The organism is Bradyrhizobium sp. 139, from assembly GCF_023074175.1.
Lineage (GTDB): Bacteria > Pseudomonadota > Alphaproteobacteria > Rhizobiales > Xanthobacteraceae > Bradyrhizobium.
Genome location: NZ_JADPKS010000046.1, coordinates 1 through 115,343, shown reverse-complemented (window position 1 = coordinate 115,343; position 115,343 = coordinate 1). Strand labels below are relative to the sequence as shown.

Here is a 115,343-nt window from a genome sequence, read left to right as displayed (position 1 = left end):
ACCTCGTCAGTTGCATGCAGCGCGCCGGCGCCGATGAGCATTGCGACCTTCTCGCCGGCGTTGAGCACCTCGGCCGCACGGTCGAGTTCGGTCTCGCGCGGCGTAATGCTGGGAGAACTGTATCCGACGCCGGAATGCAGCGTGCCGTGCGCCTGAGGCGAGCTTTCGTAGGCCTCCTCCTGGAGATCGTTGGGCAGGATGATTGCAGTCGGCGTCCGCCGGGCCAGCGCCGTTCGCACCGATCGATCGATCAGGTGGCGCACTTGCGCCGGGGTGGACGCCTGCACGACATAGGCGCCGGCGACGTCCTTGAACATCGAGACCAAGTCGAGTTCCTGTTGATAGCTCCCGCCGAGCGCGTTGCGGGCTTGCTGGCCGACAATCGCCAGAACCGGCTGGTGATCGAGCAGCGCGTCGTACAGGCCGGTGATGAGATGCGAGGCGCCGGGGCCCGAGGTCGCGATGCAGACGCCGAGCTGGCCCGAAAATTTTGCATAGGCGCTCGCCATGAACGCCGCCATCTCCTCATGCCGCGCCTGCACGAAACCGATCTTGCCCTCGGCGCGGTTCATCGCGCCGAACACCCCGTTGATGCCGTCGCCGGGGTAACCGAAAATGTGGCGTACGCCCCAGTCATAGAGACGCTGGACGATGAAGTCGGAGACGGTCTGGGACATTGTAGGCGGCTCCCCGGTTTCCTGATCTGGAAACTCAAGAACAGCGCGTTTCGGGCGATGTTCCTGTCTGGTCGCAAGTGCCGTCTGGAACGATCGCCTCCGCATTCGGTTGGTCCATAGACTGACGGAGCGGAGAACTGAGATGTTGAATCAGGGCGAAATGGATCGAACCGAGATGGGTCGCCTGATCGGCAGCGACAAGGTCGAGGGAACACCGGTCTATGGCGCTGATCGCAACAAGATCGGCTCGATTGAACGCGTGATGATCGACAAGGTCAGCGGCAAGGTATCCTACGCCGTGCTCGGCTTCGGCGGATTTCTGGGCCTCGGCAACGATCACTATCCGCTACCTTGGCAATCGCTGAAATACGATACGGAGCTCGGCGGCTATGTCACCGGGATTACCGCCAAAGCGCTCGAAGGTGCGCCGAAATACGGTGGACGCAGCGACTGGAACTGGGGCGATGACGCCGCGGTTCGCGACATCAACTCCTACTATGGTGTTCCCTTCGCTTGAGGGCCGCACAAAAGGGAGATCCGATGAGCAAGGAACGGCCCACCGACGATCCCCGGCGTCAGAATGACTGGGGATCGCATGCCCAGACGGACAAGCCCTGGAAGGGCAATCCGGAGAAAGAGCAAAAGTCGGGCGAGGTAAAGCACGACCTCGAGAAGTGGCAAGAGACGAAGACGCACTGAGCAAAGTGCAGGGCAGCGGCGGCAGGCACGGTGCCGCGCTTCCTTTTTGAGCACTGCAATCATGAATGACAGTGGGGCTCTCGAAGGCCGGAACCATGCTCGGGGGCTGTCGTTAGGCCCCGGGCTTGGCCGCTCTGCCGCCGGTTTAGTCCCTTGGAAAGGTGTTCACCGTGGATGCTCAGACACGGGAGCGTGGGCCGTCCGCGGAGCAGCCGCAGAAGGTGAAGGAAGCTCCGAAGACGTCTCCTGATCGGACCCGCGATGCCAAGGACCAGAAGCCGGCGACGACGCCGTCGCTGCGCGATCGGCTCCGCGAGCATTGGTTACTGGCGACCCTTGGCGTCGTCGTTCTGCTCGCGGCCCTGACCGGCGGCTTGCTCTACTGGCTCGAAGTTCGCCACTACGAATCCGCCGATGATGCCTTCGTCGCCGCGCGCAGCTTTTCCGTGGCCTCAAAAGTGGGCGGCTACGTGACTGACGTTCCGGTCACGGACAATCAGCATGTCAAACTCGGCGATCTCCTTGCCAAGATCGACGAGCGCGACTACCGCATTGCCTTAGATCAGGCCACAGCTCAAGTTGCGGTCTCCAAGGCCAACATCGACAATGTCGAGGCGCAGATCGTTTCGCAGCAGGAGCAGATCAAGCAGGCTCAGGCGCAGCTCGAGCAGGCGCAAGCCCAGCTTCAGTTCTCTCAGGAAGAGTTCGCGCGCGCCCAGAATCTGGTCGAAAAGGGCGCCGGCACCGTGCAGCGCCAGCAACAGACACACTCCGATCTTCAGGCCCAGCAGGCCAACACCGAGCGCGCCAAGACTGCGGTGACGGCCGCGCAACTCGGCATCAAGACGCTGCAAGCGCAGCTCGAAGGCGCCAAGGCACAGCTTCAACAGTCGCAGGCGCAGCTCGATCAGGCCAGGCTGAATTTGCAATATACCAGCGTTGTCGCAGCGCAGTCCGGCCGCGTCGTCAAGCTCAGCGGCGCCAAAGGCACGTTTGTGACAGCGGGGCAGAGCCTGATGATGTTCGTGCCTGACGAAGTCTGGATCGTCGCCAACTATAAGGAGACGCAACTCAACGACATGCGTCCGGGACAGCCGGTCGAAATCCGCATCGATGCCTATCCTGGGCGCAAGCTGACGGGACGTGTCGATTCCGTGCAGCCGGGGTCGGGCACCGCGTTCAGCCTGCTGCCGGCGGAGAACGCTACCGGCAACTTTGTCAAGGTGGTGCAGCGCGTGCCGGTGAAGATCGTGGTCGACAACTGGCCGGCCGATCTGCCGGTCGGTCCCGGCATGTCGGTCGTGCCTTGGACCAGGGTGCGATGACGGACGCAGCGCAAGGCGGCGTATCCGCAGCTGGTTGGTCGCCGGAGCGCTCGGCTGCCGGCGGACACAATCCCTATCTCGTCGCCTTCGTGGTCTCGATCGCGACCTTCATGGAGGTGCTCGACACCACCATCGCCAATGTCGCGTTGCGTCACATCGCCGGCGGGCTCGCCGTCGGCATCGACGAGAGCACCTACGTCATCACCAGCTATCTCGTCGCCAACGCCGTCGTGCTGTCGATATCCGGCTGGCTCTCCACAGTGATCGGCCGCAAGCGTTTTTACATGATATGCGTGGCGACGTTTTCGGTCGCGTCACTGCTGTGCGGCTTCGCCTGGTATCTGGAGGCGCTGGTGCTGTTCCGCATCCTGCAAGGCCTCGGAGGCGGTGGCATGGCGACCAGCGAGCAGGCGATCCTCGCGGACTCCTTCCCGCCGCACAAGCGCGGCCAGGCTTTCGCGATCTACGGCGTCGCAGTAGTGGTCGCGCCCGTGATCGGTCCGACACTCGGCGGCTGGATCACCGATACCTACAGCTGGCACTGGGTGTTCCTGATCAATGTGCCGATGGGAATGCTCTCCCTGTTCCTGGTCGGCACGCTGGTCAAGGAGCCATCGGGCGCGGAGGAGGAGAGGAAGAAGCTGCTGAGCAAGGGTCTGCGCGTCGATTATGTCGGCTTCGTACTCGTCGCGATCGGGCTTGGCTCGCTCGAATACGTGCTGGACGAAGGGCAGCGCAACGACTGGTTCGGCTCGAACGTGATCGTCTTATTCGCGGTGCTCGCAGCCGTCTCGTTGCTCGCGCTGATCCCGTGGGAGCTGACGCGCGACGATCCCATCGTCGACCTCCGCCTGCTTGGCCGCCGGCAATTCGCGGCCTGCTTTCTGGTCATGCTCGGCACCGGCGGGGTGCTGATCTCCACTACGCAGCTTTTGCCGCAACTGCTCCAGACCGAGCTGAATTACACGGCGCTGCTGGCCGGTCTCGCATTGTCGCCCGGCGGCATCGCGACCCTGGTGCTGATGCCGGTGGTTGGTCGCCTCGTCAGCACGGTGCAGCCGAAATACCTCATCATGCTCGGCGCCGCCATCGTCGCGTTCTCGATGTGGCATCTGACGGGGCTCACCGGCGACATTACCTATGGCTATGCCGCGCTGTCGCGCATCTTCCTCGCGCTGGGCTTACCCTTTCTGTTCCTGCCGGTGACGACTGCGTCGTATGACGGCGTGCCGCCTGACAAGACCAACCAGGCTTCCGCGCTGATCAACGTCGCCCGCAACATCGGCGGCTCCATGGGTGTTGCGCTGGCGCAGACGATTCTGGCTCAGCGTCAGCAATTCCATCAGAGCCGGCTGATCGAGCACGCCGCGCCGTCCGACCTCGGCTACCAGCAGACCATCGACGCGATGACACGCTATTTTCAGGCGCAGGGCTCGAATGCGAGCGACGCTGCGTCGCAGGCGGTCGCATGGGTCGGCCGGACCCTGCAGCAGCAGGTCGACTTTCTCGCCTATATCGATGTGTTCTGGACGCTCGCGATCGTCGCAGTGCTGATGATTCCCACGGCGGCCGTGCTGCGGCCGATCGACCTGAGCGCACCGGCGCGATCGCATTGAGGGCAGATGAATGCCCCAGTGATTCCGTTGCCGATGCTGATTGGCGGACCATCAGCAGCTCAAGCAGCCCCTGGGACATTCGAGATGGAGATCCGCTCCTTCGGAGAGAAATGGTGACCCCGGCGCAAAAGTCCGGCTAGACTGATCGCAACATCAAGCAAGACCCGGGAGGCCCATACGTGAAGACCGCGATCACCGAACTGTTCGGAATCGAGCACCCGATCATCCAGGGCGGCATGCATTTCGTCGGCTTTGCCGAACTTGCCGCTGCCGTCTCCAATGCCGGCGGGCTCGGCATCATCACCGGCCTGACGCAGAAGACGCCGGAGTTGCTCGCAAAGGAAATCGCGCGCTGCCGCGACATGACTGACAAGCCGTTCGGCGTCAATCTCACCTTCCTGCCGAGCTTCGCCGCGCCGCCCTATCCGGAATACATCGCAGCCATCGTCGAAGGTGGCGTCAAGTCCGTGGAGACCGCGGGCCGCAGCCCCGAACAATACATGCCGGCGCTAAAGGCGGCCGGCGTCAAGGTCATCCACAAATGCACGTCAGTCCGCCACTCCCTGAAGGCCGAGCGCATCGGTTGCGACGCTGTCAGCGTCGACGGCTTTGAGTGCGGCGGCCATCCCGGTGAGGACGACATTCCCAACATGATCCTGCTGCCGCGTGCGGCGGAGGAGCTGAAGATTCCGTTCGTCGCCTCTGGCGGCATGGTCGACGGACGCAGCCTGGTCGCGGCGCTGTCGCTGGGCGCGGCCGGCATGAACATGGGCACCCGTTTCATCGCCACCAAGGAAGCGCCGGTGCATCAGAACGTGAAGAACGCGCTGGTCGCGGCCACCGAGCTCGACACCCGCCTGATCATGCGGAGCTTGCGCAACACGGAGCGCGTGCTGAAGAACGCCAATGTCGATCGCCTGCTCGAGATCGAGCGCGAAAAGGGCGACAAGCTGAACATCGACGATATCCACGATCAGGTCGCGGGCGTCTATCCCAAGATCATGCTGGACGGCCAGATGGACGCGGGCGCCTGGAGCTGTGGCATGGTCGCGGGCCTGATCCGCGACATCCCCTCCTGCAAGGAACTCGTCGACCGCATCATGGATGAGGCGGAACAGATCATCCGGAGCCGCCTGATGGCGTTCCTGGACGGGACGGGTGCAGCGCGAAGGGGCGCCTAACACTGCCAAACTTCTTAACCACGGCGGTACTTGGCCGCTGGAATTGCACGCGACGCCTCCTAAATAGAGATAAATTACCCTCAAATAATCAATTCAGGAGGCGTCCGTGGTCCTGAAGAGCGTTCCTTTTGCGGTTGCCATTGCCCTCGTGCTCGCATGGGGCGGCGTCGCGCGCGCTGACGACTACAAGCCCGACGAATATCTCGGCCTCGATCTCTCCAGGGCGGTGCTGTCGCCGAAGAGGCTCGGGCCCCAGACGCAATTCGCGCCAGTCGCGTTGGAGGCGAAGGGTGGCAACGAGGCGCAGGCGCGCACCGAACCTGTCGACGTGCCGAAGAAGGTTGCCACCAAACGCGTGCACGTGGCCGAGCCGAAGGTTGTGCATGCCAAGAGCGTCCGGCCGCGCGGCGCAGCGCGCACCAAGCTTGCACATCGCCATGGCAATCCGCTGGACGCGCAGGCGATGGACACCCGTATCCAGACCTGGCCATGCCGCACCGGCGGCATCTGCAACTGGAAGCACTAGCCCGGTTCGAAACCGTCGTCCGCGCGTCGTAAAACCGTAGGCGCGAAGTCAAGAAGGAAAAAGCCGAGGTCGCGCACGCTGCGCAGTTCCGCCGCAACTACAAATACAACCATCTCGATGAGCACTTCCGCGCCTTCCACGCGCAAGTGCCGATGTTCGCGCAGCGGGACGACCATGAGGTCACCAACGACTGGTCGCCGACCGGCAGCTATGACGACGCCGGCTATGAGGACGACGGCAACCCCGCGTCTGGTCGCGCGCGCCCGCCGCGCCTTCTTGGACTACATGCTGATCCGCGATATCGGCGCGCGCAAGGGCCGGGTCTATCGCAAAATCGCCTATGGTCCGCTGCTCGACGTCTTCATGATCGACATGCGCAGCTATCGCGACGATAGCTGGAACAACAGCGACGATCGCCATGGCTAGATCCTGGGTGCCGAGCAACTCGCTTGGCTGAAGCGTGAGCTCGCCGCCTCGCGCGCGGCCTGGAAGGTGATCGCGGCCGACCTGCCGATCGGCGTGATCAGCCTCGATGCGGTTGCGCTCGGCGATGGGCCGCCCGACCGGTGCGAGCACGAGATCGCCGACCTCCTTGCCTCCATCAAGCACGCTGGAATCCGCAATGTTATGTTATCTGGCTCACCGCCGACATGCACTACATCGCCGCGCATTATTACGATCCGAACAAGGCGCATTCCGGGACTTCGAGCCGTTCTGGGAATTCGTCTCTGGCCCTTGCATGCCGGCACCTGGGGACCGGGCGGGCTCGACAACTCTTTTGGTCCGGTCGCGATGTACCAGAACGGTTGCAGCGAGGCGCAGGGCGAGAACCTCGCGCCCTGTTTCGGCCTGCAATTCTTCGGCCGCGTCGAGATCGATGGCGCCAGCGGCGTGATGACCGTGACCCTGAAAGACGTCGACAATTGCGACCTCTGGTCCGTCGACATCGTGCCCCAGCCGCAGGCGCGCCCGGCGGTGGTGGCGCAGCATTCGTAGGCCGCTAACCCGATCTTGATTGGCGACCCTGCGGCTCGCGCGCTATTGTGGCGGCTCCCGCCACCTCTTTCCATCACCGAAACGTCTGCTCACGCGGCAGCGCCGCCGGCATCCAGCGGGATACGTCAGGAGCCTTTTTCATGGACAATCTGAAGACACAGGGCATCAGCATGCCCAAGCTCGGCCTCGGCACCTTCCGCATGCAGGGCGATGCCTGCCGCGCTGCGGTCGAGAGCGCACTGTCGATCGGCTATCGTCATATCGACACCGCCGAGATGTACGCCAACGAGGAGCCGATCGGTGCCGCACTCGCTGCGTCGAGCCTGCCGCGCGGCGAGCTGCATGTCACGACAAAGGTCTGGCACGAGAACCTCAGTCCCGACGCGATCCGCCGCGCCTTCGATACCAGCCTGAACAAGCTCGAGCTCGACCACGTCGACCTCTATCTCGTGCACTGGCCGTCGAAGGCCGCGAACTGGGGCGTGGTGTTCGAGACTCTGATGAAGCTGAAGGACGAGAGGCGCATGCGGGCCATCGGCGTTGCCAACTTCACCACCGCGCTGCTCAAGATCGCCGTCGAGGACATCAGAGCGCCGATCGCCTGCAATCAGATCGAATATCACGCGATGCTCGATCAATCGAAGGTACTGGCCTATCTCAACGCCAAGTCGATCGCGCTGGTCGCCTATTGTCCGCTGGCGCAGGGGCGTGTCGCATCCGATCCGGTGCTGGCCGAGATCGGCGCCAAGCACGACGCGACCGCCGCGCAGGTCGCGCTGAAATGGCTGCTCGACCAGGATGGCGTCGCCGCGATTCCGAAGGCCTCACGCCTTGAGAGCCAACAGGCCAATCTCGACGCGCTGAAGATCACGCTCGACGATGCCGACCGCAACAAGATCGCCGCGCTGCCGAAAGACAGCCGCTGCGTCAATCCCGGCTTCGCGCCGGCGTGGGACTAACCTCGCCGAACGTTTCGAACACGCAAAGAAATGGCCCCGTGAGGGGCCATTTCCGTATTGCGTGCGCATTAGTCCCAGTGGCGATGACCGCCACGCTTGATCACGACGGCCTTGTCGCGATGGTGCCAGCCGCGATGCCAGCCGTGATCGCGATGCATGCCGTATTCGGCGCGGGCGCCGTACGGGCCGTGATGATGACCGCGCTTGATCACCACCGTCTCCGCGCTGGCGAGCGTCGGCAATGCCACCGCGAGCGCGCCGATAGCAGCAATCACATAACCAAGTTTCTTCAAGATGTCCTCCTCCAATAGAATGCAAATCTAAACGGCGCATTCGCGTGAACGTTCCGGAGGAATCACCAGAGAATTCTGAACAGCTGTTCAGACAAAAAAGTGTGGAGCAGTTTTTCGAGAGATCAAGCTCGAGGGTAATAGTCAATCGCAGCGTTGCTGTGCCGGTGTTGGCGCGCCTGTCGCGGCGTATTTGCCGTCCCTGATCGTGTACTCGCCGCGCTCACTGCGATTGTAGATCGCGCGCAAGCTACCTTGCTTTGAGAGTAGCAGACCGAACTCGCGCGTCTGATGCAGCGAGGGGAAGTACACCATCACATTGAGCAGGCCCTCGGCGCCGACCGTGGCCGACACCACTTCGTTCTCGTCCTTGGCTTCGCCGAAATTGCGCCGGTACATCACCCTTCCGTCCTTCCGGATCTCGTAAGTCAGCGCCGCGCCCTTGTCGCGGTCAGGGCGAGCCGCGCAATCGACCGCCCAGGAGCCGAGCAGGCCCCATTGCTCGACCGTCGCCGCAAGCGTCTCGGCGCCGGCCGCTGGCGTGAATGCAAGCCACAGCAGCGCCGCCGTGATCCAGCGGCTCGGACAACGCGTCATGTCCTGAAAAGCCCCACTTCCAATAATGCCAAAGCGTAGCATCCTGCTCGCATCGGTCCACGGCAGCCGCCATTCGCGCGCGAATTTGATCCGCGTCGATGAGGCCGGCTGCTTCCGGGGTAGGATGGCGCGGCCTCCGCGATCCACGGCAGCCAGCCCCAGGTGGCTTAGGGCCGCTTCTCCACGTTGGCGCTGCGGGCCGGCACGCCGAACTCCTTGCGGCACACCTCGGCCAGCACGGCGACGCCGTCGCGGATTTGCTGATGCGAAGGGCTCGCGAAGCACAGCCGCAGCCGCGAGCTGGAATGGCTTTTGTCGGTCGACCATTCCGGCCCTGGATTGATCGATACGCCGGCCGCGAGTGCGGCCTGATACAGTTTTAGCGTATCGACCTGATCGGGCAGTTTCACCCACAGGAAGATGCCGCCCTTCGGCTCCTCGAATTCGGCTGTCGTCCCGAATTGCTCGTTGAGGGCTTCCATCAGCGTATCAAGCTTGGTGCGCAGCGCCTTTGTCAGCGCCGGGACGTGGGTCGAAAAATGCGGCTTGCAGTAGGCGGCGAGCACCATCTGCTCCAGGGCGCCGGAGCCGGCGTCCGTCTTCAGCGCCAGCATCCGCGACATCACATCCCATGGCGCGACGATGAAGCCGACGCGCAGCGCCGGCGCGATCGACTTCGAGAACGAGCCGATATGGATCACGCCGCCGTTCGGGCTCATCGCATAGATCGCCGGCGGCCGCTGTCCTGACCAGACCAGATCGGCGTAGCAATCGTCCTCGAATACAGGCACGCCGTATTCTGCCGATAGCCGCAACAACTCCGCGCGGCGGCCTTCCGGCATGATGCTGCCGGTCGGGTTCTGTACCGTCGGAATGGTGTAGATGTATTTTGGCCGGATGCCGCGGCTCTTGAGGTCTGCCAGCGTCGTGGCCAGCACGTCCATGCGCATGCCGTCCTTGTCGAGGGGGATGCCAACCACGTTGACCCCGAGCCGTGCCAAGCGGGTCAACGAGCCCTGATAGCTTTCCTGCTCGAAGATCACGGTATCGCCGCGCGTCAGTAGCGTGTTGTTGACGAGGTCGAGCGCCTGGAGCGAGCCTGAGACGATCAGGAGGTCGTCGATGGTGCAGTTGATGCCGGCATCGCGCTTCAGCTTGGTGACGAGAAATTCGCGCAAGGGCAGGTAGCCTTGCGGGCCATGCGCCAGCCCATAGGTCGCCAGCGACCGGCCCTCGCGTTGCAGGGCCTGGTTGGCCGCCTCGATCAGGCCGTCGAGCGGCAGTTGCTCGGAATCGTTGTTGCCTCCGACGAAGCTGTATTTGGCAAGGCCCGTCCAGCGCGCAGAAGGGGCCAGCAACCCTGCCGGAAACAGGGGCGCGAAATCGAAGCTGGACGTCATGGGGCGTTCCTCGTTTCTGTTCTTGTTGAGCGGTCGGCGTTGCGCCGGCCAGCCTTATTTCTTCTTGCCCGCCGAGCGGGCCGGGCCTTATTTCTTGCCGACCGTCCGGGTCGGACGGCCCTGGCTGATGAAAGCGTAATGCGCATTGGCGATGCCGCCAACCATCAAGGCCTCGACCACCGGCTCGGCGATCTCGCCCGTTGCGGCCCAGTCGACGATGAAATTGGCCCCTGTCCCGCCGCGCACGTCGTCAGTCGGAATGAAGATCGAGACGGTGGCGAGCGGCTTCACGGCCACCGGCGCCTTGAGATAAGTCTCGACCTGCTTGCCTGCGGTGTCGAAATAGGCGATGCGTTTGACCACCAGCGGCTGGGTCTCGGAGGCGTTGTGTACGCTCAGCGTCACCGAGAAATCGACACGCAGCTTGCCCTGGCTCATCGCAACGCTGGAATAGGCGGGCACGTAGAACCCGCCAGAGACGGCGAGGTCCTCCTTCGGCAGCGCGGTGAGCGAATCAGCAAAGTTTTGTTCGATATTGACCTTGGATTGAGCGGCTGCGGGCACGGCGCAGGCGAGGGGGCATAGCAGCATTGCTGCGAAAAGCTCTTTCCGCATGTGACGAATTGCTCGCTTGCCGCGCCGCAACCCGTCTCTAGGGTGCGGCAAAACGGACCGATTTGGTATGCACGAGCTCATTCGCGACATCACTCTCTGTATTCTGTTTGCCTGGATGCTGGGCCTGCTCGCCCATTTCTCCCGGCAGCCGCTGATCCTGGCCTATCTTATCGCCGGCTTTTGCATAGGTCCATTCGGCGCCGGTTGGGTCAAGTCGCAGGAATCGATCAGCGTCATCTCCGAACTCGGTCTGATCTTTATGCTGTTCATGATCGGGCTGGAGATCGACCTGAAGAAGATCGTGCGGGCGGGAAAGGTGATCCTGTTCGCGGCGGGAGGCCAGCTCCTCGGCGGCTGCCTGCTCGGGGTGCTGTTCTTCGTCGGCATCGGCTTGTCGCTCGGCGGCGGGCATTTCGATGCGGTCTATCTCTGCATCGCCTGTGCGCTGTCGAGCACCGTCATCATCGTCAAGGTGCTCTATGAAAAACGCGAGCTCGACACGCTGCCGGGCCGCATCACGCTCGGCGTGCTGGTGCTCCAGGACATCTTCGCCATCCTGTTCCTGGCGGTGCAGCCGAGCCTCGCCAATCTCGAGGTCAGCGTCATCCTGATCTCGATCGGCCGCGTCGGGGTGCTGGTTGCCGCCGCGCTGCTGGTCAGCCGTTATGTGCTGCCGCGCTTATTCCATCAGATCGCCCGCCGCCCCGAGCTTATCCTGCTTGGCGCGCTCGCCTGGTGCTTCCTCGTCGCCGAGACCGCGGAGCGGCTCTCGCTGTCGCGCGAGATGGGCGCGCTGATCGCCGGCGTCTCGCTCTCGACCTTTCCTTACGCGCTCGACGTCACCGCCAAGGTCACCACGCTCCGCGACTTCTTCATCACACTGTTCTTTGTCGCGCTCGGCATGACAATTCCCGTGCCAGGTCTCTCCGTAATCGGGCTTGCCTTGATGATCGCGGCGTTCACGGTGGTGAGCCGTCTCGTCACCACCTTCGCCCCGCTCTACCTGATGAAGCAGGGCCTGCGCGCCAGCCTGTTGCCGGCCCTGAACCTCGCGCAGATCTCCGAATTCTCGCTGGTGGTGATCCAGACCGGCGTTGCCGACCATCACATCGCGGCCGAGACGGCGAATGCGGCCTCCTTCGCCTTCGTGGTGCTGGCCGTGGTCTCGACCTTCGTGATGACTCGCAGTGACGAGATCACCCGCTGGGCGATCGGCCCCCTGAAGCGGATCGGCCTGCGCGATCTCGACCACGGCAACGGCCATGGCGAGGAGGGGCACGAAGCCGGCCATGGCGAGGCCCGCCGCATCGTCATCCTCGGCTTTTTCCGTGCGGCGAGCGCGCTTCTGGCCGAGATCGAGCGGCAGACACCAGTGCTGCTCGAGCAGATCACCGTGGTCGACTTCAACCCCAATGTGTACCAGACGCTGCTTTCGCGCGGCCTGCACGTGATCTATGGCGACATCAGCAATGTCGACACGCTGCTCCATGCCGGCATCGGCAAGTCCGAGATGATTATCCTCAGCGTGCCGGATTCGCTGCTTAAGGGCGCCACCAACGAGAAGCTGGTCCGCCACGTCCGCGCACTCAACCCGACCGCCCTGATCGTGGCCACCGCCGACCTCCTGGCCGACGTCGGCGAGCTCTACGACGCCGGGGCCAGCTACGTTACCGTGACCCGGCTCAGCGACGCTCATGAGCTGTTCACCGTGATCGAAGCCGCCCAGGCCGGCCTTCTGGCCGACAAGCGTGCCGAGCTCGATCAGCGGCTCGGCGAGCGGCGCGAGGTGCTGCCCTGACGGCGCCCGGCCGCCTTCCTTGCGGGCCGTCCCCGCCCATATCCCTGGTATGTTCGGTGCAAGCCTGAAAGCCCGCTCTGGCCGGCCTCCAGGCATATGGAGTTGCGTCCATGACACTAGCGCCCCGGCCCAAGTCCGGCTAAGCCTCCCGGCGATAACCGATAGAGATTGGGAAATGCCCGATAACGTTCAGGAAGTCTTGCAGGCCTTTGCCCGGGGTGAACTTGTGGTCGTCACCGACGACGAGGACCGCGAGGGCGAGGGCGATCTGATCGTCGCCGCCTCGCTCTGCACCGCCGAGAAGATGGCGTTCATCATCCGCCATACCTCCGGCATCGTCTGCGCGCCCGTGACCACCGAGGACGCGCGACGCCTCCGGCTCGATCCGATGGTGGCCCACAACGATTCCGCGCACACCACCGCGTTCACGGTCTCGATCGACTACAAGCCCGACGGCGGCACCGGCATCTCGGCCGAAGAGCGCGCCTCGTGCTGCCGCGCGCTGTCCAATCCCAATGCCGGCGCCAACGACTTTGCTCGTCCCGGCCATATCTTCCCGCTGATTGCCAAGGACGGCGGCGTGCTCTTGCGCTCCGGCCATACCGAGGCCGCGGTCGATCTGTGCAAGCTCTCCGGCCTGCCGCCGGTCGGCGTCATCAGCGAGTTGATGAACGACGACGGCAGCGTGATGAAGGGCGAGCAGGTCGCCCGCTTCGCTGCCCACCACAAGCTCAAGCATGTCACCATCGCCGACATGATCGCCTATCGCCAAGTGCGCGAGAAGCTGATCGAGCGGGTCTCGACCTTCGTCACCGAAAGCCCGATCGGGCCGCTTCAGGGCTATGCCTACCGCTCGCCGTTCGATTCCATCGCCCACGTCGCGTTCGTCTACAACGGCGTCGGGGACGGCAAGAACGTGCTGACGCGCTTCCACAAGCCCAACATCGTCAAGGACATCTTCACCGGCCACACGCGCATGGCGACGGTGCTCGAGCACTTCAAGAAGTCCGGCCGTGGCGTCTTGGTTTACCTGCGCGACGGCGCCGCCGGCGTCCCCGTAGCGCCGCTGCCCGATGAGAGCGCGACCGAGGCGGACCGCAACCGGCAGTGGCGCGAGGTCGGTGTCGGCGCGCAGATCCTGCGCGATCTCGGCGTCACCTCGATCCGCCATCTCACCTCATCGGTGCACGACTACAAGGGCCTGTCAGGCTTCGGCATCGAGATCGTCGCCAACGAGCAGCTCGAAAGCTAGCGCCGTCATTCCGGGGCGCGCGCTGCGCGTTCCCGGGGATTCACGCAGACCCACAGATGTGCAACGCAATTGCACTTGTTGCCGCGGCGCTTTACTTTGTCGGGCAAATATTGACGGAACCAGACGAAAGGACGTTTCATGAGCGTGCGCCCTCAGGCCAAGGACAAGCCGGCTTCGGCTGCTTTCCAGTGGGACGATCCGTTCCTGCTCGACGAGCAGCTCACTGAAGATGAGCGCATGGTGCGCGACACCGCCCGCGCCTATGCCCAGGACAAGCTGCTGCCGCGCGTCACCAAGGCCTATCTCGAAGAGAAGACCGACCGCGAAATCTTCAACGAGATGGGCGAGCTCGGCCTGATCGGCATTACGCTGCCCGAGGAATATGGCTGTGCCAATGCGAGCTACGTTGCCTACGGCCTCGTCGCGCGCGAGATCGAGCGGGTCGATTCCGGCTATCGCTCGATGAACTCGGTGCAGTCCTCGCTGGTGATGTACCCGATCTACGCCTATGGCGACGAGAACCAGCGCAAGAAATACCTGCCGAAGCTCGCCAGCGGCGAATGGGTCGGCTGTTTCGGCCTCACCGAGCCCGACGCCGGCTCTGATCCGGGCGGCATGAAGACCCGCGCCGAGAAGGTCTCGGATGGCTATCGCCTGACCGGCAGCAAGATGTGGATCTCGAACGCGCCGATCGCCGACGTATTCGTGGTCTGGGCCAAGTCGGCCGAGCATGACAACCAGATCCGCGGATTCGTGCTGGAAAAGGGCATGAAAGGTCTCTCCGCGCCGAAGATCGGCGGCAAGCTGTCCTTGCGCGCCTCCATCACCGGTGAGGTCGTGATGGACGGCGTCGTCGTTCCGGAAGACGCCCTGCTGCCCAACGTTTCCGGCCTCAAGGGCCCGTTCGGCTGCCTCAACCGCGCCCGCTACGGTATCTCCTGGGGTGCGCTCGGCGCCGCCGAGGACTGCATGCACCGCGCCCGCCAGTACACGCTGGACCGCAAGCAGTTCGGCAAGCCGCTGGCCGCGACCCAGCTGGTGCAGAAGAAGCTCGCCGACATGGAGACCGAGATCGCGCTGGGCCTTCAGGGTTCGCTTCGCGTCGGCCGTCTGATGGACGAGGGCAAGTTTGCCCCCGAGATGATCTCGATCATGAAGCGCAACAATTGCGGCAAGGCGCTCGACATCGCGCGTGTCGCGCGCGACATGCACGGCGGCAACGGCATCTCGATCGAGTATCACGTGATGCGCCACGTCCATAACCTCGAGACCGTCAACACCTACGAGGGCACTCACGACGTCCACGCCCTGATCCTGGGACGTGCGATCACGGGCATTCAGGCGTTTTTCTGATCGATCCACAACGCGTGGGATGCGACTGAATTCTTCAAGTGCGCCATGGCCGGGCAGAAGCGCGAGGCGCGTCTTCGCGCTAGATGTGCCGGCCATCCACATTCTAGTCGCGCGAAGAACGTGGATGCCCGGCACAGGGCCGGGCATGACGAAGTCAGGAAGATGTGAGCAAGCCATGTCCGATAACGACGACATCCCGTTCAACCGCAACTTCCCACTCAAGCCTGGAATCGTCGAGGAAGTCCGGCCCGGCGTGCGGCGCGTGCTCTGTAATAATTCGAGCCCCTTCACCTTCACCGGCACGGTCAGCTACATCGTAGGCCAAGGCAACGTCGCGATCATCGATCCCGGCCCGGACGATGAGGCGCATGCAGCGGCACTGCTCGATGCAGTCAGCGGCGAGACCGTGAGCCATATCTTCGTTACCCACACCCACCGCGACCATTCGCCCAACGCTGCGAGGATCAAACAGGCGACCGGCGCGACAGTCTATGCCGAAGGCCCGCACCGGGCCTCGCGACCGCGTTTCGAGAGCGAGAAGCACAACCCTGAATCCGGTGCCGATCGCGACTTCGCGCCCGATATCAGGATCGCGCATGGCGACGTCGTTGAGGGTGCCGGCTGGCGTCTGGAGGCCGTGGCGACGCCCGGCCACACCGCCAATCATCTCGCCTTCGCCTGGCCCGAGCGAAAGTTCAACTTCGTCGGCGATCACGTGATGGGCTGGTCGACCTCGATCGTGGCGCCGCCCGACGGCTCGATGATCGACTACATGGAGTCGCTCGACCGGCTCGCCGCGCGCGATGAAGATCTGTATTTCTCCGGCCACGGCCCTGAGATTCCGGACGGCCAGCGCTTCGTGCGCTTCCTGATTCGCCACCGCAAGGCGCGCGAAGCCTCGATCCTGCACCGCCTCGCCAAGGGCGAGACCGACATCCCGACCATGGTCCGCGCGATCTATATCGGCATTGATCCCAGGCTGACGACGGCCGCCGGCTATTCCGTATTGGCGCATCTGGAAGATCTGGTCGCGCGCGGCGTGGTGGTGACGGATGGTGATCCCGTGATTGGCGGGACGTATCGGATGGCGGCAGCCTAGCTTTGTTATTCCGGGGCGCTGCGAAGCGGCGAACTATGATGCGCATTGCGCATCAGAGAATCCATTCATCCACGAACGCTGCGGCCCGATGGATTCCGGGCTCGCGCTGACGCGCGCCCCGGAATGACGGCGGGGCTTATTTCTTCACCGTCTTCGCCGGTACCTTCTGGGGCGCCACCGGCGTCTTCTTCACCGGTTTCAGCGCGTCGGCATCGGCGGCGGTGTTGAGGTCGTCGATGAATTTTTTCACGCGCGCGGCGTTGCTGCCGAGGTCGCTCTCGAAATAGCGCGAGGCCGAGCGGATATCGACGCGGGAATCGTCACCGTCGGGCACGATCCGGATCGCGATGTCCTCGCGGAACCCCATGATCGGCGTCCGTGCCACCGCCTCGATGCGGCCGATGCGGCGCGGCGGCTGCGGCTCGCGCTCGTCGATGACGAGCCATTTGCGCTTGATGACGAGCTGGCGCGCGATCGCATAGGCCCGATCGACCGGAATATCCAGCTCGATCGGCTCGATGTCGGGATAGAACTGGCGCTGCTGCTCCGCCGAATAGAGGCCGGTGTAGACGGCGGTGTTGGTGCCATCGCCGGTGCGCACGTGCGCCAGCGCGTCGAAGCGCGGCGGATCGATCGGGTTGGTGGTGATGTCGTGGATCGGCGGCAGCTTGCGGTATTGCAGGCTGAGATAAGCGGGATAAGCGAGAATCGCGCCGGCGATGAGGAAGGCGAGCAGGATGCGCGCCATGCCGCGCGAGCCGTTCTGCCAGATCGCGGCAAAGCCTGCGAGCCCGAACAGAATCGAGAGGCCGGCGATCGCGAGCCCGCCGAAAAAAGTCATCAGCGCCGGCTTCATCTCCAGGAAGTCGAAGCGGACGATGACGATCGAGACCACCACCGCCACGACCGCGAACACGGCCAGATTACGCGCCCACGTGGCGAGGCTTGACACGGACTCCGACTGATAGGGAGCGGAAAACCTGCGGGCCATCGGGGTTGAGTTCTGCCGGGGTTTGGGGCGGTGCCGGCCGGTTTGGCGCGACGATGGGGCGTTGAGACCACGGCCCGGTGGCAAATTCAAGGGTTCCGCCACCCTCTTGTCGTCATGGCCAGGCTTGACCCGGCCAGCCACGGCTCTCTTTCTTGAGGTCAGGACCTGGGTGCCCGGGACATCTAGCGCGAAGACGCGCTTCGCGCTTCTGCCCCGGGGCATGACGTCTGGGGTGGCCCTATGCCGCCGCGTTCGGGAAGCGGTAATCCTTGAACTGGTCGCGCAGCGCCGTCTTCAGGATCTTGCCGGTCGCCGTATGCGGGATGCCATCGACGAAAGCCACGTCGTCGGGCATCCACCATTTGGCGATCTTGCCGTCCATAAATTTGAGGATGTCCTCGCGCGTGGCCTGCTGGCCCTGCTTGAGCTGCACGATCAGGAGCGGGCGCTCGTCCCATTTGGGGTGGTAAATGCCGATCACCGCGGCCTCTGCCACGGCGGGGTGGCCAATCGCGAGGTTTTCCAGGTCGATCGAGGAGATCCATTCGCCGCCGGACTTGATCACGTCCTTGGAGCGGTCGGTGATCCGCATATAGCCGGCCTCGTCGATGGTCGCGACGTCGCCGGTGTCGAAGAAGCCTTCTTCGTCGACGATGTTGGCGTCGACGCGGTAATAGGCGTTGGCGACGGCGGGGCCGGAGACCTTGAGGCGGCCAAAGGTCTTGCCGTCCCAAGGCAGCTCCTTGCCGGCATCGTCGGTGATCTTCATCTCCACCGCGAAGGGCGCATAGCCCTGCATCTGGAGTACGTCGAGCCGCGCATCGCCCGTCGCATTCTGGAACGGCGGCTTCAGCGCCGCGACGCTGCCGATCGGGCTCATCTCGGTCATGCCCCAGGCGTGACGCACGTTTGAGCCCATGTCGAGGAAGGCCTTGATCATCGAGCGCGGCATCGCCGAGCCGCCGCAGATCACCATCTTCAGGTCCGGCAGCTTCAGATTGTTGGCGGCCATGTGCTGGAGCAGCATCAGCCACACGGTGGGCACCCCCGCAGTGTGCGTCACCTTCTCGGTCGAGAGCAGCTCATAGACGGAGGCGCCGTCGAGCTTGGCGCCGGGCATCACCAGCTTGGTGCCTTGCGAGGGGGCCGAGAAGGCGATGCCCCAGCTATTGGCATGGAACAGCGGCACCACCGGCAGCATTGTCTCGGACGCGCTGGTGCCGAGCGCATCGACATTGTTGGCCATCAGCGCGTGCAGCACGTTGGAGCGATGCGAATACAGCACACCCTTCGGATCGCCCGTGGTGCCCGACGTGTAGCACATCGCGGCTGCCGTGTTCTCGTCAAAGTCCTTCCATTTGAATTTGCCGTCGGCCTCCGCGATCCAGTCCTCGTAGGCAACCACATTCTTCAGCGTGGTTTGCGGCATGTGCGCCTTGTCGGTGAGCACGACGTAGCGTTCCACGCTTGGCAGCTTGTCGGCGATCTTCTCCAGGACCGGAACGAAGGTGATGTCGGTCATCACGATGCGGTCCTGCGCGTGGTTGATGATCCAGGCGATCTGCTCGGGGAAAAGGCGAGGATTGACGGTATGGCAGATGGCGCCGATCCCCATGATGCCGTACCAGACCTCGAGATGGCGCCAGGTGTTCCAGGCGATCGTTGCGACACGGTCGCCGAGCTTGATGGCGTCGCGCTCCAGCACTTGCGAGACCTTGAGCGCGCGCTTGTGGATTTCGCCATAGGTGGTGCGATGGATCGGGCCCTCGACCGATCGCGTCACGACCTCCTGCTTGCCATGAATCCTGGCGGCGTGTTCGATGATTCGGTGGCAGAGCAGGGGCCAATCTTGCATCAAACCAAGCATTCGATCGTTCCTCCGAGAATTCGCTGGGCGGGTTGTCGCTCTCAGCGCTGGGCCAAAGAATTGTCATGAGTTTTAGCCTGCCGGAGTTTCGCCGCAAATGGTCTTGTCGCGGCTATATGTCCGCCGGCGCGGCAATGGTTACCGCCGCGCTCGGGCTGTCGCTCACGCTGGCGGAGAGGGCAGAGGCGCGAAAACATGCTGCCCCGCTGGATATCTTTGGCATTGTCGCACCACTGCCGCGCGCGACGGCTCATTCTGCCAAGATCCCGCTACCGAAACCCCGCCCGGAGGAGGCGCCCAAAGCGTCAGACGAGGCCGCACCGGAGACTGGAGGCAAGCCTTCTGCCGACAAGCCTTCTCCGGATAAGCCCGGCGCCAACAAGCCGGCCGAGGCCGCGCCGCCGCCTGAGAAGCAGCCCTCGGCCTGCCGCCTTGCGCTGACCGAGGAGATCGCGATCGCGCCCTCGATCCCGGATATCCGCGGCCCCGGTGCCTGCGGCGGCGAGGATCTGGTGCGGCTCGAGGCCATCGTGCTGCGGGACAAGCGCAAGGTAGCGGTCAAGCCGGCGGCAATCCTCCGCTGCACCATGGCGTCCGCGATCGCCGATTGGGTGCGCAACGACATGGTGCCCCTGGCTGCGAGCCTCGGCTCGACCATCAGCGATCTCGACAATTTCGACAGCTTCGAATGCCGAGGCCGTAACCGCGTCCTGGGGGCGATGCTGTCCGAGCACGGCAAGGCCAACGCGCTCGACGTCCGCGCCATCAAGCTTGGCAACGGACAGTCGATCGGCCTGACCGACCGCAGCATGTCGCGCGACGTGCGCGAGCGCGTGCTGCATTCGGTCTGCGCACGCTTTTCCACCGTGCTCGGCCCGGGCTCGGACTGGTACCACGAGGACCACATCCATCTCGACCTGGCGCAGCGGCGCAACGACTACCGGATCTGCCAGTGGAATGTCTGGGATCCGCTGCCGCAGGTCGCTCCGCTGCTGCCGGCGGAGCGGCCCGAGGAAGCGCCGCCGCGCGAGGTCGCAGCCAAGCCCGAGGCAAGGGATGGAGCTGATGGCGAGGCGGCGCAGAAATCCCCTGCGCCTGCGGACAAGTCGGCCGCCGGCAACAAAGCCCAGTCGCACAAGCCGGCAACAAAAAAGCGCCGGTGAAACCAGCGCTTTTGGATGTCTAAGAGCAGGAGGCGATCAGAAGCTGCCCGCTTGGCCAGTTCCGCTGCCGCCGAGCGCGAGGCGCGAATTGTAAGGCGAGTCGCCGTGCTTCGGCTCGAGCACCACGACGATGGTGCCGACCTTGACGCGGCTGTAGAGGTCGATCGCGTCCTCGTTGGTCAGGCGGATGCAGCCCGACGAGATTGAGGCGCCGATATATTCCGGCTGGTTGGTGCCGTGAATGCGGAACAGCGTGTCCTTGCCGCCCGAGTAGAGATACATCGCGCGGGAGCCCATCGGATTGTCCGGACCCGGCGCGACGAAGGTCGGCACGCCCAGTCGCGAAATCTCGCCCGGTGTCGGATGCCAGGCCGGCCACTCGGTCATGCTGCCGACCTTGGCAATGCCCGACCACGCCATGGCTTCTTCGCCGACGGTGATGCCGTAGCGGATCGCCTTGCCGCCATCCATCACCCAATAGAGATAGTGGTTATCGGAATCGACCACGATCGAGCCCGGCGATTCCTTGCGGTGGTAATCGACGATGGCGCGGCGGAACGGCTCAGCCACCGGGGTGTTCTCGTACCGGACCTTGGCGAGGAGTTCCTTGTCCTTCGGCTTGAAGGTCTTGGTGTCGGTCGCCTCAAAATGCGTGGCCTGCATGCAGCCCGACAGCATCAGGCCAGCGGCCAAAATACCCAGCGTAACTTTCAGCAACGACATGATTTGGTTCCAATCGACAACAACAAGCTTGCGTAGGGCTTGAGTCAGCCCAAATTCCACGATTCCCGTTGGTCCCATTATCGTTGAAATCTGCCACAATTCCAGCGTTTCGAAGCTTTTCCCGCGCTGCCACACCCTATCTGTGGCTTTTCTGCCGCAATTTTTGCGACCCAGAGCCGATTTTTGGGCAAAGCGCGCGAATCTGTCGATTACGTGCCACAGTTGAGCTGCGGCGTCGCCACAAATGCCAACGCTCCGTTAATGTGGTTGTCATCATGAGCTTGTCAGAATCGCGCTAAACGCTGTCATTCTGTCGCAGGTTCTCTGGAGTTGTTCATGTTTTCGGTATTTGTTCCCTCCGAGACCTCCCTCAAGAAGGCTGTCATCGAGGATCTCACGGCGCTGCCGGAGAGCGCGGTCTGGATCGACCTGGTCAATCCGACCGCGGCCGAGGACAAGGCGGTGGAACGGCTGGCCGGCATCGCCATTCCGACCCGGGAAGACATGCAGGAGATCGAGATCTCCAGCCGCCTCTATATCGAGAACGGCGCGCGTTACATGACCGCGACGCTGATGTGCCACTCCGATACCGACATGCCCCGGACCACGGCGGTGACCTTCATCCTCGGCGACCATCGCCTGGTGACGGTGCGCTACGACCTGCCGAAGCCGTTCGCCCTGGTCGAGGCCAAGCTCGCCCGCTCCTGCACGCCGGCCGTCACCGGCGAAATGGTGCTGATGGAGCTCCTGGACGCCGTGATCGACCGCTGCGCTGACATTCTGGAGCGCTGCGGCGCCGAGATCGACCAGGTCTCACACGACATCTTCGAGCCCGAGAGCGAGCGCCACGGCCACGCCAAGCAATACTCCCAGATCCTGATTTCGATCGGCCGCAAGGGCGACTTGACCTCCAAGGTCCGCGAGAGCCTGGTCTCGATCGGCCGCGTCGTCGCCTTCCTTTCGGCCGTGGTGGAAGGCGTGAAATGGTCGAAGGATATGCGCGAGCAGCTCAAGACGATGCAGCGGGACGTCGTCTCGCTGACCGATCACGCCTCCTATCTCTCCAGCAAGATCACCTTCGTGCTGGACGCCATGCTCGGCGTCGTCAATCTCGAGCAGAACAATATCATCAAGCTGTTTTCGGTCATGGCCGTTGTCCTGATGCCGCCGACGCTGATCGCCTCGATCTACGGCATGAACTTCAAGGCGATGCCGGAACTCGAATGGGCGCACGGTTATCCGTTCGCGCTGGTGTTGATGCTAATCGCGGCCATCGTCCCGTATTGGATCTTCAAGTGGAAGAAGTGGCTGTAATAGCTACCGAGACCTTACGCCAGTCGCGGAGACATGGTGCTTGGTGTCGCAGAATAGAGCGGGATTGAGGCCGCGCGGTGATGGGTGCGCGCCGCCCCAATTCCTCCGGTAAAATTTGAGCGGTGGGCTGAACGTTTGCGCGAAACTTGTCTGCGATAAGCAGCGTGTTAGCCGCGAGGAACAGCCATGGTTGAAAAACACATAACGTCGCCCCGCAATGTCATCGATCTGGCGAACTATCGTCATGTCCTGGCGAGCGGCAAGGCGTCGTCGATGTCGGCACGCATGTGCCGGCACTGTGGTGCTCCGCTGCTCGACGGTGAGAACGACGACGACTGCTCGACTGCATTGAACGTGGCCGCTCCGCGGCTGCGCGAACGGTCGCGTCGGATTCGAATCGATTGAGGAACGGAAGAAAGGGCGGGCGATCCAGGTCTTGCGGCGGCTTTGTCTGGATCGCCTTGCTTCCGTAGCGTTGTTTCCAGTTCCGTCATTGCGAGGAGCGAAGCGACGAAGCAAATCCAGACTGTCTCGGTGGAGGCAGTCTTGATTGCTTTGCTTCGCTTGCAATGACGACGAGAAACTACACGTGCTGCCCGCCGTTGATGTGGATCTCGGCGCCATTCACGTAGGACGATGTTTCCGTGCACAGCACGTAGATGATCTTGGCGACCTCGTCCGGCGTGCCGAGGCGATGCATCGGAATCTGCTGCTCCACGATCTTCTCGGTGCCCGGTGACAGGATCGAGGTGTCGATCTCGCCCGGCGCGATCGCGTTGACGCGCACGCCGATGCGGCCGAAGTCGGAGGCCATCTCGCGCGTCAAGGATGCGAGTGCGGCCTTCGAGGTGGCGTAGGCCGCGCCTGCGAAGGGATGCACGCGCGAGCCTGCGATCGAGGTGACGTTCACCACCGAGCCCTTGGCCGCCTTCAATTCCTCGATTAGCCCGCGCGCCATCATGATCGGCGCAAAGAAGTTGACGTGGAACACATGCGTCCAAGTGTCGAGGTCGGTGTCGACCGAACCGAGCCTCGAGCCGCCGGCGCCCTTCGGCGAGATCGCGGCGTTGTTGACCAGCGCATGGAGCATGCCGCCTTCGAGCCGGTTGCGGATGTCCGAGATCGCGCGTGCGGTGTCCTGGGGATTGCCGAGGTCGACCTGGATGTGATCCTCGGGGCCCGCGTCCCAGGGGCAGTCCTCGGGGAAGGGATGCCGCGAGCAGGTGATGACACGCCAGCCCGCCGACGAGAAGCGGATCACGGTGGCGTGGCCGATGCCGCGGCTGGCTCCGGTCAAGAGCAGCGTGCGGCGCGGCGCATTGGAATGCGGCATGGACATCTTTCAGGTCGGCCCAAGATTCAAGGCAAGGCTCAGGATAAGGCTTAAGGATACATCCGCGTCTTGGACCACTTCCGGCCGGCCGCGTCATGGCGAAATTCGATGCGGTCGTGCAGGCGGAATGGGCGGTCGTGCCAGAATTCGATGCGCGACGGCGTGATACGCCAGCCGCTCCAGCCCGGCGGCCGCGGCACCTCGCCGATGACGTGCTTGGCGGCGACCTTGGCGATGGCCTGCTCGAAGGCGAAGCGGCTTTCAAGCGGCTGCGACTGCTTGCTGGCCCAGGCGCCGATCTGCGCCTGCTTGGGACGGGTGGCGAAATAGGCGTCGGCCTCGGCGTCGCTCACCGGCGTCACGTTGCCGCGGATGCGGACCTGACGGCGCAGCGACTTCCAGTGAAAAAGTAACGCCGCCTTAGGATTTGCGGCGAGTTCGCGGCCCTTCTGGCTCGCGATGTGGCTGTAGAAGACGAAACCCTCGGTATCGAAGCCCTTCATCAGCACCATGCGCACGTCGGGCAGCCCATCCGCGTCGACTGTTGCGAGTGCCATGGCGTTCGGATCGTTCGGCTCGCTCTTGATCGCCTCGTTCAGCCAGGCCTCGAACAGCGCAAAAGGTTCGTCGGCGGCGGTGAAATCACCGGATGTTAAGGGTGCCTGGTGTTTCATTGTGGTCGTGTCGGTCATGTCCGGAGTCCGAGTTGCGTCCTGCGGCCCAAAACGCGTTGTTGTCCGCTACCGCCCTATATAGGGCATGGGGACGCGTTGGCCTATTGGCGATGCGGCCGTCCGGCTTTGTGATGACAATGGTTCTGATCGGGCTCGGCGCCGGCGGTTGCAGCTTTTCCCGCAGTGAGAGCAGTGCGTATGCCAAGGCCGACGACAACGACCTCACCGGCTCGATTGCGCGGCCGGCAAAGGAAGCAGCACCGACCGAGACCGATCTCGCTTTCGCCCGCAACGCCGCCTCCGACATCCTGAGCCAGGGCGACAACGATTCCAGCCAGCACTGGGAAAATCCAGAGACCGGCGCGCGCGGTTCGGTGACCCCGATCGCGCAGTCCTACGCCGCCGAGGACGGTCGCAAGTGCCGCGACTTCCTGGCGAGCTATGTCAACGGCAACACCGAAAGCTGGCTTCAGGGCGCCGGCTGCCAAGGTAGCCGTGGCCGTTGGGAGATTCATACGTTAAAGCCGTGGCGGAGCTAGGAATCGGCTCCGCGGGGTAGTTGCAAAAATGCCACTCGCCTCCCACATGACGTGCAGATGGGGCGGGGAGCCCTTTGAACAGTTCGATTTCTTAAAGGAGACGTGACGAATGCGCGACCCCTATGAGGTCTTGGGGGTGCCGCGGAGCGCCAGCGCTGCCGCGATCAAGAGCGCCTATCGCAAGCTTGCCAAGAAGCACCATCCCGACAGCAACAAGGACGACCCGAAGGCCGCCGACCGCTTCGCTGAGCTCAATACGGCTAACGAGATCCTTGGCGACGAGGACAAGCGCAAGCAGTTCGACCGCGGCGAGATCGATGCGCACGGCAAGCCGCGCTTCCAGGGTTTTCCGGGCGGCGGCGGCCCGCGCGGGCGCGCGGGTCCCGGCGGGTTCGAGAGCTATACGTTCCGCGGCGGCGGCGGCCCTGGCCAGGGCGCCGGCGCGTTCGAGGACATTCTCAACAGCATGTTCGGCGGCGGGACGCGCGGTGCGCGACCCGGGGCCGGCGGCGGTGCCCAGTTCGAATTCGACACCGGCGGGATCGGGCTCGATCTCGACGTGAACGTCGCCATGACCGTCTCGCTGGAGGAGTCGGTCAAGGGCGGCGAGAAGCGCGTCCGGCTACCGAACGGCAAGGAGCTCAACGTCAAGATTCCGGCCGGCGTCACCGAGGGCCAGCAGATCCGGCTGCGAGGGCAGGGCGAAAGCGCTCAGGGCCATCCGCCGGGCGATCTCCTGATCACGATCAGCATCGCGCCGCATCCGTTCTTCAAGATCGAGGGCGCCGACCTCAGGATCGACCTGCCGGTCACGCTCTATGAGGCGGTGCTCGGCGGCAAAGTCCGCGTGCCTACCCTCGGCAATGCCGTGGAACTGTCGGTCCCGAAAAACACTTCCAGCGGCCGGACCTTCCGCCTCAAGGGCAAGGGATTACCAAAAGCAGGCGGAACCGGGGATCTCTTCATCACCATCAGGATTATGCTACCGGACGGGAACGACGCCGAGCTTGAGGCATTGATGGAGAAGTGGCGGGACCAGCACCCCTACAATCCACGTAGCGGGCTTGGTTAGGGCGAGATCGCAACTGAGGGGGTTTCTCCTAAAGGTCTAGAGCATCGCTCAGCAGATGATGCTCATCATATGCCTGAGGCGTGATAGCGCTTCTCGGCTCACGTGCTTGGACGTGTCGGCGGTCCGGCGGGGCAGCCGATAAAAAAGGTGCGGCCTCGAGAGGGGGACCAGCGCGGTACCAAAAACCCCAATCGAGGCCGCCTGCGTCGATCGGCGGATCGAGCGCTGCTCATTTTCGCGTGATCATCCGGTGCGATAATGAGACGCGCCCATGTCTTGATTCCAAATTTTCAATGACGGAATCGAGGCACCGCCTTTATGCGGTTGTTCAGGTGCCGTTTTTCTCGGCTTGGTCGTACACCGCCTGCGCTACCTTGGTCAGGCGAGCGCGGTCGCTGCCGCCGCTGACGACGTAGCCGACGCCGCGCTCGGCCCAGAACAGCGCCCCGTCCTTGTCCGTTTTGGCGTAGCGCATCTGCGTCGCGCCGTTCTCGGTCTTGGCGGTGTAGATCGTGTACCGCTCGCCCGAGGTGCCCTCATACATCAGGAACGACGCCGGACCGTTCGGCCCAGGCAAGAGCCGGCCGCCGACGAGCTTCAGCCCGCTCGCCTCCAGGTTCGGCGCGAACACGGTCCAGCCGCAGCGCCGGGTCAGCCAGGCCTGGAGATGATCGCGCTCGTTGCCGCCGACCTCGACGGGATGCCGGACCTCGACAACATAGAGGCGGTGGGCGTCGAGCGCGTCCGCCGTAAAGCTCCGGAAAGTCGAAGGGGCGTTCGCGGCGCCATGCGCCATCCAGCCGGCGGTACTGCCGGCCACGAAGGCGACCAGCACAGCCGCCGCGGCGCCATACAGCCATTGCCGGGGGCGGCGCTCCAGCCGCTCGAGCTCCAGCCGGGCCGGCACCGGCTCCTGGGCAACGGCGTCGTAACGGGCATGCAGCATCTCGGCCATGGCGCGCCAGGACTGCACGCGCCCGGCATCGTCAGGGTGTGCGGCAAGCCAGGCCTCGACGTCGGCGCGGCGCTCGGCCGGCAACTCGCCATCGACATAGGCGTGCAACTCGTCTTCGGTAACGGGAATATTGCGGTCGTTCATATCGATCGTCTCTGGCTCTGCGGCCCAAAATGTTCTTCGTGCTTCAACTGTGCTGCTTCCCGCTCCACGCACGGGAAGTGACCTGCGTAATGCATCAACCCTGCCATCATTTCACCCGCTTGAGCGCCGGGCGCTCACCTTCCAGCGAGGCCTTAACATGGGCGCGCGCGCGCGCCAGGCGCGACATCACGGTGCCGATCGGCACGCCCTGAATGTCGGCGACCTCGCGGTAGCTCATGCCCTCCAGCATCACCAGCAGCAGCACCGAGCGCTGCTCTTCGACCAGCGTCGTCAGCGCCTTCTCGATATCGCGCCCTTCGGCTTCGGTCCCGCTGGCATCCGGGTTGTTCTCGGTCAGTGGCGTGAATTGCGGGCGCCTTGCCAGCGAGCGCCGCCGGTTTTTGTTGAGATTGGTCAGGATCGTATAGAGCCAGCTCCTGACGTCGCCTCCGAGGAACAGGCGCTCCGAACGCAGCGCCCGCACCAACGTATCCTGCACCAGATCATCGGCCGCATCCGCATCGCGCGTGAGCGCGCGGGCGTAGCGGCGCAACGCCGGGATCATGGCTTCCACACTCTGGCGAAACGCGCTCATTGCCGTCTTGATGTCCTAGTGTTCGGCGCGAGCGCCTCAATCATCATAACACCCGAACGGAACGGCTATTCCGGCGCTCGGAACAGCGTTAACGCCGCGTATTAGGACTGTACCGCGAAGGAGGGCTGGTGTACCTCCAGACCTCACGAGAGCTCGATGGGACGTTAGCAAAATGGCGCAGAATTCGGGTTTGATGCAGGGCAAGCGCGGGGTGATCCTCGGCCTTGCCAACAACCGCTCGATCGCCTGGGGCATTGCTAAGGCATGCCATGCGGCCGGTGCCGAGCTCGCCTTCACCTATCAGGGCGATGCGCTGAAGAAGCGCGTCGAGCCGCTCGCCGCCGAGATCGGCGGGCTCGTGCTCGGCCATTGCGACGTCACCGATGCCGCGACCATCGACGCCGCTTTCGCGGTGTTGCAGGAGAAGTGGGGCAAGATCGACTTCCTGGTGCACGCGATCGCCTATGGCGAGCAGCTCGACGGTCGCTACGTCGATACCACGCAGGAGAATTTCACCAAGTCGATGCTGATCTCCTGCTACTCGCTGACCGCGGTCACACAGCGCGCCGAGAAGCTGATGACCGACGGCGGTTCGATCGTCACGCTCAGCTATTACGGCGCTGAGAAGTGGATGCCGCACTACAACGTGATGGGCGTGGCAAAAGCTGCGCTGGAGGCCAGCGTGCGCTATCTCGCGGCCGATCTCGGCGAGAAGAACATCCGCGTCAATGCGATCTCGGCTGGGCCGATCAAGACGCTCGCCGCCTCCGGCATCGGCGACTTCCGCTATATCCTGAAGTGGAACGAGCATAACGCGCCGATGCGGCGCAACGTGTCGACCGAAGACGTTGGCGGCAGCGCGCTGTATTTCCTCTGCGACCTGTCGCGCGGCGTCACCGGCGAGGTGCATCACGTCGATTCCGGCTATCACGTGCTGGGCATGAAACGACCCGACGCGCCTGACATCTCGTTCGGCGGCAAGGACTAACCTTCACCCGCAATGCCCGTGCCCACGATCTATTATCTTCGCCACGGCGAGACCGAGTGGAATGCGCTCGGGAGGCTTCAGGGCACCAAGGACGTTCCGCTGAACGCGCGCGGACGCGGTCAGGCCGAGCAGGCCGGCGGCGTGTTGGCGGATCTCTTCAAGCGCGACGGCAAGGACAAGGCAGCGTTACCCTACGTATCGAGTCCGCTCGGGCGTGCACGCCAGACCATGGAACTCGCGCGCGGCAAGCTCGAATTGCCGCCTGCGGACTACGCGCTCGACGATCGCCTGCGCGAGATCGGCTACGGCATCTGGGAAGGGCTGACGCTGGCCGAGAGCGAGGCCTCCGATCCCGATGTCTACGCCCGGCGCCTCGCCGATAAATGGACGGTAGGTCCCGCGGGCGGGGAGACCTATGCCGATGTGCAGGTCCGCGTGCGCGCCTGGTGCGACCAGCTCCGGATCGACACCGTCGCGGTCGCCCATGGTGGGACCTGCCGGGCCCTGATGGTCTCGCTCGGGCTGGAGACGCCGGCCAGCGCCGCCGAACTCTACATCGAGCAGGGCGCGGTTTACGTGTTCCGTGGCGGGCGGCTGGAGAAGTATAGTTAAGGCTGGCGCCACGTCCTCCGTCGTCCTGCCCGGGCTTGTCCCGGGCATTCACGCTCTTCGCTGCCGGGGCAAAGGGCGTGGATGGCCGGGACGGGCCCGGCCATGACGATTGTGGCGGCATTTGACCCTCATTTCAGGGCGCGTTACGACAAGTCAGAACTGACTACGAGCGAGCGATGTCCTTCAACACCTTCGGCCACATGTTTCGCGTCACCACCTTCGGCGAGAGCCATGGGGTGGCGATCGGCTGCGTGGTCGATGGTTGTCCGCCCATGATCCCGCTCACCGAGGCCGACATCCAGCGTGACCTCGATCGCCGCCGGCCCGGCCAGTCGCGCTTCACGACCCAGCGCCAGGAGCCGGACCAGGTCAAAATTGTGTCTGGCGTGATGGCGCATCCGGAGACCGGCGTGCAGGTGACGACGGGCACGCCGATCGGGCTCCTGATCGAGAACACCGACCAGCGTTCGAAGGACTATTCTGAGATCAAGGACAAGTTTCGGCCGGGCCATGCCGACTTCACCTATGAGGCCAAATACGGCCTGCGCGATTATCGCGGCGGCGGCCGTTCCTCGGCACGCGAGACGGCGACGCGCGTCGCCGCCGGTGCCATCGCGCGAAAAGTGCTGCCCGACGTGAGGGTGCGCGGCGCGCTGGTGCAGATGGGCCCGCACAAGATCGACCGTGACAAATGGGACTGGGACGAGATCGCCAACAATCCGTTCTTCTGTCCCGACAAGGACAAGGCCGCGTTCTTCGAAACCTACCTTGATGGCATCCGCAAGAGCGGCTCGTCGATCGGCGCGGTGATCGAGATCGTCGCCGAGGGCCTGCCGGCAGGATTGGGCGCACCGATCTACGCCAAGCTCGATGCCGAGCTCGCCTCAGCGATGATGAGCATCAACGCGGTGAAGGGCGTCGAGATCGGCGCCGGCTTTGGCGCCGCCGAACTCACCGGCGAAGAGAACGCCGACGAGATGCGCACCGGCAATGACGGCACGCGCTTTTTGTCCAACCATGCCGGTGGCGTTCTGGGCGGAATTTCCACGGGCCAGCCGGTGGTGGTGCGTTTCGCGGTGAAGCCGACCTCGTCGATCCTCCAGCCGCGTTTGACGGTCGATCGCAACGGCGCCGACACCGAGATCATGACCAAGGGCCGCCACGACCCCTGCGTCGGCATCCGCGCTGTCCCCGTCGGCGAAGCCATGATGGCCTGTGTGCTGGCCGATCATTTCCTGCGCGACCGCGGGCAGGTCGGGCGCTAGCGCTCCGGATACTAGTCCTCCGCGCAGCTTGACGATGCCACAACTTCGTCCGCAAATGCGGGCATGGAAAGCTCGGGGCTCCAGCGTATCATCAACTGGCTGATCGACGGCGCAAGGTCGTCGGGGACGCCGGCCGAGATGATTGCGGATGTCTGCGAACATCTGGTCGAAGCCGGCCTGCCGCTGTGGCGGTTCGGCATCTTCATCCGCACGCTGCATCCGGAAATCTTCGGCCGCAACTTCATCTGGCGACAGGGCCAGAAGGTCGAGATCGGCACCGTCGACTTCGAGATACTGGAGACGCCGGAATTCGCCAGAAGTCCGCTGCGGATCGTGTTCGAGGAGGGGATCGAGGTCAGGGGCCGCATGGATGACCCCGAGAGCAAGCGCTTTCCGTTCCTCGACGACATTCGCGCCGAAGGCGTGACTGACTATATCGCGGTGCCGATGCCGTATCTCGACGGCTCAATCCACGCGACGAGCTGGGTCACCCGGCGTCCCGGCGGTTTCAGCGACGGCGACATCGCGGCGATCCGGGCTATCATGGCGCCGCTCGCGCGCGTCAGCGAGATCGTCAGCCTGCGCCGCACCGCCGCGATGCTGCTCGACACCTACGTTGGCAACCGCGCCGGCGAGCGCATTCTCGGCGGCCAGATCCGCCGCGGCCACAACGACACCATGCAGGCCGCGATCTGGCTCTCGGATCTGCGCGGCTTCACCGCGCTGTCGGACCGGCTGCCAGCCGAGACCGTGGTCGAGATCCTCAACCAGTATTTCGATTGCCAGGTCACCGCGATCCGGGGCCATGGCGGCGAGGTTCTCAAATTCATGGGCGACGGCCTGCTTGCGGTATTCCCGATCGACGAATATGTCGGCGATGCCGCCCATGTCTGTTCGCGCGTGCTGGAGGCGGCGCGCGAATCCCGCGCCAGCGTCGAGGCGCTCGCGTTTCCCGTCGGCGACGTGATCGAGCGCTTCCGCTTCGGCGTCGCGCTCCACGTCGGCAACATCCTCTACGGCAATATCGGCGGCGGCAATCGCCTCGACTTCACCTGCATCGGACCCGCCGTCAATCTCGCGGCAAGACTGGAGAAGATCACGGGCCGCCTGGGGCGGACCGTCGTCGCCTCGGAAGGCTTCGCCAATGTCTGTCACCACGACTGGCGTGAGCTCGGCGAATTTCCGATCGCTGGATTTTCCAAGGCTCAGCGCGTGTATGGGCTGGCGGAGGAAGCGTCGGCGCTGGTCGACTGACCGCTACTCTTCCGGCTCTGTCGTGAACAGCAGCGGGTAGCCCTTGCTGCGGGCGACATCCGTTGCGCGCGTGGCCTTGGTCCCGGCGACGTCCTTGGTGAACACGGCGACCACGCAGGCGCCCAGCTTGTGCGCGGTGATCATGACCTTGTAGGCCAGATCCTCCGTCATGCGGAATTCCGCCTTGAGTATCATTGTGACGAATTCACGCGGTGTGTAGTCATCGTTGATCAGGATGACCTTGTGCAGCTTCGGCCGCTCGACCTTGGTCCTGGTTTTCGGCTTAGTAACGGTGTCGTTCATTCCGCCTCCTGAAACGGCGGGCGTCTCTCGGTTCCAGCCGCGGCGTCAGCCAGCGGCCTTCGCACCATATTGCAGGACCTGCACCTTCTCCAAGGTGATCAGGCCGCTCGACATCATGCCATCCAGGATGGGCAGGAATGCGTTGATGTTGTCCTCGCTGTCGACGATCTCGATCAAGAGCGGCAAATCTTCCGAGAGCCGCAGGATCTTCGAGGTGTGCAGCCGGCTCGACTTGCCGAACCCCATCGGACCGCGCAGCACGGTGGCGCCCGCGAGATGCCGCTCGCGCGCCGTCGTCACGATCGCTTCGTAAAGCGGCTTGCCGTCGAAATGGTCGCTCTCGCCGATGAAGATCCGAAGCGAAACGGCCTGATTGGGGATTTGCATGGTCAGCTCCTTGTCAAGCGGTTGTAGCGGCTTGCCATCATATGGCCGACCCACACGGACACCAGCCAGCAGATGACGGACGCCGCGATGTAGGCGAGCGCCGTGTATTTCATGTCCCCATGGAACAGGCGGAAGGTCTCCAGGCTGAAGCTCGAGAAGGTGGTGTAGCCGCCGCAAAACCCGGTCATGACGAACTGCCGGTGCTCGGGCCGCGCCAGCACGCGGCCGTCGGGGCCGGTCAGCGTCGCGTAGAATCCGATGATCAACGAGCCCGTCGCGTTGACGAACAGCGTTGCGACGGGAAATCTGGGGCCGGTGTCGAGCGCAAGTCCGACCAGATAGCGCGTCAGCCCGCCGGCGATGCTGCCGGCGGCAACCCAGGCATAGAGTATCGCGGTGCGCCAGCGCTCGGCAGAAGGAGAGTTCATCTGCCTCTAGCCCCCAAAACTGTCTGCAAGGAGAAAGCCGCAACTGACGGCCGCAAGGCACAGCACGACCGAGAATACGACATTGCCGAGGGCATGCATCGGCTCGCCGCTCCGCGCCAAGGTCAGGGTTTGCAAGCTGAACGAGGATACCGTGGTGTAGCAGCCGAGAAACCCGGTCACCGCGAACAGCCATGGATTGGGCGCCGCGAACACCGAGCCGGGATGGGTCGCCAGCGCGCCAAAAATGCCGATCATGAAGGCGCCGGTGACGTTGATGGTCATGGTACCCCAGGGAAAGGTCTCGCCCAGCCGCCGCGCGATCGCGCCCGAGACGAAATAGCGCGTGCAGCCGCCGAGCACGCAGCCGCCCACGATTGCTACCGCTCCGCTCAACACGACGAACGATCCCCCACCATCATCTGTTCTCCGCTGCCAGGCCGTTGCCGACGGCGAGCAGCCCTGCGAGCGCGACCAGCGCGAAGCCGAGCCCGGCCAAAAACGTGGCCGCCGGTCCATAGGCATCCCACATCGCGCCGGCGATCACGCTCGCGGCCAGCAAGGCAAGTCCGGTGAACAGGTTGAAATAGCCGAATGCGGTGCCGCGCAGGCTCGGCGGCGCGGCGTCGGCGACGAGGGCCGACAGCAGGCCTTGAGTCAATCCCATATGCAGCCCCCACAGCACGACGCCGAGCGCGAGGCCCGCTAGGTTCGGCAACAGCGCGAGCGCGAGATCGGCGCCGGCGAGGAAGACGAGGCCGAGCGCGAGCACGCCGGTCCGGTTGATCCGGTCCGACAGTACGCCGGCCGGATAGGCCGACAGGGCATAGACCACGTTCATCAGCACCAACACCGCCGGCACCCACATCGCATTGAGCCCGATGTTCTGCGCGCGCAGGATCAGAAAGGCCTCGCTGAAGCGCGCCAGCGTGAAGGCGATTCCGATCGCGACGACACGCCAGTACACGGATCCAAGCTGCCGCATCGCGGCGGCGTTCAGCGGATTTTTCGGTGGCTCACGACCAGGGTCTGGCTCCGGCTCGTTCACCGCGAACGCGATCAGGCCGAACGACAGGAACGCCGGCAGCACTGCCACCCAGAACACGGCGGCAAAATTGTCCGCCGTCCACCACATCAGTCCGATCGCAACGAGCGGTCCGACGAACGCGCCGATGGTGTCGAGCGACTGCCGCAGGCCGAAGCTCGCGCCGCGCAGTCGGGCAGGCGCGATATCGGCGATCAGCGCGTCGCGCGGCGCGCCGCGAATACCCTTGCCGACGCGGTCAATGAAGCGCGCGGCAACCAGCCATCCGACGCTGGGGGCAAGCGGGAACAGCGGCTTTGTCAGCGCGGCTAGCCCGTAGCCGAGCGCTGCGAGGAGCTTGCGCCGGCCGAGCCAGTCGGACATCGCGCCAGAGAAGATTTTCGTGATCGAGGCGGTCGCTTCGGCAATGCCCTCGATGAAGCCAACCGTGAGTGTGGAGGCCCCCAGCACGGTGACGAGATAGACCGGCAGCAGAGCGTGGATCATCTCGGAGGAGACGTCCATCAGCATCGAGACGAAGCCGAGCACCCAAATCCCCCTGGGCAGCTTGGCGCGCGCAGCATTCGGTGTCGTCGTCGTCACGCCTTCTCCTGGCCTTCGTTTCCGGGCAACAAAAAACCCGCCAGCGGCGGGTTTATCCAGGCTCCCGCCGAAGGCAGAGGCTCAAAAACTGCCCCACCTCAAGCAGGAGTCATCAGCCCACTACGGTCATCGGCCGACGGGCGGTTGTCGGGGGACTCCATCCCCATCCGTACGTCCAGCCTAGCATGGAAATCGCACCGGACAAGTGGGAGGGGAAGATCTGTCCCTCGAGTCGTCATTCCAGCCTCGATGCTGCCGGACGCGCCGGAATGACGGCGCGGGATTGCGCGTGTTCCAGCGGCGCGAGCGCGGCAACACGGCGGCAGCTTTGCGCAAAGTGCGCAAATTCCTAACTCACAGATTCTATTCTTAACTCGAATGTGAAGCGCAAGCGATCTTCGGACTTTCCGGCAAGGCGATTGCATGTCACCATCGCGTCATACGACGGGAGACTGCGATGCGCATGCTGTTCTCGATCGGGGCTGTGCTGGTGGCCGGCGTGCTCGCCGGAGGCGACGTCGCGGGCATCGCGGCACCAGGGCCTAAATTTGAACCGGGCAGGAATCCGCCACAACGGCTAGCGGCCGACAGGGACGCGCAGACGGTCGATGTCGAGCTGGTCCTCGCGGTCGACGTCTCGTACTCCATGGACATGGACGAACTCGCGATCCAGCGCGAAGGCTATGCGCAGGCGATCCAGTCGAAGGAATTCCTCCAGGCGCTGAAGCTCGGGCCGAACGGCCGGATCGCGGTGACTTATTTCGAATGGGCCGCTTCCAGCGACCAGAAGATCATCATCCCGTGGCGGCTGGTCGACGGACCGGAGACGGCGGACGCGGTCGCCGCCGAAATCCTGAAGACGCCGATCCGGCGCGCCTCGCGCACCTCGATCTCCGGCGCGATCACGTTCGCGATGCCGTTGTTCGACGAGGATCCCTATCGCGGCTTGCGCCGCGTGATCGACATTTCCGGCGACGGCCCCAACAACAATGGCGGCCCGGTCACGACGGCGCGCGACGCCGCGCTCGAGAAGGGCATCGTCATCAACGGCCTGCCGATCATGGTCAAGGAGCCGTCCTATTCGACCATGGATATCGACAATCTCGACTATTACTACGAGGACTGCGTCGTCGGCGGTCCCGGCTCCTTCGTCATCACGATCAAAGAGCGCGACAAGTTCAAGGAAGCGATTCGCACGAAGCTCCTGATGGAAGTCGCGGGCCGCACGCCGGAGCGCTCCGTGACGCGCGTTGCCGACAAGGAGCCGCGGGTCAACTGCATGATCGGCGAGAAGATCTGGTCGGACCGCTGGGGGCGCTGATCCGCGCTACCCCGTGTGAGACCTTTCGCCTCATCGCGCCCGGTGGTTGAATTTAACCCCTCGTTAACCGGCGCGTGACCCTAATCCCGCTGTTTCTGTTTGTTTCCAATCCGTGTCCTGGCGTTGTTGACAGGTGCACGAACGAAGCGGGGTCGTCGAACCCGTCCACCGAGCAGACCATGGCCATCGTCGCGCAGAGCACCAGCCAGATTTCTCCGGCCAACGAGCGAATCTATCACCAGAGCAACCTGCTCGGTGAATGGAAGGGCAATTGGGCGGGAAACAACCAAGCCGTCGGCTTCAAGGTCGTGAACATCCGCGGGGCCCGGGCCCAGGTCGAGTACACCCACAACGGGCACACTGAGCGCGGCTTTGGCACGGTCGACGGTGCGACCATCAGTTTCGGTTCGGTCACGATCGGGACCAAGAACGGCAAGGACGCGGCGCTCGTGTTTTCCGCCGGCGGTGGTCAGGCGAGTGCGTCTCTCGAAAAACAGGCGCCGCCGGCCTCCGACAGCCGCCTCATCGGAAGCTGGGGCGGCTATTCGACCGACAATGACAAGAGCGCAAGCTTCCGGGTCGTCTCCGTCACCGGCAACGAGGCGCTGGTGACGACCACCATCGACGGCATCACCCGACAGGGCACCGGTATCGTCTACAAGAACGTCGTGATGTTCGGACAGTCGCAGATATCGACGGACGACGGGAAGAACGGAAAAGTTATCTTCCAGGTCGGCAGCAAATCGTTCCTGGTGCCCGTGACGAAATTGCCGCCGGCCGATAATTCGTCCTCGGTGGACAGGACGGCCTGAGCTTCAGCCTCCCGGGGGCCTACGGCCATCTCGGCGCCCGCTTCTCCACGAACGCTCTCAAACCCTCCTGCGCTTCGTTCGATGTCGCGACGTTGCAGAAATCGTCCACTGCACATGCGATGCTGCGCCGATAGTCGAGATCAATCTGACGCATGAAGGCGGCGCGCCCCATCCGCAGCACCGCGGCCGATTTGCGGGATCGTCAGGTGTCACCGGGATCTCCATGCCTTCAAAATGTCAATAGCTTCAATTGCTGGTCGATCTTGCGCAGGACCTCGCAGGCTGGCGCCAGGGCGCCGGCACCGATCAGGCGCCAGACCTCGTTGGCCTGCTCCGCCAGGTCCGGGATCGTCAGCGGCAGGCGGGCTGCCTCTTGGAGCGCGCCCTTCTCGTTGATCAGATAGCGGTCGTTCAGCGCGAACAGAACCTGCGCGACACAGGCGAGCGACCGATAGGCGCATCCGGCGATATGGGTCCTTTCGTCGTGCATGATGGCAATCTCGGCATTTTCGATACCGAACAGGACTTCCCACTGGAAGCGCTGGATCAGCGCCGCACGCAGCGGCCGCGGATAGGGCAGTGCGATCGATTTCAGCCGGGCGATCAGGGCCTGCGGATCGTGCATTGGCTGGCAATAGGCGATCTCGCCCATCCAGATCGCCGAGCAGAAGCCGTGCGGATGGCCGGGCTGGTAATCCATGGTGACGACGCCGCTGCGGCAGGACTCCATCACGGCTACGACCGCGTCTGCGTTGCGGTAGAGCAGGTCGACCTTGCGGCCTTCCACCGAAAGCCAGGCGCCGCCGACGATCCACGGACCCCATTCCCCGACCGGGGTCACGGCCGTGGCGGCGGGATCGTCGGCGATCTCCTTCGTGGCCGCCAGCAGCCGATCCGTATCGAGCGGGCCTGCCGCGGAAAAGTACAGTCCGATGTCATGGTCGGAGGAGGGCTGCGCGCTGCCCCGCGCGCGCGAGCCGCCGAGCACGATGGCCGCGACGCCCGGCACCTCGGCAAAGGCGGATGTCAAGCGCGTGAGCAGGGAATCGTGCGGCATGAACGGCGTGGGCGTGGCTATTTCGCGGCGAGCGGCGGAACGCTGTCGTTCGGTGCTTCCGCCTGCATCGTGATCAGTGTCATCGAGAGCTTTGGCGCGAGCTCCGGGTTGCGGATATAAGCGCGATAGGGCGGGTTGGTGAATTTGGCGTTGCGCGGGGCACCGCGATCGCATCCGCCCATTCCTTCTGCGGCGGAGTGAGTTCGTCCGGCTTCCGCGGTACGAAGCGGGTCGGCTCGACGGCGTGACCGGCTCCCGCGATCGTCACAATGAACAGCACAGCCGGCGCCAGGCCAAGATATCTCATCGACATCCTCCCATTCCGGCGGACTCGCGCCGCCATGTTCGATCGCCAGCTTACGTTGCGGCGCGAACCAGGCAAGGATGTCGGCGCCGGGCGCGGCTGCGGCATCGGCATGGCCGCATGCCTGCGCCCGGCGTGATGGAGATCAGACCCGTGCTTCCAGAATGAGGTTGAAGGGTGTTTCCGCGGCGCGCCGGAAGCGCGACAGGCCACCCTCGCTGGCGACTTTGCGCAGTCTTGCCTCACCGGCTTGCGCGCCCAGCGCGAGGCCCACTTCTTGATCGAGTGAGGCCGGCGTGCAGATCATGGTCGATGCTGCATAATAGACGCGCCCGACCGGGTTGAGGTTGTCTTCGAGGCGGTCGCCTGCGAACGGTTCGACCAGCATGCAGGTGCCGTCCTTCGCCATGGTTTCGCGCACGTGACTAATGGCGCCGACAGGATCGCCCATGTCGTGCAGGCAATCGAAGAAGCAGACGAGATCGTACCCTTCGGCCGGATAGGTCTTGGCCGAGTGAACGGCGAAGCTGACCCGGTCCCCCAGCTTCGCCTCAGTAGCCGCCTTTCGCGCGGCCTCGATCGAGCCCTCGTGATAATCAAACCCGTAGAAGCGGGAGTTCGGAAAAGCCTCCGCCATCAGTCGTGTCGAGACGCCGTGCCCGCAGCCGACATCGGCGACCTTGGCGCCGCGCTTCAGCTTGTCCACGACGCCATCGAGCGAGGGCAGCCACTCCTGCACCAGATGATGCATGTAGCCGGTGCGGAAGAAGCGGGCCGTGCCGCAGAACAGGCACTCGCTGCGCCGGTTCCAGCCCACCCCCTTGCCGCTCTTGAACGCGTCCGAAATCTTCGGCTCGTCGAGAAACGCCGACGCGATGACGTTGCCGAACGCGCCGAGGAAGACTGGGCTGTCCTCATCGGCGAGCGCCATCGCCTGCTCCGGCAGCATCGAGAATTTTCCCGAAGCGGAATCGTATTCGATGTAACCGGACGCCGCCTGACTCGACAGCCATTCGCGGACATAGCGCTCCGCCGTTCCGGTGGCGCTCGCAAGCTCGGATGAATTCATCGGTCCCTTGGCGGCGAGGGTACGGTAGAGACCGAGCTTGTCCCCGAGCAGGACCAGCGATGCATTCATCGCCGCGCCGAACTCGGTGACCATCTTGCCCATAAAGGCATTCAACCTGTCGGAATTGACCTCCATGACAGCCTCCATTGCTATATCGGGCATTTTCAAGCGTTTGCGCAGTTTTGCGCGTTGCCGGACTGCGCCAGGCCTTCCCGGTCAAGGTGACAGCTGAGCTTGCACGTCCTGTACGTGGGTCGATCCGGCGCCGGGGAGGTTCAACGTGTCAAGAAGACGTATTCCTGGAACTCGATGACGCGGTGCCCGGCGCCGCTCCGCTGGCATTCGTGATATCCGGAGGGTATAACTCATGAGGTTTTTGACGGTCACCTGAATGTCCAGCCTCATAGGTTCATACAGTCTCGCAACTCTCTTCGCGGTGCTTTGCCTGGGCGGGGCACCGGTTCATGCGCAAGTTGCGCCGATGAGGTATTGGGTGCCAGGTGGGTCTTTCGGCTTTGGCGGTAGTGTCGGCCAGAGCTCCGATACCTACGGCAACTTTCCAAGCTTCAATGCCGGCAGTGCCGACGGTCACTACGGTTTTCGTCCTGGTTTCTTTATGGGAAGCGAACGCGGCAACCTCGGTTTGAGCGGCTTCAGCCAGACCGCGCCGGCCAGCAATTCGAGTGCGCTCTCTTATGAGGGCACGCAGTTCGGATACAACACCAAGACCGCGGCCGGCATGCCCGTCACGTTCTTTGCCGGTTTCGACACGCTGAAATACGGCAACGGCATTGGCAGTTCGCTTGCCCCCCTCACCTCCGGCGCCACACCGGGCTATGGTGCGTTTGCCGGTATCGAGTTCAAGCCGATGTCCAACCTCAGCCTGTCGTTCGGCGCTGGTTTCACTCAGCAGCAATCAGGGCGCATGGACAGCGACATCAACTCGTCGCTGCTGCCCGGCGAGTCGCCCGCGTTAGGCGGGCTTCGGCGCTAGCGCGTGAACTTCGCCACCAGTTCCATATGCGGGGTGTGGCGGAACTGGTCGACCGGCACGACGCTCTCGATCTTGTAGCCACCGTCGATCAGTAGCCGCGCGTCGCGGGCGAAGGTGGCGGCGTTGCAGGACACCGCGATCACGACCGGCACCTTGCTCGCGGCGAGTTTCAACGCCTGCGCCTGCGCGCCCTGGCGCGGGGGATCGAACACCACGGCGTCGAAGTCGCGCAGCTCCGGCGGCACCAGCGGGCGGCGGAACAGGTCTCGCGGTTCGGCCTTGATCGGCTTCAGCCCTGGCGTGCGCGCAGCCTTCACAAGGGCGGCGATCGCGCCGGCGTCGCTGTCATAGGCGGTGACGCGCGCCTTCTCGGCGAGCCTCAACGCAAACGGCCCCACGCCGCAGAAGAGGTCGAGCACCTCCTTGGCCTTGCCGATGCGCTCGGCCACGAGAGACGCCAGCGTCTCTTCGCCCGCGACCGTTGCTTGCAGAAACGAGCCCGGCGGCAGCGTCACCTCGGCGCGGCCCATTCGTACCGTCGGCACCAGGCGTTGCAGCACCAGCTCGCCGTGCCGCGTCAGCCGCGCCAGGCGATGCTGCTCGGCGACGCGCGAGAGTGCCGTGACGAGCGGCGTCGGCAGCGGGCCGGAGCCGCGCACGTCGACATCGAGCCCGTTGGCGGTCGCGGTGACCTGGATGTCCAGCGGCTTCGTCACTGGCATCTTCGACGTCAAGGGTTCGGCGAGCGCCCAGGCGGCATCGAGCGCGCCGTCGAGTGCGGGATCGAGGATCGGGCAGCGATGGATCGGAATCACGTCGTGCGAACTTGCCGCCGAGAAGCCAACCTTGAGCACGTCATGCGTACCGAACCGGCCATGCAGCGTGACGCGGCGGCGGCCGGCGCCATGGGCATCCACCAGCGGCGCCATCTCGCAGTCGATGCCGGCCTGCGTCAGCGTCTCGACCACGATGCCGCGCTTCCAGGCATGGTACGGCGCGGGCGCCCAGTGCTGGATGGCGCAGCCGCCGCAGATGCCGAAATGCGGACAGAACGGCGCGATGCGTTCGGGGCTGGCGATATCGACCGCGAGCAGCTTGCGGCGGTCGGGGTGGTTGCCGGCGACATGGTCGACTTCGACGGTCTCGCCGCCAAGCGTGTAGGGCACATAGACGGCATCGCCCGCGGCGAGCGAGACGCCGTCGCCGCGATGACCGACGTGATCGATCCTCACGCGCTCAACCACGGCGCGCGCCCAGAAAGAATTCGATGTTGCCGTCGCCGCCCGTGATCGCCGAGGGGAACACCTCGATATCGGTACAGCCGAGCGAAGCGGCGAAAGCCGTGATGTCGTTGCAGATCTCCTGATGCACGGCGGCGTCGCGGATGATGCCCTTCTTGTTGTGCTTTCGCTCGGCCTCGAACTGCGGCTTGATCAGCGCCAGCAGGCTCATCGGCGCTGCTGCCAGCGACAGCGCCACGGGCAGCACCGTCTTGAGCGAGATGAAGCTGACGTCGATGACGACGACATCGGGCCGCGCCGGCAGCCGCTTCCCCTCATAACTGCGGATGTCGGTCTCCTCCATCGACACGATCTTGGGATGGTTGCGCAGCGAGGAATGCAACTGGCTGGTGCCGACATCGATCGCGAACACGAGGCTGGCACCGTTCGCCAGCAGCACCTCGGTGAAGCCGCCAGTGGAGGCGCCAACGTCGAGGCAGATATGATCCTCGATCTCGATTCTGTAGCGCTCCAGCGCGCCGGCAAGCTTGACGCCGCCACGGGAGACGTAAGGGTGCGCAGGCTCAGCCTGGATCACCGCGTCCTCGGCGATCGTCTCCGACGGTTTCGCGACCTGCTTGTCGTCGGCGGTGACGAGCCCGGCCTCGATCGCCGCGCGCGCCCGCGCCCGGCTCTCGAACAGGCCGCGCTCGACCAGCAACACATCCGCACGTTTGCGGGCAGGGGACATCGGCTCTCCGGAAGACGAGTGAAACGTCTATGTAGCGATCAATCGCGCGGCCGCCATCCTGACGCAAGCCTCGAACGCGGCCAGATCGTGCCAGACGTCAATCGGCATCTGCGCCGGCGTCACCAGCGGGCAGCCGTGCAGCTCCAGCGCATGGATCATCATGAGGTTGTCGACGAGGCCGAAATCCTCGACCGTCAGCCCCTGTGCATCGACCAGCCGTCCGTCCTCGGAGGTCACGTCCAGGAAGCGGCCGACGCGATCGGCATAGGCGGCGCCATCGTTGGAATAGGCCAGGCAAAACTTGCGGCGGCCGGCCATGTAGCCGAGCTCGTAGACGGTGCCGGGGTCGGCGCCGGCACCGCGGAACGGCGTAAGATTGGCGATGATGGCGTCGGCCTTCTCCATCATCGCCTCGTTGCCGCAAAAGATCTGCCGCGAGGCGTCGGGCGCGGTGAGGTCGATCTCGTTGTCGAGCGGATAGAGGCCGTTGAGCCCGTGCGCAGCGCAGATTGCGACCTTTTGCCGGCCGATCTCAACCGCATCCGGCAGGAACACGTCGGGGCCTGCCAGATAGATTTTCATGAAAGGCGCGCTGCTTCGCCGTAGGTCGAAGCTCGCCGTTAGGCGAGCTTGACCGTCTCGGCCTTGACGTCTTTGCCGAGCGCCTCGAACACCTTGGCGACGATGCCCTTGGCGTCGAGACCGGCGCGGCCGTACATCGCGGCCGGCGTGTCGTGGTCCTGGAACACGTCGGGCAGCACCATCGAGCGGAACCTGACCATGCCGGTGTCCAGCACGCCCTGGTCGGTCAGGAACTGCGCGACATGCGAGCCGAAGCCGCCGACCGCGCCTTCCTCGATCGTGATCAGGATCTCGTGGTCACGGGCGAGCTTGAGCACCAGCTCGGTGTCGAGCGGCTTCATGAAGCGCGCATCCGCGATCGTGGTCGAGAGACCGAGGGCTGCGAGCTCGTCCGCCGCCTTCTCGCATTCGGCCAAGCGTGTGCCGAACGAGAGCAGGGCGATCTTGCTGCCCTGGCGCATGACGCGGCCCTTGCCGATCTCGAGGGGAATGCCGATTTCGGGCATCTCGATGCCGCGGCCTTCGCCGCGCGGATAGCGCAGCGCGCTGGGGCGGTCGTTGATCGCGACCTGGGTTGCGACCATATGGACCATATCGGCTTCATCGGCCGCAGCCATGATTACCATGTTCGGCAGACAGCCGAGATAGGCGTTGTCGAACGAGCCGGCATGCGTCGCGCCATCGGCGCCGACGAGGCCGGCGCGGTCGATGGCGAAGCGCACGGGCAGGTTCTGGATCGCGACGTCATGCACGATCTGGTCGTAGCCGCGCTGGAGGAAGGTCGAGTAGATCGCGCAGAACGGCTTGTAGCCTTCGCTCGCAAGACCGGCGGCGAACGTCACCGCGTGCTGCTCGGCGATGCCGACATCGAAGGTGCGGTCCGGGAACGCCTTGTTGAAGATGTCGACGCCGGTGCCGGACGGCATCGCCGCGGTGATAGCGACGATCTTGTCATCCTTCTCGGCTTCCTTGACGAGGCTCTGGCCGAACACGTTCTGGTAGGCCGGCGCGTTCGGCTTGGCCTTGGCCTGGGTGCCGGTCGCGACGTCGAACTTGACGACGGCGTGGTACTTGTCGGCGGAGGCTTCCGCCGGGCCGTAGCCCTTGCCCTTCTGCGTCACGACGTGGACCAGGATCGGGCCGGTCTCCATGTCGCGGACGTTCTTCAGCACGGGCAGCAGATGGTCGAGATTATGGCCGTCGATGGGGCCGACGTAATAGAAGCCGAGTTCCTCGAACAGCGTGCCACCGTCCATCATGAAGCCGCGGGAATATTCTTCGACGCGGTTGGCGCGGTTGGCGATGATCTTGGGCAACCGCTGGTTGATCTGCTTGGCGGCCTCGCGCAGCGTGCGATAGGTCTTGCCGGAATAAAGCCGCGACAGATAGGCGCTCATGGCGCCGACCGGCGGGGCGATCGACATGTCGTTGTCGTTGAGGATGACGATCAGGCGCGAGTTCATCGCGCCGGCATTGTTCATGGCCTCGTAAGCCATGCCCGCCGACATCGCGCCGTCACCGATCACTGCAATAACGTTGTTCTTGCCGCCGGAGAGGTCGCGCGCCACCGCCATGCCGAGGCCGGCGGAGATCGAGGTCGAGGAATGCGCGGCGCCGAATGGATCGTAGTCGCTCTCGCTACGCTTGGTGAAGCCGGACAGGCCGCCGCCGGTGCGCAGCGTGCGGATGCGATCGCGCCGGCCGGTGAGGATCTTGTGCGGATAGGCTTGGTGGCCGACGTCCCAGATCAGCCGGTCGCGCGGCGTGTCGAAGACGTAGTGGATCGCGGTGGTGAGCTCGACAACGCCTAGGCCCGCGCCGAAGTGACCGCCGGTCACCGAGACAGCATCGATGGTCTCCTGCCGCAGCTCGTCGGCGACCTGGCGAACCTGCTCGATCTTGAGCTTGCGCAGGTCATCCGGCGTCCGGATGGTGTCGAGAAGCGGCGTTTTACTGTATGCGTTCACGGCGATTTCCAATTTGTCAGCGCCGGAAGATCGTTCCGGTGCGCGATGGGTTTGCACAATATCGGCGCAGCGCGAGTCCTTAAACCGTCGGAGCCACCTGCATGGGGCCGAGCCCCGTGTTCAAGCTTAGGTGAGCTTACGTGCGCCCCGGTTCAGTCTCTGTGATCCCTGTCACTTAGATCGGCTTCGTCCGTCCCAACCAATTTCACTAGCAGTTTGAAGCGCTTGCCGTCGGTAATTGATGCCCACGCAAGGCTTACAAAAAGCCACACTGCGCGCAGCTTTACACCAAAGCTTGGGCCAAAGCCAACCCGCAGGGCCAATTGCGGGCATGCGCGTGCAACTCGCGGGCCAGCTTGGTTAATCGTGGCGTCAGCGGAGGGGTTCCAGGCGTGCCCGGTTCCTCGGCAGCATTTTGGGCGGGAGGAAGGCCGTTTTTGGCGAGATTCGCGACGCCGAGAAGCCTCGGCCGGGGAACTCGTCGATCTTCGTACTTGGCCACCGAGCGCGTGAGCGCAAACAGCGGCGTGCGATCATGAAAAAACGCAGATGGTCGATGCTCGGGGCGTGCGGCTTTGAAGGGGACCCTACTGCACGTCGAGCGGTGCGGTGCCGGTGGCCTGTCCGCTGGCATCAGTGGTGATCTTGTCGACGCGCGCCTCGGCCTGACGCAACAATTCCTCGCAGCGGCGCTTCAGCGCCTCGCCGCGCTCGTAGATCGTCACGGATTCCTCGAGCGGCACCTTGCCGTCCTCGAGCCGCTTCACGATCGTTTCGAGCTCCTCGATGGCGCGTTCGAAGGTGAGCCTGGAGACGTCGATTTGGGTATTTTCGGCCATATAAGTTTCTAAGTTTCCGATTGCCCGACTCGCTTCTCGTGAGAAAAAGCATAGTTTTGCGGGCGTAATGTGGCGGGTGCGTCAAGCGCCCATGAGGGCGCCGACATGCGCCGTAACAGATTCTTTCAATCCTTGCAGATCATAGCCGCCCTCGAGCACCGAAACAATGCGGCCCTCCGCGGTCTTGTCGGCAAGGTCCATCAGCTTACGCGTGACCCAGGTGTAGTCCTCCGCGCGCAAATTCAGCGAGGCCAGCGGATCGCGGTAATGCGCATCGAATCCCGCGGAGACGATGAGAAGCTCGGGGCTGAATTTTTCCAGTTGCGGCAGGATCAGATTCTCGAACGCAGAGCGGAATTCGGGGCCGCCATCTTCCGAAGCGAGTGGCGCATTGACGATGGTGTCGTGGTCGCCGCGCTCGCCCTTCGCCCCGGTGCCCGGAAACAACGGCATCTGATGTGTCGAGCAGTACATCACGGTCGGATCGGACCAGAAGATGTCCTGTGTGCCGTTGCCGTGATGCACGTCGAAATCGACGATGGCCGCACGCTTGATGCCGTATTTGCGCTGCGCATGACGCGCGGCGATCGCGACATTGTCGAAGAAGCAGAAGCCCATTGGCTTGCCGATCTCGGCGTGGTGTCCGGGCGGGCGCACCGCGACGAAGGCGTTGCGATGCAGGCCATTCATCACCGCTTCGGTCGCAGCCACCGCGCCGCCGACGCCGCGCATCACCGCTTCCCACGTGCCGGGCGACATCGACGTGTCGCTGTCGACATAGACCTGACCGCTGGTCGGCGCGATGTGGCGCAGCTCGGTGACGTAATGCTCGTTGTGGCAGAGCGTGACGAGGTCGAGATCGCCTTCCGGTGCCTGGTCGCGCACCAGGAACTGGAAGCGCTCGTGCGACAGCGCTTCCTCCACCGCCCGCAGGCGGTCGGGCCTTTCAGGGTGTCCCGGGGGCGTGACGTGGTCGAGGCAGGCCTTGTGGGAGAGGAGAAGCGTGCTCATCAGGTCGGCCTCACAGGGAATGGGCTCTCGGCGTCGCTTGGCGCATCCAGAGCCAAAACGCAATGCAAAACGCAATCTATGCGCTCGGGCGGGAATGGCAAAGGGCGGTCCCGGACAAGTCCGTTTGATCCGGATCAATTCACGCGCAGGATACGGGTGGGCGGCAGCGGACCGATCGGTCCGTGCGCCCTGAAGAAGGCGAACAGCGCGTCCGCGTCGTAGCCGCCATATTGCGGCGCCGTACCTTCTTTGGCGGCCGTAAAACCGTCGCCGCCGACGGCGAGGTAATCGTTGACGGTGACGCGGTAGCCGCTTCCAGGTTCGATCGGCCTGCCGTTGAGCGCCATCTTCTCACCCATCACGCGCTCGCCGAACGGCTTCGCCGCGTTCCAGGTGTAGCTGAACCCGTTGGAGACCTGGAGAATCCGCGGCCGCTTCGGATCGAGCCATTGCTGCTCCAGCATGTCCTTGAGCTGGCTGCCTGTGAGCGTCATGGTGACGAGGCGGTTGCGGAACGGCTGACTCGCGAAAACATCGCCGAAAGATATGGCGCCGTTCTCCTTCGGGACGATGTCGGTGCGGATGCCGCCGGGATTGGTAAGCGCGATGACAGCGCTGCCATCCCTGGTATCCTTGGTCGCGGCGAGCTGCGCATCCGCAATGACGTCGCCGAGCGGGCTTTCGCCAGCCTCGTTCGGCACGCGCGACAGCGTCTGCGTCACCGATCCGGCCGGGCGATTGGCGATCGGCGCCGACAGCTTCTCATAGGCGTCGATCAGCGCAGTCTGTACGGGATCCTTCGTCAGCGAGGCATTGGCGACGATGACGTTCTCGCCGCTGGCGCTGACGATGTCGCGGGTTGCCGGATCGAGCTTGAGGTCGATCGCGGTGACCAGCGTGCCGTATTTGTCGCCGCTGGTAACGAGCCGGCCGTCGATATCGCAGACATAGGCGCGGTGGGTGTGGCCGCTGACGACGACGTCGACGGAGCGGTCGAATTTTTTGACGATGTCGACGATCGGCCCCGTAATGGCAGGGCAGGCATTGTAGTCGCCGGTCGGCTCGCCACCCTGGTGGATCAGCACCACGATCGCCTCGACGCCACGCGCCTTCAGCTGCGGCACCAGCGCATTCACCGTCTCGGCTTCGTCGCGGAATTCGAGCCCGGCGATGCCTGAGGGCGAGACGATGCCCGCGGTCTCTTTCAAGGTCAGCCCGATGAAGGCGACGGGGATGCCGTCGAACTCCCTGATCTCGTAGGGCGGCAGCACGCTTTTGCCCGTCGCGGTCTCGATGGTCGAAGCCGCGAGATAGTTGAATTTGGCGCCCGTGAAGGGATGCGGCCCCTGGCAGCCGTCGACCGGATGGCAGCCGCCGTTCTGCATCCGCAGGAGCTCGGTCTTGCCTTCGTCGAACTCGTGATTGCCGACCGAGGTGATCGCTAGTCCCATCATCGAGAGCGCCTCGACCGACGGCTCGTCGTGAAACATTGCCGACAGGAACGGGCTCGCGCCGATCAGGTCGCCGGCGGCGACGAAGATCGTATTCTTGTGCCCCTCGCGCAGCTGCTTCACCAGCGTCGCCATGTACTCCGCGCCGCCGGCCGCGACCGTCACCCTCTTGCTCTTGTCCTCGGGATCACCGATCCGGATGCCGCTCGGCGGCGGGCGCAGATTGCCGTGGAAATCGTTGATCGCGAGAATGCGCAGCTCGACCGGCGCGGCGGTCTGGGCCGAGGCGGGGAGGGCGGCGAGGGCAAGCGTGAGGGCGGTGAGGCGGAGAAGATGTCGCATGGAACAAGATTAATCGTTCCGCGCGAAGATTTCACGAAAGTTCTCGCTGTCCTCGTCATTCCGGGGTGCGCGAAGCGCGAGCCCGGAATCCATTCATCCACGAACTCTGCGGCTGATGGATTCCGGGCTCGCGACTTTGTCGCGTCCCGGAATGACAGCCTCACCGCTTCTTTCGGTTCGCAAACGCATTGAACGCGGCAATCGCTTCGTCCGACTGCAACCGCTCGCCGAACAGGTGGCCTTCCAGGTCGATGCGGCGGGTGAGTTCTTCCGGTGCGGCGCGCAGCAGCCTGCGCGAGGTTGCGACCGCCTCGGCGGGCAGCCGGCAGATCTCGCGCGCCACCTTGCGCGCCTCGACCTCGGTATGTCCCGGCGAGACCACCGTGTTGACGAAGCCGGCGGCATGCGCCTCTGCGGCTGTGAAAGTTCGGCCCATCACCAGCATCGCGAAGGCGCGCTGATAGCCCATCGTGTTCGGCATCAAGAGGCTGGCTGAGCCAACCGGAACGAGCCCGAGATGGATGTAGGGCGCGGAGAAGGTCGCAGCGTTCGAGGCGAGCACATAGTCGCAGTGGAATAGCATCACGGTGCCCATGCCGATCGAGGCGCCATCCACGGCCGCGATGACCGGCTTGACGTTGAGGGCGAGCGAATAGAGAAACTTCACGCCGTCCGACAGCGTCTCGGAATTCGACTCGGCCTGCATGAAGTCATCGATGTCGTCGCCGGCGGTAAATACGCCGGAGCCGCCGGTGATGATCATGCAGCGGATGTCGGGATTGTTCTGCGCGGTATCGATCGCGCGACCCATCTCGCGATACATGTCTTGCGTGATCGCGTTCTTCTTGCTCGGGCGGCGCAGGGTGATCACGCGCGTTCCGCGCTCTTCGGCGACGACGATATTGCCATTCGACATGTGAGCCCCCGCGGTCGCCGCGACGCTTGTCGTTGGCGAGTCTCGCAAGCGTCAGCCTACATCATCTTGCAGGCGTGCCAATCCTGCCGCTCGACCTTTTCGGGACCGGCCTTTCGAGGGCCCGGCACCGCCGCCACGGCTCTCTCCCATTCGGGAACCGCGCCCGTTGTGGATCATGCCGGTCGTATCGCTCCTCATGTGTAGTTGCGCATTGCAAGAAATAGCTACAAAGTTTCATTTGAAAAACCGTTGGTTGTAGTGCACGATCGCGCCTGATGCCGTTCCCTTTGGCCGATTGCTCGATCGATGATCGACGTAGCGGGCGTTGACGAATCCTCGCTGCATTATCGCGGCTGGCGCGTGGTGCTGGCCTGTTTCCTGATGGCCTTCTTCATGTTCGGCTTCGGCCTCTACGGCCAGGGCGTCTATCTCGCCGAGCTCCAGCGCGCCCATGGCTGGCCGGGCACGCTGGTCTCCGCGGCCAGCACCTTCTCGTTTCTCCTGACCTCCGTGCTTGTCATCTTCACCGACGATCTGCTCGCCCGCATCGGGCTGCGGTCGCTGATCCTGTGTGGCCTGTCGGCGCTCGGCGCTTCGACCGTGCTGCTGGCGTTGATGCAGACGCCCTGGCAGCTTTATCTCGCCTATGCGCTGATGTCGCTCGGCTGGACCGGCATGGGCACCGTGGTGATCGCCACCGTGCTGAACTCCTGGTTCGAACGCCGCCGCGGACTCGCGCTCAGCCTCGCTTTCAACGGCGCGACCTGCGGCGGCATCGTTCTCGTTCCACTGCTGCTGACGTTGAGCGCAAGCATCGGCTTCCGGTCCGCCATGCTGGCTGCCACGATGGCGATGGTGGTGCTGGTGTTACCGGTGGTCGTGATCTTCATCGGCTGGCCGACGCGGATCTCGCCTGCATCGGGCGACCGTTCGTCCGCCGGCATGGCCGCACCAGCCCATTCCCGCAAGACGCTGCTCGCCAACGCGGCGTTCTGGACCATGGTGCTGCCGATCGCGATCGCGCTTCTGGCGCAGATGGGATTCATCATTCACCAGGTGACGTTTCTCGAGCCGCTGATCGGCCGCGCCAGCGCCGGCCTTGCGGTCACCGTCATGGCGGCAATGGCGGTGGTCGGCCGCCTGTCGCTTGGCCTGTTCGTCGACCGGCTCGATCCGCGGCTTGCCTGCGCGGCGTCGATGACGAGTCAGGCTGCGGCTCTGTTCGTGCTTCTCCAAAGCACGAGCCCGACCGTGCTGTTCCTATGCTGCGCCGTCTACGGCTTCTCCATCGGCAACATGATCACGTTCCCGCCGTTGATCATCCAGCGCGAGATCGGTGCTGCCGCTTTCGCCGCCGCGATGGGATTGGGCACGTCGATCAGCGGCATCGTCAGCGCCTTCGGCCCCGGCATCGTCGGCCTCGTGCGCAGTTTCACCGGCAACTACACGACGGCCTTCGCGCTTTGCGTCGTGCTGGATCTCGTCGCGGCGGGCGTCGTCCTATGGCGGCCGGGAAGACGTGCGACGCTCGCAGCTCCGTAGCGATGTCGCAATGACGGCAGCGCTCCACTTACCCCAGCAGCACCGCATCCGCCGCCGCGACCGACTCCGCGCTTTCCGTCACGGTGCGCTCGAGCGCGCCGGCCTGCACCGTGATGTTCTCGGCGAAGAAGCGCGCGAGCGAGACGTAGCGCGCAGCGTCGGTGTTGCCGTCGGCTTTCGCGGCGAGCGCCTCGGAGGCCAGCATGCAGCCGCCGAGCGTCGCTCCGAACTGCTGCAAATACGGCGTCGCGCCTGCGAGGGCCTCGTTCGGTGCGGACGCAATGCGTTCAAGCAGCCATTTGCTGGTGCGCGTCAGCGCCTCCAGCGCTTCGCGCAGCTTTGTAGCTGTGGTGCCGAAAGCGGGATCGTTGGAGGCTTCGATCTGCTTCACGGTTGCCGAGAGCTCGTCGAGCAGCGTCCATACCGCAGCGCCGCCATTCGCCGCGAGCTTGCGCGTGACGAGATCGATCGCCTGGATGCCGTTGGTGCCTTCGTAGATCGCGGTGATGCGCGCATCGCGATAATGCTGCGCAGCACCGGTCTCTTCGATGAAGCCCATGCCGCCATGCACCTGCACGCCGAGATAGGCGACCTCGTTGCCGATTTCGGTGGAATAGCCCTTGGCCATCGGCGTCAGCAGCGCCGCGCGCGCGGCGGCGTCCGCGCGAACCTTCGGATCCCTCGCGCGCGTGGAGACGTCGATCGCGACCGCGGTCGCGTAGCAGATGGTGCGTGCGGCCGCGGTCTGCGCCCGCATCCGCATCAGCATGCGCTTGACGTCGGGATGCACGAAGATCGCGTCCGTGCCGTCGCTCTTGTTGCCGACGGCGCGGCCCTGCTTGCGCTCCTGCGCATAGGCCAGCGCCTGCTGATAGGCGCGGTCGGCAATGCCGACGCCTTCGAGGCCGACGCCGAGGCGGGCCTGATTCATCATCGTGAACATGCAGCGCATGCCCTGGTTCTCTTCACCGATCAAAAATCCGATCGCGCCGCCATGATCACCCATGGTCATGGTGCAGGTGGGCGACGCATGCATGCCGAGCTTGTGCTCGACGCCGCTCGCGAAGATGTCGTTGCGCGCGCCGAGCGAGCCGTCGCCACTGACCATGAACTTCGGCACGAGGAAGAGCGAGATCCCCTTGGTGCCGGCGGGCGCGTCCGGCAGGCGCGCCAGCACGAAATGCACGATGTTATCGGTCATGTCGTGCTCGCCATAAGTGATAAAGATCTTCGTCCCCTTGATGCGATAGGTGCCGTCGGCCTGCCGCTCGGCGCGGGTGCGTAGCGCGCCGACATCGGAGCCGGCCTGCGGCTCGGTGAGCTGCATCGTGCCGGTCCACTCGCCGGAGACGAGCTTTTCGAGATAGATTTTTTTCAGCTCGTCACTGCCATGGGCGTCCAGCGCCTCGATCGCCGAGGCCGTCAGCAGCGGGCAGAGCCCGAAGGCGACGTTGGAGGCGCTCCAGATCTCGGTGCAGGCCGCGTTGATCGCGAGCGGCAGGCCCTGGCCGCCAAAATCCTCGGGGCCGGAGACGGCGTTCCAGCCACCCTCGGTCCAGCGCTTGTAGGCGTCCGGCCAGCCTGGCGCCGTCGTGACCTTGCCGTCGCTAAGCTTGATGCCGTGCTCGTCGCCGACACGATTGAGCGGCGCCAGCACGTCGGTTGCGAACTTGCCGGCTTCCTCCAGCACGGCGCTCACGATGTCGCCGTCGAAATCGCCGTAATGGCCGGCCTCCACGGCAGCCTTCAGGCCGGCACCATGGTTGAGCGACAGCAGCATGTCAGAGATCGGCGCGCGGTAGGTCATGGCTCACTCCCGTGGACAAATATTGGCGCCGTATTCCCATGAAATGCCGGAGGTCTCAATGGGCGGGAGGCCAAGCCGGTGCCGGCCCGGAATGTGGCCGTCGCCGAGCGTAATAGCGAGCCCGCAATAGAGAGTGGCGCGCTCGACCCTGGCGCTGTGGTATTTTGCCTCTCCAGGCGGTTGAAATGCCGCCCTGGTCCCTATAGACCGGCTGCGACTGAGGGAATCCGCGGTAGCCGGTGCCTCCGCCCGTCCGTCAGTCGCCTGTTGGGGCGTAGCCAAGTGGTAAGGCAGCGGATTTTGATTCCGCCATTCGGAGGTTCGATCCCTCCCGCCCCAGCCAGTTGATATTGCTCAGCTAAACCGCTTTGTTCTGTTGTTCATTCCGAACCGTTTTCTGCTGCTCATTCTGAACGTCTGTCGCCATTTCGTTCGCCAGCCTGTGCGCGTGCCGCTTGCGGGTTGCTGCCATCCCGCGCGTTCCTGCCCGTCCGTCAACTCTGCCTCTTCCGGTTCGTGTTGCATCGTGCTGAAACCGAACGCTTCGCCTTACCTTCCTCGGGTTCGTACAGCATCATCGGGGTGCCGAGACGCTTCAACTGCGAAGAGGCGACTGACCACACGCGCAATTTGCGGCAGAGCACAACCAGCTTTTTTCCGTCCTGAGGCGCTCTCCGTCTTCGCTCGATGAACTTGTCATAGAGCTTGTCCGCGGCGCGTGGCGTGATCGCTTTGACGAGGCGGTGGCCGACACGATCCCCCTTTTTGGTGATCGTGTTGGCGCTATCGCCGCATCCAATCGTCGATCAACCATAGCTGTCTACGCCCTTCTGCCACACGAGGCAGAGGATAATCCTTCGTGCAGTAGCTTTGCCACTGCTCATCCCAGCGCTCTGACGACGACATCCGCCCGCGTGACGACCGCGACGTTCTGCATGGCGAAATCGATCGAGGCGTTGTGCCAGTCGGCGTTCATGGTCGAGCAACAATCTTCGGGAACGATCATGAAATAGCCCTTGTCGGCGCCGGTCCGTGCCGTGTGCTCGACCGACATGTTGGTCCATGCGCCGGTGTTGATGATCATGTCGCGCCCCGTCGCCTTCAGTATTGTCTCGAGCCGGGTGCCTTCCCAGGCGCTCATCCGCATCTTCTCGACGACGAAATCGCCAGGCCGCGGCTCGAGTCCGGGAACCGGTGCTGCGCCCCAGCCTCCGCGAACCATCGCCTTGCTGTCGACCAACCCCTCGAACAGCGGCGCGTTCAGAGTGACCCCGGGTGCGCCCGGCTCGACGACGAACCAGACATGGATGATGACAACGCCCCGGGCCCGCGCGGCCTCCGCGAGTCGGCGGACATTCTCGACCACATGCTGTTGCTTTGCGTGAACCGGCGCACCCGATTCGGCGAAGGCACCGCCGTCCATGATCACGTCGTTCTGGAGATCCTGTATGATCATGGCGCAGCGCTGCGGATCGAGCTGCATCTCGTCATCGGCGAGGAGGGGCGCTGCGGGCGAGGAGCTCGCAGTCGCGCCGCCACCACTGCGCCGGCCGCTCATATAGGGCTCATGTCGCGGGCCGACCTTGGTCGGAATCGCATATACCGAACGCGTCGAGGTCAGGTACAGCGTACGGAAATCGGGGCCGCCCCATGCGAGATTAGCGACGAGCTCCGGTACGCGCACCTTACCGAGCAGCTCGCCGCGGGGCGAATAGACCCAGACGCCGCTAGGCGCGGTGACCCATACATTCCCATACTGGTCGCACTTCATGCCGTCGGGCAGGCCGGGCTCGAGCTCGGAGCGGATGCCACTGGCGAACGCACGCGCATCGGATAGCGAGCCGTCGCCATTGACGTCGAACACGCGGATCAGCGCCTGCACGGTGTCGTTAACATAAAGCAGTTTCTCGTCCGGCGAGAAGCACAGCCCGTTCGGTTGATCGAACATGTTGCGGTCGACCACGAGCCTTGGCTCGCCGCCGGGAACGACGCGGTAGACGCCCTGGAAGCCGAGCTGCCGCGGTCGTTCGACGCCATAAACCGGCATGCGGCCATACCAGGGATCCGAGAAATAGATCGCGCCGGAGGAGTGCACGCAGACGTCGTTGGGGCTGTTGAGCTCCTGGCCCTGGAAGTGAGAAGCTAGCACCTCGCGCCGGCCGTCCGGCCGCTCGCGGACCAGCGATGATGTGGCGTGCTCGCAGACGATCAGGTTGAGCTCGGCGTCATAGGTCATGCCGTTGCATTTGTTCGACGGGCGTTTGATCTCGACGATGCCGCGCCGCGCATCCCAGCGCCGGCGCACGTCGCCCGGCATGTCCGAGAACAGGAGATAGTGATCGACCGGATGCCAGATCGGGCCTTCCGTGAAGTCGAAGCCGGTGCCGACCTGCGCGACCGGCGCGTAGGGGTCGATCAGGGCCTCGAATTCGGAGCGCAAGGTCACGTGCGTCATCGGTCGATCCTCGGGAAAGCGTCAGACGGGAAACCAGTTGCGCTGTGGCAGGGACTGCACGATCGGGCCGGGGACCTGATCGTGCAGCCGTCCCACGACATTGCCGCCTTCGATCTTGGCGGGGCGGTCATGCACGGGCAGCAGGTAACGCGAATTGCTCAAGAGCTTCTTGATGGCCGCTTTTTCCGCGCGCTTGGTGGTGCCGTGATTGCCGGTCGTCCGCGGCTCCCAGTCATGAATTTCATTGAAAGGCGTCACGATCTGGTCGTTGAAATCGTAAATCACGTCGCCGCAGATGGTCGCGATGCCATCGGCGGTCTCGACGACGATGTTCATCGAGCCTTCGGTGTGGGCATTCGCGGCGCCGCAATAGACACCGGGCATCAGCTCGATCGGGCCGGTGATCTCGAGGTCGAGGAAACGCAGCGCGCTCTTCGTGTGCAGGCGATCGATCAGATGCTTGATGTCGGGTGCCGGATATTGCGGGTGCATCAGGCCGGAAACGGAATATTCGAGCTCCTTGCGATTGAGGACGACGGTCGTGTTCATCGGGAACAGATCGTCCTTGCCGGCATGGTCGATGTGCAGATGGGTATGACAGACGAAGCGCACGTCGCCCATGCGCACGCCGTGGCGCGCGAGCTGGTTCTCGATCATGTGCTCATGGTATTGCAGCCCGCGCATGCCCAGCGTCTCCATGATCTGGTTCGAACGGTAGCCGGTGTCGACCACGACCGGGTAGGGGCCGCCGAGGATCAGGAAGCCGAGGGTCAGGACGCGGCGGGTGCGGCCGCAGTCGCGGCCGAGAACCAGAAAGCTCGACTCCAGTTCGATATCGCCATAGTCCAGGATCTTGATCTCCAGCGCCATCCGTTCCTCCCTGTCCGGTTCCTGTCTGTCAAAGCCGATAGACGCGCGTCGCGGTTGCCCTGAAGATCGCGTCCTGCTGCTCGGTCGTCAGCGGCGCGGCGGCTGCGCGAAACGCGTCGACGAGCTCGCGATAGCTGGTCCACAACTTCTCGATCGGAAAATTGGAGCCGAACAGGCAGCGCTCGGCGCCGAAGATCGTGACGGTATCAGCGAGCACGGCCGCGATATGCTCGGGATCGTTGCGATGGATGAAGGTGCCGAGCCCCGAAAGCTTCGAGACCACGTTCGGACATGCCGCGAGCCGGGCCATGCCGGCGCGCCAGGCGGCGCGCCCTGCAGGCGAGAGATCCTCCAGCATGCCGGCGTGCTGGAGGATGAAGGTCACCTTGGGACAGGATTCCGCCAGCTGTGCGGCGTGTGGCATCTGCGGCGTGAACACTTGCAAGTCGAAGGTCCAGCCGTAGTCGGCGAGACGGGCGACGTTGCTGCGGATGGCGCGATCGGCGCAAAGATCCGCCCGCGCGGCGAAGCGGTAGAGCGGGTTCTCGTGCCAATGCAGCTGCATGCGTACGCCGCGGACGAGAGAACACCGTTTCAGTCGATCGAGCTGCGGGCGCACGTCGTCTACGGCGATGTCGGCGTAGGCGACGATGGCGTGCGGCCAGCCGTGCGCATCGGCGGTCTGCTGCACCCAGGCTGCCTCGTCCTCGAAGCGGTCGTTGGCCCAGTTGGTCTGGACGTAGACCGAGCGGGTGACGCCGTTGCCCTTGAGGTCGTCGAGATACTCTTCAATCGGATAATCGCGCCGGATCGGCTCGTACGGTCCGAAGATGCGCGGCTGCATGGGGCCGGTCAGCCAGGGCAGGTCGGCCTGCCGCCAGATGTGATGATGCCCGTCGACAATCTCGATCAAGCGGCTCTCCTCCGTGCCAATGTCAGCACATGTGCGGCGATCGACGCGCTAGATCCGCCGTCCATGAGTTCGTTGACGAACGGCTCGATGGCAACGAGCGCCTCGGTCTGCGGGCGGAAGCCCGGACCCGTGGCGAGCGGTGTCAGCCAGCTGACGCGCCAGGCGCGACGCGATAATTTTGCCACGGCATCGCGCAATGCATCGCAATTGCCCCGCTCCAGACCGTCCGAGACGATGACGATGGCCGCTCCGCGCGCATAGCCGCCGAACCGCGGCACCGCGAGAAACGCCTGCAGTGCGTCGCCGATGCGGGTGCCGCCGTCCCAGTCGCTGACGAGATGTGCGGCCGCGTCCAGGGCCTGCTCGCGCCGCTTCAGCCGCAGCGCGCGGGTGACGCGGGTGAGCCGCGTGCCGAAAGTAAAAACCTCGACATGGGGCGCGGCCTGCACCAGCACATGCGCGAGTTTCATATTCTCCTCGGTGCGGCTTTTCATCGAGCCGGAGACGTCGATTAACAGCAGGATCTTTCGCGAGCGCTGCCTGCGCTTCATATGCCCGAGCCGCAAAATCTCGCCGTCGCTGCGGATGCTGTCGCGCAAGGTACGGCGCAGATCGGCAAACGGTCCGCGGCGGGCGCGCATGCGCCGGTGGCCGCGCCGGCGCGGCAGGCGCCTAGGGGCCTCGCGCGCCAAGCGGCGAAGCGCGTCGGTCGTGGAGAGTGGGGCGAAGCGGCGTTCGACCAGTGCCTCCATGCGCGTCGCGGTGAGGCCGGAGTCGTTGGCGTCATCGGACAGCAGCGGCTCCTCGTCGCCGCGGCCTTCTTCCTGGAGCCGGACGGTCTCATCGTCTTCGCCGCCGTCGGTATGCTCGATGGCATCGCTGCCACGAAAGTGCAGATCGAACAGCCGGTCGAAGGTTGCACGACGTTCGGGGGGCGGAGCAAGAGTTGCCAGCGCCGCTTGCCTGATGTCGCCGAGGTTGCGCGGGCCGAGCAGCTTGATTGCTGCGAGATACGCGGTGGTCTGCTCCGGCGCGACCGCAAAGCCGTTGGCGCGCAGCAGCGCGACGAAGGAGACGAAGATACGGACGGCGCGCGGGAGCTCTGATTCGCTGCTCATGCGGTGGCCTCCGCGAGCAGGGCGTCTAGCCGGGGCGAGATGAAGTGAAGATCCTCCTCGTCCTTCAGCGCCACGCCGATCGAGCGCTTGAACGCGTCCGGCCAGCGCGCGCCGCCCTGGTGCAGCAGCGTTGCCGCCTCGGCCCAATCGACCGCCTCCGCGATGCCCGGCACCTTGGTCAGCGGCTCTCGCCGCAGCTTGCCCACGGCCGCGACGACGGCCCGCGCGGTCGCCTCCGCAACGCTGGAGGACCGCAGCATTACGATGCGTGCCTCGCGCTCTTCTGTGGGATAGTCGATCCAGTGGTACACGCAGCGCCGGCGCAAAGCCTCATGCAGGTCGCGCGTGCGGTTCGAGGTGAGCACAGCCACGGGGCGTTCCAGCGCGCGCACCGTGCCACGCTCGGGGATGGAGATTTGGAAGTCGGAAAGGAATTCGAGCAGGAAGGCCTCGAATTCCTGGTCGGAACGGTCGATCTCATCGATCAGCAGCACGGTGGAGTCGGGCGCGCGCAGTGCGGCCAGCATCGGGCGCTCGATCAGAAAGGTCTCACCATAGATGTCGATGCTCTCGTCGCCGGCTTGGCGAATCGCAAGCATCTGACGCGGATAGTTCCATTCGTAGAGCGCGGCGGAGGCGTCGATGCCTTCGTAGCATTGCAGGCGGATCAGCCGTCGGCCGAGCACGGCGGCAATTGCCTTCGCGGCCTCGGTCTTGCCGACGCCGGGCGCGCCTTCGAGGAGCAGCGGCTTGCCGAGGGCTAGCCCAAGATAGGCTGCGGTCGCCAGTCCCTCATCGGCGAGGTAGTAGGCCGCGCGCAGCGCCTTCTCCAGTGCTTCCGGGCTATCGATGCCGACGATGTTGCTCCGTATCGCCATCCGAATTCCTCAGCGCCGCGCCTGCGGCCGCGCGCCGCCCTGGGCCTTGATCGCGCGCAGCACCTTTTCGGGTGTGATTGGCAAATCATCGATCCGCACCCCGACGGCGTTGAAGATCGCGTTCGCAACGGCCGGCAGCACCGGATTGGCACACATCTCGCCTGGGCCCTTGGCGCCGAAGGGACCATCGGGCGCGGGGCGTTCCAGTACGGCGATGTCGTGCGGGCAGATGTCGCCGGGGCCCGGCATCAGATATTCGACGAAGTCGCGGGGCCCGTGAACGGGAGCGGGATAGTACGGCTCAGGCGTTTCATACAGCGCGTGGCTGACGCCCATCCAGGCGCCGCCGACCAGCTGCTGCTCGACCAGGCGCGGATTAAGCGCGCGGCCGAGTTCGTAGGCTGAGTCCATCCGCACCATCGCGACCTCGCCGGTCTCGTCATCCACCTCCACCTCGGCCACGAGGCAGGCATGAGCATAGCAGGTCGCGGGCGACATCTCGCCGGTTTCAGGATCGACATTCGACAGCGGCACCAGGAAGATGCCGCGGCCCGAGATCGTCTTGCCCTGCTTGAACTGCGCGGCAATCGCGACATCCTTGGTCGAGATCGAGCGGTGCGGCGCGCCCTTGACGTGGATGTTGCCTTGCCCGTCGGTATCGAGATCGGCGGCGTTGACCTCGAGTTCCTCGGCGGCTGCCTCCATCATCACGCCGCGCGCCTCGTGCGCTGCGGCCATCACGGCATTGCCGACGCGATGGGTGCCGCGCGAGGCGAACGAGCCCATGCAATGCGGCCCGGTGTCGGAATCGGCGGTGTCGACATAGACGTCCTCGACCGGTACGCCCAGCGTCTCCGCGCAGATCTGCCGCGTCACCGATTTCATGCCCTGGCCGAGGTCGATCGACGACAGCGCCACCGTGAACTTTCCGCTCGGGTTGGAATGGACCAGCGCTTGGCTCGGATCTCCGCCGAGGTTCATGCCGATGGGATAGTTGATCGATGCGATGCCGCGTCCGCGATGCCGAGTCATCTAGCGCCTCCTGGTGCCGAAGACGGAGGAGAAACGGGTTGCGCCGTGCGAGGGCGCCGTGGGCCGCGGTGAGGGCGGCGGCGAAGCCGGCGGTGGCGGCTCACGCGGCGGTTCACGGGCCACGGTGGGCGGGAGCCGGTCATAGCTCGACCGCTGTTGGACCGGAGCGGTCGGCCGGCTGCGCGAATCCGTCGGCGTTGGCGGGATGACGGCGCGGCTGCCGCCGCCGTCCTTGCGCGAGGACGCGCGCTTGAACTCCTCGCGGAGCGGCCATTTGGCCTTTTCGGCCGCGACCTGGACGCATTCGATCAGCGCCGTGTTCTTGGCCTCGCGCCGATGCGCCTTCATGTCGCCGTCGCGATAGGCGTTGAGAATCCGGAACTCCATCGGGTCCATGCCAACGAGGTTTGCCAGCTTGTCCATCTGGCACTCGATCGCAAAGTCCATCGCCGTGACGCCGAAGCCGCGCATCGCGGTCGCCGGTGTGCGGTTGGTGAAGACGCAATAGACGTCGCCATAGACGTTGGGGATGGTATAGGGCCCCGGCAGATGCGCGGCGCATTTCACGGCGGCGTAGCTCGAGAGCCGCGTATAGGCGCCGCTGTCGAAATAGGCCCGGATCTTTCGCGCGACGACGCGGCCATCGCGCATCACGCCGTCCTTGATGTAGATGCGCTCGGCGCCGCGCGGTGGGCCATATTGCATCTCTTCCTCGCGTCCGAACACGTAACGGACTGCGCGGCCGGTCAGCATCGCGCCGAGGATGCAGAGCGGCTCGGTCAGGGTGTCGACCTTGCCGCCAAAGCCTCCGCCAACGGTGCCGCCGATGAAATGGAACGTGTTGGAGGGGACATCCAGGATCTTGGCGCAGGTGTCGACCGAGAAGAACAGCGCCTGCGTCGAGGTGTAGACGACGTAGCGGCCGTTGGTGTCGGGGGCCGCGACCGCGCCGTTGGTCTCGGTCGGCGCGTGCTCGATCGGCGACATCTGGTAGCGCTGCTCGAGCACGTGGTCGGCCGTCGCGAGCGCCGCGTCGGCATCGCCGAAGCGCAGCTTCTGGTGATCGTAGACATCGTGATAGGTGAAGGTGTTCTTCGGATAGGTCTCGTTGACCACGGGCGCGCCGGGCTTCAGCGCCTCCTCGACGTCGAACACGGTCGGCAGCGGCTCATAGTCGACCCTGACCTTTGCGATCGCCTCGAACGCCTCGCGCTCGCTGTCGGCGACGATGGCGACGATCGGCTCGCCCTTGTAGCGGACCTTGTCGACCGCCAGCGACGGCTCGTCGTCCTTGCCGAAATTGATCAGGCTCAGCAGCGTGTTGAGGTTGCGCGGCACGTCGGCGCCGCGAATGATCCGGCGCACGCCAGCCGAGCGTTCTGCCTCGGTGGTGTCGATCCGGCGAATCTTGGCATGCGCGTGCGTCGAGCGAACGACCTTCAAATGCAGCATGCCTTGTAGTTTGTGATCGTTGAAGTAGCTCGACGCGCCCGTGACATGGCCGAGCATGTCCTGGCGCTGTGTGCCCTTGCCGATCTCCTTTAGGTTATCGTCGCGTTCGTCGGCAAAAATGTCCTTGCGCAGTTCCAGCATGATCAGGTCCCTCAGCCGCTGGCCCGGCCGCCGGAGGCGGCCAGGATGGCATTGATGATCGGCTCGTAGCCGGTGCAGCGGCAGATGTTGCCCGAGATCGCCTCGACGACCTCCGCCCGACTTGGCCATGGATTGCGGTCGAGCAGCGCTTTTGCGGCCATCAGCATCCCCGGGGTGCAATAGCCGCATTGGGCGGCAAAATTGTCGGCGAAAGCGCGCTGAAGCGGATGCAGGTTCGGGCCCTGCTTCATGCCGTCGAGCGTCTCGACGGAACGTCCCGAGACGATTTCGGCCAGCGTCAGGCAGGACAGATGAAGCTCGCCGTCGATCAGCACGCTGCACGTCCCGCAGCCCCCCTGGCCGCAGCCGAACTTGGGCGTCATGTCGCCGATCAGTTCGCGCAGTGCGACCAGAAGATTGGTGCCGCCGTCGACGAAGATCGCGACGTCGCGGCCGTTGTGACGAAATTGCAGGGGGATCTTGGCCATGACCCTCTATTCCTGACCCGAGAGGAGGCGGCGCAGGTGCACGCCGACGATCTGGCAGCGATACCAGGCGCTGCCAAGCGCGTTGTCGGAGGGCGATGTGCCCTCGGTTGCGGCGGCCGCTGCGGCCGCGATGGTCGTTCCATCGAGCGAGCAACCCTCCAGCGCGCGTTCGGCGGCACGTGCGCGAATCTGCGTCGGCGCCATCGACCCCAGCGCGATCCGCGCGCCGGCGATCCGGCCGCCGCCGATCGGTAGATGGGCGGCGAGCGTGATCACGGAGCCGCCCTTCGGCTTGATGCGGGAAACCTTGCGGTAACGGAAGGCGTCTGCGCTAGCCGGCCGAGTGCAGGATACCGAGAGCACCAGCGCTCCGGCTTGCCGCTCGCGCGATTGCAACAACTCTTCGATTCCGATGTCGCGCGCGCCAAAAGTGCCTTGCACTGCCACGGTGGCATCGAGCGCGAGCAGCGCCACCGTGAAGTCGCCATAAGGGTTTTGCGCGAACAGATTGCCGCCGACCGTACCCATGTTGCGCACGGCGGGGCCTCCGATCGAGCGGGCGGGGGCGTGCAGGAAACCGAGATCGCGCTCGGCCAGGATCTTCGCAAAAGTGACGCCGGCGCCGAGCGTAATGCGCGGCCCGGAGGCGTCGATCCGGGTCAGCGCCTGATCGTTTGCGCGGACGACGGTCGAGATCGAGACGTCGCCTTCGTTGAGCGCGCGCATGACCAGAGTGCCGCCGCCGAGATAGCGCGCCCGGCGATCGGACGACAGCGCGGCCGCCGCCTCGTCCAAGCTGCTGAATGTCTTCACCGTCAGGGTCATGGTTTCCTCTCCGCTTACGCGACCTCCTTCAGCTGTTGGCGGATCGCGGCAAAGCCGGCCTGATAGATGTCTTCCGCGACCATATGGCTGATGCGGTCGCGGTCCTCCGGCTTCGTGGTGAAACGCGATTCCCAGTGCCAAAAGGTGCGGTCGCCGTCCGTCACCGGCAGCAGGCGGACGTGCGCCACGTAGTTGAACATCGGGACCGGCGTATCGAGCAGACAATAGCTGAAGGCCTGTTCGAGATCGGAGAGCGCCAGCAATTGCTCGCGCAGCTCGGAACCGTCCTTCAACTTGAATCGGCGCACGCAGCCGATCTTGTCGGAGGCCTGGGCTCGCTCGATCATGGAAGTCGCCACTGCCGGATGCCAGCGGTCATGGCCGTTGAAGTCGCGCAGCACGCCCCACGCCACATCGGTCGATGCGTCCAAAATCGTGCTCTTGACGATATGCGGCATTGTTCAGCCCCCGAACACGCGCTTGAGCGCATCGAACCCGCCCTGGAACACGCCACCGCCGATATTGCTCACCAGCTCCGTCTCGCGCTCGGGCGCGCAGTCGAATTCGGCGGTCCATTCCATGAAGGTCTGGTCGCCATCGGTGACCGGCGTCAACCGCAACGTTGCGACGTAGTTTTCGACGCCCATCGGGGATTCCAGAATCGAATAGGTGCAGAACATGTCATAGTCGGAGAGTCCCAGTAGCTTTTCGCGGATGCGGTCGCCGTTGCGCAGGCGGAAATCTCGCACGCAACCGATCTTGTCGGAGGGCTCGCCGCCCTCGATGCGGCTTTCGGCGATCGCGGGATGCCAGTTCGGCAGGCCGTTGAAGTCGCGCACCCGCGCCCAGACGCGGTCATTGCGGGCATTGACGACGGTGGAAACGTAGACGCGGGGCATGGCTTGGATCTCAGCTCTTCTTCCGCGGACCGCGGTCGGCCGGCGGCTCGCCGCCTTCAGCTGATGGCGTCGGCGAGGCGGTCGGCTTGTCGCCGCCGCCGCCCTTGCGCGCCGACTCCTTGATGCCCTGCATGTCGCGAGCCTCGCGCATCAGCCCCGGCATTTTTGCGAGGCTGCCGCCTTCGACGCCGATATCCGCCAGGAGGGAGTCGATCAGCGGCGCCTGCACGCGGTAGCGCAGCGCGGAGTCGATCACCTCGTCGGTGGCGCTGCGGCCGCCATTTCCGCCATGGCCGTTGCCGTTGAGGCCGTCGACCTGGAGGATGCGGATGCCGTCGATCTTCTCCATCGGTTTGACGCTCTCGCGCACGATTCCCTCGATGCGGTCCAGCAGCTTCCTGCGGAACAGCGAGTAGCGCGCCTGATCGGTCAGCACATTCTCCGCTTCGTTGAGCAGCCGCTGCGCCTCTGCCTCCACGGCCGCGCGCACACGCTCGGCCTCCGCGGCAATCCGCGTTTCCTCGGCCTGCTTCTCGGCAAGGAGGATTTCCACGCTCTTGCGGCGCTTGGCGATCTCGTTCTCGCGTGCGGTGATGACGCGCTCGGTGGCTTCCGTGGCGCGCATCCGCGCTTCCTCGGCCGAGGCTTTGGCCGCGGATTCCTCCAGCGATTTCGTGTGGATCGCGATCGCCTTCTCCATCAGAACGGTCTCGATCTCCTTCTCGCGATTGACCTCAAGCTTGCGCAGCTCGCGCTCGCGGCCGATGCGGGCCTCGTCGAGGCCGCGGTCGGAGGCGATGCGGGCGCGTTCGACCTCCTCGCGCGCGGCAATCTCGGCTTCCTGCAAGGACTGGACGCGGGCAACCTCGAGCTGCTCGATCGCGCGGCGGCGCTCGAGACGCGCGGCCTCGAGTGCCTGCTCGCGCGAAACGTCCGTCGTCTCGACCTCTTTGCGAGCGACGATCTCGGCCTGCCGGACCTGGCGGTCGGCGTCGATCCGCTCGGATTTCTTTGCGGAGAGCGCGATGACGCGGTCCTCATCCGCGATCTCGATCGCCTTCTTCTGCTCGATATTGAGGACCTCGCGCTTCTTGGACGAATTGATCCGCTCGGCTTCGAGCGCGAGGTCGACGACAATACGCTGGCGCTCGATGGCGTCGCGGCGCTTCAGCTCGGCCGCCTCCAAGGCGCCGGTCCGCTCGATTTCGAGCGAACGCGTGTCGCGCTCGGCCTGGATGCGCTCGGCCGCGACCGCCTTCTCTTGGGCGATGCGGGCGGCCTCGACGGCTTCGCGAGAAGCGATGTCGGCTTCCTCGACGGTGCGGTTGCGCGCGATTTCGAGCGAGCGGACGCGCTCTTCCTGGGCGATGCGCGAAGCCTCAGTGGTCTCCCGCGCAGCGATGCCGGCTACCTCCAGCGTTTGGTCACGTTCGATTTCCAGCTGCCGCGTGTTTTGCTCGGCGGCGATGCGCTCGGCGGCAAGCGTCCGCTCGCGGGCAATACGAGCAGTCTCGACTGCGCGCTGGGCCTCGATCTCGGCCTCCTGGATCGTGCGCACCTGCTGGATCTCCAGCGCACGCGTGCGCTCGTCGGAGGAGATGCGCTCGACATTAACGATCATGGTTTGGGTGATGCGAGCTTTTTCGGTGGCCTCGCGGGCGGCGATCTCCGCCTCGTCCACGGCGCGGGTACGCTCGATCTCGCGGCGCCGGGTTTCCTCCTCATTAGCGATGCGGGCGTCGGTGACGACGCGGTCTTGCTGGATCCGGGCCTTCTCGATGGCCTCGCGGGCGGCGATCTCGGCTTCCTCGACGGTGCGCATCCGCTCGATCTCGCGCTGACGGACCTCGCGCTCCGATGCGATCCGTGTTGTGTCGATCGAACGCTGATTGGCGATGCGAGTCTTCTCGATCTCCTCGCGGGCCAATAGCTCCTTCTCCTCGATCGTGCGGGTGCGCTCGATCTCCTTCTGGCGGGTCTCGCGCTCGGAGGCGATGCGGGCCTCCGCGATCGCTTGTTCATTGGCAATCCGCGAGCGCTCGATAGCTTCGCGTGCGGAAATCTGCGCCTGCTCGGCTTCGGTCTCGCGTAGCGCCCGCTCGCGGGCGACTTCGGTGCGTTGCAGGGCGCGGCGCATCTCGATGTCGCGTTCCTGCTCGAGGCGCGCCGTCTCGCTCTCGCGCTCGATCTCAAGCGCCTGACGCTCGGCTTCCAGATTGCGGGTGCGGATCTTGATCATCGAGTCCTGCTCGATGTCGTTGCGCAGCTTGCGCTTGGCCTCGATGTCCTCCATCAGGCGGGTCAGACCTTCGGCGTCGAAACGGTTCGACGGATTGAAGAATTCGAGATCGGTCTGATCGAGATCGGTGATCGCGACCGATTCCAACTCAAGTCCGTTCTGTGCGAGGGCCTCCGCCGCGTTCGCCTTGAGGCGGGCGACATACTCGCCGCGCTGCTCATGCATCTGCTCCAGGGTCATTTCGGAGGCGACCGAACGGATCGCGGAGATGAATTTGCCGGCGAGGAGCGCGTGAAGCTGCTCCGGCTCCATGGTGCGGCGGCCGAGTGTGGCGGCCGCGATGGAAACCGCTTCGCGGGTCGCCTGGACGCGGACATAGAAATCGGCCTCGATATCGACGCGCATCCGATCGCGGGTGATCACCGCGTCCTGTCTGGAGCGCACGACGCCCATCGGCAGCACATTCATGTTGACGGGCGTGTAATCGTGGACGAACGGCAGGACGAAGGCGCCGCCGTTGATTACGACGCGTTCGCCGAGGAAGCCGGTCCGGACGAACGAAGTCTCCTTTGACGAGCGGTGATAGAGCCAGTTCACGATGTAGACTCCGACCACGATCACGACGATCGCGACGATCAGCCAGAGGATCAATTCACCGACCAGAATCCCGGACATGTTTTCCCTCCTTCAACTTTCCGGCATTATCGCGCGCCGATCGCCTTGAATTTGCGCACCTGATCCGTCAGCGCCCGTTCGACCGGCAGGCGCTCCATCGAGGAGGCGCCATAAAAGCCGTGGCAGTGACGGGTGCTTCTGATGATGAAATCGGCATCGTCCGGATCGGCGATCGGGCCGCCATGCGCGAGCACCAGAATGTCCGGATTGACGCTGAGCGCGGCTGAGGCCCAGGTGTCGATACGTTCGGGACAATCCTTCAGCTTGGGCGCGGTCTGCGCGCCGATGGTCCCGCCGGTGGTGAGCCCGAGATGGCAGACGATGATGTCAGCGCCGGCGATCGCCATCGCGGCGGCTTCGTTCTCGCTGAACACGTAGGGTGTCGTTAGCAGGTCTTTCTCGCGCGCCTTGGCGATCATGTCGATCTCCAGCGCATAGGACATGCCGGTCTCTTCGAGATTGGCGCGGAAGACGCCGTCGATCAGGCCGACAGTCGGAAAGTTCTGCACGCCGGCAAAGCCGAGCGCCTTCAGCTGGTCGAGAAAGACGTCCATGTCGCGGAACGGATCGGTGCCGTTGACGCCCGCGAGCACCGGCGTCTTGCTGACGACGGGCAGCACTTCGCCGGCCATCTCCAGGACGATGGCGTTGGCATCGCCATAGGGCATCAGGCCTGCGAGCGAGCCGCGGCCGGCCATCCGGTAGCGGCCGGAATTGTAGATGACGATGAGATCGACGCCGCCGGCTTCCTCGCACTTGGCTGAGAGACCGGTGCCGGCGCCTCCGCCGACGATCGGCTCGCCGCGCTTTGCCATGTCGCGAAATCGCCTCAAGAGTGCTGCGCGTTCAAACCGGGCCATCGGTCACCTCGCTAGTCTCCGGCGCGCCCCGACGCGGCCGAACAAGATTCGGAACGCGCCGACAATGGTGGAGGCGAACTCGGGATCGTTGATGTTCTGGTTGACGCGGATGAGCTGGCGACTCGCGGTCTGCCGTACCGTGCGCTCCAGCGCGCGGAACAGGGCGGCGTCGGCCTCGGGATCCCAAAACGGCTGGCGTTGTGCATCAAGCGCGGAGACGCCGCCCTCAGGCAGGAAGAAGCGGACCGGCCCGTCCATTTGGTTGAGTCGTTCGCCGATCCAATGGCCCATGCGCTCGTTCTCTTCCGCCGTGGTCCGCATCAGCGTGACCTGCGGATTGTGGACGTGGAATTTGCGGCCGCGGTAGCGCTCGGGGATGGTGTCGGGCGCGCCGAAATTGACCATGTCGACCGCGCCGACCGATCCGACATAGGGCACGCGGGTACGGATGATTGCCCCGAACCGGTCTTCAGTTGCCGGAAACACGCCGCCCATCAGCAGGTCGCAGACTTCGGTCGTGGTGAGATCGACGACGGCTGCGAGCTGGCCGGAGTCGACGAGCTTTTCCATCGAACGCCCGCCGACGCCGGTGGCGTGGAAGACGAGGCATTCGAAATCCTCGCGCAGGTCGGCCGCGATCTTCTGCACGGCGGGCGTCGTCACGCCGAACATGGTGATGCCGATCGACGGCAGGCCGGTGGCCGCAGCCCGGTCCCTGGCCTCGCGCTGATCGAGACGCGCCTTCACCATGCCCGCAATCGCGTTGGCACCGTTCGACAGTACTGCGCGCGAGATCGAGTTGAGCCCCTGCACGTCGGTGACCGAATACATCATGGCGATATCGGCAGGGCCGACATAGGGTCCGACGTCGCCGGAGGCGACAGAGGAGACGATCAGCTTGGGCACGCCGACGGGGAGGCTGCGCATGCCCGGCGCGACCAACGACGCCGCGCCCGAGCCGCCCGCGGAGATGACGGCGGCGACATTGCCCTGGCGCCGCAGCCAGTTGGCAAACGCATCCGCCATCGCGGTCACGGCGGCGCCCCGGTCGGGACCGAACACGGCTGAGCCGCCGCGCCCGTGATTGAGGGCGATTTCCTGCGCGGAGACGTCGCAGGTGGCTTGCTTGCCGCTGGTGGAGACGTCGACGAGGCGCGTGCGCAGGCCGCTGCCGGCAATGATGTCGCGGATGAAGCGGAGCTCGGTGCCCTTGGTGTCGAGTGTGCCGACGACCAGCACGACCGGCGGCCCGGACGACTGTAACGTCGCCGGCTCGCGCTTGCGCCGCGTATTGTCGTCGAGGCGCGCGATCTGCGTCGAGAGCGTGCGTGCCGCCGCTTCGATCCGGGCGATGGGCGCGGGTTGGGACCAGCGTGTCGGCGGTGTCGGGTTGGAGATGTAGATCCGAATCGGGCCGCCGGGCCGCGCAGGCTGCGGGGTGGCCTTCACGTCGGTGCCGGCCACGGGCACGTCGAGATCAGGCGTAAGCTCGGCATGCAACCCGACGCCAAGCAGGCGCTGCTGCAGCTCGCGGTCGGCGGCAAGCCGCGCCGAATCGATGATGCGGTTGATGCGGCCGTTGACCATGATCGCGATGTTGCTTGAGATCGCCGTCGCCACGCCGATATTCTGCTCGATCACGAGCACGGCCATGTCGCCGTCCTCACTGAGCCGCAGCAGCATCTCCTCGACCTGGGCGACGATGACGGGCGCGAGCCCCTCGGTCGGCTCATCCATGATCAGCAGGTGCGGGTTGGTCAAAAGCGCGCGCGAGATGGCGAGCATCTGCTGCTCGCCACCGGAGAGCTGGCCGCCGCCATGGTTCTTCCGCTCGGCAAGTCGCGGAAACATCTCGTAGATGCGCTCGACAGTCCAGGCGCCGGGCCGCATTCCGCCGGCAAGCCGCAAATGTTCGTCGACGTTGAGCGAGCGCCAGAGCCGGCGTCCCTGCGGCACGTAACCGACGCCGAGACGCGCGATATGGGCCGGCGGCCGCCGGGTGATGTCCTCGCCGCGAACACGGATCGAGCCGCCGCTCGCCGGCACCAGGCCCATGATCGCCTTGCACAGCGTGGTCTTGCCCATGCCGTTGCGGCCGACGACGGAGAACACGCCGGCATCTAGCGAAAGCTCGACGCCTTGCAGCGCATGCGAATGGCCGTAATAGATGTCGAGGCCCCGGATCTCGAGCGCGGCTGCGGTGCGGCGGATCTCACTCATGGCCGCCTCCGAGATAAAGCTCCTGCACCTCGGGATCGGACTGGATCTCCTGCGGTAGGCCTTCCTTGAAGATGCGACCGTTGTGCATCATCGTGACGCTCTCGACGACGCGCAGCGCCACATCCATGTCGTGCTCGATGATGATGTATCCGATATGCGCCGGAAGCGAGGTCAGGATCTCGATCAGCTCCTGCCGCTCGGTCGGAGAGAGGCCCGCGGCCGGCTCGTCGAACAGCACGAAGCGCGGCGCGCCGGCGAGCGCCAGCGCGATCTCGAGTTGGCGCTGTTGGCCATGGGCGAGCTCGGCGACGCGCTGGTCCTTGACTGCGGCCAAATGTACGGCCTGCACGAGACCATCGGCCGCGTGCATCAGCGCGTCGCTCTGTCCGGGACGCAGGAACGAGAAACGGCCGCGCGAGACGCCGCGGCAGGCGAGATAGACATTGTCCTGCACGGAGAGGCCGGGAAACAGGGCGGAGATCTGATAGGTCCGCCTGAGGCCTCGGCGGATGCGCTCATAAGGCGGAAAGTGTGTGACGTCTTCGCCGAAGAATCGGATCGTGCCGGAGGAGGGCGGAAAGTCCCCGGTGATGCAGTTGAACAGCGTGGTCTTGCCGGCACCGTTGGAGCCGAGCACCGCACGCCGCTCGCCCGGCCGAACGGTCATGGTAACGTCGGTCAGTGCCGCCAGCGCTCCGAAAAGCCGTGTTACACCGCGCAGTTCCAGCGCGGCGCCGGCGCCGACAGCCGAGAGGCGCTGCGCGACGCTATCCATGGCCGCGTCCTCCGCCTGGGCGGCTCGCAGCGGGGCGTTGGCTCTGACGCCAGCGCTGCCACAGGCCGATCACGCCGTCTGATGACCAGAACACGATGGCGAGGAAGCCGAGCCCGATCAGCAGCCGGAATCGATTGCCGTCGAGCCCGATCTTGATCAAGAAATCGAGCGCGAAGGTCCGCAAAAGAACGAAGACCAGCGCACCGATATAAGGACCGATCGGACGCGTGATTCCGCCGACGACCGCAATGATGAGAACATCGATACAGGCGCCGACGCTGACCGATCCCGGCGAGATCTGGCGGTAGTTCCAGACCTGGAGCACACCAGCCAGGCCGGCGATGAAGGAGGCGACGGCATAAGCCGCGACGCGGTGCGCGTTGACGTTGAAACCGAGTGCCGCCATGCGGCGCGGATTGTCACGAACGCCCTGAAGCGCCATGCCGAATGGCGCGCGGGAGACGTATTCGACGGCGAAGTAGCAGAGCGCGGCGACGGCGAGCACGATATAATAGAAGGGTATATCGGCTCGCCAGTTGACGCCCCAGAAATGCGGCGTACTGACGGTGTTGATCCCGGTGTGGCCGTTGAAGATCGCCCAGTTCTGGTTGGTGAAGTAATAAAATGCCGCGCCGATCGCGAGCGTGATCATGATGGTGTAGATGCCCTCAGTGCGCACGGCGAGCGCGCCGCCGAGCGTGCCGAACATCGTCGCAAGCGCGAGCGCCATCGGGACGGCCAGCCACCATGGCCAGCCCAGGCTGATATTGGCGTTGCCGCTGACACCGAACACCGCGACCATGTAGGCCGCGAAGCCCGCGATAGTCAGCTGCATCAGGCTGACCATGCCGCCGTAGCCTGCCAGCAGCATCAGGCTCAGCGCTATCGTACCGAGGATCAGCGTTGTCGCAAAGATCTCGATCAGGAAGAAGCCGTTGGCGATCAGCGGCATGATGAGCAGGATCACGGCCACGATCCAGGCCGCGGGGTTGTTGATGTCGGGCCATGCGCGCGCTGTCGGGCGCTGCGCAGTGGCGGGGCGGACCTGGACGCGGGCATCGTGTGTGACGGACATGTCAGCGCCTCGCCAGCAGGCCCTGCGGGCGCACCGCCAGCACCAGCACCATGATCAGGAACGTCACGACAATCGCATAGGTCGGGATGTAGACCGAGCCGAGCTGCTCGGCGAGGCCAATGATGAGCGCACCCAGCGCCGCACCCGGGATCGAGCCCATGCCGCCGACGATCACCACGACGAGCGATGCGAGCAGGAAGCGAATGTCCTCGCCGGGCGAGAGCGACTGGAAGGTTCCGCCGACCACGCCCGCGATGCCGGCCAGCCCAGCGCCGAGTGCAAAGACGAGGACGAACACGACCTGGATGCGTACACCGGTCGCAGCAAGGATGTCGCGGTCATCGACGCCGGCGCGGATGATCATGCCCATTCGCGTTCGGTTGAGCGCGAGCCACATCGCGACGCCGATCACGACGGAGGCAGCGAAGATCACGAGCCGCACCAGCGGATAGCGCAGATACACTGGCTCGCCGGAGGATTTGATAGCGGTGATCAGCGGCAGCTCGATCGGGCCGATCAGCCAGTTCGGGGTCTGAATCTGGTAGAAGTCGGCGCCGCAGGCCCACAGCATGAGATCGGCAAACACGATCGAGAGCCCGATCGTGACCATCGTCTGGCGCAGGTCCTGACCCTCCATGCGACGGAACACGACGACCTGAAGCAGGACGCCGACCAGGGCGGTCAGGATGAACGCGATGATGAAGCTGAGGATCCACGATCCGGTGGAAGCGCTGATGGCATAGCCGACATAGCCGCCGAACAGATAGAGCGAACCGTGCGCGAGGTTGACGTTGCGCATCAATCCGAAGATCAGCGTGAACCCGCTTGCAACCAGGAAGTAGAGCCCGCCGAGCGTGATGCCGTTGAACACGGCATTGAGGAAGACGCGCTTGCGGCCGATCGCGTCTTCAAGGCCGGGCGGCCACACCGCGAAGATTAACCAAAGCGCAAGCGCGATAGCGATGATCACGATGAGCGCCCGGGCCGGATGGCGTTCGACGAAGCGCGTCACGATAGTCGCTCCGTCCTCGCCTCGCCTCGCAGGGGGCAAGGATGAGCAATCAGCCGGCAGCGGCCCTGCTCTACGTCATTCTTCGAATGCGGATCGGACAGCCCCGTGCAGGCTGCGTACCTCGGCATGAACGTGCGTCCTCCCAGGACTTGACGATGCTCTTCCGGCATCGCCGCTCCACATCCTAGCGAGAGCGTGGTTGGTGCATTTGACCGTCAGTATCTTTTCGCGCGATCAGGCCCGCAAAACCTTGGCGGCGCGGCGGTAATCGGTTGGCGCCATCCCGACATTGGCGGCGAAGAAGCGTGTGAAGCCGCTTTGCGAGGAGAAGCCGAGGTCGAAACCGATGTCGGCGATCGGTGCTTCGCTGGCGACAAGGGCTTCCAGCGCCTGTTCCATCATCAGCGTATTGAGATAGAGATGCGGCGTGACGCCGGTCTGGGTGCGGAATAACCGGTAGAAATGCGGTCGCGACAGGCCGGATTCGCGCGCGATGGTGTCGAGCTCCATTTCGGCACCCGGACTTTCCGACATCAGCTTGATGCATTTGCGCACGCGGAAATCGGTGACGGCGCCCGTCGCGCGCGCGTCGCGTGCGATCCCGGCCTGCTGCCAGCTTTCGTCGTAGCAGATATCGATCAGCCGCCGCAGCTCGGCATCGAGGCTGGAGAGTGACGGTGCGCCGCACACAAGCGCTGCGGTTCGTCTGATGTGCTTGTCAAGGGCGATCGTGCGCTTGAACTGGGTGCGGCCGAAACGCAGGCGGTCAGCGCCAGGCGCATCCGGCGCGAACCACTCGGGATTGACGTAGAGCACGAAGAAGATCGCGCCTCCGTCGAGATCGGACGGCAGGAAGTTGTGAGGCTCCCAGGGATTGACGGCAACGATGGAGCTTTCTGTCAGATCGTAGTGCCCCTCAGAGACGTCGATGCATGCGGAGAGGCCGCCGACATGGAAGATCAGATGACCTTCGCGATGTGCGTGCACGTTGAAAGGGCGGTTCAACTGATAGACCGTCGCCCGACCGAACCGGCCGTGAAAGACGGCGAGCGCCCGGCTCATGCCTTCCCTCCCGAATGTTCTTGTCTTTTCGGTCAGCGTTCAACAACCGGGAAGAGATTGCAAGAGTGGAGAGCGTCCGCAAGTCGCTCCCCGGTTGCGAAACGCGCGACCGTGAATGCGTCAGTATTTCTTACATTCCGGAACCGTGCGGCTCGGCAGTCCGATCTTGGCGAACACCGCTGGATCATAGCCGAGTGTCTGGTTTACGTTCGGCATCACCTTCACGACCTTGCTGAACAGCGCGCCCTTGCCGTCATCAACGACTTCAGTGACGAAGTTAGTGCCAATTGCCTGGCGGTTGGCGTCGAGCTTGATCTTGCCATTCGGAGCGTCGATCTCAATTTTAGCCAGCGCCTCCTTGAACTTGGCCTGGTTGTTGGAGAGATCGCCATTGACCTCGCGCATAGCGAGGATCAGCGCCATGGTGGAGCCGTAATAGTTGGTCGCAAGAAGCGACGGGCTCGGGAAGCGCTTGTTGGGCGGAAACGCGTCTTGATACGCCTTCACGAATTTCTGCCAGTTCGGATCGTCCCAGGTGTCGGCTTGGCCGCTCGCCGCGATGGTGCCGACCAGCGCGTTCTTGGCGTTGCCCTTTGAGGACAGAATGGTCTGGTCGATCATGATGGAACCACCCATCAAATGCGCCTTGCCGCCGGCCTGCTGGTATTGGTTCAGGAAGTTCACGGCGTCGGCGCCGCCGAGGCCGAGATAGATGGCATCGACATCATCGGGCAGCGCGGCGATGACGGAAGCAAAATCCTTCGTGCCGAGCGGCACCCATTGGCGATTGGTGATCTGGCCCCCGGCGCCGCAGAATTCGAGTACGAGCCCAAACACTTGCGTGTAGATGAAGGAATAGTCCTCGCCGACGGTTGCGATCTTGCGATACCCCTTGGTGTCATAGGCGTATCTGCCGAGGCCCACCTGCCACTGCGCTCCATCCATGTTATAGCGGAAGAAGTTTGGGGCAGGATCGACATAAGTGGTTTCCTGCGCGCCGGATGCCGCATTGATGAACGTCAGTTCGGGATGGGTCTTGGCGAAGTTCTTGACCGCGATGCCCTCGTCACCCGACAGCGGCGACAACAGGATCTGCACCTTATCCTGCTCGATCAGCTTGCGTACGGCACGCACCGCGGAATCCGGCGTCGCGTCGGTCGAAGCAACTATGAATTCGAGCTCCTTGTCGCCGACCTTTTTGCCAAGCACATTCAGCGCCGTCAGGTGGCCGCGCATGCCGTCCTCGCCGAGCACCGTATAGGTGCCTTCCAGCGTTGCGGTGACGCCCACCTTGATCTTTTCCTGGGCGATTGCGGCGCCCGAAAGGAAAAGGCTGCTCAGCGCGATCAGTCCCACACTGCATTTCGACATTGTTCTCCTCCCTGTGTAGCCGAGTTCTGTCCGGCTGAAGTTTCGCGGCGCCCCGTGGCCCTCGAAAGGCTCTCGGCTCTTGAATGAAGGCTAGCCGAAGTCGGATGCCGTGCACGTGTGCGTGCATCTTGTGGCTTGACGAGCAGTCTCATTTTGAATGTTGCGGCGCGATTGGCGTCGGGGTGCAACGCCCGCGAGATTTAAGCTCCATCCGCAACTTGCAATATTTAGTATGTCGTGTTTCACTAAACTGCGGGCGCTTTGCCGTGCGGCCGTCCACGGGCCGCTGAAAGTAATGTTGCCCATGATCGCAGTCCCTTCGGAACTGGATGCCGGCCCGGTTGATGTCGCCATAGGCGCTGGCTTCCGGCGACCGATAGAGTTCGGCAACGTCGATCTTGCCCTTCCGCTTGATGAAGAGATCCGCGAGCACCACGCCGGCACTCGGCGGCTTGATCCGACGGCACGTCCAATTTGAACCGGCCGTTCACTGTCTATTGGGGTGTTTGGACCATCCGTGTCAAATCGGGACCCAGATAGTTCGCGTTACCCGGGCGCATCCTAAGGACGAGCAGCGCTTCGAGGAGTTCTTGAACCACAAACTTCACCTGCCGGTCCTCGCGCTGCCCGGTGAAAAAGGTAATGGGCAGAAGGAAACCGATAGGACCAGGGAAGTCGCCGACGGCGTGCGTGGCGCCGTCGCGCTTGAGACAGGGCATTGGCTGCCCCGACGAAGTCCCAGGCTTTGTCGCGCAACGGTGGCTTACGTTCTTCGCCGAAACGACAGGCAAGTCTCGCTAAAGAAGGCTCCGGCCGTCCTGAGCGCGGGTAACCTGTTGGGGCGCGACCGAGTTGAGTTGAGGCTTTGTCAAAGTGTGATCGGAGGATCAAACGTCGATCTTTGAAACCGATCGTTCGAGTCCGCTGAAAATTGCACCCGCGCCCTCGCTACGTTTGGATCCGCATGCGGCAACTCGTCCTAGATCGCGGCCTTTGCATCCGCGACGCCAACTCTGATCTCCGTCTTTCTCCGGAGCTTCGCGCTTCCGCCCTCCGCACTTTCTCGCGAAGCCTCTGCAATTGAGCAAACAGGCTGACGAGCTCAATCGCCGTGTGACGCAGAACGGCCAAGCGGCTGCAAACCACACTACTCACTACATTACCCCCCAAACAGGTCCTTGCTGGATAACGACCGAAAGCTCGAGTTTGTGACGACCTGCCGATGTGACGTCTAGACGACTGATCATCAGGTCGTCAGTTCGCTTTACGACGATACGCCGAAATATTTTCGAACATCCCTTCAGTCAGTCATGACAGAAATGCCGCCCTCAAAAGAAGAACTTGGATGAGTGCCGCGACACGACGCAGGCGAGGATTGAGCGCATCTATAGTCAAGACCTCTCTGAAGCCCGGCTCGCAATTGAGCCGGTGCATGTCGGCGGCAACGCCGCTCCAGGTCAACTCGGCAAGCGTGGCGCCACATGAGGCCGTCCGCCCGAAGTCGTGTGATGCCACTCAGTTCAGCTTCGCGTCTATGCCGAACCACGTACGCATCAGCACGGCGCGGCATCGAATATCTCCACGGGCCGAACGACCGGCTCCTCGATCCAGGCCTCGCGAGCAAACCAGTTGTGATTGGCCCGACAGACCGGGCAATGAGTATTGCCATAAAATACAATGCTCCGCAGGAAAGCCTCTCGGTCGGACTTAATACCGGTGGGAATCACGCGACCAGTTTGCGGGCATTTGATCATGATCATACCCATGTGAGCCTCCCTCAAGAATTATTCGTTATTAAAGCGAAGAGGACCGGCCGGTTGGAGTGCGTCATCTTCAGTGCGGGTTACTGGGGGGCATCGCGCACTGGGGTCGTTTGTTCGAGCAAAGGGCGGCTTGCTCGTGACGGCGCTTCTCCAACCGGTCGGATCGCTGCTCGAGCGATTCCTTGGATGCTGCCGGTGTTTGGCTCGGCAGCTCGTGGGTATTGATTATGCGGCCGCCCTCGAAGGTGTTTGGGGCGCCACTAAAAGCCGGCCTATCTGAACGGATGCGGCTTTTGTGCGCTCTGTGCCGCTCGCGACGAAAACGAACATGCCGCCCATGGCGGGCAAATCGGCCAACTCAATCACTGGCTTCACTCCACTCTCGTCAACTACTGAATTATTTCCCTGCCACAATTCAATGTGCAAATTAAATTCTGCGCTGTCGGTCTGATTTGCGACTCTTGTCGAATTTTATTTTCGTGCTGTCATGCGTGCGGGTGGGCAATACCGTTGAAAGATGCCAAGCCCGTCGCGGCGGTTCAACGACGCCGTCCCCTTCATTGGTTATCGTTTCGACACAGGGCGCGTCCTTGGTATTGAATGATCGCGTTCGGGTTCAAATGTGAAATAAATTTTGATTATATGGTAAAGACATAAATACCGTTGTTAATTACTGCCAATGACGTAAGCTATTTTTTCAAATTTTTGGCTGGAGGAGACGATGTGGGAATTAAGTCACAAGAAGCATGGCTCTACCTCGGTTGCGCAACAGCTGGCCCAAATGCGCGCGGAATTAGTAAGCATCGGCGAGAAGGAGCGCGTTCTAAGAGAGCGGAGTGCTGATCGCGAAGTTTACCGGTATTTGCTGGACGCTCACCGGTTGATCGCGCGGGCGAGCTTTCTTGAAGAAAAAGTGTTGAATATTTCTCCACCTAGAGCGGGCGAGGGTAGTCAGCTGGCGGCGTGACTGGGTTGTGATTTCGAGATGAAGCACAGTCGGGTGATGTGCACCCGCGCCGAATGTGGACTTGCTGGACGGCGGTCAGGCTGAATTTCCTCGTCGACTGCAGTTCGTTTGATGGCGCCGCGAACAATGCACCGCGGGATGTTGTCGCCGCCGCGTCGGCACAGTGGCGAGACAGAAATCGTTCGTTTTGGTTGGAGCCGTGCTGGAAAAATCATCGGTAGAGATGGTGTTGAAACCGGCCGTCAGTGCAGCCTTTGCGCTGCTGGACGGTCGATCAGTGCTTTTCAGCGAGGCAACGCAGAAGATCTATGAACTGGACCAGGTGGGGGCATTCATTTGGTGCAAGTTGGCACAAGGCGCTTCTTTGGAATGCGTGCATCAGGAGCTCGGCCAGCAAGGCATTGACGAGCACGCAGCGCGCCAGTTCACGCGTCAGGCCATGAATATCTGGATTGATCGAGGGTTGCTCGACCTCGACTGGCGAATGCCGGCCAACTGTACCTTCTCGGCGGTTCTAGGTCGGCGCAAGATCAGTGTCCGGGCTGCAAATTCGAACCTTTTGCAACAGTTGATCTCGCTATTTTGTGTTCCAGACTACAGCGGCGGCGAAGACGATATGGCGATCGAGGCAATGGTGCTGGATGATCAGGTATTCTTCCGCGGGAATGACGCGAGCATCCATAGATGTGAAGCCGGAGCCTTGGCACCCACAATCAAAGCTCACATCACCGAGCGACTTATCCGAAGCGATCGCTGGGTCTTCGCGTTCCATGCCGCTTCTCTTGCGACGTGCGGTATGGGCTTGCTGCTGTGCGGCCAACCGGGAGCCGGAAAGTCGACCCTTACACTGCAGCTGGTGGACGCTGGATTTCAGTACGCCGGCGATGATGTCGCGCTGATTGGGCCTGACGGAACCATTTGCGGAATTCCATTTGCTCTCACTCTCAAGGAGGGGTCATGGGAATTGCTGTCGCGGCTATATGGCGATTGGAAAGACGTGACGCATTGCCGGTCCGACGGCGCTCAGGTGCGGTATTTGCCAATTCCGGACGCGCACAACGGCTGCCTTTCCGCCAGTTGGATCATCTTTTTGAACCGGGTTGCAAGCGGCTCCGTCGAGCTGACCGCGCTGGATCAGCTTGATTCAATGAAGCGGCTCATTGAGAGCGCATTTGCCGCCGACGGGAGAATGTCGCAGGCCGGATTTTTCGCTTTGAAGCGGATTGTTGCAGGCGCGCGATCGTTTCAACTTACCTATTGCGAGTCGGCGGAGGCTCGGGGGCTGCTGATGGACTTATGCAATGGCAAGGCATAGTGCGGCACTGACGAGCCTCTGCAAATGCTTGCGAGGCTTGCCGCCTGTCGATGTGGAGTGGACCTCCGTAATCGGGCTTGCAAACCAGACGTTGACGACGCCGGCGCTTATTGACTTCGTCGAGCAATTTGCATCGGTGTTGCCGGAGGACGTCTGCGCGTATATCCGCCAGATCTATCGCCGAAACGTGCTGCGCAACGATCGGTTGGCCGGTCAATTGGAAGAGGCTGTCGTTGCGATGAACGGCCAGGGAATTACGCCGGTGTTGCTCAAGGGGGCAGCAACGCTGGTGACCGCGCCTGATGAGCGGCGAGGAATTCGGCTGATGTCTGATCTCGATATTATGGTTATGCCCGACGAAGCTGAGCGAGCAGTCGCTGCTCTTCGCGCAATTGGCTATCAAATTCATGAGCGGACGCCTCCCGAAAGCCAGAGATGGTACGTCGAGCTGATGCGGTCGCAGGATGTGGGAATGATCGATCTGCAGCGCGCCGCTTTAGGCCCGACGCACCTCTGCCGTGGTCCTGGATATGCCCTGAACAATTGCCTTCCCATACAGTTGGGGCGGGGGAAGGCTTATATACCCACGCCTACCTACCGAGCGCTTATGTTGATCATCCACGATCAGTTTCAAGACTTTGGTTATTGGCTCGGCGACCTCGATCTGCGACATCTTCTTGAATTGCGAGATCTGAACGATTCCGGCGGGGGCATCGATTGGAATGAGCTTACCTCTTGTGTCTCGGGCGGATTGATGAAGAACGCAGTCGAAAGTCAACTGTTCGCTCTCGCTGAGCTGCTTAGAGTCGAGATCCCGCACCAGCTGCGCTCCCGACTGATTCCGCGTCTGCAGTTCATTCGTCAATTGATGCAAGCGCGCTTTCCCGTCACACGGGTGCCTCTCCTCGCGCTGACGGTTCTGGACCTCAGAAACTACCGCAGGGAGGAGACCATTGTCTTGACGAAAACCAGCGCGCACCGACGTGGATTGTGGTCTGTGCCGAAAGCGAGCACCTTAGAGTTTCTGCTGAGGGCGACGACTGCCGTTCGTGCGGGAAAGGTTTAGCGGCGGCAACGGCCACATCGATCCTTCCAAGAGATGGTAGAACTTGTGCAGTTCCGCAGGGCTAGGAATGCCCCTGACCACCAGCATTTCGATCGGAGGTTTCACCGTTCTCGCGAATCCTGAACTCTTCCAGCGTGTGCCCTGACTGGAGCGCGGCAACCAGCCAGCGAGGCTGCTTCCCACGTCCCGACCAAGTCTCTGTCGGCTGGAGTGGATTGGAGTATTTCGGCACGACCTTCGGGTATTTGCGGCGCGGCGGCTGGCCTGTTCCTGTCTCGGCCCCGCTTTCAGCGCCACCGAATTGATCCGGCTGGTTGAGTTGCGCGAGACGTTTTTCGAGTTCCCGCTTCTCGGCTGTGATTTTTTCGGCAAGTATCTTTGTCAGCTCCTCGTGGAGGAGCCAAAGTTCCTCAAAGTCCATGGCTTCGAGATCTTGCCGACGCATAGCATTCTCGCCACCGTTCGACTGACGCGTGATCCATCTGTCATCCTCACATTTCGAGTATCGTTGCCCGAGCGGCGAATGAACGATGGACCAAAGCCAGTACTTCAAATTGACGCGACAATAAATATATAATATATAATTTAATTATTATTGCGAGAATTATTTTATTAAATTGGCCCGGGCAGATCAGAATTTGCTGCAGGTGCGAAAGAGGAGAGATAATCTTGATCGAGTATCCTCTCGGGCGTCTTCAAGATTCGATCAGCCGGTTTATCGTTCCCTCGGCTGCATTGTCGGACATTCAGGCTCTGACGGCCCAAATCGAGCTCAGACGACGTGCGCTGAGGGATATCGAGGTTATTCGCTCCCGTTTACGGCAATCCGAAGGCCGCGCAGTAATAGGGCTGCCCAGAACAAGGAATAGCAACCCCACGCGCCAACGGTATTCGTTGAGACTGCGGCGTTGCAGATTGCTCTTGCGGCCCGTTTGATGCATCCCTTCGCGCCGGGGCGCTTGAACGGTTCCGCGGCTGCGCCTGGAGCGTATTATCCCCTCCCACCATTAAATTATGCGGATAGCTTGGTTTTCCGGCTTGATTAGCGGCTGCGACGCAGTTATCTGAAACGCGAACTTTGGTTCGGTTCCATACATTTTCTTGGGTAAATCGAATTCACCGTCTTGATTAATGTCAATTGGGGCAATATTAGATGGGCACAACCACACGGTGCGAGCATGTCAACTAAGAAACTCGAATTAGAATCAATGTCCCTTGATGATCTCTGGTCGCTTCATGAGGAGATCAGCGGGATTTTATCGGATCGAATCAAGGCGGAAAAGCGCGAATTGGAGAAGCGCCTGGCGGTTCTCGGGGGCGGGATGGCTGTTTTGGCGGACTCGAGCGGGTCGGGTGCGTCTCCGGCTGCCAAAGCCAGACGCAAATATCCGCGGGTGCTGCCGAAATACCGGAACCCTCAGACGTCCGAGACCTGGTCGGGGCGTGGCAAGCGGCCGCGGTGGCTGGTTGCTGCCATGAAGTCTGGCCGGAGGATTGAGGAGTTTCGCATAGGGGATGCAAGTCCGAAGCTTCGCCGGCGGGCGTGACCTGATCGGCGGGATGGTTGTCCGCCTAATAGGCGTTGCGCCCCCGCAGCACTTCGATGGGAGTTCGCAGCAGGATTGCGAGATCCAGCCGAAGGCTCCAATTGTCGATGTACCAGAGATCATATTGCACACGTGTTTCGATCGTGACGGCTGTGGGGGTTGGGCCGCGGCAGCCGTGGACTTGAGCCCATCCGGTCAATCCTGGCCTGACCCTGCGGCGGAGGGCGTAGTTCCGCACGAGCTTGTCAAACTCTCCGTCGTGAGCCAGGGCATGAGGACGCGGACCCACCAGTGACATGCTGCCATCGAGAATATTTAGCAGCTGTGGCAGTTCATCGAAACTGGTCCGACGCAGCCATTTGCCGACGCGGGTGACGCGTCGGTCGACGGGGTTGGCCTGAAGGATCACGGGACCATCCTCGAGCACATGCATCGTCCGGAATTTGCGGATCAAGAAGATTCGGCCGTTAAATCCGCAACGTTGCTGGCGAAAGAATATAGGGCCGGCAGAATCCAGCTTGATCGCGACTGCGGCCAGCGCAAGCAGCGGTGCCAATATCGTCAAGGCGAGTCCCGCGCCGACAAGATCAATCATTCGCTTGGTCGCGCATTCGAGCGGCTTAAGGGGACCGCGCTGGAGTTCTACGCAAACGGCACTTCCAAGACTCCGCGTCGGATATCGAAGTAATTCGGATGTTGTGCCGACCGGCACGAACATGATCGGGAGCGGCAATACCCGTAAATCTGCAACGAAGGCCCGAAGTTCGTGCCATCGTTCCGGGTTCGTTTCCACCACCACTTGGTCGAACTGGGAACTGCGAATGCAGTCTATCACGCGGGCGGTGAGCCGCCTTCGACAGGCCGGACCGAATCCAACCGGAGGCAGGCTGAACCGTCCCTTGACGCAATAGCCGTGCATTGCCAACGTTTCAGATAGCCCGGCGTCTCTCGATAGCGGTTGATCGCTGATCAGAACAATATTTGTGCTGGCGAATTTTCTGCCGCTCAGGCCCCTTCCGAGAAGCGCCCTGACTCCCCACCGCTCGGCCATTAGCAGGCCTAGGCCGAAGACGGCGAAGAGTGGGCCTGCTTCTTGAAAAGAGCCCGGACGAATTGCAAAGCCGGACACGGCCCAAATCAGGAGGAACAATGATGTCCACGCCAAACAGACCGCCCGAATCTGATTTCGGAAGACGAGGAGCTCAATTGGCCGATACAGGCCGCGGGTCTTCAACAGGCAAACGAGACAGGCTGCGCTGACGAGCGCCAAGCCAAGTGCGTTACTCAAGTCGCCTGCGGCGTGCCCGTTTTGAGCTTGGTACAGCAACGTAGAAACGAGGCTCGCAAACAGAATGGTCGCGATATCCGCACACAGCGCCACGTATTCGATCGAGTCATAGCGGATGGGCCATTTGTGCTGGCGCGATACTGCCGGCGCGGGACTGACACGATCCGTCTCATCCCGATCTGGGAAATGTCGGTTCACGAAATTCATTGTCGGGATACCCCCGAGATTTACTATTTAATTTATTATTAACAGATTGAATCTATCAAGTGGAAAATCGCGGTTCGTGCCATTTAAATGCGCCGTGCGCTACCCGTTACCTCCGGATTCGGCGGATCCTCGATCGCCTGTTCATTAAATGAAATCGCTTGGGGACTACGCGCGCCATTCCTTGTCCCGGAGTCCTTGGTCGGCGACCCAAATTCCGTTCCGGGCGCTGGAACTCGCAACGCAGTCGGATGGGTTCCACTATCAGGTCTGGAGGCCGTGGTTCCATTCACTGAGGGCTGTGCCGCGGAAGTGAGATTGTACGCAATTCGCCGTCACGGGGCCAAAGGACTTTATCGAGAACCCTGTCGAGGATGCCGCGCGCGCATATCGTCGAGATAGTTCGGATCCAACTCCGAAATTAGGCCCTCGAGATAGATCTTCCCCTCGGCTGAGGCTGACCGGTACGCGGCCACAAGCGCTGGTCTGATAGCAGGTCGACGCGTAGCGACGAGGCTGACGTCCCGCTTGATCAAGTCGCGAAATTCAAGCTCCCGTACCACAGCATCTGTAGCGAGCGCGACGGATAGCCTTAACGGAAGCAGATCCAAGTCGTTCGGCGCAGTATAGTACGACATCTTGAGCATGGCTGCCGTCTGGGTCGAATTCTGCTTCGACGCCGCCGCGAGCATGAGCCAAATGTCGCCGCGAAGCGGCGATGAGCGCAATGACCGGGTAAACGCTGCTGGAAGTGCCGTCTTTTGCTCGTCCGCGGCGAGAGCCGGATCGCCGCGAGATGGTGATCCCCCTCGGATCCAAAAGTCTTCACGCCATGCCGCAACTGAAACTGGTTTCGAGATATCGTTCGGCCATACTGCTGCTGCCGAAACAACTGCCGACAGAGAAGACTTACCTCCGAGATACCACCCGGGGAGGACCATCCATATCGTTTGTATGATCAGCGCTATTCCAAGCACCATCATGGCAACGCGTGGCCAAACGGCGACAAAGGCTGACGCGAGCCTTGGACGAGACGCCGGAACTGGACCGGCCATCCAGTCCGAAGCCTCTGTCGATTCCAAGGATACGATCTCCCGGCTCGCGCCGGAGACGCTTTGACCGAACGCTAGCCCAAAAAGCGCAGCGACCAAAAGCGATGCGCCCAAACCCAGAATTCCATGATCGGCGAAGGCTAGTATCGGTAGTGCAATCGCAGCGCCGGCGCCCAAGGCTGGGTACACATAATCGTAAGCTCGTGACAGAGAGCGCCTGATCAGAATACAAGCGCCGAGCATTGCTATCACTACGAGGCCGCAAAGGAAGGCCCACCCCATGTCTATAACAATTGTGGCGGCAGCCGTTGGCCTTTCTCGCGGGGCGCCAATTCCAATGTCCCGATAGAGAGGCAAAAGCACCGTCGAAGCGCCGGCACCGGATCCCGCCGGCCTGACGTCCTGTAGCATCCGTTCTGTCGCGATCTGGCTGCTCGTTGACAAGGCGATCGTCAGATCGGTGTTCGTCCTGAACGGAATGACCGTTACGCTGGCAATAAAAAATACTGCGGCGGTTGCGAAAACGCCAGCGGTACCCCACACGCCCAAGAACCACCTGCGAATAGCGAACACCGAGAGCAAGATTCCTGATCCAAGGAGGGCGGCAACAACGGCGGTGGAGTTGGTCCGAATGAGCAGCGCGCCCAAACAGACAATCATTGCGATGATCGCGGCGGACAGAGCAGGGAGCGGGGCTGGCGCAATTTTTCCTGGCCGACTGTGCCGCCGTAATTGATCGACTGCGCGTATTGCCGTCGCGCAGGACAGCAAGACGCCGAGCACTGCGACGGTTGAGCCATCGGGTCCGGCGATAACGGTTGCTTCCTTGCCGAACCACATGGCTGTCGCAATAGTGGTTATCGACAGTAGAATGTGCAGGACTTGCGCCGCGCGATATCGGTCAAGCGTGATGACTGCAGTGATGAGGGCGGCGGCGAGCACAGCGCAATACTGCGCGAGCGAGAACACAGTTGCCCCAGTATCGACCGTGATTTTTTCGGCGAGAGGCTCGTTCAAGGCCGCCGAAGCAGTCGCCCAGATCGGATTGCCGAGTGTGTCCACGGGCATCGGCACTGCCTGTAGCGCCATCCAGAGCGCGGGAGCCGCGAGTACAACGACCAGACCAGGCCGGAGCAGCCTGGCGAGCCCGAGGGAGCTGGATGATGGAAAGATCGCTACAACGAGTGCCGCTGTTGCAAGTATGGACGACGCCAACACCCAGCTTTGCAGGCTTTCCGGTATTGCGAGCGCCGCGGTAATCGCCACTAGCTCGGCTAGCATGACAAGCCGGATTATCATGTAAACACCATCTTGTGGTGCGGCCACTCCGCTGATCCGCCAGCCGGAGAACGGGGAGACCGCTACGAGACAGCCTCAGGAGCCGGAAAGACCATAACGGATGTAGTGGCTATCATGATAGTAGTAGCTCCGGTGCCCGTCGTATCGAGCCATGGCCTTGGTATCCGTTTTGCTGAGAACTGTCCCAATCAGCAATTCGTGAACGTTGGGTGCGGTGTGCAGTGCGTGCTGGACGACATCAATTTTGGTGCGGCCCCATTCAACAACTAGAATATAGCCGTCTATTAGAGATGAAGTGGCTCGGACATCGACCAACGGGGTCAGTGGGGGAAGGTCGACGATGACGTAGTCATAGTCAGCTCGCAGGCGGTCGAACAGTTTGCTTATCGCGTCGGCGCAAAGAATTTCGCTGGTGTGAAGCAGAGGTCCTCGCCGTGCGGCGGGTAGAAATGCAAGATTGGTAGTCGGATCTCGCCAAATTGTGTCCGCCAGGGATCGGCTGCCGTTTGCAACTTCGATGATTCCGTTGACAGCCTTGGGCGCAAAGATCGCAGAAAGTGAGGGATTCCTGAGGTCGCAATCGACGATGATAGCTTTCTTGCCGGTGTGTCCGATCAATTGCGCGAGCGAGGCTGCAATCGTGGTCTTCCCCTCATTCGGCAGGGCCGAGGTAATGCCGATGACCTGGGAGGAGAGTTTCGCTGGATTGTGGTCGATGGCTAGCTTGATGGAACGGATTGCCTCGGTATATCGAGATAGCGGCATCCCGATCACGGTCCGATGAATTGCGGTCGGAGACGAAGCTATCCGTTGCTGAACATCATCCTGGGTTTGCTGGAGTCCAACCGGTGGTTTCGGAGATTTGCGGGCCGGCAACAATGGGACCAAGGATAAGCAAGGCAATTCCAACACAGTTTCCACTTGTGAAGAGGTACGAAAGACGCGGTCCATGAGGTCTCTGAGGAGCGCCAAGCCGATGCCCAGCGCGAAACCGCCGAGGATGCCGAGCGCCAGCACCAGCCTTGTCTTTGGCTTGCTCTTACTCGGTGGCGGCGAAGCGGGAAAAAGTACCCGCGTTTCTGAGATGGAAAATGTCTCCTGCTGGGCCGAGCCCATGTAACGCTGCAGGAAGGTCTCATACAGACTACGCAAGCCTTTTGCCCGGCTTTCCAAATCCCTGATAGTCAGCTCAGCAGAATTGACTGAACGGGACCGCGAAACGGCCGCAGACAGCTGCTTTTCAATTTCTTGCTGCCGCTGCTTGGCGAGTTCAAACTCGCTTCGGCTGACTTCGGCAAGTCTTTTGACTTCGTCGAAAATGGAGACGCGAAATTCCCGCGCGCGGTTCCGGATATTGACGACTGCCAGGTGGTCGCGCCCCACCCTGGCCGACAACTCGGCCTCGCGCCTCGTGAGTTCTAGATACTGCTGACGCAGCCCCGTAATGATTTGACTGTTCATCGCATCGGCCCCGACAGCGTCCAGAGTGGCCATCGAGGACGGCTTTGTCGGATCGGAGGCAAGGAGAGTTTCGTAGCGAGCCAACTTGGCCGTGGCCTCGGAGATCTGGGCGCGTGCGGCACCCAATCGACTGTTGAGTTCCGTGATCTGCTGCTCGTCGATGGGCTTTCCGTCCGAGGACACGATATTGTTCTGGGCCTTGTAGACGTCGACGGCACGTTGTGCCGCGAGGGCTTGGTCACCAAGATCGCGCAGCCTCTCCTGCAGCCAGCTTGTTCCCCTGCGATTGGCATCGAATTTTGCATTGAGCTGGTCCGCAACATAAGTATTGGCTACCGCGTTGACGATCTCCGCGGCTCGGGTTGCGGTGCTCGAACTAAAGCTGATCTCAATGACGTTGCTGAACCCGACACGCCCTGCCGAAAGCCGATTCAGAAATGCGTCTACGAGTGCGTCCGACGGTCCGGTCTGCGTATAGGGCGGGCTATCCTTCTTCGGCCCAGGCGAGGCCCACGACCGAATTCGCTCCCAGAGCGACTGTAGAGACAGCCCTGACCCATTGAAGTCCGGATCGTCCGCCAGTTTCAACTGGTCGATGACCGCAACCGCAGTGGCCTTTGATCTCAGGAGCTGAAGCTGGGTCTCGATTTGACTGAGATCGAAAGCCGGCTCGGCGAGAAGTGATTGCTGCTGGACAAATTGGGGCTTTGGATTGGCCAACAGGATCTGAACCTGCGCGGTATACGTCGGAGACGCCAACCGGAGATAGAGCAGGCTGGCTGCAGTTACGAGTCCAGCAGTGACAAGGATCACGAGATATTGGCGTCGCAGGAGCCCGATGCCGAAATTGATGACGTCGTTGATTCCGCTGCCGTCTGCCTGAACGGGTTGAGCTAGCCCGGTCACCGGCAGCCGTAATCTATCCGTGTGTCGAAGATTGTTCTGGAGCATCACGTACCTGTCCGACGGTGGGTCACGTTGGGGCCGCCCGGCCGCAGACTACGTTTCGGGAAGGCGTGCGGGCGGCGGGGGATTATATGCATATAAAAATCTGCTTGCCAAATTAAATAAATCATATATTAATTGAAATGAAATTGAAAATGACGGCCGATCTGCCGTTTTCGGTCCGACGTTGGCAAAATGGAGGACATTCCAGAGGTTACTGTCTTGCCGGTATTTGCATCGAGAATAATGTGAGCGTTTCGAGACGGATCGGCGGGTGGATAATTAAATTCCGTCGGATATTTTACGGTCCGTCGCAACGAACCCCGATGGGGAAATTGAGGGCCGGCAGGAGGGTGCCCAATGCTGGAACTGCGATCCTTGGCGATCCCTGATGTCAAAGTAATTCGAACAGATCGGTTTTCCGATGCCCGCGGCTACTTCTGTGAGACCTTTCAGCGATCGGCTTTTGCTGAGAAGGGAATCCTCCATGACTTCGTTCAGGATAATCAGTCCAGCTCGGATCGGATCGGCACGGTGCGCGGCTTGCATTTCCAGCGACCGCCTTTCGCCCAGGCCAAGCTCATACGGGTATTGAACGGGGCCATTCTCGATATTGCCGTTGATCTCCGGCGTTCGTCGCCCAACTTCGGCAAGCACATCGCCATCCAGTTGGATAGCGAAAGCGGTGAGCAGCTGTTCATTCCGAAGGGATTCGCGCATGGGTTCTGTACCCTGCAGCCCAACACCGTCGTCTTGTACAAGGTCGACCAGGTCTACGCCCCAAGTCATGACGGCGGAGTCTATTGGGCTGATCCCGCATTAGCGATCAAGTGGCCAGTCACACCGTCGGAGGCTCAGATATCGCCAAAGGACCAGACCCTTCCTGCGCTCAGCCAGCTTGCTTGCGTTTTTGAATAGTGGAGATGAGTAGAATGCGTATTCTGGTGACCGGCGGAGCGGGCTTTATCGGTTCTGCTGTGTGTCGCCGTTTGGTGCTGCAGACCGGTGTCGCGGTGGTCAACATCGATAAGTTGACATACGCAGCCGACCTGACTTCGCTGGCAAGCATTGAGGGGCTGGGGTCTTATGCGTTCCTGCAGTCAGACATCTGCGATCGCGAGGCTATGGATCTCGCGTTCGCCGACTACGAGCCGGATGCGATCATACACCTTGCCGCCGAAAGCCACGTCGACCGGTCGATCACCGGACCCGAGGCTTTCGTCAGCACCAATATAGTTGGTACCTACACGCTGTTAGAGGCGGCCAGGACCTACTACGAACGGCTGCCGCTTCCGCGGCAGAAGCAGTTCCGCTTCATCCACGTATCGACAGACGAAGTCTATGGGTCATTGGGGTCGGAGGACTTGTTTCGCGAGGACACGCCCTACAGGCCGAGTTCGCCGTATTCGGCCAGCAAGGCGGCCTCGGACCACCTCGCACTCGCGTGGTTTCGAACCTACGGTCTGCCGGTCATCGTATCGAATTGTTCGAACAATTACGGGCCGTACCAGTTCCCGGAAAAGCTCATCCCGCTGACGATCCTCAATGCGCTCGACCGGAAGCCGCTACCGGTCTATGGCGACGGCAGAAATATTCGCGACTGGCTTCACGTCGATGATCATGCCGCCGGCCTGATAAGACTTCTGTACGAAGGAAGACCGGGCGAGAAGTACAATTTCGGCGGAGATGGCCAGCGATCCAACCTGGAGGTGGTCACCCGGATTTGTGACGTGGTGGATCGGTTATCCCTGGGCGGGGGAGCGAGACGATCTCTCATTACTTTCGTGCCGGATCGTCCGGGGCATGATGCGCGCTATGCAATCGACGCGTCAAAGGCACATCGCGAACTTGGCTGGGAACCGACGAGGACCTTCGAACAGGGATTGGCCGAAACGGTCGGATGGTATCTCAAAAACCGTGCATGGTGGGAGCGTACTCGCTGCGGTGTCTATGACGGCTCGCGCCTGGGTCTCCTCGTCGCCCAACATTGAGGTGAAGATGACAGATCGACCCATCCTCATTGCCGGGCGGAATGGTCAGTTGGCAAAGTGTCTTCGTGAACTCGCTGCGATGCGGGGTCTGCCTGCGGTGGCTCTCGGGCGCCGAGAACTCGATCTGGAGAACCGCGAAGGGATTGACAAGATCATCGCGTCGATCGCGCCGTCTGCAATCATCAATACGGCCGCTTATACCGCGGTTGATCAAGCTGAATCTGAAGCAGCGAAGGTGTTCAGCATCAACCGCGATGGCGCGGCGACGCTAGCAAATGTCGCTTGGCGGATGAACATTCCACTCATCCATCTCTCGACCGACTATGTATTCGACGGAGCGAAACCGGATGCGTACGACGAAAGCGACATTCCCGCGCCGTTGAACGTCTACGGCGCGTCGAAGCTTGCCGGCGAAGCTGCCGTATTGGCCGCGCATCCGCTCGCGACCGTGATCAGATGCTCGTGGCTTTACAGCCCTTATGGCAGCAACTTCGTTCGAACGATGATGCGGCTATGCGAGACGCAGCCCAGCGTAAGGGTTGTTCGGGACCAACATGGAAATCCGACCTATGCATTCGACCTAGCTGAGGCCGCCCTTCGAATCGCAGAACGGTCAGTAACGGACGATCGGAGGGCCACGGCCGGTATCTTTCATCTCGCCGGTCAAGGCGCGACAAGCTGGCACGGCTTTGCGCAGGCAATCTTCTACGAGCTTTCCCGTCGTGGAGCGCGGATACCGGCGCTTGAGGCCATCCCGACTGAAGAGTTTCCGACCGCTGCGCGTCGGCCACGGAACTCGTGCCTGGACTCATCTAAGGCCGAACGCGTGTTCGGGATTCGATTGGCGCCTTGGCGCCATTCACTTGAAGCCTGTCTCGACCGGCTAGTCGGAGAAGGAGAAACCGATGCTGAGGGGAATCGTGCTGGCTGGCGGCAGCGGAACGCGCCTCTATCCGATCACGCACGTGGTCAGCAAGCAGTTGCTCCCGATTTATGACAAGCCGATGATCTATTATCCCTTGTCGACGCTGATGTTGGCAGGGATCCGCGAGATTCTGATTATCACCACGCCTTCAGACCGGTGTCAGTTCGAACGGTTGCTGGGGGACGGTAGCCAATGGGGCATTCGTCTCAGCTACGCGGAACAAGCCCGTCCGGCCGGTCTCGCGGACGCCTTCATTGTTGGTGCCGATTTCATCGGAAGCGATCGTGTGGCGATGGTGCTTGGGGACAATATCTTCTTCGGCGATGGCCTGAGCGAACTGCTTGCCAGGGCGGCAGGACGTGAGCAAGGCGCAACAATATTCGCCTATCACGTGCGGGACCCAGAACGATATGGCGTCGTCGCGTTTGATGAGGCGGACCGCCCGGTATCGATCGAGGAGAAGCCCAGACAGCCGGCTTCGAACTGGGCAATTACGGGGCTGTATTTTTTCGATAATCGCGTTGTCCACTACGCTCGTCGCGTCGAGCCGTCGTCGCGTGGAGAGCTCGAGATTACCGATCTTCAGATGCGCTACCTTTCGGCCAGCGCGCTGCACGTTGAGCGGATGGGGCGGGGGTTTGCCTGGCTGGATACCGGCACGGTCGAGTCTCTCATCGATGCAGGGACGTTCGTGCAGACCCTCGAAAAGCGGCAGGGAATGAAGATTGCCTGTCTCGAGGAGGTTGCCTTCAGACTCGGCTTCATCAATCGGGATCAACTTATCGCGCTGGCGCAACCGTTGGAGAAGAGCGGCTACGGCAAATATCTGAGCGAAGTCACTCGGCTAACGCATTTCGCTTCGAAATAGCGCTACGCAGCCGACATGTACAATTATGTTAAATGTATATGCCCATTGAATTGACGGCGGTAAAAAAAGAGAATTAAATAGGAATAGTAGATTTATTTAATCGGTTCGGCCATGCTGTTTCAAAAAGCGAGCGTCTTTAGTCGGGGAGCTCGGGCCGTTTTTCCAACGGACGATATTCCCGAGGGGGCGGATGTTTTTTGGCGAGAATCGCCGTTGTGGGATGCGTTCGAGGGCTCCGAACCTCGCGGACTTTGGGTTCCGCCGTTTGCTCATCTGCCAGCAGGCGAGTCATCCAGTCTTCCCCGTCTCTTCTCCGCACCTTTCCAGTCGCGATTGTCTAATCTGCTGTCTTCGACCTCTTTGACGAGCCGCTATCAGAGCTTGGTCCCGACATTCCCATCTGCGGCAAGCAAAGGGACGTCGCCGCCATCGTCATCGATTTCGACCCCGGGCACCACCCACTGGACCAATTCCAGCGACGGGGCCTGGAATGTCGCTACGAACTGGAGCGCCGGCGTCCCGGGCATCATTGACTCTGCGTTCCTCGATGCGGCGGGAGCGTATGTCGTCACCAGCACGGCGAGCGTTGATATCAAGAGCCTGGTCGTTGATGCAGGCGCGACGCTTTCGTTCGGTGCCGGGTCGCGATTTATCGTCGAAGGCGATGTAGTGAACAATGGGACTGTCGAAGCTGAATCGCTTCTTGGCGATCGCATTGCTACAGGTGACTTTAAGGCCCACGTCAGCGGCACAGGATCTTTCGAAATTTCAGACAAGGCGATCCTGGAGATCGGGGGTTCGGTTTCCGGGCAGTTCTTGAATGGATCGTTCTCCGGCATAACCGTGTCGTTCGACACGGGAAGTGGCACGCTGGTCCTCGATCAGTCGGCCAAGTTCCATGGGCTGATCGCAGGGTCGTCGCCGGGGGCACCGCTTTCGCCAGAGAACCTCATCGACCTGAAGGATCTACCCTTCACATCGTCGATGTCGGCGACCGTCCACTACGACAATAGCTCGAATATCAGCATAGTCGATTTCAGCAATGGTGCGGCCAATATCACCTTGCTGTTCTCGGGGATGGACTCGAATTGGAATTTCAAAAGCGATGGGCAGGGAGGCACCCTTGTCTCCGATCCACCCACGAATCCCATCGTACTGGAAAACCAGAAGCCAGGTACGCCGAAAAGCGTCTGGCAGATTCAGCCGGGCGACAATTCGAATCTGACCCAGGGGTTTGCGACAGCAATCAGCACCAATGTCGGCGGGACGGTCCAACTCAAGATCAACAACCTGACCGGCAACCCGAACTATCGCGTCGATGTTTACCGGCTGGGCTATTACGGCGGCGATGGTGCCAGATTGGTTACGAGCCTGCAGCACCAGGCCGCAACTGCGGTCGTCCAACCCGCTCCATTGAGAGACCCGTCGAGGGGGCTCGTAGACGCCGGCAATTGGAGCGTGACCGACTCCTGGAGCGTGCCGACCGATGCGGTCTCGGGCGTCTACATCGCCAGCGTCGTCAACGGCACTGAGATTTTCCAGATCCCGTTCATCATAAGGAACGACGCTTCGCACAGCGACATCGTTCTCCAGACAAGTGATGAGGACTGGCAAGCCTACAACGGCTGGGGAGGGGCCAACCTTTATTTCGGGAACGGCCCGGGCATCAACGGATCAGCCTTCGCGGTCAGTTACAATCGCCCCCTCGTAACGCGTGACGGCGAGGGAACCTTTTCCGAGGGGGGAGACTCTCCGTTCACGGCTGAGTTTGCGGCCATTCAGTGGCTCGAGCAAAACGGGTACGATGTCTCCTACATTTCTGGAATCGATGCTGCGACAAACGGCTCGTTGTTGCTCAATCACAAAGTCTTCATGGACGCGGGGCATGACGAGTATTGGACCGAAGCTCAGCGCGCCAACGTAGAGGCCGCAGCGCATGCTGGCGTGAACCTCGCGTTTCTCACAGGCAACGAGATCTTTTGGAAAACAAGGTTGGCACCCAGCATCGATGGCAGCGGATCAGCCAGCCGCACACTCATTAGCTACAAGGATACGCACGCAAATGCGCTGATTGATCCAACAGGACAGGCGACCGGAAATTACTCTGACCCGCGGTTCGGTCCGCCTCTTCCCTCGAATGAGTTGACCGGTACATTGTTCGCGGTCAACGCATTTCGGTACGATACGATCACGATACCGTATCCAATGACCCAATTGCGCTTCTGGCGCAATACAGCCGTCGCGCAAACGGCTTCCGGGCAGATTGCCTCGCTCGTACCGGGCCTATTAGGCGTCGAATGGGACGTCGCACCCGACAACGGATTCCGCCCAGCGGGGTTGATCAGTGTCTCATCTTCAACATTGCAGGTTAATGGACAGTATCTCCTTGACTATGGCAATGCGTTCGCAGATGGCACAGCGACCCACAATCTCGTAGTGCATCGGGATCCCGTTAGTGGTGCACTGATATTCTCCGCCGGTTCAATCAACTGGCCATGGGCGCTTGCTAGCGACCACGACGGACCGGCCACTCCGGTAGATCCGAACGTACAGCAGGCGATGGTTAACCTGTTCGCCGACATGGGGGTTCAGCCGGCGACGCTGCAAGCGAACTTGACCGCCGCGACCCAGTCGACAGACGGTACGGCGCCGACCTCTGGTATCACCAATCTCTCGGCTGCCAGCGTTGTCGAGGGACAATCGATCACGGTGACGGGAACGGCCGCTGACGCGGGTGGAAAGATTGCCGGCGTCGAAATCTCCACGAATGGTGGAACAACCTGGCATCCAGCCAACAGCAACGTCGGCGCGACGAACGTGACGTGGTCATACACGTTCGTCACAGGGGCTCAGGGGACATATAATCTCAAGACCAGAGCGGTCGACGACAGCCTGAACCTGGAAGCACCGGGTGCAGGGGTTACCTACACCGTCACGCCGTCTTCCAACCTGACACTCTTCAATATTACCGATACGCCTGCGGTGATCTCAAATAGCGATTCCGGCTCAGTTGAGCTTGGTGTCAAATTCGTCCCCGCCGTGTCGGGCAAGATCACCGGCATTCGTTTTTACAAGGGGCCTGAGAATACCGGTACCCATATCGGTGATCTCTGGACCACAAACGGCACCCTGCTTGGGAGCGCCACCTTCACCAACGAGACGGCGAGCGGCTGGCAGCAGGTTAATTTCGCCACTCCGATCACTGTTAACGCTGGCGTGACGTATGTTGCTTCCTATCACACGAACACCGGTCACTATTCCTCAACCGATTTCTACTTCATCAACTATGGAGGCCTTACGAAAGGGGCGCTCACTGCGCCTGGCAGCAGCCTCAACGGCGTCTTTGCCTATGGCAGTGGTCCGATCTTCCCCGATGACGTTTCCTCTACGAAAGCCGCAAATTACTGGGTCGACGTCGTTTTCTCTGATTCAGGCACGACGTCGCCGCAAGCTAACGGGGACAGTGGATTCACGGTTACCCAGAATGGTGTGCTGAACATTCCGGCATCAGCGCTGCTAGCGAACGACACCAACCCATCCGGATTGGCTTTCTCACTTACTGGCGTCAGTAATCCGGTCAATGGAAGCGTAAGCTACAATGCGCAAAACCAGACCGTGACCTTTACCCCTGCCAATGGCTATGCCGGGACAGCGGGTTTCGCCTACACGATCACAGACACGAGCGGCCAAAGCGGGGCCGGCCAGGTGTCGCTCAAGGTCGATTATCTGGTCTCTGCGCAGAGCCTGTTCGGCACCAATGATGCGCCAGGAGTCGCCAATTCCGGCGATACCAGCCCCGTCGAAGTTGGGGTCAAGTTTACCGCATCCGTGAACGGAACAATAACCGGCCTGCGCTTCTACAAGGGATCTTTGAATACCGGTCCCCATGTTGCGGATCTCTGGAGCTCGACCGGTACCCTGCTTGCGACTGCCACATTCACGAACGAGACAGCCAGCGGCTGGCAGCAGGTCAACTTCTCCACCCCTGTGGCCACCACGGCAGGCGCCACCTACGTCGCGTCCTATCACACCATCGGTAATTATTCCGGTACGCAGAACTATTTCACGACATCGCTTACCAACGGCCAGTTAACGGCTCCGGCTAGCGGCAATGGCGTCTATGGCTACGGATCCGGAAGCGTTTTCCCGACCAACAGCTATAACGCCAGCAACTACTGGGTGGACGTCGTCTTCAACGGATCCTCCACCACCAACAATACGCCGCCAACCGCAGTTGCTGACGTCGGTGATGCCACCGAGAAGGGCGGCGTGAACAACAGCACCGCTGGCACAGCGGCCACCGGCAACTTGCTGACCAACGATACCGATCCCGACGCAGGCGATACCAAGGCGGTCAGCGCCGTCAGCTTCGGCTCGACCAGTGGCACACTCGGTTCAGCGCTCTCTGGAGCGCATGGCAGCCTCGTGCTCAATGCCTCGGGCACCTTCACATATGCGGTCAACGAGACGGATCCGGCCGTGCAGGCCTTGCGATTGTCGACCAACACGCTGACCGATTTCTTCAATTACACGATGCGCGACACCGCCGGCGCCACGTCGTCGACCACGCTCACCGTTACAATTCATGGCGCCAACGACGCGCCGGTGCTGGCCGTCCAGACCGGCGATCAGACCGCGATAGTCGGTACGTCATTCTCCTTGACGCTGCCTGCGGGCACCTTCACCGACGTTGATTCCGGGGAGTCTCTCGCTTACACAGCGACCGCCGCCGACGGCACGGCACTTCCCGCATGGCTGACCTTCAATGCCTCGACACGGACCTTCAGCGGTACACCAACGTCCAGCAATGCTGGCACCCTCAGCATCAAGACATCGGCCACCGATCTCGGCGGTCTGTCGGCCAGCGAGACGTTCAATCTCACGGTGACGACAGCGTCGTCCCCAACCGTGAGCCTGTTCTCGAACTCGGACACGCCGGCCATTCTGTCGGATTCCGATGCGTCGCAAGTCAATCTTGGCGTGAAATTTACCTCGTCCGTGGCAGGCACGATCACCGGCATCAAGTATTACAAGAGCGCAAATGACCCCGGGACTCATACGGGCTCGTTGTGGAGCAGCACCGGCACGCTGCTGGTGAGCGCGACGTTCACCAACGAGGGCAGCAGTGGCTGGCAGACCGTCACGTTCAGCAATCCCGTTTCGATCGCGGCTGGCACGACCTACGTGGCGAGCTTTCACAGCAACGGTCATTATGCTTCCACCACCAACTACTTCACCGCCGCTCGCACCAGCGGTCCGCTCACGGCTCCGGCTAGCGGCAATGGCGTCTACACCTACGGAACCGGCAATCTGTTCCCAACCAGCTCGTATAACGCCAGCAACTACTGGGTGGACGTCGTCTTCAACGGATCCTCCACCACCAACAATACGCCGCCAACCGCAGTTGCTGACGTCGGTGATGCCACCGAGAAGGGCGGCGTGAACAACAGCACCGCTGGCACAGCGGCCACCGGCAACTTGCTGACCAACGATACCGATCCCGACGCAGGCGATACCAAGGCGGTCAGCGCCGTCAGCTTCGGCTCGACCAGTGGCACACTCGGTTCAGCGCTCTCTGGAGCGCATGGCAGCCTCGTGCTCAATGCCTCGGGCACCTTCACATATGCGGTCAACGAGACGGATCCGGCCGTGCAGGCCTTGCGATTGTCGACCAACACGCTGACCGATGTCTTCAATTACACGATGCGCGACGCCGCCGGCGCCACGTCATCGACCACGCTCACCGTTACAATTCATGGCGCCAACGACGCGCCGGTGCTGGCCGTCCAGACCGGCGATCAGACCGCGATAGTCGGTACGTCATTCTCCTTGACGCTGCCTGCGGGCACCTTCACCGACGTTGATTCCGGGGAGTCTCTCGCTTACACAGCGACCGCCGCCGACGGCACGGCACTTCCCGCATGGCTGACCTTCAATGCCTCGACACGGACCTTCAGCGGTACACCAACGTCCAGCAATGCTGGCACCCTCAGCATCAAGACATCGGCCACCGATCTCGGCGGTCTGCCGGCCAGCGAGACGTTCAATCTCACGGTGACGACAGCGTCGTCCCCAACCGTGAGCCTGTTCTCGAGCTCGGACACGCCGGCCATTCTGTCGAATTCCGACGCGTCGCAAATCAACCTTGGCATGCAATTTACCTCGTCCGTGGCAGGCACGATCACCGGCATCAAGTATTACAAGAGCGCAAATGACCCCGGGACTCATACGGGCTCGTTGTGGAGCAGCACCGGCACGCTACTGGCGAGCGCAGCTTTCACCAACGAGAGCAGCAGCGGTTGGCAGACCGTCACGTTCAGCAATCCCGTGTCCATCGCGGCTGGCATCCCCTACGTCGCGAGCTTTCACAGCAACGGCCACTATGCTTCCAGCACCAGCTACTTCACCGCCGCTCGCACCAACGGTCCGCTCACGGCTCCTGCGAACTTCAATGGAGTCTACACCTACGGAACAACCAATCTGTTCCCGACCAGTAGCTATAGCGCAAGCAACTACTGGGTCGACGTCGTTTTCAAGGGATCCAGCGGCAGCAACCAGCCACCGGTGGCTACGAATGATAGCGGCTTCGACGCCACCCAAGGCATCCCGTTTACCATCGTCGGGGCGGCACTGCTTGCCAACGATACCGATCCGAACGGCGACGCTCTGACGATCACTGGCGTGAGCGGTGCCGCTAATGGGACCGCGACCTTCAACGCCCAGAACAATTCGGTGACGTTTACGGCAGCGAACGGCTTTACCGGGCCGACTTCTTTCGACTACTCCATCTCAGATGGCCGGGGTGGCACTGCAAGCGCCTCCGTCAACGTGACGGTACACGCGCCATCGTCCAACGTGTTTAGCCTGTTCGGCTCCAATCCCACACCGAGTGTTGTATCGGCCAACGATGGCAGCGGGATTGAGGTCGGGATGAAATTCCAGGCGTCCACCTCGGGCGATATCACCGGACTGCGTTTCTACAAGGGACCGTCCAACACGGGGACTCACGTTGCAGATCTGTGGAGCAGTACCGGTACGCTTCTGGCCACAGCCGTATTCGCCAACGAAACGGCAAGTGGCTGGCAGCAGGTCAACTTCAGCTCTCCGGTGACGATCGCTGCGGGGACCACGTATGTTGCGTCCTACCACAGTTCGGGCGGTTACTCATCCGATCCAAGCCTCTTCGCTAGTTCCGTCACGAGCGGGCCGCTTACGGCTCCGTCATCTTCATCCAGCGGCGGCAACGGCATTTACGCTTACGGGACCGATAGTCTGTTCCCGACGAATAGCTTCAATGCGACGAGCTACGCCGTCGACGTACTATTCAGACCTCAGCTAGCAGCATAGGAGACGTAAGATGCACGCCGAACTTTATACCGACGGAATCGAAGAAATTACCGTCAGCGGAACCATCGTCCGCGTCGATCTGGTCAGTCTTTCCCCAACGGAGCGTGATGCCAACAATGTCCCGAAACGCGTGTTTTCTCAGCGTCTGATTTTGTCGGTCGAAGCCTTCGCCAATTCGGTCGATGTGATGCAGAAGGCGCTTCAGGGTTTGGTCGACGCGGGCGTGGTCCGGCGGAATCAGCCAGCTGAGCCGCACAACGGTGCGTCGATCGTACGCGATGCGCTAGCGCCCAACACGCCGCGGTCTCATAATGTCTCTTCAAATTTCCGGTGAAATCGACGCCGCTGGCAGCGCGGAGGACCGGGTTGTGGACCCGCCCGGATTGGCGACGCAGACGGCATTGGAATGCTTGTCCAAGGTTTCCGGTCATCACGGCATCGACCTGCCGGTCGAACGTTTGAAGCACGCCTATGCCGTAGCCGGCCCGCTCTCGTTGAATCTCCTGTTGCGCATGGCGAAGGATGCAGGCCTGCGTGCGAGAAGCACGAAGATGGACTGGGGTGCGCTGATCCGTCTCGGAGAAGCCTATCCGGCGCTGGCTCGGCTCGCCAATGGCAACTGGGTCGTTGTCCTTGGTGCGGGACTGGGAGCTGAGGGCACTGAGGTCGTCAGTATCTTCGACCCGCTCGCCGACCGCAAGCACGAGGTCTTGGTTGTCGACGGAAACCGATTCTGTACCCGATGGACCGGTGACACGATCCTGATCAAGCGCGAGCAGTTGACACAGGGTGGTCGGAGGAGTTTCGGCCTCCGGTGGTTCGTACCGGAATTGCTTCCTCAATGGCGACTGTTTAGAGACGTCGCGATTGCCGCCATCCTGCTCTACGCCCTGGGTCTCGTCATCCCGATCTTTTTCCAGCTCGTCATCGACAAAGTTCTGGTTCACGAGAGCTTCACCACGCTCTACGTACTCTCGGCAGGGGCGGCCGTGGCACTCATATTTGACGCGATATTCGGCTTTCTGCGGCGCTACCTGCTGCTTTATGCGACCAATAAGGTCGACATTCGAGTTGCTACAAAGACGTTCGGTCATCTCCTCGGGCTGCCGGTCACCTTCTTCGAGCACATGGCTGCGGGAGTCCTGGTCAAGCACATGCAGCAAGCGGCCCGGATCCGCGAATTTCTTACCGGGCGACTATTTTTAACCACGCTCGACGCGCTTTCGTTATTCGTCTTCCTCCCGGTACTTGCGCTCTACAGCGTCAAATTGACGTTTCTGGTTCTGGCCTTCACTGCCACGAGCGGCGCTGTTGTCGGCCTGCTCATGGGCCCTTTCCGGCGACGTCTTTACGATCTTTATCAGGCGGAAGGTGCGCGGCAGGCTCTCCTCGTCGAAACAGTTCACGGTATGCGCACAGTGAAGTCGCTGGGGATGGAGCCCGTGCAGGGCAGGGTTTGGGATAGCCGCTGTGCACAGTCGGTGGCCATGCGATTCGGTGTCGAGAAGATTTCCGCAGGCGCCCAGGCGCTTACCGGATTTCTCGAGAAGATCATGACGCTTGGGATCATCGCTGTCGGAGCACTCGACGTCTTCGCTGGAGAAATGACAATCGGCGCGCTGGTCGCCTTTAACATGCTGGCCGGGAGGGTCTCCGGACCACTGGTCCAGCTCGTGACCATGGTGCATGAATACCAGGAAGTTGCTCTTGCCGTGAAAATGCTCGGCGAGGTGATGAATCAGAAGCCTGAGCGTGATGGTAGGAAAGATGGGCTGCGGCCGGACCTTGCCGGCAAAATCGAGTTCGAGAGTGTTTCTTTTCGCTACGGAGCTGAGGGAGCGCCGGCGCTTGATGATGTCTCCTTCGTCGTCGAGCCGGGTTCGATCTTCGGGATCGTGGGCCGGAGCGGCTCCGGCAAGACGACGCTCACGAGGCTGATTTCGGGCATGTATCCGGTGCAGCAGGGGGTGCTACGTATCGACGGATATGATTCGAGGGAGCTCGACCTGGCGCACCTGCGCCAAAAGCTCGGTATCGTCTTACAGGATAACTTCCTGTTTCGCGGGACGGTTCGCGACAACATCGCCTGCGTGAAACGTGATGCGACCTTTGCCGAGGTCGTCGGTGCGGCGCAGCTCGCCGGCGCCGACGAGTTCATCGAGCGGTTGCCCCGTGGCTTCGACACCATGCTTGAGGAAGACGCCTCGAACCTGTCCGGCGGGCAGAAGCAGCGGCTGGCGATTGCGCGGGCTCTGATCGTCAATCCACGGATCGTAATTTTCGATGAGGCGACGAGTGCCCTCGACTCCGAAAGCGAAATGATCATCAGGCGCAATCTTCGCCGCTTGGCGGCAGGGCGCACCGTCATCATCGTCTCGCATCGGCTGTCAATGCTGACCGAAGCGAGCCAGATCCTGGTGATGGACCGCGGCCGAATCGTTGACGTGGATCGCCACGACCACCTGCTGTCGAAATGCACCATCTACAGGCATCTGTGGAACCAACAGATGAAGCAGATTGCATGAAGGAGACACGACAATCACGCGCGGACGCGAAGTCGGACGGTCTGGTCCCGGCCAGAACGATCGAGCGACGGCGAAAGCTATTCAGGCCAGTGCCGAGGCGAGCGCCAGTGATCGCGGAATTCCAGGCCGATGCAACCGAGGTCGAGCAGCAAGCGCCGCCGCGGCTCGCGCGTCTCACCCTCTACAGCGTGCTTGCACTGATTGCCTTCGCAGTCACCTGGGCATCCGTTTCGCAAGTGGAGATGATCGTCACGGCGCAGGGAAAATTGGCCACGACACGTCCCAACCTGGTCGTGCAGCCGTTGGAGACGTCGGTCATACGCGAGATTCACGTCAAGACTGGTGATCGCGTCAACCGCGGCGATGTTCTGGCTACCCTCGATCCGACTTTCTCGCAGGCGGATCTTGATCAATTGCGCGGCAAATTGGCCGGATTCGATGCGTCGATCGATCGCCTGGGCGCCGAATTGAATGGAACCGAGTATGCCGTCCAGGAGCTCGCGAATGCGGACCAGATCCTGCAGGGCAGGTTGTCCTTGCAGAGGAGGGCCGCCTATGAGGCGCAGATCCAGAACTACGACGCACAGATCGCTTCCGCTCGAGCCAATCTTAAGACAGCGCAGAACGAAGAGGCGGTTCTCCTTGAGCGACTCGACACGATGCGTTCGATCGAAGCCATGCGGACCACGTTAATGGACAAGGAGGTCGGTTCGAGGCTGAACTTTCTATTGTCTCGCGATGCACGGCTCGAGGTTGAGAGCAATTTGGCGCGCGTCCGTGGCAATATCGCCGACACCACGCATCGGCTCGACAAGGCCCGTGCTGACCAGAAGGTCTTCGCCGAGGAGTTTCGTCGCGCCACCTATCAGGAACTGGTGGAGACCTTGCCGAAGCGCAATGGCGCAGCAGAGGAATTGAAGAAAGCCGAGCTTCGTCGGCAGTTGATCGTCCTGCAGGCGCCGGCAGATGCCGTGGTGCTGGATATCGCAAACCGGACAGTCGGCTCGGTGGTTCGCGAAGCGGAAACGCTGTTCGTCCTGGTTCCTCGTGACGTGCCTCTCCAGGCGGAGGTCAACGTCGAGGGGCGGGATATCGGTCAGGTGGCGCTTGGACAAGCGGTCCGGATCAAGTTCGAAGCATTTCCTTTTCAGAAGTACGGAACTGCAACGGGAGAGATCCGCGTCATCAGTCAGGACACGTTCTCGCCGGATCCGAAGGCCGAAGGTGCGCGCCGCGCGCCAGCTCCCTATTACCGCGTACTGGTCGATTTGTCCGACACGCACCTTCGGCTGCTGCCTGAGCGCATTCAACTGATTCCGGGTATGGCGGTGACGGCCGAAATGAAAGTCGGCAAGCGCACCGTGATTTCCTATTTCCTGTACCCGTTGCTTCGCGGTCTGGATGAAAGCATCCGGGAATACTAAGGCATTCAGGGCAGACGGCGATCCAATGAAAGCAGTTCCCGCGGCACCGTAGCACGCGCTGCTGGAATTGTAGGCCAATCGAAGCCATCGTCCGGCGGCCGCGACCACCCAAATGATCCGATGGCGCATAGGACCGCAATGGCTTAAGTGGGCGCCGACGGAATGCGCTGGATTGCTCGTTAGCGGCGTGAAGGGCGAACGTCTTCGCGCCTGGTCCGCGCCAACACTGGTTGCGAACGGGAGTGGACCCCCGGCTGAGCCTCGTGCAGCGGCCGCACGCCAAGATGTTGGATCACGATGCCGGCGCGTTGCAGGTCCGTTCTCTACCTCAAATTTCGAACCGATTGCTCGGAAATTTTGCGCGTCGAGACTGCGAGGCGGGCTCGGCCGCTGAGGTGTATAATTATAATAATGGCTCCGATTAGTTCGACTTGCGCGAATTCAGGTCAAAATATCCCGTGTTCGTAGGCGGTTGCGCGTTTTAAAAATTTAATAAGATAGTCACTTGAAAATAATGGCGGCCCCTGTATTATCTAATTACAAGATTAAATGGATCATTAAATCAATTTCAATGGTCGTGTTTCCTCGCAGGAGCCGTGATGCGTCCGCAGGGTCGACGTTCGAACATGGTCGAGACCGTGCCTCTCGCGAGCGCGGCCATGCACGACCGGCAGCGCACGCAGCATTTATCAGGAGCCAGAGCGCATGTGATGGCAAAGCATCAGGACCAAAATACTGCTCACCGAGCGGTTGATTATGAAGGACGCGTCCCATGATCTTCGTAACAGTCGGTACGCAAGTCCAGTTTGACCGTCTGATCCGAACGGTCGATGAATGGGCCGGTGCACGGGCGAGAAACGATGTGTTCGCTCAGATCGGGCCATCAAGGCATCAATGCAAGCACATCCGCTCCGAACGATTCGTCGACCCCAGCGGATTCAGAAACTGCGTTGAGGCGGCAAGCTTGGTGATCGCTCATGCGGGCATGGGCTCCATCATTACCGCCCTCGAACTTGGGAAGAGAATTATTGTGGTGCCGCGTCGTGCAAGCTTAGGCGAACACCGAAACGATCATCAGGTCGCAACGGCAAAACAGTTTGCCGCGCAGGGCCGGATTGAGGTCGCTTTCGAGGAAAGCGAACTAGCCGACAAGCTTGATCAACTGGACGTCCTCAACCGATGCGAGCGCCTCGGTGGAGAAGCATCACCGCAGTTGATCACGACAATTCGGACTTTTATTGAATCGGGACATATCCGTTCCCAACCTACCAGCGCTTCAGCTTAGGCGGTCAACATGGAGCTACAAGACGGTCGAGTCTCTTTTCGTCTCCAGTCGTGTGGGACCGATGGAGGGGACGCCAACGACCAAGACGGCCGAAAGAGCGGGCGGCCCTGCTTGACGTATCCTCCATGATAGTGAGCTGGAATGTCCGGGATGCACTGCGCGCGTGCCGGCGTTCATTTCCGATTGGGTATTGGCCAGCAGTGGCCATCGCCAGAGCAACCGAAAGCGATAGCCAAGTAAATTCAACATTTCACCCGATTTCAGATCACTGGTGCAATTATGTCGAGCGACACAATAGGAATTGGAGTTATCGGATACGGCTATTGGGGACCGAACCTAGTCCGCAATTTCGCTGCTCATCCCACGGCGCGTCTAATCGGCGTATGCGACTTTGACTCGGAAAAGCTCGCGGCCAGCAAGCGGCTTTATCCGGGGGTGATAACGACATCCTGTTGCGACGAACTGCTCAAGAACCCTGCCGTCGATGCCGTGGCTATCGCTACGCCGGTTCATACACACTATGAACTGGCTCTATCCGCACTCAAGGCGGGCAAGCACGTTCTCGTGGAGAAGCCGCTTGCACAAAGTTCAGATATGGCCAGACACCTGATCGATGAGGCGGATCGGCGCGGTCTGATATTGAGCGTGGACCACACTTTCGTCTACACGCCTGCCGTGCGGAAGATCCGCGAGCTCATGGTCAAGAAGGAGCTCGGGAGCGTCTATTACTACGACGGCACACGCGCGAGCCTTGGCCTGTTCCAGAGTGATGTCAACGTGATCTGGGACTTGGCGGTGCACGACATTTCGATCATTCACTATATCTTCGATGAGCAGCCCGTTGCCGTTTCGGCTACAGGATCATGCCATGTGGTCGGCTCGCCGGAAAACATGGCCCATATCACGTTGTTCTTCGATAGCGCATGCGTGGCCCACATCAGCGTCAATTGGCTCTCGCCGATCAAGGTTCGCCAGACGTTCATCGGAGGCAGCAAGAAGATGATCGTTTACGACGATCTTGAGCCGACGGAAAAGATCAAGGTGTATGACAAGGGCATCACGGTCGATGGCTCCTCTGACAAAGCCCATCAGTTCCGGATCGGTTATCGGGCCGGCGATATGTGGGCGCCCCACGTCTCCCCCAGGGAAGCGCTGCAGGTCGAGGTCGACCACTTCATCGAATGTGTGCGTAGCGGGACGCAACCGATTTCGAATGGCATGTCCGGGCTGCGGGTGATCGAGGTCCTGGAGGCTGCATCCCGCTCGATCGCCGAGCACGGCAAACCGGTCCTGCTGAAGCGGCAGCAGCGCAGAGTTCCGGAACGTGCGACGGCAACGGTCTGAACCATTGGCGGGCGACATTCAAGTGCGCGAGCAGCGCGACGGTCTCGCAATGAGTTCGGTACGACGCTCCATCCTGTTTTCGGCGGTCGATCGCTATGGCAGTCTTGTGCTGTTCCTGGTCGTCACCGCCGTCCTCTCTCGTCTGCTATCGCCCACGGAATTCGGAGTGTATGCGGTTGTCAATGCCGTGACCGCGGTAATTGGCGCGTCCTTTCAGGAGTTCGGGGGCGGAAATTATCTGATTCAGAAGCGTGATCTATCTCCAGCCGATATTCGCTCAGCCTTCACCATCTCGCTGGGGATCTCAGTAGCCATCGCGCTTCTTCTGTTTGTTCTTGCGGGCGCGCTCTCAGATCTCTTCGCCCAGGACGGTCTCAAGAAAGGCATAGAGGTGTCGGCGCTGAATTTTTTCCTGGCGCCATTTTCCGGCACAATTTCAGCCTTGCTGCGCCGGGACATGAAGTTCGGCACGTTAGCCATCTGCAACTTCGCCGCGGGTGTGGCTGTTGCAGTGGTCTCGATCGGGCTAGCGATAGCGGGATTCAGCTATATGGCCCCGGTCTGGGGTGCCTTGGCGGGAAGCGTGGTTCTGACCTTGACGCTGCTCGCCAGTCATCGGGACTTCGACGCGCTGCGTCCCTCGCTCCTCAAATATCGCGAAATCGTCAGCTTTGGCCTTTATGCCAGCGGGGTCAGCGTCATCAACGTCTTCTACAATCTGGCGCCCCAGCTGTTCCTTGCAAGAATTCTGGACTTCATGTCCGTCGGTCTGTACAGCCGCGCGATTAACCTGACGCAAACGTTCGACAAGCTCGTTACGCAGGTATTGAACCCTGTTATCATGCCCGCGATTGTCGCAAGGCGCCAAGCGGGGGATGACTTGAAGGCCGTTTATCTCGAGGCGATCGAGCTGCTCTCCGCCGCGCATTGGCCCTTCCTGATATTCGTGGCCATTATGGCGCGTCCGATCATCGCAATCTGGCTCGGCGAGACATGGCTGGAGGTCGTGTCTCTGGTGCGGTTGCTCTGCATCGCAAACATGGCGCTTTTTGCTGCGTGCTTGAGCTATCCGATGCTCGTAGCGGTCGGAAGTGTACGGGATGCTTTGGTCTCCTCCTTCATCTCGCTACCTCCGTCGCTGCTTGTAATTTTTGGCGCATCCTTCTTCGGTGTGCAGGCTGTCGCTGCCTCCGCAGTCTTGACGTTGCCCTTCCAGGCTGCCGTCGCGATCTATTTTATCGGGCGGCATCTAGGCTTCAGGCCAACAGACATTATTCGCGCGCTGATGAAGAGCGTCGTCGTCACGGCGGTAACCGCTTTAGGCACATCCGGCTGTGCGGCGCTGACGGAAGCGGGGATCGTGACACCGCTTGCCGGTTTGGCCTCGGGATTGTGTGCTGCGGCGCTTTGCTGGTCGCTAGGGCTGCTACTGACCGGCCACCCGCTACTGCATCAGCTCCATCTCGCCGCAGCTAGTCTCGCCCGTGCTGCACCAAAACTGAGGCCATCCCGTTCAGCCCTGTAAGGCCCTGCGATTTTTTGAAGGCGGAGAGATGCCCATCACAAGCGACGTAAAGCTCGGCAGGGACGTCAGGATCTTTCATCCCGATCTAGTCAACCTGTATGGTTGCGTCGTCGGTGACGAGAGCAGGATCGGAACCTTCGTCGAGATCCAGGCGGGGGCAAAGATCGGTGCGCGTTGCAAGATATCGTCGCACAGCTTCATCTGTGAGGGCGTCACGATCGAGGACGAAGTGTTCGTCGGTCATGGCGTGATGTTCACGAACGACAAATTTCCGAAGGCGACAACCTCGGATGGTCGTCCTCAGCAAGCTTCGGACTGGACACTGCAGCGCACGCGTGTCGGTAGGGGCGCTTCGATCGGCTCGAACGCCACCATTCTGTGCGGTGTAACGATCGGAGAGGGGGCCTCCGTCGGCGCGGGCGCGGTGGTGACGAAGGACGTTCCGCCCGGCGCCACCGTAGCGGGAGTGCCCGCTCGGGTTCTATCCGGAGCCGGAGACACCATCCTGAGCGATCGTGGCTCGTCAGAGTCGCTTCGTAAGCCATTTTAAATCCCGAGATATATTTACTCGAATTTAATGCTTGATTAAATGATGGTAATGGGGATTAATTGTTTTACGTCCTGTTGGTCCAAACAAGGTTTTGAATCTTGATATCCTTCCTGGATCTGAAAGCCCAATATAGCCAAATCAAGCCGGAAATCGACGCCGCCGTGGCGAGGGTCCTCGCTAGCGGGCACTTTGTGCTCGGGCCGGAGGTCACCGCCTTCGAGGGTCGCTTTGCAGATTATTGCCGGACCGCCCATTGCCGCGCAGTGAACAGTGGCACTTCGGCGCTTCACCTTGCCTTGCTGGCGGCGGGCGTCGGACCCGGTGACGAAGTCATCACAGTATCAATGACGTTCGTCGCGACGACCGCAGCCATTCTCTACAGCGGCGCGAGGCCGGTGTTTGTGGACGTCGACCCTGTAACATGGACGATGGATCCCGGCTTGATCGAGGCCGCGATAACACCGCGAACCAAAGCTATTCTTCCAATTCATCTCCACGGACTGATGGCCGACATGGATCCCATAATGGAGATCGCGCGTCGTCACGGTCTGGTCGTCATCGAAGACGCCGCGCAGGCGCACGGCGCGGAATACCGGGGACGTCGCGCAGGCTCGATTGGCGATCTGGGATGCTTCAGCTTTTATCCCGGAAAGAATCTTGGAGCGTTTGGCGAGGGTGGAGCCATCGTAACCGATCGGCCTGAATTCGCGCGCCGCGTGTCACTGCTGCGGGATTGGGGGCAGGAGGCGAAATACGATCACGTCATCCCCGGATATAACTATCGCATGGACGAAATTCAGAGTGCGATACTGAACGTCAAGTTGGACTACATCGAGCGCTGGACGGAAGCGCGTCAGTCGCTCGCTGAGCGATACAATGCACTGCTGTCTGATCTCCCATTCGCGCGTCCCCAGCCGCCCCGGTACGCCCGTCACGTCTATCACGTCTATGCGGTCAGATTGCAGTGCCGCGATGACGCGCTGACGCTATTGCGTGATTGCGGCATTGGCGCCGGGATTCACTATCCCGTTCCGGTGCATCTGCAGAGAGCCTATTCAGAACTCGGTTATCATGCCGGTGATCTCCCCGTCACCGAGATGCTTGCGAGCGACTTCCTCTCTCTTCCCATCTATCCGGAGTTGCTGCCGGTACAGGTGGCCGAAGTTGTCTCCACATTGAGAAGCGCGGCGGCACTGCGGCCCAGCGAAGCGATCAGCAACCGTGTGGAGCATCCACAAAGCGTCATGACATGGTCCCACAACAGGAGAGCGTCTTGATTGATCTCAAGGGAAAACGCGTTCTGGTCACCGGCGGCGCAGGATTCATCGGCTCCCACATCGTTGATCTGCTTTGCGACGAGGGCTGCATCGAGATCGTTGCCCTCGACAACATGGTCAGAGGCCGGCCGGAAAATCTCCGGCGCGCGCTCGGGCGTGGACCGGTGAGACTGGTTCACGGCGACATACGCGATCGCAAGCTGATGGAAGCGCTGGTAAAGGCTGCCGATATCGTGTTTCACCAGGCCGCACTCCGCATCACTCATTGTGCAGCCGAGCCACGCCTGGCCAAGGAGGTCATGGTGGACGCCACCTACGACCTGCTGGAGCTGTGCATCAAGCACGACATTGAGAAGATCATCGCAGCCTCCTCGGCATCCGTATATGGCATGGCCGAGGAGTTTCCGACAACCGAGCGGCAGAATCCGTACAACAACCGAACTCTCTATGGAGCCGCCAAGGCGTTTAACGAAGGGCTTCTGCGGGCCTTCAACGATGTATGCGGCCTCGATTACGTGGCGTTCCGATATTTCAACGTCTATGGCAGCCGGATGGATATCCACGGACGGTACACCGAGGTCTTGATCCGCTGGATGGAGCGGCTGGAGGCCGGATTGCCTCCCATCATCTTTGGTGACGGCCGTCAGAGCATGGATTTCGTCCACGTCCGCGACATCGCGCGCGCCAACATCCTTGCAGCCAGGTCAAAGATTACCGATGAGGTCTTCAACGTTGGGAGCGGCACTGAAACCAGCCTGACGGAGCTGGCGATGGCGCTTGCGTCTGTGATGGGACGCCGAGGCTTGACACCCGAATTCGGACCGGAGCGCTCGGTCAATCCGGTACCACGACGGCTGGCATCGACGGGCAAGGCAGAACGTCTGCTGGGTTTCCGCACCACGGTGTCGCTGGAGCAGGGGCTCGCCGATCTCGTGAAATGGTGGCGATCCGAACGCGAGCTCGCTTCGGATCGTCAGCGGCAGGCGGCGGCATCGTGATTGAGACTGAGGCGGAACGCGCGGCCGTGCCATCCGGATAGATTTCGTTGGTGCCGCCCATGGCGGCCTAGCAGGGGCTCCGCTGAGACTGACGGACCCCGCAGCCGCCTCAGAGAGGCACGGAAGTCTGATCCATTCCACCGGGCCAGCCATGATTTCGATCGTCGTCCCAGCCCACAATGAGAGTTCCGTGATTGCGCGGACGTTGAGCCAATGGGTCGGCAAGCCAGGTTCGGACGAGCTGCGCGTGGTCGTCGTTTGCAATGGCTGTACAGACGACACCGCGAATATCGCCCGGCGTTTCGGCCCGACCATCAAGGTTGTGGAGTCGGACACCGCAAGGAAGACCCACGCTCTGAATCTTGGTGATCAAGCCGCGAACATCTTTCCGCGGATTTACGCTGACGCCGATATTGTTATTGCCGTTGATGCCATTCTAGCTTTGGCAAGACGCCTCAATGAAGGTGACGTTTTGGCGGTGGCGCCTACGGCAGACATAAATCTGGCGGGCTGTTCCTGGCTCGTCCGCAAATACTTCGGAATTCGGTCACGGTTGCCGTCTTCGCGCGAGGGAATCGGAGGTTCAGGCGTCTACGCCTTGTCCGAGGCCGGACGCACGCGGTTCGGCCAATTTCCAGACATCACCGCTGATGACACCTATGTTCGACTTCAGTTCAGACGGGAAGAGAGGGAGACTCTGCCCCACGTGAGGTCCACGGTATTCGCCCCACGCACTCTGCTGCAGCTCGTCGCCGTCAGAACACGGGCCTATAGGGGAACATTCGAGCTCGCCCGGCGCTTTCCCGAGCTGCGCGCAAACAAGGGAGCGGGCAATAATCGGATGCTCGTTACACTGTTCAAAGAACCTCGCATATGGCCCGGATTGTTGATCTATTGCTGGGTGAACATTGCTGCTCGATGTATCGCAACCAGAGGCGGCCGACGTGGAGATCATCTCTGGCAACGAGACGAGACTTCGCGGGTGGCGCTGCCAGATTCGATCAAATGAGGCCCTAATTCGGTTGGGCGCGTGATAGGAAAATCGAACGCGTCGCCATATAAAAATGCTTGATTTTAAATAGCCTGCCTGTTAATTTAAATGGTAATTTAATATTAAATGCAGGCAATTCGAGGCTTTCGATACGGGAGCTTGCGGATCTTGCAGCATCTTAGGGGAGGCCAGCCAATGCTTCGGAGCCCGGTCTTTCATCGCAACCCGGGGCTGAACCCCTATACGGAGCGGTCACGCAACGTACGGCCGAAAGTGCTGGCAGTCTCTTCGGGTGGGGGCCATTGGGTGCAGCTGTTGCGGATCAAACCCGCTTTCGAGCATTGCGAGGTTACGTTCGTCACCGTCCATGAATCTTATGGCGCGCAGGTGCCCGACCACAAGTTCTACCTCGTCAACGATGCTAACCGCTGGACCAAGATCGCGCTGTTGAAAGCAGCGCGCAGGATCGCCTGGATCGTTTGGAATGAAAAGCCGGACATCGTAGTCTCGACGGGGGCCGCTCCGGGATATTTGGCGCTGCGATTCGGACAAATAATGGGTGCGCGCACCATCTGGCTCGACAGCATCGCCAACGTTGAGCAGCTTTCGATGTCGGGAGACCGAATTGGCCATTGCGCCGACCTCTGGCTAACGCAGTGGCCTCATCTGGCGCGACCCAACGGGCCCTACTACACAGGCGCGGTGCTATGAGCTTCGCGATGGGCGGAGCGCCGGGATATCTTGAGCGCTTCATCCACACGGTTGATGAGTGGGCCAGCGGGGCCAAGCGGCTCGGTACACAGGCATCGCACGACCGCACGCATTGGTTTGTCGGATAGATACTGTTGTTGTGGGCGGGCACGAGCAATGAGGAGTGGCAGAGACGCAGATATCCCAGGCACGCGCCGCCAAATTCTGGGCCTAACCGCAGCGCGGCGCCGCGCGTGCAACGCAGTTCATAGACATCGGACCTCGTCAAAGGAAGTGTAAATGAAAGAATCTCACGCCGGCGCGCATGTAATGGAGGCGGAGCACCTGCCGAATAGTCGGGACGCCAGCAGTGCGCTGGAGCAGGGCCCGGCGCAGTTCGTGAAGTGGCGGCGCGCGGAACGCAAGCTCGTTGCGGTCAGCCCGCGAGAGGCGGTTGCGTCGTGATTCCGATCGCACTGCCGCTCCTCGCCGACGAAGAAGCTGGTGCCGCGCGCGCAGTCGTTCTGTCGGGCTGGGTGTCGCAAGGTCCGCAAGTCGCCGCCTTCGAGCAAGAATTCGCCACCCTTGTCGGTGCACCCTTCGCATGCGCTGTATCAAATTGTACCACAGCCCTGCAGCTCGCGTTGGCGGCGCTGGACATCGGACCCGGTGACGAGGTGATCACGCCGAGTCATTCTTTCATCGCAACGGCCAACTCGATCCGGTTTCAAGGCGCAACCCCCGTTTTTGTAGACATCGATCCGTTAACCTACAACATCGAGCCCACCCGGCTGGTGGAAGCGATAACCCCGCGAACGCGCGCGATCATCGCAGTCCACCAAATGGGCATGCCTTGCGACCTTGCAACACTTACCGAGATAACTGACCGTCATGGCATTGTCCTGATCGAGGATGCGGCGTGTGCTGCCGGCAGTAAAATCCGCATGAATGGGCAATGGGAGTCGATTGGGAAACCGCATGGCCGCATCGGCTGCTTTTCCTTTCACCCTCGGAAAGTGATCACAACCGGAGAAGGCGGGATGCTGACCACCGCCGATCCGGAGCTCGATCGCAAATTCAGACTGTTGCGCCAACATGGCATGAGCGTCCCTGACACGGTGCGGCATGGTTCGCCTCAAGTAATCTTCGAGGATTATCTCGTCGTCGGCTACAATTACCGCATGACCGACATACAAGCGGCGATCGGTCGCAAACAGCTCGAACGCCTTCCGCAACTGGTGGCGCGACGCCGCGCCATCGCTGCCAGATACACCGAGCTACTCTCCAATTTCGAGGGTGTGCGCGTGCCGGGGGAGCCCGAGTGGGCCAGGTCCAATTGGCAAAGCTATTGCGTTCGTTTGCCTGACCACCTCGACCAGCGCACCGTGATGCAAGACCTGCTCGATAAGGGAATCGCGACACGACGGGGGATCATGTGCTCGCACCGCGAACCCGCTTACGCCAATGGGAAGCAGCGCCATGATCTCCCTCAATCCGAACTCGCGCAGGATCGTTCGATACTGCTGCCGATTTACGCGCAAATGAGCCAGGAGGATGTCAATCGAGTCATCGATGCCCTGCTGCAGCACATCCGAATAGCTTGATAGCCAGGATAACGGGAATGGCGAAGGTCGATGTTGTTGTCCCCTGTTACAATTATGGGCGTTTCCTTGAGGCTTGCGTGTCAAGCATTCTCAGCCAATCCGTTTCGGATTTGCGCGTACTTATCATCGACGACTGCTCCTCGGACGATTCGGTGTCAGTCGCAAGGAAATTGGAGCAAAGCGACCCGAGGGTGACGGTGAGAGCGCATTCGTGCAATCATGGTCACATCAATACGTTCAATGAAGGAATCGCGTGGGCATCATCGGAATACTTCTTGCTCTTGTCCGCTGACGATCTGCTGGTTCCCGGAGCCCTCCAGCGGGCAACGGAGATCATGGACGCAAACGCCGACGTTGTTCTTACATATGGAGAATGCATCCTCTGGTTTGACGATTTACCGGTTCCTACGTTACCTGCGGGCGAGAACCATTCTTGGACACGGCAAGATCTGATAAAGGAGATGTGCACCACAGCCAGAAATGACGTTCCCTCAGCGACCGCAATTGCGCGGACACGGACACAGAAGGCGATCGGCGGATATCTCACGTCGCTCCCTCACGCCGGCGATATGGAAATGTGGTTACGTTTTGCTGCGCACGGCACAGTTGCCCAGATCAATGCGGTGCAGGCAATCTATCGCAAGCATTCGTCGGCGATGTCCAACGCCTACTTTGCCAAGAGAATACTAGATTATCGGCAGTGCTTGCTCGCGTTCGAGAGCTTTTTTGATGAATGCGGGGATCGCGTTCCAAATTCGCGGAGTTTAGGTGCCCGGGCGCGCCATACACTGGCTCACCAAGTGTTTCGCAGCGGGATCGGATTGCTGCGACGTGGGCGCCTTAGTGACGGCCTTTGCCACATACACGAAGCCATGACCATGGATCGCCGGTTGCGATACTTTCCGCCAATTTGGCGAGTGCTGAAGATTCCAGGCAAAGACGGCCGTCGGTGGGCGTTGTCCGCTATCAGAAGAGCGCCGGGCAGGCTATTGGAGTGACGAATTGCTCGCTCGGCTCACGAGGTCGATAATAATCATTTCGTTTCCTTATGGAATCAAAACAAATGCGATGCCCGATTGTCCTCGCTTGTGACCGGCGGTATTCTATGCCGCTTGCAACGACCCTGCGGTCAGTTGTGGAGACGAATAGAAGCGACGAACCGCTCGAGTTTCATGTGCTTGTCGACGGTGTTTCCGAGCGTATCCGAAAGAGAATATTGGACTCTCTTCCGCATGGTTCTGCGTCGATCCGATGGATCGAAGTAGACTTGCAGATGTTTCGGGATTTCTCGACCATTAGGTACATTTCAAAAGTCACCTACGCCCGGTTCCTTATCCCCCGCATCTTTCCGAACACTGTATCCAGGGTGTTGTATCTAGACTCCGATCTCCTCGTTCTTGATGACTTGCAGGCGCTCTGCGCAACAGATCTCGGGGGAAAGGTTCTTGGCGCAGTTCTGGACGGTCTCGATTCTCAGCTGAAAAATCAAACCGTTCGCGCACCGGTGCCTCGCGTGCGAGACTACTTTAATGCCGGTGTACTTCTAATAGACCTTGACCAATGGCGACAGGCGAAAATCTCCGAAGCGGCGTTAGACTATCTCAAGCGCTATCCGGGATCGCCGTACTCGGATCAAGACGCACTAAATGTTGCGTGTGATGGCCTTTGGAAAGGGCTCGATTCCCGATGGAATTATCTGGCTTACAACACGGAGCTCGACGTGTCCGAATTGGCAGACCAGTACAAACCCAGCATAGTTCACTTCACGACCTGGAACAAACCTTGGAGACCTGGCGTTCCAAACGCGAATGCCACGTTGTACGACTCGTTTCGAAGCCGCACGCAGTTCGCGCGCAACTCTATGGACAGAATGGAAAGCACGCTGCGTATCGGTTGGTCCCGCATAAAAAGGTTCAGGGACGCAAGACGGGTCAAATCAACTCGGTCGGATACCATGATTGATCGTCAGGTTGATCGGAGTCGCTACAAATAGTCGAACAGTCTCCTCTTGATCATCCGTTCGCGGGGAGTCGACTAGACGATCGATTCCAAGAAATCTGCGTCGGAACTGATTGGGTGTTGGCGGATTCCTCGTTTGCGATTGGCGCAATGAGGAGCGACATCATGGCAGGA

General features: G+C 62.1%; 103 protein-coding genes, 1 tRNA gene, 1 pseudogene and 1 riboswitch (1 of these 106 running past the window's edge). Of the genes and pseudogenes, 51 read left to right on the top strand and 54 right to left on the bottom strand.

The window, feature by feature from the left end; translation table 11 throughout:
* Positions 1-677, bottom strand: partial view of a thiamine pyrophosphate-requiring protein gene (locus tag IVA80_RS12365; RefSeq protein ID WP_247429722.1) — the 5' end (the start) only. It extends 1,105 nt beyond the left edge of the window; 677 of the gene's 1,782 nt are visible here — the first part of the coding sequence; it begins with the start codon at positions 675-677; its stop codon lies beyond the left edge, outside the window.
* A gap of 142 nt (positions 678-819) precedes the next feature.
* On the opposite strand from IVA80_RS12365, the gene IVA80_RS12360 reads away from it, so the two are divergent.
* The 8 genes and pseudogenes from IVA80_RS12360 (at position 820) to IVA80_RS12320 (ending at position 7,979) form a co-directional block, all read left to right on the top strand.
* Positions 820-1,194: a PRC-barrel domain-containing protein gene (locus IVA80_RS12360; RefSeq protein ID WP_247429720.1), complete on the top strand. Its 375-nt coding sequence runs from the start codon at positions 820-822 to the stop codon at positions 1,192-1,194.
* A gap of 23 nt (positions 1,195-1,217) precedes the next feature.
* Positions 1,218-1,376: a hypothetical protein gene (locus IVA80_RS12355; protein WP_247429718.1), complete on the top strand. Its 159-nt coding sequence runs from the start codon at positions 1,218-1,220 to the stop codon at positions 1,374-1,376.
* Positions 1,377-1,546: 170 nt separating this feature from the next.
* Positions 1,547-2,701, top strand: a complete 1,155-nt coding sequence (locus tag IVA80_RS12350; RefSeq protein WP_247429716.1) for an HlyD family secretion protein — start codon at positions 1,547-1,549, stop codon at positions 2,699-2,701.
* Positions 2,698-4,317, top strand: a complete 1,620-nt coding sequence (locus IVA80_RS12345; protein ID WP_247429714.1) for a DHA2 family efflux MFS transporter permease subunit — start codon at positions 2,698-2,700, stop codon at positions 4,315-4,317. The genes IVA80_RS12350 and IVA80_RS12345 overlap by 4 nt, the downstream gene beginning before the upstream one ends.
* A gap of 179 nt (positions 4,318-4,496) precedes the next feature.
* Entirely contained in the window at positions 4,497-5,498 is a 1,002-nt protein-coding gene (locus tag IVA80_RS12340; RefSeq protein WP_247429712.1) for a nitronate monooxygenase family protein, read from the top strand.
* Between the two features lie 106 nt (positions 5,499-5,604).
* Positions 5,605-6,024 (top strand): hypothetical protein, encoded by a 420-nt coding sequence (locus IVA80_RS12335; protein ID WP_247429710.1) that lies wholly within the window; start codon positions 5,605-5,607, stop codon positions 6,022-6,024.
* Between the two features lie 53 nt (positions 6,025-6,077).
* Positions 6,078-7,020: pseudogene (locus IVA80_RS12325) on the top strand (alkaline phosphatase D family protein); the annotation flags it as partial.
* Positions 7,021-7,160: 140 nt separating this feature from the next.
* A complete protein-coding gene (locus tag IVA80_RS12320; RefSeq protein WP_247429706.1) occupies positions 7,161-7,979 on the top strand; it encodes an aldo/keto reductase in 819 nt (272 codons plus the stop codon).
* A gap of 68 nt (positions 7,980-8,047) precedes the next feature.
* On the opposite strand, the gene IVA80_RS12315 is transcribed toward IVA80_RS12320, so the two are convergent.
* The 4 genes from IVA80_RS12315 to IVA80_RS12300 all read right to left on the bottom strand — a co-directional run bounded on the left by IVA80_RS12315 (position 8,048) and on the right by IVA80_RS12300 (position 10,857).
* Positions 8,048-8,272, bottom strand: coding sequence for a hypothetical protein (locus IVA80_RS12315; RefSeq protein ID WP_247429704.1), 225 nt, complete (start codon positions 8,270-8,272; stop codon positions 8,048-8,050).
* A 141-nt stretch (positions 8,273-8,413) separates the two neighbouring features.
* Positions 8,414-8,866, bottom strand: coding sequence for a hypothetical protein (locus tag IVA80_RS12310; protein ID WP_247429701.1), 453 nt, complete (start codon positions 8,864-8,866; stop codon positions 8,414-8,416).
* 167 nt (positions 8,867-9,033) lie between these two features.
* The gene (locus IVA80_RS12305; protein WP_247429698.1) at positions 9,034-10,266 is read right to left on the bottom strand and encodes a PLP-dependent aminotransferase family protein; all 1,233 of its coding nucleotides are present in this window, start codon (positions 10,264-10,266) and stop codon (positions 9,034-9,036) included.
* 87 nt (positions 10,267-10,353) lie between these two features.
* Entirely contained in the window at positions 10,354-10,857 is a 504-nt protein-coding gene (locus IVA80_RS12300; RefSeq protein ID WP_247429695.1) for a DUF3124 domain-containing protein, read from the bottom strand.
* A 91-nt stretch (positions 10,858-10,948) separates the two neighbouring features.
* Between IVA80_RS12300 and IVA80_RS12295 the strand changes: the two genes are divergently transcribed.
* The 4 genes from IVA80_RS12295 to IVA80_RS12280 all read left to right on the top strand — a co-directional run bounded on the left by IVA80_RS12295 (position 10,949) and on the right by IVA80_RS12280 (position 16,383).
* Entirely contained in the window at positions 10,949-12,679 is a 1,731-nt protein-coding gene (locus tag IVA80_RS12295; RefSeq protein WP_247429693.1) for a cation:proton antiporter, read from the top strand.
* A gap of 175 nt (positions 12,680-12,854) precedes the next feature.
* Positions 12,855-13,931, top strand: coding sequence for a 3,4-dihydroxy-2-butanone-4-phosphate synthase (gene ribB / locus IVA80_RS12290; protein WP_247429691.1), 1,077 nt, complete (start codon positions 12,855-12,857; stop codon positions 13,929-13,931).
* Positions 13,932-14,069: 138 nt separating this feature from the next.
* Positions 14,070-15,284 carry an acyl-CoA dehydrogenase gene (locus IVA80_RS12285; RefSeq protein ID WP_247429687.1) on the top strand — a complete coding sequence of 405 codons (1,215 nt, stop codon included), beginning with the start codon at positions 14,070-14,072 and terminating at the stop codon, positions 15,282-15,284.
* A gap of 175 nt (positions 15,285-15,459) precedes the next feature.
* Complete coding sequence (locus tag IVA80_RS12280; protein WP_247429685.1) at positions 15,460-16,383, top strand: MBL fold metallo-hydrolase; 924 nt, start codon at positions 15,460-15,462, stop codon at positions 16,381-16,383.
* A 136-nt stretch (positions 16,384-16,519) separates the two neighbouring features.
* On the opposite strand, the gene IVA80_RS12275 is transcribed toward IVA80_RS12280, so the two are convergent.
* Together IVA80_RS12275 and IVA80_RS12270 are read right to left on the bottom strand one after the other, a co-directional pair.
* The gene (locus IVA80_RS12275; RefSeq protein ID WP_247429683.1) at positions 16,520-17,374 is read right to left on the bottom strand and encodes a DUF1499 domain-containing protein; all 855 of its coding nucleotides are present in this window, start codon (positions 17,372-17,374) and stop codon (positions 16,520-16,522) included.
* A gap of 238 nt (positions 17,375-17,612) precedes the next feature.
* Positions 17,613-19,241: a fatty-acid--CoA ligase gene (locus IVA80_RS12270; RefSeq protein ID WP_247429681.1), complete on the bottom strand. Its 1,629-nt coding sequence runs from the start codon at positions 19,239-19,241 to the stop codon at positions 17,613-17,615.
* A gap of 65 nt (positions 19,242-19,306) precedes the next feature.
* Between IVA80_RS12270 and IVA80_RS12265 the strand changes: the two genes are divergently transcribed.
* Positions 19,307-20,404, top strand: a complete 1,098-nt coding sequence (locus tag IVA80_RS12265; protein WP_247429679.1) for an extensin family protein — start codon at positions 19,307-19,309, stop codon at positions 20,402-20,404.
* Between the two features lie 36 nt (positions 20,405-20,440).
* Here the strand turns inward: IVA80_RS12265 and IVA80_RS12260 are convergent, their stop codons facing one another.
* Positions 20,441-21,127 carry a L,D-transpeptidase gene (locus IVA80_RS12260; RefSeq protein ID WP_247429676.1) on the bottom strand — a complete coding sequence of 229 codons (687 nt, stop codon included), beginning with the start codon at positions 21,125-21,127 and terminating at the stop codon, positions 20,441-20,443.
* A 336-nt stretch (positions 21,128-21,463) separates the two neighbouring features.
* On the opposite strand from IVA80_RS12260, the gene IVA80_RS12255 reads away from it, so the two are divergent.
* A complete protein-coding gene (locus IVA80_RS12255) occupies positions 21,464-22,441 on the top strand; it encodes a magnesium transporter CorA family protein (protein WP_247429674.1) in 978 nt (325 codons plus the stop codon).
* Between the two features lie 186 nt (positions 22,442-22,627).
* On the top strand, positions 22,628-22,846 hold the full coding sequence (locus tag IVA80_RS12250; RefSeq protein WP_247429672.1) for a hypothetical protein: 219 nt from the start codon (positions 22,628-22,630) through the stop codon (positions 22,844-22,846).
* Between the two features lie 178 nt (positions 22,847-23,024).
* On the opposite strand, the gene IVA80_RS12245 is transcribed toward IVA80_RS12250, so the two are convergent.
* On the bottom strand, positions 23,025-23,774 hold the full coding sequence (locus IVA80_RS12245) for an SDR family oxidoreductase (RefSeq protein WP_247429669.1): 750 nt from the start codon (positions 23,772-23,774) through the stop codon (positions 23,025-23,027).
* Between the two features lie 50 nt (positions 23,775-23,824).
* Positions 23,825-24,466 (bottom strand): pyridoxamine 5'-phosphate oxidase, encoded by a 642-nt coding sequence (gene pdxH / locus IVA80_RS12240; protein ID WP_247429667.1) that lies wholly within the window; start codon positions 24,464-24,466, stop codon positions 23,825-23,827.
* 113 nt (positions 24,467-24,579) lie between these two features.
* Between pdxH and IVA80_RS12235 the strand changes: the two genes are divergently transcribed.
* Together IVA80_RS12235 and IVA80_RS12230 are read left to right on the top strand one after the other, a co-directional pair.
* The gene (locus tag IVA80_RS12235) at positions 24,580-24,987 is read left to right on the top strand and encodes an RT0821/Lpp0805 family surface protein (protein ID WP_346347992.1); all 408 of its coding nucleotides are present in this window, start codon (positions 24,580-24,582) and stop codon (positions 24,985-24,987) included.
* A gap of 109 nt (positions 24,988-25,096) precedes the next feature.
* Positions 25,097-26,059, top strand: a complete 963-nt coding sequence (locus IVA80_RS12230; protein WP_247429663.1) for a DnaJ C-terminal domain-containing protein — start codon at positions 25,097-25,099, stop codon at positions 26,057-26,059.
* A gap of 328 nt (positions 26,060-26,387) precedes the next feature.
* Here the strand turns inward: IVA80_RS12230 and IVA80_RS12225 are convergent, their stop codons facing one another.
* Both IVA80_RS12225 and IVA80_RS12220 read right to left on the bottom strand, forming a co-directional pair.
* Positions 26,388-27,158, bottom strand: coding sequence for an anti-sigma factor (locus IVA80_RS12225; RefSeq protein WP_247429661.1), 771 nt, complete (start codon positions 27,156-27,158; stop codon positions 26,388-26,390).
* 106 nt (positions 27,159-27,264) lie between these two features.
* Entirely contained in the window at positions 27,265-27,753 is a 489-nt protein-coding gene (locus tag IVA80_RS12220; RefSeq protein ID WP_247429659.1) for an RNA polymerase sigma factor, read from the bottom strand.
* A 172-nt stretch (positions 27,754-27,925) separates the two neighbouring features.
* Between IVA80_RS12220 and fabI the strand changes: the two genes are divergently transcribed.
* The 4 genes from fabI (at position 27,926) to IVA80_RS12200 (ending at position 31,872) form a co-directional block, all read left to right on the top strand.
* A complete protein-coding gene (gene fabI / locus IVA80_RS12215; protein WP_247429657.1) occupies positions 27,926-28,741 on the top strand; it encodes an enoyl-ACP reductase FabI in 816 nt (271 codons plus the stop codon).
* Between the two features lie 12 nt (positions 28,742-28,753).
* Positions 28,754-29,353, top strand: a complete 600-nt coding sequence (locus IVA80_RS12210) for a histidine phosphatase family protein (RefSeq protein ID WP_247429655.1) — start codon at positions 28,754-28,756, stop codon at positions 29,351-29,353.
* A 176-nt stretch (positions 29,354-29,529) separates the two neighbouring features.
* Entirely contained in the window at positions 29,530-30,618 is a 1,089-nt protein-coding gene (gene aroC / locus IVA80_RS12205; RefSeq protein ID WP_247429653.1) for a chorismate synthase, read from the top strand.
* Between the two features lie 63 nt (positions 30,619-30,681).
* Entirely contained in the window at positions 30,682-31,872 is a 1,191-nt protein-coding gene (locus IVA80_RS12200; RefSeq protein ID WP_247429651.1) for an adenylate/guanylate cyclase domain-containing protein, read from the top strand.
* Positions 31,873-31,875: 3 nt separating this feature from the next.
* Here the strand turns inward: IVA80_RS12200 and clpS are convergent, their stop codons facing one another.
* From clpS to IVA80_RS12175, 5 genes are read right to left on the bottom strand one after another with little or no spacing between them, the layout of a single operon-like run.
* The gene (gene clpS, locus IVA80_RS12195) at positions 31,876-32,175 is read right to left on the bottom strand and encodes an ATP-dependent Clp protease adapter ClpS (RefSeq protein ID WP_247429648.1); all 300 of its coding nucleotides are present in this window, start codon (positions 32,173-32,175) and stop codon (positions 31,876-31,878) included.
* Between the two features lie 45 nt (positions 32,176-32,220).
* On the bottom strand, positions 32,221-32,562 hold the full coding sequence (locus IVA80_RS12190; protein ID WP_247429645.1) for a DUF190 domain-containing protein: 342 nt from the start codon (positions 32,560-32,562) through the stop codon (positions 32,221-32,223).
* Between the two features lie 2 nt (positions 32,563-32,564).
* Positions 32,565-32,990, bottom strand: a complete 426-nt coding sequence (gene crcB / locus IVA80_RS12185; protein ID WP_247429642.1) for a fluoride efflux transporter CrcB — start codon at positions 32,988-32,990, stop codon at positions 32,565-32,567.
* 6 nt (positions 32,991-32,996) lie between these two features.
* Positions 32,997-33,386: a fluoride efflux transporter CrcB gene (gene crcB / locus IVA80_RS12180; RefSeq protein WP_247429640.1), complete on the bottom strand. Its 390-nt coding sequence runs from the start codon at positions 33,384-33,386 to the stop codon at positions 32,997-32,999.
* Between the two features lie 19 nt (positions 33,387-33,405).
* The gene (locus tag IVA80_RS12175) at positions 33,406-34,614 is read right to left on the bottom strand and encodes an MFS transporter (RefSeq protein ID WP_247429638.1); all 1,209 of its coding nucleotides are present in this window, start codon (positions 34,612-34,614) and stop codon (positions 33,406-33,408) included.
* Positions 34,615-34,710: 96 nt separating this feature from the next.
* Positions 34,711-34,788: riboswitch (Fluoride riboswitch) on the bottom strand.
* A gap of 283 nt (positions 34,789-35,071) precedes the next feature.
* Here IVA80_RS12175 and IVA80_RS12170 point away from each other — a divergent pair.
* The gene (locus IVA80_RS12170; RefSeq protein ID WP_247429636.1) at positions 35,072-35,935 is read left to right on the top strand and encodes a DUF1194 domain-containing protein; all 864 of its coding nucleotides are present in this window, start codon (positions 35,072-35,074) and stop codon (positions 35,933-35,935) included.
* A 179-nt stretch (positions 35,936-36,114) separates the two neighbouring features.
* Positions 36,115-36,747 carry a hypothetical protein gene (locus IVA80_RS12165; RefSeq protein ID WP_247429634.1) on the top strand — a complete coding sequence of 211 codons (633 nt, stop codon included), beginning with the start codon at positions 36,115-36,117 and terminating at the stop codon, positions 36,745-36,747.
* A 229-nt stretch (positions 36,748-36,976) separates the two neighbouring features.
* Here the strand turns inward: IVA80_RS12165 and IVA80_RS12160 are convergent, their stop codons facing one another.
* On the bottom strand, positions 36,977-37,804 hold the full coding sequence (locus IVA80_RS12160; RefSeq protein ID WP_247429632.1) for a nucleotidyltransferase domain-containing protein: 828 nt from the start codon (positions 37,802-37,804) through the stop codon (positions 36,977-36,979).
* Positions 37,805-37,821: 17 nt separating this feature from the next.
* Entirely contained in the window at positions 37,822-37,986 is a 165-nt protein-coding gene (locus IVA80_RS12155; protein ID WP_247429630.1) for a hypothetical protein, read from the bottom strand.
* 87 nt (positions 37,987-38,073) lie between these two features.
* Here IVA80_RS12155 and IVA80_RS12150 point away from each other — a divergent pair, with 87 nt between their 5' ends.
* The gene (locus IVA80_RS12150; protein WP_247429628.1) at positions 38,074-38,247 is read left to right on the top strand and encodes a hypothetical protein; all 174 of its coding nucleotides are present in this window, start codon (positions 38,074-38,076) and stop codon (positions 38,245-38,247) included.
* A gap of 6 nt (positions 38,248-38,253) precedes the next feature.
* Here the strand turns inward: IVA80_RS12150 and IVA80_RS12145 are convergent, their stop codons facing one another.
* On the bottom strand, positions 38,254-39,312 hold the full coding sequence (locus tag IVA80_RS12145) for a class I SAM-dependent methyltransferase (RefSeq protein WP_247429625.1): 1,059 nt from the start codon (positions 39,310-39,312) through the stop codon (positions 38,254-38,256).
* A 256-nt stretch (positions 39,313-39,568) separates the two neighbouring features.
* Here IVA80_RS12145 and IVA80_RS12140 point away from each other — a divergent pair, with 256 nt between their 5' ends.
* A complete protein-coding gene (locus IVA80_RS12140) occupies positions 39,569-40,171 on the top strand; it encodes a hypothetical protein (protein WP_247429623.1) in 603 nt (200 codons plus the stop codon).
* Here the strand turns inward: IVA80_RS12140 and IVA80_RS12135 are convergent.
* The 8 genes from IVA80_RS12135 to IVA80_RS12100 form a co-directional block, all read right to left on the bottom strand.
* Entirely contained in the window at positions 40,168-41,415 is a 1,248-nt protein-coding gene (locus tag IVA80_RS12135) for a methyltransferase (protein ID WP_247429621.1), read from the bottom strand. The two genes, IVA80_RS12140 and IVA80_RS12135, sit on opposite strands and share 4 nt — an antisense overlap.
* Positions 41,408-42,142 (bottom strand): TlyA family RNA methyltransferase, encoded by a 735-nt coding sequence (locus IVA80_RS12130; protein ID WP_247429619.1) that lies wholly within the window; start codon positions 42,140-42,142, stop codon positions 41,408-41,410. The genes IVA80_RS12135 and IVA80_RS12130 overlap by 8 nt, the downstream gene beginning before the upstream one ends.
* 27 nt (positions 42,143-42,169) lie before the next feature.
* Positions 42,170-42,724: a nucleoside 2-deoxyribosyltransferase gene (locus tag IVA80_RS12125; protein WP_247429616.1), complete on the bottom strand. Its 555-nt coding sequence runs from the start codon at positions 42,722-42,724 to the stop codon at positions 42,170-42,172.
* A 38-nt stretch (positions 42,725-42,762) separates the two neighbouring features.
* Positions 42,763-44,691: a 1-deoxy-D-xylulose-5-phosphate synthase gene (dxs, locus tag IVA80_RS12120; protein ID WP_247429613.1), complete on the bottom strand. Its 1,929-nt coding sequence runs from the start codon at positions 44,689-44,691 to the stop codon at positions 42,763-42,765.
* Between the two features lie 587 nt (positions 44,692-45,278).
* Positions 45,279-45,530, bottom strand: coding sequence for an exodeoxyribonuclease VII small subunit (locus tag IVA80_RS12115; protein WP_027516568.1), 252 nt, complete (start codon positions 45,528-45,530; stop codon positions 45,279-45,281).
* An 81-nt stretch (positions 45,531-45,611) separates the two neighbouring features.
* A complete protein-coding gene (locus IVA80_RS12110) occupies positions 45,612-46,541 on the bottom strand; it encodes a histone deacetylase family protein (RefSeq protein ID WP_247429611.1) in 930 nt (309 codons plus the stop codon).
* A gap of 134 nt (positions 46,542-46,675) precedes the next feature.
* Positions 46,676-48,334, bottom strand: coding sequence for a bifunctional metallophosphatase/5'-nucleotidase (locus tag IVA80_RS12105; RefSeq protein ID WP_247429609.1), 1,659 nt, complete (start codon positions 48,332-48,334; stop codon positions 46,676-46,678).
* 160 nt (positions 48,335-48,494) lie between these two features.
* Complete coding sequence (locus IVA80_RS12100) at positions 48,495-49,250, bottom strand: enoyl-CoA hydratase-related protein (protein WP_247429607.1); 756 nt, start codon at positions 49,248-49,250, stop codon at positions 48,495-48,497.
* Positions 49,251-49,556: 306 nt separating this feature from the next.
* Between IVA80_RS12100 and IVA80_RS12095 the strand changes: the two genes are divergently transcribed.
* Positions 49,557-50,792, top strand: a complete 1,236-nt coding sequence (locus IVA80_RS12095; protein ID WP_247429605.1) for an MFS transporter — start codon at positions 49,557-49,559, stop codon at positions 50,790-50,792.
* Between the two features lie 28 nt (positions 50,793-50,820).
* On the opposite strand, the gene IVA80_RS12090 is transcribed toward IVA80_RS12095, so the two are convergent.
* Positions 50,821-52,599, bottom strand: coding sequence for an acyl-CoA dehydrogenase (locus tag IVA80_RS12090; RefSeq protein WP_247429603.1), 1,779 nt, complete (start codon positions 52,597-52,599; stop codon positions 50,821-50,823).
* Between the two features lie 268 nt (positions 52,600-52,867).
* On the opposite strand from IVA80_RS12090, the gene IVA80_RS12085 reads away from it, so the two are divergent.
* A tRNA-Gln gene (locus tag IVA80_RS12085) sits at positions 52,868-52,942 on the top strand.
* Between the two features lie 537 nt (positions 52,943-53,479).
* On the opposite strand, the gene IVA80_RS12080 is transcribed toward IVA80_RS12085, so the two are convergent.
* The 21 genes from IVA80_RS12080 to IVA80_RS11980 all read right to left on the bottom strand — a co-directional run bounded on the left by IVA80_RS12080 (position 53,480) and on the right by IVA80_RS11980 (position 76,725).
* Positions 53,480-55,054, bottom strand: coding sequence for an isochorismatase family protein (locus IVA80_RS12080; RefSeq protein WP_247429601.1), 1,575 nt, complete (start codon positions 55,052-55,054; stop codon positions 53,480-53,482).
* A 21-nt stretch (positions 55,055-55,075) separates the two neighbouring features.
* Positions 55,076-55,924, bottom strand: a complete 849-nt coding sequence (locus tag IVA80_RS12075) for an MBL fold metallo-hydrolase (RefSeq protein WP_247429599.1) — start codon at positions 55,922-55,924, stop codon at positions 55,076-55,078.
* Between the two features lie 28 nt (positions 55,925-55,952).
* On the bottom strand, positions 55,953-56,837 hold the full coding sequence (locus tag IVA80_RS12070; RefSeq protein WP_247429597.1) for an amidohydrolase family protein: 885 nt from the start codon (positions 56,835-56,837) through the stop codon (positions 55,953-55,955).
* Positions 56,834-57,955 (bottom strand): VWA domain-containing protein, encoded by a 1,122-nt coding sequence (locus IVA80_RS12065; RefSeq protein ID WP_247429595.1) that lies wholly within the window; start codon positions 57,953-57,955, stop codon positions 56,834-56,836. The genes IVA80_RS12070 and IVA80_RS12065 overlap by 4 nt, the downstream gene beginning before the upstream one ends.
* Complete coding sequence (locus IVA80_RS12060) at positions 57,952-58,833, bottom strand: MoxR family ATPase (RefSeq protein WP_247429593.1); 882 nt, start codon at positions 58,831-58,833, stop codon at positions 57,952-57,954. The genes IVA80_RS12065 and IVA80_RS12060 overlap by 4 nt, the downstream gene beginning before the upstream one ends.
* A 9-nt stretch (positions 58,834-58,842) precedes the next feature.
* Positions 58,843-59,865 (bottom strand): molybdopterin cofactor-binding domain-containing protein, encoded by a 1,023-nt coding sequence (locus tag IVA80_RS12055; protein ID WP_247429591.1) that lies wholly within the window; start codon positions 59,863-59,865, stop codon positions 58,843-58,845.
* On the bottom strand, positions 59,866-61,458 hold the full coding sequence (locus IVA80_RS12050) for a molybdopterin cofactor-binding domain-containing protein (protein ID WP_247429588.1): 1,593 nt from the start codon (positions 61,456-61,458) through the stop codon (positions 59,866-59,868).
* 11 nt (positions 61,459-61,469) lie between these two features.
* Entirely contained in the window at positions 61,470-61,946 is a 477-nt protein-coding gene (locus IVA80_RS12045) for a (2Fe-2S)-binding protein (RefSeq protein ID WP_247429585.1), read from the bottom strand.
* 6 nt (positions 61,947-61,952) lie between these two features.
* Positions 61,953-62,771, bottom strand: coding sequence for an FAD binding domain-containing protein (locus IVA80_RS12040; RefSeq protein ID WP_247429580.1), 819 nt, complete (start codon positions 62,769-62,771; stop codon positions 61,953-61,955).
* 14 nt (positions 62,772-62,785) lie between these two features.
* Positions 62,786-63,229, bottom strand: a complete 444-nt coding sequence (locus tag IVA80_RS12035) for an SRPBCC family protein (RefSeq protein WP_247429578.1) — start codon at positions 63,227-63,229, stop codon at positions 62,786-62,788.
* A 3-nt stretch (positions 63,230-63,232) separates the two neighbouring features.
* Positions 63,233-63,670 carry an SRPBCC family protein gene (locus IVA80_RS12030; protein WP_247390209.1) on the bottom strand — a complete coding sequence of 146 codons (438 nt, stop codon included), beginning with the start codon at positions 63,668-63,670 and terminating at the stop codon, positions 63,233-63,235.
* Positions 63,671-63,680: 10 nt separating this feature from the next.
* Entirely contained in the window at positions 63,681-66,584 is a 2,904-nt protein-coding gene (locus IVA80_RS12025; RefSeq protein ID WP_247429576.1) for a flotillin family protein, read from the bottom strand.
* Positions 66,585-66,610: 26 nt separating this feature from the next.
* The gene (locus IVA80_RS12020) at positions 66,611-67,444 is read right to left on the bottom strand and encodes a phosphoenolpyruvate hydrolase family protein (protein WP_247429574.1); all 834 of its coding nucleotides are present in this window, start codon (positions 67,442-67,444) and stop codon (positions 66,611-66,613) included.
* Positions 67,445-67,447: 3 nt separating this feature from the next.
* Entirely contained in the window at positions 67,448-69,664 is a 2,217-nt protein-coding gene (locus IVA80_RS12015) for an ABC transporter permease (RefSeq protein WP_247429571.1), read from the bottom strand.
* Complete coding sequence (locus tag IVA80_RS12010) at positions 69,657-70,439, bottom strand: ABC transporter ATP-binding protein (protein ID WP_247429569.1); 783 nt, start codon at positions 70,437-70,439, stop codon at positions 69,657-69,659. Before IVA80_RS12010 ends, IVA80_RS12015 begins: the two co-directional genes overlap by 8 nt.
* Positions 70,432-71,514 (bottom strand): branched-chain amino acid ABC transporter permease, encoded by a 1,083-nt coding sequence (locus tag IVA80_RS12005; protein WP_247429567.1) that lies wholly within the window; start codon positions 71,512-71,514, stop codon positions 70,432-70,434. The genes IVA80_RS12010 and IVA80_RS12005 overlap by 8 nt, the downstream gene beginning before the upstream one ends.
* A gap of 1 nt (position 71,515) precedes the next feature.
* The gene (locus IVA80_RS12000; protein WP_247429565.1) at positions 71,516-72,526 is read right to left on the bottom strand and encodes a branched-chain amino acid ABC transporter permease; all 1,011 of its coding nucleotides are present in this window, start codon (positions 72,524-72,526) and stop codon (positions 71,516-71,518) included.
* A gap of 234 nt (positions 72,527-72,760) precedes the next feature.
* A complete protein-coding gene (locus IVA80_RS11995; protein ID WP_247429563.1) occupies positions 72,761-73,588 on the bottom strand; it encodes an AraC family transcriptional regulator in 828 nt (275 codons plus the stop codon).
* A gap of 120 nt (positions 73,589-73,708) precedes the next feature.
* A complete protein-coding gene (locus IVA80_RS11990) occupies positions 73,709-74,959 on the bottom strand; it encodes an ABC transporter substrate-binding protein (protein ID WP_247429561.1) in 1,251 nt (416 codons plus the stop codon).
* A gap of 148 nt (positions 74,960-75,107) precedes the next feature.
* Positions 75,108-75,395 (bottom strand): hypothetical protein, encoded by a 288-nt coding sequence (locus tag IVA80_RS11985; protein WP_247429559.1) that lies wholly within the window; start codon positions 75,393-75,395, stop codon positions 75,108-75,110.
* Positions 75,396-76,512: 1,117 nt separating this feature from the next.
* A complete protein-coding gene (locus IVA80_RS11980) occupies positions 76,513-76,725 on the bottom strand; it encodes a hypothetical protein (RefSeq protein ID WP_247429557.1) in 213 nt (70 codons plus the stop codon).
* A 718-nt stretch (positions 76,726-77,443) separates the two neighbouring features.
* Here IVA80_RS11980 and IVA80_RS11975 point away from each other — a divergent pair.
* The 3 genes from IVA80_RS11975 (at position 77,444) to IVA80_RS11965 (ending at position 80,070) form a co-directional block, all read left to right on the top strand.
* Positions 77,444-77,689: a hypothetical protein gene (locus IVA80_RS11975; RefSeq protein ID WP_247429555.1), complete on the top strand. Its 246-nt coding sequence runs from the start codon at positions 77,444-77,446 to the stop codon at positions 77,687-77,689.
* A 199-nt stretch (positions 77,690-77,888) separates the two neighbouring features.
* On the top strand, positions 77,889-79,004 hold the full coding sequence (locus IVA80_RS11970) for a serine/threonine protein kinase (protein ID WP_247429553.1): 1,116 nt from the start codon (positions 77,889-77,891) through the stop codon (positions 79,002-79,004).
* A 37-nt stretch (positions 79,005-79,041) separates the two neighbouring features.
* On the top strand, positions 79,042-80,070 hold the full coding sequence (locus IVA80_RS11965; protein WP_247429551.1) for a nucleotidyltransferase family protein: 1,029 nt from the start codon (positions 79,042-79,044) through the stop codon (positions 80,068-80,070).
* 61 nt (positions 80,071-80,131) lie between these two features.
* Here the strand turns inward: IVA80_RS11965 and IVA80_RS11960 are convergent, their stop codons facing one another.
* Positions 80,132-80,515: an H-NS histone family protein gene (locus IVA80_RS11960; protein ID WP_247429549.1), complete on the bottom strand. Its 384-nt coding sequence runs from the start codon at positions 80,513-80,515 to the stop codon at positions 80,132-80,134.
* A 733-nt stretch (positions 80,516-81,248) separates the two neighbouring features.
* Here IVA80_RS11960 and IVA80_RS11955 point away from each other — a divergent pair.
* On the top strand, positions 81,249-81,617 hold the full coding sequence (locus IVA80_RS11955; RefSeq protein ID WP_247429547.1) for an H-NS histone family protein: 369 nt from the start codon (positions 81,249-81,251) through the stop codon (positions 81,615-81,617).
* Positions 81,618-81,642: 25 nt separating this feature from the next.
* On the opposite strand, the gene IVA80_RS11950 is transcribed toward IVA80_RS11955, so the two are convergent.
* From IVA80_RS11950 to IVA80_RS11940, 3 genes are all read right to left on the bottom strand, one after another.
* The gene (locus tag IVA80_RS11950) at positions 81,643-83,112 is read right to left on the bottom strand and encodes an exopolysaccharide biosynthesis polyprenyl glycosylphosphotransferase (protein WP_247429545.1); all 1,470 of its coding nucleotides are present in this window, start codon (positions 83,110-83,112) and stop codon (positions 81,643-81,645) included.
* Between the two features lie 350 nt (positions 83,113-83,462).
* Positions 83,463-85,487 carry a hypothetical protein gene (locus IVA80_RS11945; protein WP_247429543.1) on the bottom strand — a complete coding sequence of 675 codons (2,025 nt, stop codon included), beginning with the start codon at positions 85,485-85,487 and terminating at the stop codon, positions 83,463-83,465.
* A gap of 48 nt (positions 85,488-85,535) precedes the next feature.
* Positions 85,536-87,872 carry an AAA family ATPase gene (locus IVA80_RS11940; protein WP_247429540.1) on the bottom strand — a complete coding sequence of 779 codons (2,337 nt, stop codon included), beginning with the start codon at positions 87,870-87,872 and terminating at the stop codon, positions 85,536-85,538.
* A 354-nt stretch (positions 87,873-88,226) separates the two neighbouring features.
* Here IVA80_RS11940 and rfbC point away from each other — a divergent pair, with 354 nt between their 5' ends.
* From rfbC to IVA80_RS11840, 20 genes are all read left to right on the top strand, one after another.
* On the top strand, positions 88,227-88,784 hold the full coding sequence (rfbC, locus tag IVA80_RS11935) for a dTDP-4-dehydrorhamnose 3,5-epimerase (RefSeq protein WP_247429538.1): 558 nt from the start codon (positions 88,227-88,229) through the stop codon (positions 88,782-88,784).
* Between the two features lie 14 nt (positions 88,785-88,798).
* On the top strand, positions 88,799-89,857 hold the full coding sequence (gene rfbB / locus IVA80_RS11930; protein ID WP_247429536.1) for a dTDP-glucose 4,6-dehydratase: 1,059 nt from the start codon (positions 88,799-88,801) through the stop codon (positions 89,855-89,857).
* Positions 89,858-89,864: 7 nt separating this feature from the next.
* The gene (gene rfbD / locus IVA80_RS11925; RefSeq protein WP_247429533.1) at positions 89,865-90,854 is read left to right on the top strand and encodes a dTDP-4-dehydrorhamnose reductase; all 990 of its coding nucleotides are present in this window, start codon (positions 89,865-89,867) and stop codon (positions 90,852-90,854) included.
* On the top strand, positions 90,763-91,650 hold the full coding sequence (rfbA, locus tag IVA80_RS11920) for a glucose-1-phosphate thymidylyltransferase RfbA (RefSeq protein WP_247429531.1): 888 nt from the start codon (positions 90,763-90,765) through the stop codon (positions 91,648-91,650). Before rfbD ends, rfbA begins: the two co-directional genes overlap by 92 nt.
* A 111-nt stretch (positions 91,651-91,761) precedes the next feature.
* Entirely contained in the window at positions 91,762-98,997 is a 7,236-nt protein-coding gene (locus IVA80_RS11915) for a DUF4082 domain-containing protein (RefSeq protein ID WP_247429529.1), read from the top strand.
* Positions 98,998-99,007: 10 nt separating this feature from the next.
* Complete coding sequence (locus IVA80_RS11910) at positions 99,008-99,331, top strand: hypothetical protein (protein WP_247429527.1); 324 nt, start codon at positions 99,008-99,010, stop codon at positions 99,329-99,331.
* The gene (locus IVA80_RS11905; protein ID WP_247429525.1) at positions 99,309-101,522 is read left to right on the top strand and encodes a peptidase domain-containing ABC transporter; all 2,214 of its coding nucleotides are present in this window, start codon (positions 99,309-99,311) and stop codon (positions 101,520-101,522) included. The genes IVA80_RS11910 and IVA80_RS11905 overlap by 23 nt, the downstream gene beginning before the upstream one ends.
* Before the next feature lie 107 nt (positions 101,523-101,629).
* Complete coding sequence (locus IVA80_RS11900; RefSeq protein WP_247429523.1) at positions 101,630-102,946, top strand: HlyD family type I secretion periplasmic adaptor subunit; 1,317 nt, start codon at positions 101,630-101,632, stop codon at positions 102,944-102,946.
* Positions 102,947-103,718: 772 nt separating this feature from the next.
* Positions 103,719-104,231, top strand: coding sequence for a glycosyltransferase (locus IVA80_RS11895; RefSeq protein ID WP_247429521.1), 513 nt, complete (start codon positions 103,719-103,721; stop codon positions 104,229-104,231).
* A 279-nt stretch (positions 104,232-104,510) separates the two neighbouring features.
* On the top strand, positions 104,511-105,575 hold the full coding sequence (locus IVA80_RS11890) for a Gfo/Idh/MocA family oxidoreductase (protein ID WP_247429519.1): 1,065 nt from the start codon (positions 104,511-104,513) through the stop codon (positions 105,573-105,575).
* 4 nt (positions 105,576-105,579) lie between these two features.
* A complete protein-coding gene (locus IVA80_RS11885; protein WP_247429516.1) occupies positions 105,580-107,100 on the top strand; it encodes a lipopolysaccharide biosynthesis protein in 1,521 nt (506 codons plus the stop codon).
* A gap of 28 nt (positions 107,101-107,128) precedes the next feature.
* Positions 107,129-107,650 (top strand): acyltransferase, encoded by a 522-nt coding sequence (locus IVA80_RS11880; protein ID WP_247429513.1) that lies wholly within the window; start codon positions 107,129-107,131, stop codon positions 107,648-107,650.
* Between the two features lie 98 nt (positions 107,651-107,748).
* A complete protein-coding gene (locus tag IVA80_RS11875) occupies positions 107,749-108,927 on the top strand; it encodes a DegT/DnrJ/EryC1/StrS family aminotransferase (protein ID WP_247429510.1) in 1,179 nt (392 codons plus the stop codon).
* Positions 108,924-109,925, top strand: a complete 1,002-nt coding sequence (locus tag IVA80_RS11870) for an NAD-dependent epimerase/dehydratase family protein (protein ID WP_247429507.1) — start codon at positions 108,924-108,926, stop codon at positions 109,923-109,925. The genes IVA80_RS11875 and IVA80_RS11870 overlap by 4 nt, the downstream gene beginning before the upstream one ends.
* Before the next feature lie 151 nt (positions 109,926-110,076).
* Positions 110,077-110,934: a glycosyltransferase family 2 protein gene (locus IVA80_RS11865; RefSeq protein ID WP_247429505.1), complete on the top strand. Its 858-nt coding sequence runs from the start codon at positions 110,077-110,079 to the stop codon at positions 110,932-110,934.
* Between the two features lie 177 nt (positions 110,935-111,111).
* The gene (locus IVA80_RS11860) at positions 111,112-111,627 is read left to right on the top strand and encodes a UDP-N-acetylglucosamine--LPS N-acetylglucosamine transferase (protein WP_247429503.1); all 516 of its coding nucleotides are present in this window, start codon (positions 111,112-111,114) and stop codon (positions 111,625-111,627) included.
* A 279-nt stretch (positions 111,628-111,906) separates the two neighbouring features.
* Entirely contained in the window at positions 111,907-112,071 is a 165-nt protein-coding gene (locus IVA80_RS11855; RefSeq protein WP_247429501.1) for a hypothetical protein, read from the top strand.
* Positions 112,068-113,210: a DegT/DnrJ/EryC1/StrS family aminotransferase gene (locus IVA80_RS11850; protein WP_247429499.1), complete on the top strand. Its 1,143-nt coding sequence runs from the start codon at positions 112,068-112,070 to the stop codon at positions 113,208-113,210. Before IVA80_RS11855 ends, IVA80_RS11850 begins: the two co-directional genes overlap by 4 nt.
* 17 nt (positions 113,211-113,227) lie before the next feature.
* Positions 113,228-114,208 carry a glycosyltransferase family 2 protein gene (locus IVA80_RS11845; RefSeq protein ID WP_247429496.1) on the top strand — a complete coding sequence of 327 codons (981 nt, stop codon included), beginning with the start codon at positions 113,228-113,230 and terminating at the stop codon, positions 114,206-114,208.
* A gap of 50 nt (positions 114,209-114,258) precedes the next feature.
* A complete protein-coding gene (locus tag IVA80_RS11840; protein WP_346347991.1) occupies positions 114,259-115,203 on the top strand; it encodes a glycosyltransferase family 8 protein in 945 nt (314 codons plus the stop codon).
* Positions 115,204-115,343: the final 140 nt, after the last annotated feature.

Coding starts and splice junctions, on each gene's coding strand:
- IVA80_RS12005 (WP_247429567.1), bottom strand. CDS start 71,514: ATGTCCGTCACACACGATGCCCGCGTCCAGGTCCGCCCCGCCACTGCG.
- IVA80_RS11915 (WP_247429529.1), top strand. CDS start 91,762: ATGCTGTTTCAAAAAGCGAGCGTCTTTAGTCGGGGAGCTCGGGCCGTT.
- IVA80_RS12310 (WP_247429701.1), bottom strand. CDS start 8,866: ATGACGCGTTGTCCGAGCCGCTGGATCACGGCGGCGCTGCTGTGGCTT.
- aroC (WP_247429653.1), top strand. CDS start 29,530: ATGTCCTTCAACACCTTCGGCCACATGTTTCGCGTCACCACCTTCGGC.
- IVA80_RS12065 (WP_247429595.1), bottom strand. CDS start 57,955: ATGAGCAGCGAATCAGAGCTCCCGCGCGCCGTCCGTATCTTCGTCTCC.
- IVA80_RS12235 (WP_346347992.1), top strand. CDS start 24,580: ATGACAATGGTTCTGATCGGGCTCGGCGCCGGCGGTTGCAGCTTTTCC.
- IVA80_RS12305 (WP_247429698.1), bottom strand. CDS start 10,266: ATGACGTCCAGCTTCGATTTCGCGCCCCTGTTTCCGGCAGGGTTGCTG.
- IVA80_RS11890 (WP_247429519.1), top strand. CDS start 104,511: ATGTCGAGCGACACAATAGGAATTGGAGTTATCGGATACGGCTATTGG.
- IVA80_RS11950 (WP_247429545.1), bottom strand. CDS start 83,112: ATGAATTTCGTGAACCGACATTTCCCAGATCGGGATGAGACGGATCGT.
- IVA80_RS11955 (WP_247429547.1), top strand. CDS start 81,249: ATGTCAACTAAGAAACTCGAATTAGAATCAATGTCCCTTGATGATCTC.
- IVA80_RS12035 (WP_247429578.1), bottom strand. CDS start 63,229: ATGCCGCATATCGTCAAGAGCACGATTTTGGACGCATCGACCGATGTG.
- IVA80_RS12145 (WP_247429625.1), bottom strand. CDS start 39,312: ATGGAGGTCAATTCCGACAGGTTGAATGCCTTTATGGGCAAGATGGTC.
- IVA80_RS11855 (WP_247429501.1), top strand. CDS start 111,907: ATGAAAGAATCTCACGCCGGCGCGCATGTAATGGAGGCGGAGCACCTG.
- IVA80_RS12245 (WP_247429669.1), bottom strand. CDS start 23,774: ATGCCGCATTCCAATGCGCCGCGCCGCACGCTGCTCTTGACCGGAGCC.
- IVA80_RS11980 (WP_247429557.1), bottom strand. CDS start 76,725: ATGGGTATGATCATGATCAAATGCCCGCAAACTGGTCGCGTGATTCCC.
- IVA80_RS12155 (WP_247429630.1), bottom strand. CDS start 37,986: ATGGGCGGATGCGATCGCGGTGCCCCGCGCAACGCCAAATTCACCAAC.
- IVA80_RS12140 (WP_247429623.1), top strand. CDS start 39,569: ATGTCCAGCCTCATAGGTTCATACAGTCTCGCAACTCTCTTCGCGGTG.
- IVA80_RS12060 (WP_247429593.1), bottom strand. CDS start 58,833: ATGGCGATACGGAGCAACATCGTCGGCATCGATAGCCCGGAAGCACTG.
- IVA80_RS12230 (WP_247429663.1), top strand. CDS start 25,097: ATGCGCGACCCCTATGAGGTCTTGGGGGTGCCGCGGAGCGCCAGCGCT.
- IVA80_RS12030 (WP_247390209.1), bottom strand. CDS start 63,670: ATGCCCCGCGTCTACGTTTCCACCGTCGTCAATGCCCGCAATGACCGC.
- IVA80_RS11940 (WP_247429540.1), bottom strand. CDS start 87,872: ATGCTCCAGAACAATCTTCGACACACGGATAGATTACGGCTGCCGGTG.
- IVA80_RS12345 (WP_247429714.1), top strand. CDS start 2,698: ATGACGGACGCAGCGCAAGGCGGCGTATCCGCAGCTGGTTGGTCGCCG.
- IVA80_RS12200 (WP_247429651.1), top strand. CDS start 30,682: ATGGAAAGCTCGGGGCTCCAGCGTATCATCAACTGGCTGATCGACGGC.
- IVA80_RS12150 (WP_247429628.1), top strand. CDS start 38,074: ATGAACAGCACAGCCGGCGCCAGGCCAAGATATCTCATCGACATCCTC.
- IVA80_RS11905 (WP_247429525.1), top strand. CDS start 99,309: ATGTCTCTTCAAATTTCCGGTGAAATCGACGCCGCTGGCAGCGCGGAG.
- IVA80_RS12275 (WP_247429683.1), bottom strand. CDS start 17,374: ATGGCCCGCAGGTTTTCCGCTCCCTATCAGTCGGAGTCCGTGTCAAGC.
- IVA80_RS11880 (WP_247429513.1), top strand. CDS start 107,129: ATGCCCATCACAAGCGACGTAAAGCTCGGCAGGGACGTCAGGATCTTT.
- IVA80_RS12270 (WP_247429681.1), bottom strand. CDS start 19,241: ATGCTTGGTTTGATGCAAGATTGGCCCCTGCTCTGCCACCGAATCATC.
- IVA80_RS12015 (WP_247429571.1), bottom strand. CDS start 69,664: ATGAGTGAGATCCGCCGCACCGCAGCCGCGCTCGAGATCCGGGGCCTC.
- rfbA (WP_247429531.1), top strand. CDS start 90,763: ATGCTGAGGGGAATCGTGCTGGCTGGCGGCAGCGGAACGCGCCTCTAT.
- IVA80_RS12100 (WP_247429607.1), bottom strand. CDS start 49,250: ATGTCGAATGGCAATATCGTCGTCGCCGAAGAGCGCGGAACGCGCGTG.
- IVA80_RS12130 (WP_247429619.1), bottom strand. CDS start 42,142: ATGTCCCCTGCCCGCAAACGTGCGGATGTGTTGCTGGTCGAGCGCGGC.
- IVA80_RS12320 (WP_247429706.1), top strand. CDS start 7,161: ATGGACAATCTGAAGACACAGGGCATCAGCATGCCCAAGCTCGGCCTC.
- IVA80_RS12170 (WP_247429636.1), top strand. CDS start 35,072: ATGCGCATGCTGTTCTCGATCGGGGCTGTGCTGGTGGCCGGCGTGCTC.
- IVA80_RS12010 (WP_247429569.1), bottom strand. CDS start 70,439: ATGGATAGCGTCGCGCAGCGCCTCTCGGCTGTCGGCGCCGGCGCCGCG.
- IVA80_RS12165 (WP_247429634.1), top strand. CDS start 36,115: ATGGCCATCGTCGCGCAGAGCACCAGCCAGATTTCTCCGGCCAACGAG.
- IVA80_RS12110 (WP_247429611.1), bottom strand. CDS start 46,541: ATGAGCACGCTTCTCCTCTCCCACAAGGCCTGCCTCGACCACGTCACG.
- IVA80_RS12090 (WP_247429603.1), bottom strand. CDS start 52,599: ATGACCTACCGCGCGCCGATCTCTGACATGCTGCTGTCGCTCAACCAT.
- IVA80_RS12280 (WP_247429685.1), top strand. CDS start 15,460: ATGTCCGATAACGACGACATCCCGTTCAACCGCAACTTCCCACTCAAG.
- IVA80_RS12040 (WP_247429580.1), bottom strand. CDS start 62,771: ATGACCCTGACGGTGAAGACATTCAGCAGCTTGGACGAGGCGGCGGCC.
- IVA80_RS11860 (WP_247429503.1), top strand. CDS start 111,112: ATGCTTCGGAGCCCGGTCTTTCATCGCAACCCGGGGCTGAACCCCTAT.
- IVA80_RS12225 (WP_247429661.1), bottom strand. CDS start 27,158: ATGAACGACCGCAATATTCCCGTTACCGAAGACGAGTTGCACGCCTAT.
- IVA80_RS12160 (WP_247429632.1), bottom strand. CDS start 37,804: ATGCCGCACGATTCCCTGCTCACGCGCTTGACATCCGCCTTTGCCGAG.
- IVA80_RS11845 (WP_247429496.1), top strand. CDS start 113,228: ATGGCGAAGGTCGATGTTGTTGTCCCCTGTTACAATTATGGGCGTTTC.
- IVA80_RS12295 (WP_247429693.1), top strand. CDS start 10,949: ATGCACGAGCTCATTCGCGACATCACTCTCTGTATTCTGTTTGCCTGG.
- IVA80_RS12255 (WP_247429674.1), top strand. CDS start 21,464: ATGTTTTCGGTATTTGTTCCCTCCGAGACCTCCCTCAAGAAGGCTGTC.
- IVA80_RS11895 (WP_247429521.1), top strand. CDS start 103,719: ATGATCTTCGTAACAGTCGGTACGCAAGTCCAGTTTGACCGTCTGATC.
- IVA80_RS12265 (WP_247429679.1), top strand. CDS start 19,307: ATGAGTTTTAGCCTGCCGGAGTTTCGCCGCAAATGGTCTTGTCGCGGC.
- IVA80_RS11960 (WP_247429549.1), bottom strand. CDS start 80,515: ATGCGTCGGCAAGATCTCGAAGCCATGGACTTTGAGGAACTTTGGCTC.
- crcB (WP_247429642.1), bottom strand. CDS start 32,990: ATGAACTCTCCTTCTGCCGAGCGCTGGCGCACCGCGATACTCTATGCC.
- IVA80_RS12050 (WP_247429588.1), bottom strand. CDS start 61,458: ATGCTGGAACTGCGCAAGGACATTTTTGCCGACGAACGCGACGATAAC.
- pdxH (WP_247429667.1), bottom strand. CDS start 24,466: ATGACCGACACGACCACAATGAAACACCAGGCACCCTTAACATCCGGT.
- IVA80_RS12300 (WP_247429695.1), bottom strand. CDS start 10,857: ATGCTGCTATGCCCCCTCGCCTGCGCCGTGCCCGCAGCCGCTCAATCC.
- IVA80_RS11990 (WP_247429561.1), bottom strand. CDS start 74,959: ATGTCGAAATGCAGTGTGGGACTGATCGCGCTGAGCAGCCTTTTCCTT.
- IVA80_RS12020 (WP_247429574.1), bottom strand. CDS start 67,444: ATGGCCCGGTTTGAACGCGCAGCACTCTTGAGGCGATTTCGCGACATG.
- IVA80_RS12115 (WP_027516568.1), bottom strand. CDS start 45,530: ATGGCCGAAAATACCCAAATCGACGTCTCCAGGCTCACCTTCGAACGC.
- IVA80_RS12080 (WP_247429601.1), bottom strand. CDS start 55,054: ATGACGCACGTGACCTTGCGCTCCGAATTCGAGGCCCTGATCGACCCC.
- IVA80_RS12360 (WP_247429720.1), top strand. CDS start 820: ATGTTGAATCAGGGCGAAATGGATCGAACCGAGATGGGTCGCCTGATC.
- IVA80_RS12105 (WP_247429609.1), bottom strand. CDS start 48,334: ATGCGACATCTTCTCCGCCTCACCGCCCTCACGCTTGCCCTCGCCGCC.
- IVA80_RS11865 (WP_247429505.1), top strand. CDS start 110,077: ATGATTTCGATCGTCGTCCCAGCCCACAATGAGAGTTCCGTGATTGCG.
- IVA80_RS12210 (WP_247429655.1), top strand. CDS start 28,754: ATGCCCGTGCCCACGATCTATTATCTTCGCCACGGCGAGACCGAGTGG.
- IVA80_RS12095 (WP_247429605.1), top strand. CDS start 49,557: ATGATCGACGTAGCGGGCGTTGACGAATCCTCGCTGCATTATCGCGGC.
- IVA80_RS11910 (WP_247429527.1), top strand. CDS start 99,008: ATGCACGCCGAACTTTATACCGACGGAATCGAAGAAATTACCGTCAGC.
- IVA80_RS12260 (WP_247429676.1), bottom strand. CDS start 21,127: ATGTCGTTGCTGAAAGTTACGCTGGGTATTTTGGCCGCTGGCCTGATG.
- ribB (WP_247429691.1), top strand. CDS start 12,855: ATGCCCGATAACGTTCAGGAAGTCTTGCAGGCCTTTGCCCGGGGTGAA.
- fabI (WP_247429657.1), top strand. CDS start 27,926: ATGGCGCAGAATTCGGGTTTGATGCAGGGCAAGCGCGGGGTGATCCTC.
- rfbB (WP_247429536.1), top strand. CDS start 88,799: ATGCGTATTCTGGTGACCGGCGGAGCGGGCTTTATCGGTTCTGCTGTG.
- IVA80_RS12075 (WP_247429599.1), bottom strand. CDS start 55,924: ATGGCGCTGGAGATCAAGATCCTGGACTATGGCGATATCGAACTGGAG.
- IVA80_RS12045 (WP_247429585.1), bottom strand. CDS start 61,946: ATGGCCAAGATCCCCCTGCAATTTCGTCACAACGGCCGCGACGTCGCG.
- IVA80_RS12220 (WP_247429659.1), bottom strand. CDS start 27,753: ATGAGCGCGTTTCGCCAGAGTGTGGAAGCCATGATCCCGGCGTTGCGC.
- IVA80_RS12285 (WP_247429687.1), top strand. CDS start 14,070: ATGAGCGTGCGCCCTCAGGCCAAGGACAAGCCGGCTTCGGCTGCTTTC.
- IVA80_RS12190 (WP_247429645.1), bottom strand. CDS start 32,562: ATGCAAATCCCCAATCAGGCCGTTTCGCTTCGGATCTTCATCGGCGAG.
- IVA80_RS12125 (WP_247429616.1), bottom strand. CDS start 42,724: ATGAAAATCTATCTGGCAGGCCCCGACGTGTTCCTGCCGGATGCGGTT.
- IVA80_RS11995 (WP_247429563.1), bottom strand. CDS start 73,588: ATGAGCCGGGCGCTCGCCGTCTTTCACGGCCGGTTCGGTCGGGCGACG.
- rfbC (WP_247429538.1), top strand. CDS start 88,227: ATGCTGGAACTGCGATCCTTGGCGATCCCTGATGTCAAAGTAATTCGA.
- IVA80_RS12355 (WP_247429718.1), top strand. CDS start 1,218: ATGAGCAAGGAACGGCCCACCGACGATCCCCGGCGTCAGAATGACTGG.
- IVA80_RS12025 (WP_247429576.1), bottom strand. CDS start 66,584: ATGTCCGGGATTCTGGTCGGTGAATTGATCCTCTGGCTGATCGTCGCG.
- IVA80_RS11975 (WP_247429555.1), top strand. CDS start 77,444: ATGTGGGAATTAAGTCACAAGAAGCATGGCTCTACCTCGGTTGCGCAA.
- IVA80_RS12250 (WP_247429672.1), top strand. CDS start 22,628: ATGGTTGAAAAACACATAACGTCGCCCCGCAATGTCATCGATCTGGCG.
- clpS (WP_247429648.1), bottom strand. CDS start 32,175: ATGAACGACACCGTTACTAAGCCGAAAACCAGGACCAAGGTCGAGCGG.
- rfbD (WP_247429533.1), top strand. CDS start 89,865: ATGACAGATCGACCCATCCTCATTGCCGGGCGGAATGGTCAGTTGGCA.
- IVA80_RS12055 (WP_247429591.1), bottom strand. CDS start 59,865: ATGACTCGGCATCGCGGACGCGGCATCGCATCGATCAACTATCCCATC.
- IVA80_RS11840 (WP_346347991.1), top strand. CDS start 114,259: ATGGAATCAAAACAAATGCGATGCCCGATTGTCCTCGCTTGTGACCGG.